Origin of the sequence: Polyangium sp. y55x31 (assembly GCF_029946505.1) — a bacterium.
GTDB lineage: Bacteria > Myxococcota_A > Polyangia > Polyangiales > Polyangiaceae > Polyangium.
This window is the reverse complement of sequence record NZ_JARZHG010000006.1, coordinates 1-115,343: the sequence shown is the minus strand read 5'-3', so window position 1 is coordinate 115,343 and position 115,343 is coordinate 1. Positions and strand designations below refer to the sequence as shown.

Genomic DNA, 115,343 nt, shown 5'->3' with positions numbered 1-115,343 from the left:
CGCCCGTCGTAGCCGTGCCGACGGCGGTGGGGTACGGGACGGCGCTCGGGGGATTCACGGCGCTGTTCGCGATGCTGACGTCGTGCGCCTCGGGGGTCTCGGTCGTGAACATCGGCAACGGGTTCGGCGCGGCGATGGCCGTGCACCGCATGATGCCGAGGGCCTCGCAACCGACCGAGCAGCCGACGACCGCAGGCTGAGCAAGGAGCACGGCACGTGCACGGACACGGACACGATCACGGGCATGGGCATGGGCACGACCATGACCACGGGCACGATCACCACCATCACCACGATCACGCGCACGGCCACGTGCATCACGCGCATGCGCATGGGCACGGGCACGGGCATACGCACGATCGCCCGCATACGCATGCGCACGCGCCGGGGCCTTCGCACGAGCATGGGCACGAGCATGGGCACGAGCAGGGCCGCGGGCACGAGCATCCGGTGAGGACGCCGCTCCTGGAGCAGGGATCGGGGGTCGGGAAGATCCTGTTCTTCGACGCGTTCAGCGGCGTCGCGGGGGACATGACGATCGCGGCGCTGCTCGACCTCGGCGTCCCGCTGCTCGTGATCGAGCACGCGGTGGCGGCGCTGCCGCTCGAAGGCGTGTTCCTGGAGCGCGGGCACGTGCATCGGAGCGGCATCGTGGCGACCTCGTTCGAGGTGCACGTGGAGACGCCGCAGCCGGAGCGGACGTACGCGTCGATCGACGCGATGCTCACGTCGTGTCCGCTGGAGCCCGAGGTGCGAACGCTCGCGCGCCGGATCTTCCGGCGGCTCGGCGAGGCGGAGAGCGCGGTGCATCGGATGCCGCTCGACGAGGTGCATTTTCACGAGGTCGGGGCCGTCGACGCGATCGTGGACATCGTGGGCGCGGCCGCGGCGCTCGTGTACCTCGGGGCCGAGGTGCGAGGCGCGCCGCTGCCCATGGGGCGCGGGTTCGTCAAGGCACGTCACGGGATCCTGCCGCTGCCGCCGCCCGCGACGGTGGAGTGTCTGCGCGGGGTGCCGACGTACGGCGTGGATCTCGACGCGGAGCTCGTGACGCCGACGGGCGCGGCGATCGTCGCGACGGCGGCGGGTCGCTTCGAGCGGTGGCCATCGTTCGCGCCGGAGCGCGTGGGCTGGGGCGCGGGCTCGCGCGAGCTGCCGGATCGGCCGAACCTCCTCCGGGTCGTGCTCGGGACGCGCGGCGGCGCCTCGGACGAGCCGCAGGTGGGCGCGTCGCACGTGGTGCTCGAAGCGAACGTGGACGACATGACGGGCGAGATGGCGGCGCACGCGATCGAGGCGCTCTTCACGGCGGGCGCGCTCGACGCGTGGGCCGTGCCGATCACGATGAAGAAGGGGCGGCCGGCGCTGACGATCGCGGCGCTCGCGCCTGCGCCGCAAGCGGACGCGGTGGGCGCGACGCTCCTGCGCGAGACGACGTCGATCGGGCTCCGGAAGATCCCGGTGACGCGGACCGAGCGGCCGCGTCGTACGGTGGCGGTGGAGACGGCCTACGGGCGGGTGCGCGTGAAGATCAGCGAGGGGCCGTTCGGGCCGCCGCAGATCAAGCCGGAGTTCGAGGATTGCGCCGCCGCGGCGAAGACGCACGGCGTGGCGCTGCGCGAGGTGATCCAGGCGGCGCTCGCCGCGCTGGAGAACGTTCCCGGAAAAACCTGATCAGTCGGGGCGCTCGATGGGGAGCCCCTCGGCTTCCCATCCGAGGAAGCCGTTCTCGAGGAACGCGATCGGCACGTCGCTCTTCGCGAGCGTCTCGGCGAGGCCCTTCGTCTTGTCGCCGGCGCGGCAGTAGAGGACGGGCTCACCCGGCAGCATGTGGAGCTCCGCGAGGCGCGTCTCGATCTCTTCGAGCGGGATGTGCACCGCGCCCGGGATGTGCGCGCGATTGAAGGCCTGCGCCTCGCGCGTGTCGACGGCGACGACCTGGCCTTGCTTGAGGAGCTGCGCGAGCTCCACCGCGCGGATCGCGCCTTCGGCCCGCGGGAGGAAGGGATCGAGCAGCTCGCGCAGGCGCGCCTTGCGCACGGCGCCTTGCTCTCCGGCGACGGGGCGGCCGCGGAAGAAGACCATGAACGTCGGCACCGCCTGCACGCGCATCGCCGCCGCGAGGCGCTTGCTCTGGTCGATGTTCACCTTGACGAACTTGGCCTTGCCTTCGAGCTCGCGTGAGAGCGCCTCGACCTCGGGGGCCACCGTTTTGCAGGGGCCGCACCAGTCGGCGTAGAAGTCGATCAGGACGGGGAGCTCGCTGCGCAGGACCTCGCGTTCGAAATCTTGCTCGGAGATGACGGGGACCGGCATGGGAGGAAGTCCATAGCGAGAGTCCAGGCCGATGGCGAGGGGTCTCGCCGATCCGCGCAAGCGAGCGGCGAATCGAGGCTGGGCCTTCGGTAGGATGTCCTCCGTGCAGGACACCCAAGACGCCCCGCCGCCGCCTTCCTCGAAGAACCTGGCCTCGGGTCGAAAGCGGCCCCGGCCGAGCTTGATCCTCTCGAACGAGCCCGCGCCCGGCGCGCCGCCCGGCACGCTGCTCGTCGAGGATCCCAACAAGCCGAAGATCTACCTCATCGACTACTGTCTCGAGCACATCGTCGAGAAGTGGATCGACTCGGTCGACGAGGCCCTGCCTTACCTGACCGACGATCGCCCGAGCGTCACGTGGATCGACGTGCAGGGGATCGGGCACAAGCCGACGTTCGAGCGGCTCGGGGAGATCTTCGACATCCACCCGCTCGCGCTCGAGGACGTGGTGAACGTCCCGCAGCGGCCGAAGAGCGACGTGTACCCGGGGCAGCAGGTGATCATCTGCCGGATGGCGCAGCTCGGCGTGACGAACGCGCTCGTCACCGAGCAGATCGCGATCGTGTTCGGCAAGGGCTTCGTGCTGACGGTGCAGGAAGAGCCGAGCGCGGACGTGCTCGAACCTGTGCGCGAACGCATCCGCAAAGGCAGGCAGCTCATGCGGACGGGAGGCGCCGACTACCTCGCGTACGCGCTCTTCGACGCGATCATCGACGGCTTTTACCCCGTGCTCGAGAAGATCAGCGACCGGCTCGACGAGATCGAGCTCGACGCGCTCGCCGGCAAGGACGGGACGGCGCACCTGATCCACGACGTGAAGCGCGATCTGCTCGCGCTCAGGCGGACGATCTGGCCGCAACGCGAGGTCGCGAACTCGCTCCTCCGGGACGGATCGCCGCACATCCAGGAGCACACGCGGGTCTACCTGCGCGACACGTACGACCACGCGGTGCAGGTGATGGATATGGTCGAGACGTTCCGCGAGATCGCCTCGGGCCTCATGGATCTGCACCTCTCCGGCGTGTCGAACCGGATGAACGAGATCATGAAGGTGCTCACGATCATCTCGACGATCTTCCTGCCGCTCACGTTCATCGCGGGCGTCTACGGCATGAACTTCGACACGGACGCGTCGCCCTACAACATGCCCGAGCTCAAGTGGCGGTACGGCTATCCGGCCTCGATCGGGTTCATGCTGTTCAGCGTGGCGGGTCTCTTCGTCTTTTATTGGCGAAAGGGTTGGATCGGGAACCGCCGCCGCGATCCTTGAACCCGCGCCTCGAAAGGCGACGGATTGTTGCTCCCCTCCGGCCCCGGCGAAACGCGTCCGCGCGCGTGGGCATCTTCGGTTCGAGAGAGGGAAGAAACATGCATTCGTGGATGTCCTGCACGTCCGAGATTGGATGGAGACGCGCCGCGAGATGGGCTCCGATCCTCCTGGTGATGCTGTTCGGCCCGGGTTGCACCGAAGTCGCCGGCGAGCCCGAGGAAGAGGAGGGTGACGTCATCGCGTCGGTCCAGGCGCTGAGCACGACGAACGGTTTGGCGCTGAACGGTCTCGCGCTGAACGGTCTCGCGCTGAACGGGATCTCGCTGAACGGAATCTCTTTGAATGGCCTCGCGCTGAACGGGGTGACGCTCGACGGGACGTCGTTCGTCGGGAAGAAGGCGTCGGGCAAGCCGATGAAGCCGGAGGAGTTCGTCGGCGCGACCTTCACGGGCACGCTCAGCAATGGGCAAACGATCACGTTGCGCATCGAAGATCGCGTGCCGTCGACCCACCCCGATGTCTTCTTGTACGAGATCTCGTACCTGTCGAGCCCGAGCCAGGGCGCGTGGAAGAGCCTCTGCGGCGCGACGTCGAGCGGCACGCCGCGCCGCGCGATCCCGCTCGCGGGCACCTGGGACTACTCGCAGCAGAAGCCGACGAGCGGCATACACGTTTCGTCCGAGACGAGCTTCACCTTCGCGTGCAGGCCGTACGCGATCGCGAAGTGCGTGGAGCTCGGATACAAGCCGTGGGAGAACGTGAAGGAGTGCGTCGCGCCGGGCACGTGCAAGGAGATCCCGGGCGTGCTCTTGCACCAGACCTGCACGCGCATGCTGCGCGCCGATTATTGCGGCGACGGCGTGCCGCACACGCAGGACGGTACGCTCGTCGACGTGTGGGACGATTTCGGCATCCAGGAGTCCTCCGTGACGGAGTTCCAGTTCGAAGCCGAGTGGACGCCGATGGGCGCGCGCTGCATCGAGCACACGCGGTGGCACGGCGATACGAGCGGCGCGACCGCTTCATATGTGAACAAACATTGTTCGTCGCGATGGGCGAGCGCGCAGCCGACCTACGACTGCGGAGGGTCGAGCTCGACGCTGCACACAGCGAAGGGGTTCGCCATCCCGCCGCTCGTCCGTTCGCTCATCGGCAACGAGTCGGCGCTGCCCAACGATTGACGTGTCAGCCCTTCCGACGGAGACGTTCGAGCACGGCGCGCGGCGACATCGTGGCGCGGTAGACGTAGATCTCGCCGGCCTCGTCCTCGCCGAGGACCTCCTCGCTCACGCGGAGCTGTTTGCCCACGGCGAGGAGGAACCGCGCGGGAAAACCCTTGCGTACGAGTTCGACGCGTTGCCACACGGCCTGACGACTCCAGAAGCCGAAGGCTTCGAGGAACACCTCTTCGCCGGTCGTCTCGCTGCGGAAGACGAGGTCGGGGACGCAGGCGATCTCGCCGGGGAGGGCGAAGATGTGATCGTTCTCGGCGACCGACCACTCGGAGCCGAGGCGCTCGAAGGCTTGCTTGAACGCGTCGAGATCGGGGCCCGTGGAGGGGGCCTCGGCGACGTGCGAGACGAGGCCGTCTTCGGGCGTGATCTCGAGGACGGCGCGTGTCCTTGTTTTGCCCCACGCGAGCTCGGCGCGGACGTGAAAGGAGCGGAACGCGAGGACCTGCGGGAGGAACATGGCGAGGCGCAGGCCGTACTTCTGGACCGCGTCGAAGAGGCTCCACGGGCCGTCGAGCGTGATCGTGTAGCCCTCCGCGGCAGAACCCTCGACGACGTGGATGAGGCCGTGGAAACGCGCGGCGCGGAAGAGCCTTCGGTAACGATCGGGGCTCTCGCCGGCGACGCGGACCGTGACACGCGTGGCCTTGAGCAAGACGGCCTGGGCGAGGCCGAGGTCGTAACGTTCGAGCAGGGCCTCGGGGCCGATCGGGCGGAAGGCTTCGAGCCGCTCGTTCTCGCGCAGATCGGCGTAGAGCGCGGCGTCGATCTCAGCGGGGGTTTTTCCGAGGCGCGGGGCGAGCTCGGCGAGGACGCCGTCGCGATCGAACTCGCTGCGGACGTCGAGCGCGCGATGGGCACGGGCCGCGGCGAGGAAGACCTCGCGGCGGATCTCTTCGGGATCGACGCCGGTCGGCACGGTCCACGTGCACTGGCCGTCGAGGACCTTGCGTAGGCCGTCGCCGACGAGGCGCGCATCGGCAGGGACGGGGACCGCGTCGAGCGCGGCCTCGATCTCGTCGCGGCTTCGTCCGATGGAGCTCTGGAGGATGCGGACGAAGTCTTTCGCGATCGTCTTGGCGAGCTCGGCGTCGTCGCCGCGGAGGTAACGCGGCAGGACGCGGCCACCTTTGCGGCGCACGCGGAGGAGATCACTTGTAAGCAACGTGCTCCCTCCGCTTGTCGCTCGTGTACTGCTCGGCCGTGTTCTCGGCGACGAGCTCGTAGAGCAGCGCGCGTTTGTCCTGTCCCTTGCGCAGGATGCGGCCGAGGCGCTGGACGTGCTCGCGGACCGAACCGTTGCCGCTCAAAACGATGGCGACGTTCGCCTCGGGGACGTTGACGCCCTCGTTCAGGACCTTCGAGGTGACGACGGCCGTGAGGTCGCCGGCGTTGAAGGCGGCGAGGATCGCGCTGCGCTCTTTCACGCGGGTCTGGTGGGTGATCGCGGGCAGGAGGAAGCGGCGCGAGATCTGGTGGACGGTCGCGTTGTCCTCGGTGAAGACGATCGTGCGGTCGTGCCGGTGGTTGTGGAGCAAGCGGGCGAGGACGTTGATCTTGCCCGGCGCGGCGAGCGCGAGCGCGCGTTGCCTGCGGTAAGCGAGGAAGGCGCGGCGGCCCGCGTCGCTGCGCGAGGAGAGGTAGAGGAAGCGGCTCCAGCCGTCGGGGGCCGACATGCGGATGCCCTCTTCGCGGAGGAAGGTGACGTACTCGCCGCGGGCGGCGTCGTAGGCCTCGCGCTCCTCGGCCGAGAGCGGGACGCTGATTCGTTCGGTCTCGTAGGAAGCGAGGTACTCGCCGGAGAGCTCGGTGATGTCCTTGCGATAGACGATCGGGCCGATGAGCTCGTCGTAGGCGCGGCCGTCGGTGCGCTCGGGCGTGGCCGTGAGGCCGAGGCGGAAGGGCGCGATGCTCATGCGCGCGGCGAGCTGATACGAGGGGCTCGGGAGGTGATGGCACTCGTCGAAGACGACGAGGCCGAAGCGTCCGCCGAGCCGATCCATGTGCAGGTGCGCGGAGTCGTAGGTGGTGACGGTGATCGGCTCGACCTCGTGGTAGCCGCCGCCGATGACGCCGATGGCGCGGCCGAACGCGGCGGCGAGGATGTCGTACCACTGGTTCAAGAGGTCGAGCGTGGGCACGACGACGAGCGTCGAGCGCTTACGACCGGCGATGGCCATGGTCGCGACGTAGGTTTTTCCCGCGCCCGTCGGCAGGACGACGACGCCGCGGAAGCGATGCGCGGCCCACGCGTCGAGCGCCTCGCGCTGATACGGGAAGGGCTCGTGGCGCGCGGCGGGCTCGATGTCGAGCGTGTCGTACGCGCGCGCTTCGTCGTTGAACGTGAGCTTTTTCGCGCGGAGCCAGAGGACGATGTCCGCGTACGAGGACGCGGGGAGGCGGAAGGTGTTCTCGCGCGCGTCCCAGGCGCAGGCGGGCGGCAGGCTCGTCGCGTGGTCTTGCGCGAGGCCGTCGAGGCGCACCGTGCCGCCCTGGAACGCGAGGCGGAGGCCGTCGCTCATCATCTCGGGGGCGGAGGTTAGCTCAGGCGCGCGGGCGTGGGGCGATCGCGCGGAGGATCTCTTCGAGGTCGGCGGGCGAGAAGGGTTTTTCCAGGCACCGGTTCGGGGCCTGGGCCAGGAAACTCCGGGCATCCTGGGTGAAGGCGCCGCCCGTCATGTACACGATGCGCTCGCTCGACTCGGGCATCCGCTCGCAGAGCGCGCTGTGGATGTCGAACCCGGAGACCCCGGGCATCATCACGTCGCAGAGCACGGCGTCGTAGGGTTTGTCCGCGAGCGCTTCGAGCGCGCCCTTCCAGCTCGTCCGTCCGTCGACGTCGTGGCTGCGCTCGAGCTGGCGCACGATGGCCGAGAGGAGCGCGGGCTCGTCGTCGACGACGAGGACCGAGAGGCGCGGCGTGGGCGCGCGCTTCGGGATCTCGGAGCGAGGCTCCTGTCCGAGATCGACGCTCTCGGCGGGCAGGAGCGTGACGCGGACGACCGTGCCTTTGCCGACCTCGCTCTCGATCTCGATGCGGCCGCCGTGCGCGCTCACGATGCTGCGGCAGATCGAGAGGCCGAGGCCGCTGCCGACGCCGACGGGCTTGGTCGTGAAGAAGGGCTCGAAGATCCGGTTCATGATCTCGGACGGGATGCCGGGGCCGTTGTCGCGGATCTCGATGAGCGCGCTGCCGGAGACCTTGTGCGTGGCCGTGACGACGCGGATCTCGTTCGTCTGCGCCGAGCCTTGCGGCAGGGCCTGGAGGGCGTTGACGAGCAGGTTCAAGAAGACCTGCCCGAGGCGGGCCTCGTTCGCGTGGACGAGCGGAACGTCGCCGTAGCAGCGGACGAGGTGGGCGCGGTGGCGGATCTCGTTGTCGGCGACCTTGATGGAGGCGTCGAGGACACGGCGCACGTCGACGGGGCGTCGCTCTTCCTGGTTCGCGCTGGAGAAGACGCGGAAGTCGCGCACGATCTGGGCGACGCGGTCGGTGCCGTCGAGGGCCTCGCCGCAGAAGCCGAGCAGCTCCCGCGCGAGCGATTGCGTCTCGGTGTCGCCGCGCGCGCCCGAGGTGCTCGCGAGCTCTTCGAGCTTCTTCGTGACGAGCGCGATGTTGAGCGTGACGTAGGCGAGGGGGTTGTTGATCTCGTGGGCGACACCGGCGGCGAGCGTGCCCATGGAGTTCATGAGGTTCGCCTGGTAGACGCGCGCCTCGGTCTCGATGCGCGTGGTGATGTCGCGGCAGAGGCTGATGACGGCGATGCCGCCCTCGAAGGGCGCGGGCGCGGAGGCGACCTCGACGGTGATCACGCTGCCGTCGCGGCGCATGAGCCGATAGGTGTAGAGCGGCGCGACCTCGTTCGTGGCGAGCATGATGCGCACGCGGCGGTTCTCGCGCGGGACGTCTTCGGCGTGGAGAATCTCGCCGAGGGGGCGGCCGTAGAGCGCCTCGGTGCTCTCGTGGCCGAGGCACGCGACGAGCGTGGGATTCGCGTAGAGGATCTTGCCGCCGCGGTGCACGACGACGAGCTCACTCGTCTTCTCCACGATGAGCCGGAAGAGGCCCCGCACCCCCGCGAGAGCCTCCTCCACGGCGCCTTCGAAGCGCGAGGTCTGTGCGGCGTGATCGTCGTGCATGGCGTGGCCCATCCGAACGAACCCAGGACCATTCTAGAACGGAAGGCGGGCGCGTTTCGGGGATTCGTGTAGGCCGTGAAAACCGTGCGTGGCGCCGGGGAGTCAACGCAGTGTCGGGAATACCGCACGGCAAAAGGCGTCCTGGGTGTCGGCCCACGTGGGCAGCGCGGCCGCGCGGCGGAGGGCGGCGCGCTGCATGGCGTCGAGTTGGTGCTCGTCGTGCACGACGCGGACGAGCGCGTCTTCGAGGGCGCGGGGATCGTCGGGTGGTACGAGGAGGGCCTCTTCGCCGTGGCGGACGACCTCGGGGATGGCGCCGGCGTCACACGAGACGATGGCGAGGCCGTGGGAGGCGGCCTCGGCGAGCGCGATGCCGTAGCCCTCATAGCGGCTCGGCAGGACGAGGACGTCGTGCGCGCCGAGCTCGGCTGCAAGCGCGGCGTCGGTGAGGGTGCCCGTGACGCGCACGCGGGTGCCGTAACGTGAGGCTGCGGCGAGCACACGCGCGGCGTAGAGCGGGTCGCGGTCGGCAGGTCCGGCGAGCGTGAGCACGGCGCGCGTGGCGACGGCGGCGAAGGCTTCGAGCAAGGCGAGCGGATCCTTGCGGGGCGTGAGGGCGCCGAGGAAAAGGAGGCGCACATGGGCGCCCTGCGAGCGTGCGGGCGGCGCGGCGCGAGCGCCGAGTCGATCACGGCCGGGGTGCACCACGCTGATTCGATCACGCGTGATGCCCGCGGCGATGGTCACGCGTGCAGTGGTCTCGCTCGTGACCACGACGTGATCGGAGGCGGTGAGGAGCGCGCGTTCGAGGGCGAGGCGGAGTCTTGACGAGGTGCCCGTTCGTTCGCTTGCGGCGAGGTGATGGAGCAACGTGACGAGGCGGGGGGACGTGGGTGAGCGTGTGCGGAGCGCGGCTGCGAAGGCGGCGCGCGGGTGGCTGAGCTCGTCGACGATGACGACGTCGTGAGTGCTTGAAGAACGAGCGGGCGGAGCGAGCAGGCCGAGGAGGCGCGCGTTCCCGCGCAGCGAGGCGAGGGGGCCACGCACGTCGAGGTTCACGACGTCGACGTCGCAGCCGCGTGTTCTCAGGCCTTCGATGACGAGGCGATCGTAGAGGTAGCCGCCCGTCGGTTGATCGAGCGCGCCATCGATGACGAACGCGACGCGTGCCCCATCAAGCAACCCCGATCTCCGCGCCGGGCATGGTCGACGCATGGCGAATCGGCCCGCGGTACTTGGCCCATGCGTTCGGAGACTCGTCGAGCACGACGGTGAGCATCGTGCCCGCGCGGAGCGGGAGCACGTGCCCGAGCTCGCGGTGGATGTACCGCGCGATGACCTCGGTCGTGGACTTGCCGGGCGTGAAGCCCGGGTGATCGTCGAGGTTCCTGTAGTCGAGATGCTCGAGGATGCCGCGCAGCTTCGCGCGGAGCATGCCGATGTCGCAAACGACGCAATGCTCGTCGAGCTCCTCCTGCTCGACCTCGACGCTGACCACGTAGGTCGCGCCATGCATGCGTTGCGCGGGTCCGAAGAAGTCACCGTCGAGACGGTGAGCCACCATGATGTGATCACGAACGCCGACCGTGTACATGCGCTCCACGATACCGCACGTGATGCCGATCAACGCGAGGGATCGAGCACGCGATGCGGCGGATTCCACGCGTCGCCGGCGGCGAGCGACGCGTACAGGCGGGGCGCATCGGTGAAGGGAACGAGCGGACCAACGAGGCGATCGAGGCATGCGTCGTGGAGCAGTTCGTTCACGACGGAGAAGCGTCGTTCGAAGGTGAAACGAGCGCGGCGCGCGGGCGGGATCGTGCCGACTTGGCTCGAGCGGATGGTGACGCGGTTCGGGTGGAAGCGGCCGCCGAGGGGCAAGGTGACGCCGTGCTCGCCGTACCAGGAGACGACGAGGATGCGCGCCTCGTGCCCGGCAGAAGCGACGAGCGCGGCGAGGGCTTCGGGGGAGCCGGACGCTTCGACGAGGACGTCGGCCTCGGCGACGATCGCGGCGTCGATCGAGGGGAGCGCGGCGGCGCATCCGAGCTCGCGGGCGAGCGCGGCGCGGCGTTCGTCCGGGTCGATGCAGACGACGCGGCCACCCGCGCGTGTGGCGAGGCGCGCGACGAGCTGACCCACGACGCCGAGGCCCACGACGACGACTTGTTCGCCGAGCGCGATTTCCGCGTCCCACACGGCATTCAGTGCGGTTTCGAGGTTTGCCGCGAGGGTCGCGCGAGGCGCGGGGATGCCGTCCGGGAGACGGCGGAGAGCTTGTTCATTTGAGATGAAACGATCGTGGTGCGGGTGGAGCGCGAAGACCGTACGGCCCAGCAGATCGGGCGAGGTGGCAGCGCCGATCGCTTCGACGACGCCGACGGCCGCGTAGCCGTAGCTCGTCGGCAGATCGAAGGAGCCGCGCTGCGTGGGAAGGGCCATGACGGCGCGGATGTCGGGTGGTACGCGGCCCGTGAGCACGAGCCGCTCGGTGCCGGCGCTGACGCCGCACGCGAGCGTGCGGACGAGGGCTTCGTGCGGGCCCGGATCGGGGAGGGGTTCGTCCCGCAGAACGGCGACGCCGGGGCGCTCGAACCAGATCGCGCGTGCCCGGGTCACGAGGCCACCCGAGCGGGATCGGGGAGCGCGAGCGGCAAGGGCGGCGCGCCTTCGCGGGCGAGCTCGAGCAGCACGTCGCCGCCGACGTGGAGGACGCGGCGGAGCGTGAGGCGCAAGGCTTGATCGAGCTTGCGGATGCCGAGATCACCGACGGCCTCGATGCCCGCGCCGATGACGAGAGGAGCGACGGTGACGACGAGCCGATCGACGAGGCCTTCGCGGAGGAAGGAGGTGATCACGCCGCGCCCGCCTTCGACGAGGAGCTCGCGCGTGCCGCGCTCGGCGAGGGCGACGAGCAACGCGTCGAGCTGGACGCCTTCGCCGCTCTTCGAGACGGGCAGCGAGCAACACTCGACGTGGGACGGCAGCGTCCTCTCGGGCGCCAGCCGCGTGACGTGCAGCGTGCGTGTCGTCGCGTCGCGGAAGAGCTGCGCGGCGGCAGGTACGCGGCCTCGGGTGTCGAGCACGACACGCAGGGGCTGTTTTCCCGGCACGTGTCGCACCGTGAGAAGCGGATCGTCGGCGAGCGCCGTGCCGGATCCGACGAGGACCGCGTCCGCCGCGGCGCGCAGGGCGTGGGCGAAGCGCGTGGTCTCCTGGCCGCTGATCCAGCGCGAATCGCCGGTCGCGGTGGCGATGCGGCCGTCGATGGATTGCGCGAAGTGCACGGTGACCCAGGGCCGCATGCAAGGCGGCATTCCTTCCGTGCGGTCGCGCATGGTTCGTCGATCGTAGCGTCGAGGGTCCCTGGGCGCGAGGCGCGCGGAGGAGCAAGGAGCGGGCACGCGCGCGGCGACGAATTCGATTAAGATGGGAACGGATGAAGACGGCCCACCGCTCGCTCGCGCCCGGGTTCTTGATCGCTTCGCCTCCGCTCGGAGATCCGAACTTCGATCGGACGGTCGTGCTGCTCGCGGTGCACAACGAGGACGGCGCGCTCGGGTTCGTGGTGAACCGCGTCGCCCCGATGTCGCTCGGCGAGGTGCTGAAGCTCGCGGGCTACAAAGGTCCCGAGTCGAAGGACGAGGGCCCGGTGTTCCTCGGTGGCCCGGTGGCGCCGACGATGGGCTGGATCCTCTGCGTGGATCCGAGCCTCGACGCAGAGCAGGAGGGCGTGCTCGCGGTGGACGCGCGGATCCGGATCACGTCGCGCCGCGTGGCGTTCGACGAGTTCGTGCAGGAGCGGATTTCGCACGCGGGCGCGCCGGATCCGAAGCGGCGGATGGTGATGCTCGGGTACAGCGGTTGGGGGCCCGGGCAACTCGAACGGGAGATCGGGACGGGCGCGTGGTTGCCGACGCCGCTCGACGAGGGCGTGCTCTTCGACGTGAACGTCGACGATCGGTGGGAGCGCGCCTACGCGCTGCACGGACTCACGCCCGCCGTGATGATGTCGATGCGGAGCGTGGGCGAGGCGTAACGCGCCGCGTGCTCAGGGGTTTGGCACGGACAAACCCCGGAAGCGGCGGTCGTGCCAGCGGAGCATTTCGAGTGTGCCGACCTCGCGAAGCCAGGGTTGATCGTGGGGGCCCGGCAAGACGATCGCGTCGTGCGGGACCTTGCGCTTCGTGAGCTCGGCGGAGAGAGCGACGTTCGCCGCGCGAAACGGATCCGCGGTGCTCGTCTCGACGTGCACGCCGCGCGCGCCGTGGGCGGTGAGGATCGAGGCGAGGCGATCGGCATACCCCGCGGCCCGGTGCTCGCCGATCGCCGTCTGCACGACGCCGATCGCGCCGAAGGTTTCGGGGCGGCGCGAGAAGACTTCGAGCGCGACGTAGCCGCCGAGCGAGCATCCATCGAGCGCGGTGCGAGCGATGTCGGTCGCCACGTGCGCTTCGCGGCGCGCGCGCGGCACGACGACCTCGGCGATCCAGCGCGCGTATCCATCGAGTGAGGCCTTCGGGTTTGGCGCCTTGTTGACGTTCGGCGTGTAGGGACAGGCGATCACGAAGCCGCGGAACGGCGCGCGCGTGAGTTCTTCGTTGACGGCGCGGAGATGTTCGTCGGTGAAGTCCAGCCGTTTCGCCGTGCGCGCGACGGGTGGCCGGCAGAGACGCGCGTACGCCGTCGCGAGTCCGTACCGTTCGAGCCACGCGTAGGCGCCCATGCGCTCGTCGCCGGTCTCGCCGAGGCCGTGCAGGAGGACGAGCAGCGGCGCGGGGTCCTTCGTGGGATCGAGGCCGCGCGGGATCGAGAGCGTCATGCGCCGGCCGAGCGCGCGATCGCCGGGAAGATCGAGGTCGCGCACGTCGAGATCCGGAGCCCCGGGATCGATCGTCCGTTCGGCTTCGGCGCGTCGCGTCGAACCGAGCGTCCACGCCGCCGCGGAGGCGCCGATGAGGAAGCCACGACGTGTCGTCCGCACGGTGACGCAGCGTAACCCACGCCCCATGGCCCGGGCCACCCCCCGAGGCGAGGTGGCCGACCGGTCCCCCGGGTTCCCGCCGCATTTCGTGATTTTGCCCGTGACCGATTCAGATCAATGCGATCCGTCCGAACGATCCTTGATACGTTCTCCGCCGCGCCGATTTTCCCCGGCGGCTCGGGAAGGGACATGCAGGAATCGAAGACCGGTCGCGCCGTACCGCAGCTGGACACCGTTGCCTCGGCCCTGGAACAGACGCTCGAGAACGAGCCCGCGCTCCTGGATTTGCTCGCTCAGGCCCTCGCGAAGGGCGCGAGCCCCGGAGAGCTCTGGGACATGCTCCATCAGGCGGCTCATCGCGACAACCGCATCGCCGAGCTCGCCGCTGCCTACGACGCGATATGCCGCGACCGGAAGATTCGCCTGCTCCAGCCGGCCGCGCAGATCGAGCTCTTGCTGAGCGCCTCGGCGTTCCTCGTCGACTACGCCGGCGACGGAGCGACGGCGCAGCCGCACCTCGAGCGCGTCATGCAGCTCTCGCCGGGCAACGTCGACGCGTTCCAGCGCCTCGAAGCCATCCTGCGCGACCGCGAGGACTGGACGAAGCTCGCCGATCTGTACACGCAGATGGCAGCGCACCGGCAGGACAAACAGGAGCAGCTCGCGTTCCTCCGTGCCGCCGTGCAGATCCTCGCCGCGCTCCCGGGCGAGGAGGACAAGGCGTTCAAGCTCCACCAGCAGATCCTCCGGCTCGATCCGACCGACGCCGACAGCCGCAACGCGATGGCCGAGCGGTTCATCGCCGCGGGCCGCTTCGCCGACGTGGCGAAGCTCTACGAGCAAGCCATCGCCGCGGATCCGCCGCCGGCCGACGAGGACCTCCTCGCGCTGCGTGAACAGGCCATCGAGCTCTACTCGGTCAGCCTGCACGAGATCGAGAAGGCGCTGCCGCACGCAGAGGAGGTGCTGAAGAAGAACCCCGACAGCGAGCTCGCGTGGCGCACGTGCGAGCAGCTCCTCACGCACAAGACGCTCGCCGCGCGCGCCGCCGCGGCCATCGAGAGCGTGTTCATGTCGCGCGAGCAGTACGAAGACGCCGCGCGCATGCTGACGATCCAGATCGACAGCGTGCGCGGCCCGCGCAGGCTCGAAGCGCAGAAGCGGCTCGCGGCCCTGCAGTACCAGCACCTCGGCGATCTCGGCGCCGCGTTCTCGCTCTACGAGGGCATCCTCACGGTCGATCCGAACGACGACGAAGTGCGCGCGCGGTACCGCTCGATCGGCGCGGCGCTCGATCGTCGGCTCGACGTGACGCGCGTGCTCACGCGCGCCTCGGCCGGCGCGAAGGACCCGCTCGTGCGCGCGAAGATCGCCGCCGACCTCGGTGAGCTCTTCCTGGAGACGGGGGATCCGAAGCGCGCGCGTGCGTCGTTCCAGAGCGCCGTGGACGCGGGGCTCGCGGAGGACGCGGGCGTGCGCGCGGCGAGGGCCCTCGCGGATCTGTGCGAGCAGGCCTCCGACTGGAGCGCGCTCGCCGCGGCGCTCGATCGTCTGAGCGACATCGAGCCCGAGCCGGATGCGCGCGCGGGCGCGGCCGAGCGGCTCGCGCGGCTGCGCGAGGAGACGCTCGGGGATGCGGCGGGCGCGATCGCCGCATACCGGAAGCTCATCGGCACGTCGCTCGAGAGCGACGCGCTGCCCGCGCTCGAACGCCTCTACGAGGCCGCGGGTGACGAGGTCTCGCTCGCCGACGTCCTCGAACGTCGCGCGGCGCTCGAGACCGACAGGGAAGCCGCGCGTGACCTCGCGTTCCGCGCGGCCGATCTGCGCGCCGCGCGCTCGAACGATCTCGGCGCGGTGCTCGACGGCTGGCGCAGGTTCCTCCAGACGTACGGACCGACGCGCGAGATTCACGCGCGCATCCTTCCGTTGCTCGAACGCGAGCAGCGCTGGGACGAACTCGCGCAGACGCTCGACGCCGAGGCGGGCCTCGCGCCCTCGGAGGAGCGCATCGCGATCCTCGCGAAGCTTGCGCAGGTTCGTCTCAGCCGCCTCGGCGACGGCGCGGGCGCGCTCGACGCGTACCGCCAGGCGCTCGACCTCGATCGCTCCGACAAGACGTGCCGTCAGGCCGTGGAGCGTATGCTCGGCAGCGGCGAGCACCGGCTCGGCGCGGCCGACGTCCTCGAACCGATCTACCGCGAGGAAGGCGCGACTCCGGGCCTGCTCAAGGTCCTCGAAGTGCGCGGCGACGTCGCGAAGGACGCCTCTGATCGGCTCGCCGCGTTGCGGGAGGCCACGCAGCTCGCGGAAGGGGAGCTCGGGGACACGAAGCGCGCGCTGCAGTTCGCGGGCCTCGGCCTGCGCATCGCGACGAACGACATGGCCGACGACGTGCCGGAGTGGCTGTCGACCGTGGAGCGCCTCGCGGGCGACGACGCCGCGCGTCGCGCGGGCATCCTGATCCAGGCGCTCGGCAACCGGAACGTCGATCACCCTGCGATCGCGGAGCTCGCCAAGGCCACGGGCGAGGCGCTCGCGATTTACGGCGACTTCGTCGGCGCGCTCTCCGTGCTCCGGAACGCGCTCGCCTTCGAGCCGTCGTCGCCCGACCTCATCGCGCGTATCGACGGCCTCTTGGAGAAGCACGGCAACGCGCAGGAGCGGCTCGCGCTCTACAAGGGTGCGCTCGCCGCGACGACGGATCCGGATCGGCGCCGGCAGATCTTCCACTCCATCGGCACGATCGAGCGTCGTGGTCTGCGCGATCTCGCGGCGGCGGCGGCCACGTACCGTCGCGCGTTGGAAGAGGACGCGGGGGATCGGGGCGCGTACGAGGCGCTGCTCGACGTGCTGGAGGAAGGCTCGGATGCAGAGGGCCTCTACGCAGCGCTCGCCTCCGGCGTGGAGCGCGCGGCCGACGCGGAGGAGCGCGCGGCCATCACGCTCCGCATGGCGAACCTGTCCGCCTCGCGCGGGTGGATCGATCGCGCGCGGCAGCACTACCGGAGCCTGCTCGACGAGGGCACCACGCTCTCGGACGAGACGCTCGATCGGATCGCGGACCTCGCTCGGAAAGCGGGCGACAACGATCTCTATCGTGTGCTGCTCGAGCGGCGCATCTCGACCGCGGACGGCCCGCTCGCCGAGGCGCGCTGGCTCGAACACCTCGCCGCGCTGAAGGCCGAGGCGTTCGGGGACACGGCCGCCGCGATCGAGGACTACCGGCGTGCCGGCGACCTCGCCGACGGCGGTGGAGACGGTGCACTCGCCGAGCGCCTCTTCGAGCGTGTGCTCGCGCTCTCGGCCGACGATCGCGAGGCCGCCGAGCGGCTCGTCGAGCTCTATCGCCGCTCCGAGGCGTGGGAGAAGCTGCCCGCGGTCTACGAGGTACTCTTCCGCACCGCAGCCGATGCCGCGGAGCGCGCGGACAAACTGCTCGCGTTCGAGGACGCGGCCATCCACGCGAAGGCGACCTTGCGCTTCGTGGGCGCGGCGGAGGCGCTCCTCGCGGACGAAGGCGCGCTCGACGTAGGCCCGCGCGAGGCGCTCCAGGCGGCGCGTGCGCGTGTGCTCGCGGCCGATCCCGATCGGCAAGAGGACGCGGCGGCTGCGTACCGCAGCATGATCCAGAGCGCGTCGGATCCCTGGACCGCGGTCGAGGCCTTCGAAGCGTTCCTCGATCGGAGCACGCCGTCGCAGGCGCGGCTCGAAGATCGCCGCTGGGTGCTCGGCTTCCGCCTGCAGCGCGCCGAGGGCGATCGTCGCATCGAGGCGCTGCTCGCGTGGGCAGCGGCCGAGGAGAACGTCTTCAAGGACCCGCGCGCGGCCGCGGACCTCTACGCACGCGTGCTGGAGCAGGATCCGCAGAACGACGCGGCGCTCGCGGCGCGTGGCCGTCTCCTTCTGGACGTCGGCGACGTCGAGGGCGCAGCGGCCATGATCGCAGCGCGTCGTGATCTGCGCGAGGGCGCAGAACGGACGGCGCTCGAGCTCGAGCTCGCGACGCTCCTCCTCGATCGTCTCGGCCGCGTGGACGAGGCGCTCGCCGCGGTGGAGCCGGTGCTCGAAGCCGAGCCGGGCAACGAGGGCGCGCTCGTGCTCCTCGAACGTGCGCTCGCGCGGCCCGAGTCCCGCCGGCGTGCAGCCGAGATGCTGGAGCGCGCCTGCGACACGACGGACGACGAGTCGATCGCCGCGCGGATCCTCAAGCTGCTCATCGCGACGCCCGCGGACGCGAGTGACCTCGTGGATCTCCGCGCAGGCTGGTTCACGCGGCTGCTCGACAGGCCGGGCGCCGCGCCGGAGATCGCCCTCGACCTCGCCGTGCGCGCGGTCGAAGAGCTGCCCTACGACGCCGCGCTCTGGGATCGCGCCGAGCAGCTCGGCCGCGACGCCGACAGGCCCGATCTCGTCGCCGAGGCCTACCGCAAGAAGCTCGAATCCGACTCTGTGCGCGAGCTCGATCCCGACACGCTTGACGACCTCGGGCGGCGCTCGGTCGACTACCACGAGGAGTTCTTCTTCGACGACCAGGACGCCGTCATGAAGCTCCTGCGCCGGGTCGTCGACGTCGCTCCCGACGCGCTCTGGGCGTTCGAGCGCTTGAAGCTCGCCTACAACCAGAACGAGCGCTGGGCGGACCTCTTCTCGCTCTACGACCAGGCCATCGAGCGCACGGACGACAAGTTCGCGCGCGTCGAGCTGCTGGAGGACGCGGCTGAGTCGGCGAAGGACCTCGCGGGTGATCCGGATCGCGCCGTGCGGTACCTGGAGCAGCTCCTGCCGCTCAAGCCGCGCGACAAGAAGATCCGCACCTCGCTCGAGCGGCTCTACGAGCGCCTCGGCCGTCACCGCCCGCTCATCGATCTGCTCTCGCACGAGCTCGCCTCGCTCGACGTCGAGGCGGCGCAGAAGCTCCGCGCGCGGATCGCCACGCTCTGGCTCGACGGCGTCGCCGAGCCCGACGCCGCCTTCCGCGTCGTCGAGGAGATGCTCTCCGTCGAGCCGTCGCGCGCCGAGGCGCTCGACCTCCTGGAGCGCGTCCTCGCCGCCACGGGCTCGGACGAGCCGCTCTCGATCCGCCCGAGCGCGGAGGCCGAGAACACGGCCCGCCAGCGCGCGGCCGTCGTCCTCGAACGGCGCTACCGCAGCGAGGAGCGCCACGAGGATCTTGCGCGTGTGCTCTCCGTTCGCCTCGAAGCCGCGGTCGATCCGACCGGGCGCGGCGCGCTCCTGCGCGAGATCGTCTCCTTGCGCGCCGACGTCCTCGACGACCCGGCGAGCGCGCTGGAGAGCCTCGCCGCGCTCGTCGCGCTGGAGCCCGCCGAGCCGAGCCACCGCGCCGAGCTCGAGCGGCTCGCCGCGCGGGTCGATCGCTTCGATCGGCTCGCCGAGGTCCTCGTCACGGTCTCCGAGGGCGCAGCCGGCGCGCTCAAGATCGAGCTCCTCTCGCGGGCATCGGCGATCTACGTCGAGAAGCTCGGCGACCGCAGCCGCGCGATCGATCTCGGCCGCACGATCCTCTCACTCGAACCCGAGCACCCCGAGCTCGTGGTCGGGCCCGCGCGTGACCTCGAGCGCCTCCTCGCGGAGGAGGGCCGCTCGGCGGAGCGCTGCGAGGTCCTCGAGCGGCTCGCGCGCCTCGAAAAGGATCCCGACGCGCGTCGCGCCACGCTGCTCGAAGTCGCGCGCATCGCGTCGAGCGAGCTCGGCGACAAACCGCGCGCCATCGAGGCGTATCGCGCTCGCCTCACGGACGAGCCGCGCGACCTCGACGCGCTCGGAGGCCTGGCCCTCGACCTCGAATCCGAGAGCCGCTTCGGCGAGCTCGCGGAGGTCCTCGAGCGCCGCGCCGCGCTCACCGAAGGTGACGCCGCGCGGCAGGATCTCGTGCGCGTCGCGGCGATTTGCGACCAGGATCTCCGCGACGTGGCCCGCGCGATCACCGTGTGGGAAGGCGTGCGCGCTCGCTTCGGCGCCGACGACGAGAGCTGCGACGCGCTCGCCCGGCTCCTCGAAAAGGCGGCGCGCTGGCCCGACCTCGTGGAGCTGCTCCGCGCGAGCGCCGCGCAAGCCGACGAGGCCGGGACGAACGTCGCCCGCGCGGCGGAGCTCTACCGCCGCCTCGGCGACGTGCAGCGCGATCGCACCGCGCAGTGGGCCGAGGCCGTCGCGAGCTACGAGGCCGCGATTCGTTGCGCCGATCCGGGGGGCCTCGCGCTCTCCGGCCTCGAATCGTTGCTCTCGCTGATCGACCTCGACGACGAGGCGCGCAGGCCCATCCTCGCGTCCGCCGTCCGCGTGCTCACGGCGGCTTATGCGGCCTCAGGCGACTGGCAGCGCACCATCGATCTGCTCGAACCGCGCCTCGCCGCCGCGACGTCCGCCGCGGAGCGTACGGCGATCCTCACGGAGACCGCGTCGCTGCACGAGCACCGTCGCAATGACCCGTCCGCCGCGTTCGACGCGGTGTGGCGCGCGTTTGCCGCGGCGAAGACGCCCGAGCTCTCGGCGGAGGTCCTGCGCCTCGCCGCGACCGCGGATCGCTGGGCCGACGTCGCCGACGCGTTCCCGGCGATCGAGGCGCAAGGCGACGTCCCGCCCGACGTCGCGCGGGCCCTCTGGTGGAGCGTCGCGCTCTGGCACCGCGATCGCCGCGGGGACGCGCGCTCCGCCGAGATCGCCATCGAGCGCGCGCTCACGTACGACCCGGCGAACGCCGAGATGCTCGCGGCGCTCGTCGAGCTTCGCCGCCACACGCCGGGCAAGCCGCTCGTCGACGCGCTGCTGCGCCTGAGCGAGGTCTCCGCGGACGCGCTCCCGCTCCACCGCGAGGCCGTCAGCGTCGCGAGCGACCACGTGGGCGACCCGAGCCTCGCGAAGAGCATCGCCGAGGCCATGCTCCAGAAGGCCGAGGCGCGCTGGATCGGCGAGGGATCGGACCCGCTCAGCGAGGCTGCGACCTTCGCCGCGTGGGCGCTCGACGTCCTCGTGCGCATCTGCCGCGAAGAGGGCGACCTCGCGCGTGTCGTCGCGCTTTGCCTCGACGGAGCGAAGCTGCCCTTCGAGCCCTCGCGTCGCCGCGCGCTTCGCCTCGCGGCCGCCGAGATCTCCGACGCGCAGCCGGCGATCGCGATCTACGAGGAGCTCTTCGCCGAGGATCCGACCGACGAGCTCGTCGGCTCGCGCCTCGAAGAACTCTATCGCAAGGAGGGGCGCCGCGCCGATCTGCTCACCCTGCGCGAGCGCCAGATCTCCGTGGCCGAGGACGTCCTCGCGCGCGTCGATCTGCGCGTCGACCTCGCGTTCCTGCTCGTCGAGTCCGGCGAGGCGGATCGCGCGATCGGATCGCTCCGCAAGAACCTCGAAGAGAGCCCCTCGCACGCGCCCTCCGTCGACAAACTCGCCGAGCTCTTCGGCGAGCGTGGCGACCACGGCGCGCTCGCGTCGCTCTGGGAGGACCAGGCGGCGCGGCGCGAGGCCGATCGCGACACGGCGACGGCCGCCGAGCTGTGGCGACGGGCCGCGATCATCGCCGAGACGCGCGTCGGGGATCTGCCGCGCGCGATCAGCGACTACCGCCGCGCCGCGCGGTACCGCGACATGGCCTCGCTCGACGCGCTCGCGCGCCTCTTCACGGCGCGCGGCGATCACGCGGCCGCCGCCGAGGTCCTCGAGACCATCTGCGCGGACGCGCCGGCCGACGCCTCGCCGCACCCGGTCCTGCGCCTCGCCGAGGCCTACATCGCCTCGGGCGAGCCCGCGCTCGCGCAGCAGCGCCTCGAAGAGGCCCAGGGCCGCGTGGCCGACCCGGCGCCGCTCCGCGCTCGCCTCTCGGTCCTCTACCGCGAGGCGGAGGCGTGGGGCCCGCTCGCCGAGCTCATCGCCATCGAGGCCGCGCACACCGAGAACGCCGCGAAGCGCACGGCCCTGCTCCGCGAGGCCGCCGACCTGCACTTCTCGAAGCGGAACAAGCCGGAGGCGGCCGTCCCGCTGCTCGAGCAGGCGGCGCAGCTCACGCCCGACGACCGCGCGATCAAGCTCTCGCTCTGCGACGCGCTCAGCGCCGCGGGTCGCTCGGACGAGGCGTCGAACATCCTTCGCCAGATCATCGACGCCTACGGCAGCCGGCGCCCGAAGGACCGCGCGATCGTGCATTACTACCTGGCGCGGGTCTTCCTGTCGTCGGGCGATCGCAAGGCCGCTCTCGCCGAGCTCGACGTCGCGCTCAAGATCGACCCGACGCACCCGGAGATCCTGCTCGCGCTCGCGCGCCTGTCCTTCGACGAGGGCCAGTACGATCGGGCGCAGCGCACGTACCGCTCGCTGCTCATGATGGTGCGGCGCCTGCGCGACGAGCAGGGCACGCCCGCCGTCACGCGCACCGAGGTGCTCATCGCGCTCGCGGAGATCGCCGATCGCCAGGGCGATCCCGATCGCTCCGCCGAGCACGTGGAGTCCGCGTTCGAGGCCTCGCGCGAGAGCCCGGACGAGGCCGATCGCCTCGTGCGCGCCCTCCGCGGCCGCCAGAACCACGCGCTCCTCGCGCGCGCGCTCGAGCTCCGGCTCGAAGGCGCGGGCGGCGACGCGGCGGCCACGGCGCCCGTGCTCGCCGAGCTCGCCTCGCTCTACGAGCAGCACCTCGGCCGCGCCGAGGACGCGCTCTCACTCTGGCTGCGCGCGCTCTCCGTGCGGCCGACCTCCGCGGACGCGCATCGCGCGGCGCTCGGGCTCGCTCGCCGCCTCGGCGCGGTCGAGAAGTACCTCGACGCTCTGCGTAAACTCGTCGCCGCGACGACGGTCGATCCTCCGCTCGTCGATCTCCTCCTCCACCTCGGTCGTGCGCTCTCCGGCGAGGGCGGCGACGCGGCCCAGGCGGACGAGGCGTTCCGACGCGCCGAGGCGCTCTTGCTGGAGCGTCCGGGCGATCGGCGGATCCACGAGGTCTGGCGCGCGCTCGAAGCCTCCTGCGAGCAGCGCGGCGACCGCGAGGGGCAGATCGCTCTGCTCGAAAAGCGGATCGCCGCCGCGAGCGAGAGCGCGCCGCCGGCCGAGCTGGCCGATGGCCTCTACCGCCTTGCGGAGCTCGCGCTGCGCGAGCCCGGCGGTGCGACGCGCGGCGTGCCCGCGCTCGAGCGTGCTCTCTCGCTCGACGCCTCGCCCGATCGCGCCGAGGCGATCTTCCGCCTCGGCCTCCAGCGTGAGGAGAACGCGGCCCTGATCGCCCCGCTCTTCGAGCGCTTCGCGCGAAAGCACGAGCGCTCCCGTGCGCTCGTCGACGCCCTCGTCCTGCTCGCGCCCGAGCGCGGGGCCGACCTCTACCGCGAGGCCGTCTCCGTCGCAGAGGGCCTCGGGGACGCGGCGCTCGTCGAGTCCGTCCTGCGGCGCGCGCTCACCCGCGAGGAGGGCGTAGCCGATACCTCGGACGACCTCTGGGCCCTCGTCGCGCTCGCCAAGGTGCGCGCCGCGGCCGAGGACTGGGCCGAGGCGCATGCCCTCGAAGAGCGCGCCGCGCGCGTGGCCGCCCCCGGCGACGAGCGCGGCCATTTGCTCTCGGCCGCGTCGATCGCGCGCGACAAACTCGGCGACCTCGCCGGAGCGGCGCGGCTTTATGCCGAGCTCTTCGAGCGTGAGCCTGCCGATCGCGACCTCTGGGGCCCGCTCGCCGATCTCTACCGGAGCCTCGGCGAGGACGAGGCCCTCGGCCGCGTCATCGAGCAGGTCGTCCCGCTGCTCGAGACGGTCGAGGATCGCTCGCGCATGCGCCTCGAACGCGCGCGCCTCGCGCAGAAGCGTGAGGGCGGCGCCGACGAGGCGATCACGACCCTCACGGAGCTGCTCGACGACGATCCGGCGAACGAGGAGGCGGCCACGCTGCTCTCCGGCTTGCTCGAAGCCGCGGGCCGCTTCGACGATCTCGCCTCGCTCCTCGAGCGTCGCATCGACCTCGCCAAGGATCGCGAGGACACGGCGGCCGTCGCGTCGCTCTCCATGCGGCTCGGCGCGCTGCTCGAACAGCAAGGCGAATCGGCCCGTGCCCGTGACGCCTACCACGGCATCCTCGACTGGGACGCGACGAACCTCGACGCGCTGCGCTCGATCGTGCGGCTCTGCGAGAAGGCCGAGGATCCCTCGGAGCTCGCGGACGCCCTCGAAAAGCTCCTCGGCGCCGAGAAGGGCGAGGCCGCGGAGGCGACGGCGCAAAGGCTCGCCGCGATCCGCGCCGAGCAGGGCGACGAGGACGGCGTGGATCGCGCTCTCGAAGCGGGTTACCGCGCGTTCCCGACGAGCACCGTCCTCGGCGTCAAGCTGAAGGAGCGCTTCGAGTCGCGGGAGGACTTCCGCAAGGTCGCGGACGTCTACCAGATCGAGGCCGAAGGCCGGACCTCGAAGGAAGATCGCGTCGGTTGCCTCCGCAAGGCCGCCGCGATCCTCCGCGACAAGGAGCAGGATCTCCCGGGCGCCATCGAGATCCTGAAACGCGCGCTCGACATCGACCCGCTCGATCGCGCCCTGGTCGCCGAGCTCGTTGGGGCTCAAAGCGAGATGGGTGATCACCAGCTCGCCGCGGCCTCGATCGCCTCGGCGGCGGCGAACGTCGAGGGCGCGGCTGCGGGCGAGCTTTTGCTCCACGCCGCGCGCCTGCTCCTCGCCACGCCCGAGGGCGCGGGCGCTGCGGTCGAGCTCGTCGAGGATGCGCGTCGCCGACAGCCGGACGCTTGGGAGCCCGTCATCGTGCTTGCCGAGGCGTACGTCGCGACCGGTCGCGTCGAGGAGGCGCGCCCGCTCGCCACGAGCGCCGTTGGTGCGTACGAGGGCCGTCGGTCGAGGACGCTCGCGGCTGCGCACCGCGCGCTCGCGCACGTCGAGCGCGCGTCGGGCAATGACGACGCTGCGTTCGAGCAGCTCTCGAAGGCGTTCGACAACGACGCGGGCAGCGCCGAGATCGCGCTCGAGCTCGGTCAACTCGCGATCGATCGGGGCGATCACGACGTCGCTTCGCGCGCGCTTCGTGCGGTCACGATGATGAAGATCACGGCGCCGGGCTCGGTCGAGGGCACGACGTCGCGAGGCCGCGCGCTCGCGTATTTCCACCTCGGAAGGCTCGCGGTTCTGCAAGGGGATCGCGGCAAGGCGCGCCTCCTCGTCGAGAAGGCGCTCGCCGAGGACGCGAACCTCGACGTCGCGCGTGAACTCGCGGACGAGCTCGCGAACGGCTGATCCGGCTCGTTTTCCGCCCTTCTGGAACAGCGCGCCGCGCTCTCTCGCGGCGCGCGCCCTCCTCCTCCTTCATCTCCGCCGCCGCGCCGAACCCCCGCCGAGGCCTGTTTTCAGGCTGTTTTCGCGGCTTTTTGTGGTCCTTCTCCTCGGCTGCTCGCCCCTCTTCCAGCCCGTTCACCGCCTGGTAGAGCGACTCTCCGCAGCGAAATCGCTATTTCCCCCCGAAGATTTCGCTTTTTTCGCGACGCACGCCGTGTATGGTTCACCCGAGCCGAGCGCGCGGCGAGGGGTCGCGCGCGACGCGGAGCTCGGAGGAATTTGCAATGGCGACCAAGAAGAGTGCTGGGGGCGGGGCGAAGAAGTCGTTGAGCAAGAGCGCTCTGATCCAGGCGATCACGGAAGCTGCTGGGGACGAGATCTCCCGCAAGCAGGTCAAGAGTGTGCTCGAGTCTCTGGTCACGGTCGGGCACCGTGAGCTGAAGAAGTCGGGCGTCTTCACGCTGCCGGGCTTCGCGAAGTTCCGGGTGGTGAAGCGGCCGGCGACGAAGGCGCGCCAGGGCATCAACCCCTTCACCAAGCAGCCGATGACCTTCCCGGCCAAGCCCGCCAGCAAGTCGGTGCGTGCGCGTCCGATCAAGGCGATCAAAGACGCTCTCGCCTGATAAACCGCTGCTCCCCGTCGCGGCAGCAGCGCGCGACGAACGGCCCTCGCGATTCGCGTGGGCCGTTCGTTTTTTGTACGCATGAAGAGCGAGCCCAGGAACTTTGGGGCTCCAACGATTCGTCGACGCGCGCGGCGCAGCCCTCCTGCGGAGAGCCGCGCCGCCGCGAAATCCTTCACTTCTTCTTCTTGTAGACCTGGATGGCCACGGGGCCCGAGCCCGTCTTCGCCGTCGCGTTGACCTTCACCATCGCCGGCACCGGCCACGGCCACGCGTAGCAGCTCGTCTTCTGGCCGATCGACGCCGACGAACCCGCCTCCTGATCCACCGCGAGCGTCGGGTTCGCCGCGAGCGCGCCGAGCTGCGGCGGCAGCGCCGTCGCCATGTCGAGCGTCAGCGCCAGGTTGAGCTCCGTCACGCCGCCCGCGCCCTGGCCGATCACCGTGTAGCAGAAGCCCGGCTCGAGCATCATCGTCGGCGTCGACGCCGTCTGCCCCTCGGGCACCACCATGCAGAGCTGCCCGCCTTCGGCCTTCATGCCGGGCGCCTCCACCTTCTCGCGGCCCTGCACCATCGTCGTCAGCGCCAGCGACTGCACCGAGTCACACGCCGCGACCGTCGGCGGGGGCGGCGGCGGGGGCGGGGGCGGAGGCGGGGGCGGCGGCATCATGCCGGCATCCGGACCCGGCTGCGGCGGCGTCTCGGGCTCGCTGCCGCAGCCCGCCGACATCACCACGACCATCATCGACACGGCCGCCGCAGCGGCCCCCATGCACACCATCGAACGCGTCATCGGACCCTCCTCGAGGCTCGAGGGCGCGCATGCGCGCCGCGCGAGACAGAGTCGCGCTCATACACCCGAACCCTACGCGGGGCCACATGGCGATGATGCTGTGCGAAGCACGGCGGCCGCTTCGGTCATCGTACGGGCGTGCCGAGCTCCTCCATCTCGCGCTGGATGCAGATGCGGGCCACGATGAGCGCCCGGGCTCGGAGCGATTCGTCGAGGTGCGCGGCCGTGTTCGCGTCGTCGAGCGCCTCGCGCAACATGCCGCGCTCGAGGTTCGCGATGGCCCGGCACAGGTGGTACTCGGCGCGCTCCGCCGCGATCCCCATCCCCGCGCTTGGCTTGAGCTCTTCGTCCAGGAACCAGCGCGCGAACGTCCCGGGCGGAATGTCCGCCCCCTTCGGCCCCCCGCTCCTCTGTCCCATGACGTAGTTTACCTCACCAATTGGAGGCATGCAGGGCGCGGCGCGTGGCGGATACGGGGAGCGTGGGGACGAAAAACGGCTCGGATCGATCCGCTGTTCCTTGACGCCCGTCCAAACCGTCGGGAAGGCAGACGTAAGTTTCACGGGTTCCCCACGTTGATTGATAGGGTAGGACCCAGCATTCGCCCGACTCCCGAGGAGGTCGCCTTGAATCGAACGATCATCATCTCGTCCGCGCTGCTCGTCGCGCTCGCGCTTGCGACCGGCTGCGAGAAGTCCGACGACTCTCAGCCGGCCCAGACGGCCGCCAATCAGCAGAACCCCTACCAGCAGTACCCGCAGGGGCAGTACCCGCAGGGGCAATACCCGCAGGGGCAGTACCCGCAGGGGCAGTACCCGCAGGGTCAGTACCCGCAGCAGCAGTACCCGCAGGGCCAGTACCCGCAGCAGCAGCCGTACCCGCAGCAGCAGCCGTACCCGCAGCAGCAGCCGTACCCGCAGCAGCAGCCGGCGCCTCAGCAGCAGCCGGCCCCGCAGGGCACGACGCAGCAGCCGGGCGGCTTCCAGTTCCCGTCGATCCCCGGCTTCCCCGCCCCGGGCGGCACCACGACGACGGGCGGTACGACCCAGACGAGCAGCGGAGCGCAGGCGCAGCGCATCGACCCGAACCTCGCCGGCGCCGCCACCTTGCCGCTCACGGCGTTCGCCCAGCAGTCGGCCCCGGGCATGCAGCGCGACGGCAACGTCGCCGCGGGCAACTTCTCCGAGGGCAGCATCCTCGAGGAGCCCGTCAACCTCCAGCCGGGCAAGTGCTACACGGTGCTCGCCGTCGGCGCGGGGCCGAGCGAGGTCGACATCCAGCTCGTCGCCACCACGCCCGTGCCCGGCATGAGCCCGGTCCTCGCGCAGGACAGCGGCAGCGGCCAGCAGGCCTCGCTCGGCGGCGGCGGCAATTGCTACAAGTGGCCGTGGCCGATGGCGGGCCAGGCCAAGTACGTCATCAAGGCGACGCGTGGAGCGGGCGTCATCGCGGCGCAGCTTTACTCGAAGTGAAGTGACGTGCGCCTCGGAGGAGGCGCGACGAAAGACGACGGGGGCGCGGCTCGGCGAATCGAGCGGCGCCCCCGCGGCTTTTTGTGCGGCTCTGCTTCAGGAGAGAATGCCGGGCGCGGGGAAGCTCTGGCAGAGCTCCTTCACCTCGCCGGCGATACGCGTGATGCGCGCCTCGTCTTGCGGATGGTCGGCGACCTCGGCCATCCAGCCCGCGATGCGCTCCATCTCCTTCGGGCCCATGCCGCGCGACGAGATCGACGGCGTGCCGATGCGCAGGCCCGACGGATCCATGGGCTTGCGCGGATCGTTCGGGATCGCGTTGTAGTTGCCGACGAGCCCCGCGCGATCGAGCGCCTTCGCGTAGGGCTTTCCGCCGATGTTCTTCGGCGTCATGTCGACGAGCAGGAGGTGGTTGTCCGTGCCGCCCGTGATGAGCCGGAAGCCCTTCGCCACGAGCGCTTCGCCGAGGACGCGCGCGTTCTCCACCACGCGCGCCGCGTACTGCTTGAACGACGGCTCCATCGCCTCGCGCGCGGCGACCGCGATCGCGGCCGTCGTGTGGTTGTGCGGGCCGCCCTGCAGGCCGGGGAACACCGCGCGATCGATCGCCGCGGCGTGCTCGGCCTTGCACAGGATCGCCGCGCCACGCGGGCCACGGAACGTCTTGTGCGTCGTCATCGTCACGACGTCCGCGATCCCGATCGGCGACGGATGCATCCCGCCCGCGACGAGGCCCGCGATGTGCGCGATGTCGGCCGCGAGGATCGCGCCCACCTCGTCCGCGATGGCGCGGAACGCGGGGAAGTCGAGCGTACGCGGGTAGGCCGTCGTGCCGCACCAGATGAGCTTGGGCCGGTGCTGCCTCGCGAGCTCGCGCACCTGGTCCATATCGATGCGGTGATCGTCCGCGCGCACGCCGTAGGGCACGCTCGTGAAGAACTTGCCCGTGATGCTGACGTTCCAGCCGTGCGTCAGGTGCCCGCCCGCGGGCAGGCCGAGGCCCATGATCGTCTCGCCGGGCTTCACGAACGCGAGGTAGACGGCGAGGTTCGCGGGGCTGCCCGAGTAGGGCTGCACGTTGACGTGTTCGGCCCCGAAGACCTGCTTCATGCGGTTCTTGGCCAGCTCCTCGACCTCGTCGATCTGCTGCTGGCCTTCGTAGTACCGCTTGTGCGGGTAGCCCTCCGAGTACTTGTTCGTCAGGACCGACCCCGTCGCCTCGAGCACCGCGCGCGAGACGTAGTTCTCGCTCGCGATGAGCCGGATCGTATCGGCCTCCGCGCGCTCCTCGCGGCGGATGAGCTCGGCGATCTCGGGATCGACCTCGGACAGCGGGCGATGGCCCTCGGGTTTGCTCGTGACGGTCATCCGACTTCGAACTCCCCGCGGCTCAGCAGATCCGCGATGCGCCAGAGGAACGAGTTCGCCAGCACGCCGTCGACGATCCGGTGATCGTACGAGAGCGCCATGTACATCACGGGGTGGATGGCGATCACGTCTTCGCCGTCGCGCGTCACGACGACGGGCCGCTTCTTGATCTCGCCCATGCGCAGAATGCCCACGTTCGGCTGCGAGATGATCGCGCCGCCGAAGAGGTTGCCCTTGAGGCCGGGGTTCGACACCGTGAACGTCGTGCCGGCGAGGTCGTCCGCGGTGGTCTTGCCCGCCCGCGCGCGCGTCGCGAGCTCGTCAATCTGCGCCGCGACGCCGCGCAGCGAGAGCTGATCGGCGTGCTTGATGCTCGGCACGAGGAGACCGCCTGGCGTCTCGACCGCCACGCCCAGGTTGATCTCCTTGAGCACGACGAAGGAGTTGTCGAGCACGCGCGCGTTGAGATGCGGGTGCTCGCGCAGCGCCCGGACCGTCGCGGCGCAGATGAAGGCGAGGAACGTGAGGGGCACGCCCTCCTTCTTGAAGCGATCCTTGTGCTGATCGCGCAGCTTCGTGGTCGCCTGCAGATCGACCTCGGCCACCGTGACCACGTGCGGCGACGTGATCTTCGAGTACGCCATGTGATCGGCCGTGATGCGGCGGCGGCGCGAGAACGGGATCACCTCGTCGCCGGGGCGCGGCGTGTACGGCGGCACCTTGTACGCGCCGTAGCCGACGCCCGGGATCGGCGGGACGAACCCGCCGCCCGCCTGCACGAGCTGCGCGAGCTCCGGCGCGGCCGTGATGGGCTGAACGGGCACGGCCGCGGGGGCCGGCGGAGGCGCGGCAGGCGCAGCCGGCGCGGGCGGGGGAGTGGCATGCGCCACGCGGCGCACGTCGTCGTGCGTGATGCGCCCGCGCTCGCCCGTGCCTTGCACCTGGTTCAGGTCGACGCCCTCTTCACGCGCGAGCTTGCGCGTCGAGGGCGAGCCGAGCGGCTGCGCCGTGGGCTCGGGCTTCGTCTCTTTCGGCGCCTGCGGCTCGGCCGGCGCGGGGGGGCGTGCCACGTCGGCGCCGGCCTTCGCCGTCTCATCGAGGCGGCAGAGCAGCCCGCCCTTCGGGATCACCGCTCCCACGGGCGCAGAAATCTCGGTGACCAGCCCCGCAGCAGGCGCGGGGACCTCGGTGTCGGCCTTGTCCGTCGCGACCTCGAGGAGCGGCTGCTCCCGGGCCACGAAGTCGCCTACACGCACGAGCCACTTGGTCACCGTCCCCTCGGCCACGCTCTCACCGAGCTGGGGCATGAGCACGTCGATCATGGAGTTTGCTCCTGGAAATCCCCGCGCTTTCGGGTCCGGCTTGCGGGGGGGCCGCTCGTATACGCCTTGCGCCTGGCGAGAGCAACGTGGGCGCACGCGCAGAGCGACGATCTTGGGCTTCCGCCGCTGTCAGAGCGCCGTGCCCGCGGACGCCTTCGCGAGCGCGCGGTCCACGGCGTGGGTGCTGAAGCCCACGAGGATCTGCCCGCGGATGTCGATCACCGGGATGCTGCCGCCGCGCTGGCCCGACTTGTCGAGCTTGTCGCGCATCTCCAAGGCCGCCTCGGGGCTCGCCTCGATGTCCTTCTTCACGACGCGCACTCCCTTGGAGCGCAAATAATCTTCCGCCTGGTGACAGGGTTTGCACCAGTCCGCGCCGTAAACGATCACGGTCAGATCCGAGGTCACGACGGGCGGCTCGTCTGCTTTTTTCGGCCCCTGCGTCGCGCTGGGTGCGCTGCTCGGCGAGGGCTGCGGCGGAGGCGGGGCGATCTTCGCGAGGTATGCGCCGCGTCGCTTCTCCACCTCGGACTCCCACGCGCGCCGCGTCATCGTCCGCGCCGCGTACGTCCCGTCCTCGCGCTTCTTCGTCAGATCGACGACGTAAAACAGGTTCTTCGTCCCCTCCTCGCGATCACTCACGACGACCCGCACGAGCGCTCGACCCTCCGCCGGCACGTCCGCGGGCTTGAGCTCGACGTGCATGTCGCCCTTGTCGTCGATCCAGGTGAGCAGGAGGTTCGGCGTGTCCTCGCCGATCGCGAGCGCCGGCAGCTCCTCCGTCGCCGCGAGCGGCGTCGTGCCGTCGTCTTCCTTCTTCGTCGAGCACGCGGCCGCGCTCGCCAGCGTGACGAGCGCGATCATCGCCACGACGCCGAGGCGCCTCACGCCGTCCTCCCGACGTCTTCCGCCGCGAGCTCCTCGCCGAGCGTCATCCACTCCGTCATCGCCGTGTCCACGCGTTTCGCGAGCGCTTGCTCCTCGGACACCATCTTCGCGAGTTTTTCCCAGTCCCCGCCCGGGTCCTGCTTCAAGACCTCGCGCATGCGCCCGAGCTCGGCCTCGCCCTTCGCGATCTCCTCTTCGAGCTCCTTCACGCGCTTGCGCTTGCGCTCGAGCGCCCGCGACGCGGCCTTCTCCGCCTCGAATGCGCGCTTCTTGTCGAGCGGCGATTCCGGCCCCTTCACCTGCGCCACGACCGTCGACGCGCTGCGCTTCACCGCGCGCTTCGATCGCCCGTCGTCCTGCACGCGTTCGTCCTCACGCGCGTCGTCCTCTCCCTCGTCGGGCGGGGTGTTTGGCCGGGACAAACTCGCCTGGAAGTCGCGGTATCCGCCGGGGAAGAGCTCGATCTTGCCGCCGTTGAACGCGCAGATCCGCGTGGTCACGGCGTCGAGGAAGCGGCGATCGTGCGACACGAGCAGCACCGAGCCCTCGAAGCTCGCGAGCGCCTCTTCGAGGATCTCGGCCGCCGGGATGTCGAGGTGGTTCGTCGGCTCGTCGAGGAAGAGCAGATTGCGCGGCTCGAGCAGGAGTTTGGCCAGCGCGAGCCGGCTCCGCTCGCCGCCGGAGAAACCTTCCACCTTGCGCAGCGTGTCGTCGCCATAGAACCGGAACCGCGCGAGGTACTGCCGCGCGGCGTCCACGTTCATGTCGCCGCGCACGCTGCGGATCTCCTCGACCGCGGTCTTGTTCGGATCGAGCGAGCCGAGGTGCTGATCGAAGTACCCCTCGCATAGGTTCGTCCCGCGCTTGACCTCGCCCAGATCCTCCTCCGCGCCGCGACCCGCGAGGATCTTCAGGAGCGTCGACTTGCCACACCCATTCGGCCCGAGGATCCCGATCCGCTCCCCGCGACGCACCAGCAAATCGAAACCCGAAAAGAGCTGCCGCCCGCCTCGCTCCGCCGAAAGCCCGCGCGCGTCGAGCACGATGTCCCCGCTCCGCGGCGCCTGCACGAAGCGGAATGCGACCTTCTCCGCCCGCGCCCACACGTCCTCGGGCCGGTCGAGGGTCTCCATCTTGTCGAGCATCTTCCGCCGGCTCTGCGCCTGCTTCGTCTTCTGCCCCGCGATGTTCCGCCGGATGAACTCCTCGGTCTTCGCGACGAACGCTTCCTGCCGCTCCGCGAGCTCGCGCTCCCGCTCGAGATCCTCCTCCCGCGCCTCCGCGTACCGCGAGTACGCGAGCGGATAGACCCGAAAACTCCGGCGCCCGAGCTCCATCGTGATCGGGCAGAGCGCGTCGAGGAACGCGCGATCGTGCGAGACCACGAGCATCGCGCTCGGCAGCGTCGTCAGGTGCCGCTCGAGCCACGCGATCGTCTCGATGTCGAGGTGGTTCGTCGGCTCGTCGAGCAGGATCAGATCCGGCGTGTTCGCGAGCGCCACGCCGAGGTGCAGCCGCCCTCGCTCCCCGCCGGAGAGGCTCCCGAGCGCGCGGCCCATGTCCTCGTGCGAAAAGCCGAGGTGCGCCGCGAGCATTTCCACCCGCCGCTCGAGCGCGTCGCCGCCGGCCAGGTGGTACTTGTCCGTCGCGTTCGCCAGCCGATCGAGCGCTTGTTTCGTCCCGCTCGCGGCCGCGTGGGACGCCTCGTCGAGCTCTTTTCGCAAGGAGAGCAGCTCGTCGAACCCCGACAGGAACGCTTCGAGCACCGTCCCGACCTTCGGCAGCTCGTGCGACTGCCGGACGTACGCGACCCGCGTCCCCCGCTTGATCACCACCGAGCCAGCGTCCGGGACGAGCTCCCGCGCGATCAGGCGCAAAAGCGTGGACTTGCCCGCGCCGTTCGGCGCCACGAGCGCGGCCCGCTCCCCCGGGGCGAGCGAAAACGTCACCCCCTGAAAGAGCTGATTTGCGCCGTACCCGAAGCCGAGTCCGGAGACCTGAAGGACGGTCATGGCCGGCAGTCTTAGCATGTAAGGCGGGAGGCACCCGACATCCGGCCCCGGGGGACGCCGGAACCTCGCGCCATCCGCCCCGAACCTGGATAGGATGTGCCCTGATGACGAACGCCACGGACCTCGAACCCACCGCCCTCGCCTGGACCGAGGAGCTCGCGCGCGCGCTTCAAACGCGCACGGCGTGGAGCCAGCTCGGCACCGTGGAGATCGTCGAGCACTCGGGCGCGGCCACGCTCGGTGGCGTCATCGATCGTCGCCTCATCCGCCTCGAACCCGGCAAGCCCGTCGAGGAGACGCTCGAAAAGTGGCGCGGCTCGGCCGACGGTCGCATCGTCGACAGGCTCGTCGTGCAGGCGAACACGATGCTCCTGCGCCGCTTGCCGCCGGCGCGCGTGGTCGAGCCCTTCGGTCCTGGATGGCTCGCCGAGTTCGAGCCCAAGGGCCCGATCGTCGTGCTCGGCACGGCCGCCGATCTGGTGCACGTCGTGCGCACGTTCCGTGACACGCCGCTCGGCAGCCGCATCCGCCCTTCGGCGGCGGATTGCAGGCCCGGATCGCTCGTCGCCGTGGCGGGGGAGGGGCTCACGGCGACGATGGTGTGCATGGTGTCCTTGTCGATGACGCCGCAGGGCATTCACGTCGTCAGCGTCGTCGACAACAAATCGCGAACGAACGCGAAGCTCTCACGCGCCGACGCCACGCTCGCCGCGCAGCGCCCCGTCTGAATGCCAGAATCGTGCTCCGACCCGCGCGGGCACGAATCTCACGTTCCACGCACACCACACCGGTTTTTCTCGCCAGGTCGCTGGCGAATACGTGGAGTTGTGCGTTGTCAGTGAAAAGAATGGGATCCCATGCATTCGATGGTATTCCTGCGCGCAGCGTGAGCGTCCATTTCCTGTGGGAGGGCGTGAAACGCCTCGCTCCGCGACCTGAAACGGTATAGATTCGACCTTATCCATTCGTCCCAGCCGATCACGGTTTCGGTGGGCGAGTCGCCTGACGCATCGCAGCGCGCGAGGGTATCGACGCTGCGGCGCCAAACCCTGGCCGATCGAGGAGAAGTGTATGTCCGGAGAGGCGAAGCATGATAGCAATAATGTGGGCTGGGATGCCATGCCGCCCTCGTCGCGCGCGCCGGCCTTCGTGATGACGCCAGAGGGGTCGAACAACCCCGACCGGAAAGGCGCCGAGGCGGCGCTGCACAACCTCAAGCAGGCCCAGGCCGAGCACCCGTTCTGGCGGAACCGCTTCTTCAAGGCCTGCACCGCCGGCCACCTGACGAAGGCCGATTTTCAGTTCTTTTTCGGTCAGTACTACCTCTACAACCGGAACTTCACGCGATATCTCGCCGCGCTGATGGCGAACGCGGACAACGATTACCATCGCGCCCGGCTGTCGGAGAACCTCTGGGAGGAGGGCGGCGGTCAGGAGACGGACAAACGCCACGCCGAGATCTTCCGCAAGTTCCTCCGCGATGGACTCGAAATCGACATCGATAAGACCGACTACCTCGACGCCACGCGCTTCTTCGTTCGTGAATTCCTCGATTTTTGCCTGCGTTCCCACCCCGCCGCGGGCTCCTCGTTCCTGTCGCTCGGCACCGAGGGCATCGTCTCGCGGATGTATACGATCATGGTCGAGGGCATGCTCAAGGCCGGGATCCCCGAGGAGTTCCTGACCTTCTTCCGCATTCACATCGGCTGCGACGACGAGCACGCGGCGACGCTCGAGGACATGATGCTGTCCTACATGCACACGCCCGACTGGTACAACACGTGCCTGTCGTCGATGAATTACGCGCTGAGCCTGCGCCACCGCTTCTTCGAGAGCCTCTACGACGCCATCCAGGGTCGGAAGCTCCAGGGCGTCCTGAGCCGCATCCAGGCGCGCCGCTCCCTCGCCCCGCAGTACCCCGATCCCAGCCTGATCCGCTTCTCCTCCGGCCAGCAGGGCGCCCCGCTCTACGAAAACGAGACCGAGCGCCAGAACGTGAAGGTCGCCGTCGAGCGAATCCCCTTCAAGTCGGAGATCATCGACACCCGGATCGTCCGCATCCCGCCCGGCAAGCTCAACGAGCGGCACAAGCACGCCCACGAGATGATCCTCCACATCGCCGCGGGCACCGGCCGCGTGCAGGTGAACGAGTCGACCGTCGACGTGAAGGCCGGCGATACGGTCTTCGTGCCCCGCTGGTCGCTCCACCAGACGCAGAACACGGGCGACGGCGAGCTCGTGATGCTGGCCTTCACGGATTACGGCCTCACGCGCCGCGCCTACCAGAATGAGCCGTCCCCGGCGCGCCCCGCCCCGCGCAAGGAAGAGGGCGTGGTCGCGCAGGCCGTCGCCGACGCCGAGGAGTAAACACGAGAGCGCGCGCCCCGGTCCCCTCCCGGGGCGCAAAAAACGAGAATGGCCCGGCTGGAGCAGCCGGGCCATTCTTCATTTGAGGCCCAATGGTTGGACCCCGAAGCGATCCGTCAGAATCGCTTGTTGGGATCCTGGTCGAGCTTCTTCAGGTTGAGCTCGATGCGGCGGTTGCCCGGGTCGAGCTCGAGGGCCTGCTGCCAGAACTTGCGCGCGTCCTCGCGCTGGCCGTTGCGCAGCGCCGTGAAGCCCTGATCCATGAGCGACGCGACCTCGCGCTCCTTGAGGCGCGCAGCGATCTCCTCCGGCGTCTCCTCGGGCGGCGGGGGAGGCGGCGGCGGAGGCGGGGGAGGCGGCGGCGGAGGCGGCGGCGGCGCGAACGCATGCGACGAGAGGTCTTTCGGCACCGGCGGCGCGTTCAGCGCGTCGAGGCGCATGCGCGCGTTCGTCGGGATCTGCGCCTTCTGCTGGAAGACGGGCTCCGCGCCGAGGTCCCAGTCGTCCTTGCTGCCCTGCTGCTGCGTGATGCGGCCAGGACGCACCGACGGGCGCGGCGCGTCGTCGTCGGACGGGCCGAAGCGCGCCTTCTCGTCGAGCTTGCGCACGCCCTCCATCAGGATGTGCTGGTAGTCGCCGGTGATCGTGCGCTCGAAGTCCGGCGGGAACGGCGCCATGTTGAAGACGCCGTCCTCGACCGCGATCATCTCGTGCACCGCCTCCTCGCCGACGACGTTGTTCCAGACCGCGTGCACGATGTCGCCGTTCTGGATGAGGATGATGCCCGAGACCGGCCCGCGCGCGATACGCAGCGCCGTCGTCTTCCGGCCGAGGCAAAGCATCTGGATGACGTCGACCGCCGAGAGCTCCGAGAGGCTGCCGAGCAAGCTGTCGTGCGTCTCCATGGCCTGCAGGAGCGCCGCGCGGAGCTCGTGCAGATCGAAGGGCTTGCGCATCAGCTTGAGGCAGCCGACGGCGTGCGCCTTGTCGCGGATCGTCGCGACGTCGAACGCGGTCATCACGATCGCCCGCGTATCGGGCGTCTCCACCGCGGCCCAGCAGACGAGGTCCATGCCGCTCATGCCCGGCAGGTGGACGTCGGTCACCAGGACGTCGATCGGCGTCTCGCGCAGGATCTGCCGCCCGATCTCGGCGTTCTTGGCCAGGAGGACGTCGTAACGATGGTTGTCCTGGTAAAGGAACCGATGGAGAGCGAGGACGATCCCGTCCTCGTCGTCGACGATCAGCACTCTGTGGCGTCGCTGAGCCATGGCTGTTCTACCTGCCGGTCATGATGGGCAACGTGATCGTGACGCACGTTCCCGAGACGTTTCCGCTCCGTCCGCCAATCGTGATCGATCCACCGTGGTCGGTCACGATGCGATAACATATCGAGAGCCCGAGCCCCGTTCCCGTGGGCTTGGTCGTGAAGAACGAGTCGAAGACCTTGTCGACGATCTCCTCGGGGATCCCGCTGCCCGTGTCCTCGACACGCAGGACCATCCGATCGTCCTCGATGCCCGCGTAGACCTTCAGCTCCCCGCCCTCCGGCATCGCGTCGGCCGCGTTGATGAAGAGGTTCAGGAGGACCTGCTGGAGCTGGTCCTGATCGATCCAGAGCGGGCGCAAGAGGCCGTAGCGCGTGCTGAAATGGATGTTGTTGAGCCGCCCCTCGGCCGCGCCGCGCGCGCGGTTCACGATGGTCGGCAGATCGGCCTTGCTGCGCCGGGGCGGCCTGTGACGCACGAAGCCGAGGAGCTGGCCGAGCATGTTGTTCAGCCGGTCGATCTCGCGGTTCACCGCGTGCAGTGAATCGCCGAGCCCGGCCTCGGCCGCCTCGTGCTCGATCGACTGGATCGTCGCCTTGATCGCGGCGAGGGGGTTTCCGATCTCGTGCGCGACCATCGCGCATGCTTTGCCGACTTCGGAGAGCCGCTCGAGCTGCCTGCGTTCGGCCTGGAAGCGCTCGGTCTCCGTGACGTCGTGCATCGAGATGATCGTGCCGAGTCGAGCCGATCGGATGACGCGGAAGCCGACGATGGTCTTGGTGCCCGATTCGTCGAAGGCCTCGACCGTGAGCTCCTTCGTGCGCTGCGGGCCGTCGCGCCCGAGCTCGCTTTCCACGTGCTCGAAGATCTTGTTGATCAGCGGGGCGCCGCCCGCGCGTCGCGTGATCAGGTCGTCGGCGACGCGGTTCGTCACGACGACCTCGCCTCCCTCGTCCACGATCACGACACCCACCCCGATCTCGTCGAGCAGGGTGGTCCCCGATGAAAACGGCACGTTGGGGCGGTTCTTCCTCATGGTTTGGAGAGGGGAGGCGCAGCGTAGGCGCAGAGATCGTCCATTCTACGCCGCTCGCGCCACCCCCGCGGTCTCAACGTCAACCGTAGCCAAAGAGCTTGGTGACCGTCTTCACGACCTTCTCTTCGGCCGGATCCGGCGTCTCGTCGCGGAAGCCGAGGACGCTGAGCGCCAGCGTCTCGTCGGACCACCTGAGCCATCGCGTCCGCATGACCACGTTGTTCACGTCGAGGATGTGGATCACGTGAGGCTCGGCGATCGGCAGGAGGTTCCTCACCCGATCGCTCACCTCGGACACGACCGAAGCCGCGGCCGCGAGCTCGTTCTGATACCGCACCTCGCCGGCCGCCGCGATCACGAGACCACGCGTATCCGCCAGCACGACCGCGCGCCCGCCCGTGTCCTCGCGGAGCAGCGAGCTCATGCCCTCTTCGAGCAGCGTCTCCAGGCGCTTGTCCGTGTTGCGGAAGCTGATGGGAGCCGTGCTGATCGGCGCCTGGCTCGGCGGAGCCTTCTCCATCGAGCGCGCCGCCGTCATGGCGAAGGTCTGCGCCTCGAGGTCGATGATGCGCCGCCGCATGTTCTTCGCCTCGATGGCGATCGCCTCGAGCTCCTCGACACGCCTTCGGAGATCGCTGTTCTCGTTGGCGTAGTAGTCGAGCTCTGCGGACTTCTGCTCGAGCGTGCGAACGCGGAGCGAGAGCTCGTTGTTCTTCTTGTTGAGCCCCTCGGCTTCCTTGCGCAGCTTGTCGGCCTCGGCCGCGCTCGCGCCGCCGCCCGCCGCCGCTGCGGGCGCGTTGGCGGAGGCTGCCTTGAGCTTCGCCTCGAGGTCCTGCACCTTCGCGCGCGCGGTGCCGAGCTCCATGCCGAGCTTCGCCGCCTCGTTCGCGGCTTGCTGCAGCGTGGCGATCTGCGCCTGGAGCTGCTGCACCTTGGTCTTCTCGGCCGCGAGCTCCTGACCGACCTTGCCGGCGTCGCCCGTCGACTTCTGCGCCGCCGCGAGCTTCTGCTCGAGGTCGCGCACCTTGGTCTTCTCGGCCTGGATGTCCTGCGCGAGCTTGCTCGTGCCCTCGGCCGTCTTCTGCAGCGCCGCGACCTGCGTCTGGAGCTGCTGCACCTTGGCCTTCTCGGTCGCGAGCTCCGCTGAGAGCTTGTCCGAGCCGCCCTGGCGCGTCTTGAGCTGCGCGTTCTCCGCCGCGAGCTGCTCGGCCCGCTGCGCCGACGCGCGGAGCTGATTCGCTTGCGCCTGCGCCTCGCGGAGCTGCGCCTGCGCGGCCTGCACCTGCGCGTTCGATTCAGCGAGGCGGCGCTCGAGATCCTGCCGCGCTCCGTCGTCGCCGCGACCCGCTTGCGCCTGGGCCATCGCGGCTTGCAGGCGTTGCTCGAGGTCGTGGGCGCGGGCGCGCTCGGCTTGCAAGGCCTGCGCGGCTTGATCGGCCGCGGCCACGCGTTGCCGGAGCTCGGCGTTCTCCTGCCGGAGCTGCGCTTCCGCAGGCGACGGGCCGCTCGCGGCGGATCGCGCGCGGTTCACCTCCGCCTGGAGCTGGTTCACCTGCTCGCGGAGCTTCTGCGCTTCACCCTGGGCCTTTTGCGCGGCCTCGGTGCGCGCGCGCTCCGCGGCTTCGGAGGCCGAGCGCGAGAGCTCGGCGTTCTGCTGCTGCAGGGTCGCGAGCTGGGCCTCGGCTTGCTGGCGTGCCTCTTTTTCGGCCTGGACGAGGCTCGTATCCGCGGCGGCGCCGTTCTTCGAAGGGAACGCCCTGCTCACGAGCAGGCCGGCCCCGAAAAACAGCCCGGCTCCAGCCGCGGAAGAAAGCCATATCGATTGGATCAGGTCCATTCCTTCCTCAAGTCCTCGGCTACCGCCACTCGATCTCGACGCGCCGGTTTCGGCTCCAGGCCGTCGGGGTGTTCGAGGCATCTGCGGGCTTCATTCCGCCTACGGCCTCGGTCGTAATCCTGGAGTGCGGAATGCCGTTCGCGTGGAAGAAGTTCTCCACCGCCGCGGCGCGCTTGCGACTGAGCTCCAGGTTGTGCTCGCGCGATCCGAGTTGATCCGAATGCCCCCGGAGGTGGATGCGCAGGCTCGGGTTCGCCTTCAGTTGCTTGAGGGCCTCGTCGAGCGTGCTCTTGGCCGACAACGTCAAGAGATTCGAATCGATCTCGAAGAGGATGTCGGGAACCGCCGCGGGTTTGTCGCCGGAGGCCACCGCCGGGGGCGAATGCTTCGGCGGAGGCTCGGGCTCGGGCTCCGCCGTGGGGGCCGGCGGAGTCGCCGTGGCCACCGAGACCACCGGCTGCGCGGAGGTCGTCGCCGTGGGCTCGGGCGCCGTGTTCTGCGGCTCGGGCGTGGGGGCCGGTTGTGGAGGCGGCGCGACGGCGACGCTCGGGCCAGGCGTGGCCGGAGGCTTGGGCGCCGAGGTCGCCGAGGTGGTCGCCCCCGGCTTGGCCCCGGTCACCTGGGCCTGCTTCGCCTGCTCCTCGGCGTACTCGGGCGCGAGCTTGAGGTTGATCAGCCCGACGTCCGCGAGACCGAGGAGCAAAAGCCCACCAAAGGCCAGCCGAGCGTTTCCTGTCGAGTTCGCCATAACAATCAGGCCGCCGTCATACGATCTTGGACAGCTCGGTCACGCGCCGGCGGATATCGAGGAACACGAGGCCGAGCTTCGCGTCCGGCGTCGTGAGCACGATGAGCAGCGATTCCGCGCCGACCGCGTTCAGGATGACGTAGCCCTGACGGCCACGCACGTACGTCTGCTCCATGGCGCCACCCATGAGCTCGTGGGCGATACGCTCACCGACACCGAGGAGCGCGGCGGCCATACCGGACACCAACTCTTCGTCGATCTCGTTCGGGAGCAGCGAGGCGATGATGAAGCCGTCGGTGCTCACCATGGCCGACCCGATGATGTCGGGCGATACCGAACGAAGATTGCGAAGAATTTCCTGGATTTTTTCGACTCGACTTCCAGCTGCCACGTCTCCTCCTGTGCGGGCAAGCCGAGCCCGAGTTCGTGCTCGAGCTCATCATTCAACCCGGGCGCCGCGTCCGGGACATGTTCTGCCCTCTCGCACTGCTCTCCGGAGTCCCTCGGTCCACCGTCCACATGGACGGCTCTTCGGAAGACCGGCGAGTGGGCGAGGCCGCCACCTCCACGTGGCGGCGTCGTCTAGCCCAATTCGACCGTCACCTGGCACGTGCCTTCGCCATTGGCGCCGCACTTCGTCTCGTACGCCTTCGGCTTCTTCTTGATGAGGACCTCGGTGATCCCGGCGACGAACCCGACCTCGAAGTGGCAAATGCGCTTCGAGATGCTCGCCATGCCCGCGCACGTGATGCACTCGTCCAGATCCACCACGAGAAGCTTGTCATCAAGCTGGCGGGGGATGAGAATGCCGATACGCGAATCGCGCACGAACTGGACGACCTCCTTGAGGTATTCGTCCGTGCTCGGCTTGTACAGCATCTGGCCCGCTTCCTTGCCGAGCTCCCTACCACCGTTCTGGAAGACGACCGCCGCCCCGCGCCCCAGCACCTCCTCGACGTACCCGGCCGAGAAGTGACGGAACACGCGAAAGACCAACAACGGAATGTCGTTTCCCAGAATCGGCCTGTGGGTCTGAGCGACTTCTTGGATGAGACCCATTAGAGCACCTCATTGTCCTTGGATTGACCTGGACTCACACCGACCTCCCGTGATGCAACCCGACCCGTGCGCGGCCGGCGCGGGGACACCCGCCACCCGCCGCCTGCACACGCCCTCGCTCAGGCAGGGCGGCGGGCGGACCCGCGTGCCAGCTCGGCGGGGTAGAGGCAGAGTGTACCGTCGGTTCGACCATCGCGTGAAAAATCGGCGGGAAGTCCAAGCGTTGACGTTGCACCCCGGGGCGTGTGCCTACGAGGTCGCGGAGGCCGGGTGCGGTCCATGGACCCGCCCCGGGTTCCGCAGAAACCTTGAACCAAGGCAGGATAGACTGAAACGGACCCCGATGCTAGCCAAGAAATCCCCGCCAAGGGGCTCCGGGCACCGCGAGGATACGCGGCATCGCACGCGATCACAAGAAACCATCCAGCACGTCGATCACGTACGACAGACCCGTTCGGAAAACCGGACGAACCGTGCGTCAGATCGCTCCAGATGAGTGTTGTGATTTAATTGTGTGAATTGGAATGCTGATTTGGATCGCCGGCACATGCGCGACCATGTGCCGGAATGTGTGAGGCTGGGCCTCCGAAGGCGAGGCCCGGGCGGGTGGGCAGGAAAAATCGTCAGGCTGCGACCGATGGTACGGACTGGAACGTCGCAGCAAGGACGTCGGGCGCCGGTAGGGCGACCGACGAAAGTCCGCGCCGCGCCGCCGGGAGCCACGATGCCGGATCGCCCACGATGCCCCGCGCCATCGACTCGAGCAGCCGTCGCCGCAGGAGATCCTTGCGCCGGTAAAAACTCGCTCCGTGCTCGGCGTTCGCGTGCGGGACGTAACTCGCGAGCGAGACGTGTGTCTTCTCGTGCAGCATCAGATCCACGAGCGCCCCGAACGCCGCCGGATCGTCCTGCTGCAGCACGGACACGAGCAGCGCGCGCACACGCGCCGACGCGAGGTTCACGCTGATGCCACTGCCGTCCGTGTGCGCCATCTCGTCCGGGCCGTAGAGATCCTGATGCACGGAGATCGGCGAGGGCGTGAGCTCCGCCGCGATCGAGATCGCCGCGTCGATCCCCTCGAGCACCGTCATCGCCGCCGCGAGCGCGTCGACGCCCGGCACCGCCTTCGCCGTCGCGAGCAAGGTCTCCCGATCGATGCGTTGCATCGCAAGCGCGCCGATGCGCCGGCCCCTTCGATCCTGCGAGCTCGCCGCCGCCGCCGCCGCGGAGGTCGCGACGAGCCGCCGCCAGAGCGCATCCGCGAGCGGATCGTCGAGCGAGACGTACGTGCGACCCGGCAGCATCGGTTCGCCCATCGGTCGAAGCGTGCCCGCGCGGTAAGCGCCAAGGAGATGGCGCAAGGTGACGATGCGCGGGTGCTGCTCGTGCTCGTCGTCGATGGCGATCACGCGGATGGCCGGCGTGTCGAGCAGCGCATCCGCGAACCGCACGACCTCCTCGGGCGCGGCCACGGTGGGGCGACGCTGCGGCCTTCGTTCGGACTCCGGCGGCGGGGAGCTCGGCGGCGTGATGAGCGACCAGGGCTTCGAGGATCGGGCCGCCTCCGTGAGCTCTTCAGGCGCGCTCGCCGTCGCAGGCTGCGTGGGCTGGCCCGCGAGCGCGGCGCAGAGCAGGCGATCGAGGACCGACGAGAGGCGATGATCCACGGCGCGGAGCAGCTCGCGATCGTAGAGCGCATCATGGAGCACGAAGCGCTCGAACGCCGCGATGAGCGCCGACTCGACGGCCGCCGATGCGTGCGCCGCCGCCGCCGATCGACCCTTGTTGAGCGGCACCTCGGGCGGCAGCTCGACGACGATGCCGAAGCCCGCCGAGACGATCGCCCGCGCGAGGTCGCGATGGAGCGAGAGCTCGGGCGCGGTGAAGAGATCCTGACGGACCGCGACGAGCAAGCCGCCTTGCGTGATCGTGACGTGCGGCAAGGCGCCGTCGCCGCGACCGACCCAGATCGAGAGCTCGCCGAGCGGGCCGGTGAGCGAGCCCCCGATGTGCGCGCGCGCGACGCGGCGCATGCGCGTGCGCGCGACGTTGATGAGCACACCGTCGACGTAGATCCGAGCGATGGAGGGATCGACGAACGACGCAGCCGCGGCGACCTCGGAGGCGAGGACCGAGCGGCTGATCGGCTCGTCGAGCAGGAGGCGCACCGACGTGCCCGTCCAGCCCTCGACGTGCGGCAGCGGCCGGAGCGACCAGGCGAAATCGGTGTAGGGCGGTCCTTTCCCGAGCGGCTCGACGCGCAGGAGGTGGCCCTCGGTACGCGTGCGTGTCTTCACCTCGAGGCGCGGCGCGATCTCGAGTGCGCTGAAGAAGCCGATGCCGTGCTCGCCGATCGCGAGCTCCTCGCCCTCCTTGCCGCTGCGGAACGGGACGAGCAGATCGCCGAGGACCTCGTCGGCCGTCATGCCACGCCCGCGATCGGTCACGATGATCTCGGTGCCGCCGAGCCCCGACTGCACGTCGATCGCAGCGCCGCGCGGCGAGGCGTCGAGCGCGTTCTGCACGAGCTCACGGAGCGGCGCGATGCGCGAGGCGCTCTGCGCGTAGATGGTGCGGGAGAGGATCCGCTCGGCGAGATCGGGGACCGTCGCCTCTCTGCGGCAGGCCTCCACGATGCTAGGGCGCGCCGCGCGGCTCGCCGCGAGGTAGGCCGCGGAGCGACCATGCACGCGCACGAGGAGCAGGTCCGAGAGACGGCCAGCGTAGACTTCGGTCATCGGTTCCCCCCTGATGTTCCCACCGCCCGAGGCGCGCTCGGTTACGCCGATCCCGTGACCCCGATCGGCTCGCTGACGATGAGCTCGCGCTCGAGATCCGGTTCACGCATGCCCGTCGCGCGATCGAACGCGACGCGTAGCGCGTACTGCTCTGCCCAGCCCACGCGCCGCGCGACCGCGGGTGCGTCCTCGCGCACGAGCAGCGCATGACGTGTCCCGAGGCAAGGCAGCGGACCCGGCGCGCTCTTGCGGCCACGCGCGAGCGCCACGGGGACGGCCTCGGGGCGCTCGGCTCGGTGCGCGAGCTCCACGATTCCGGGCAGATCCGGACGGCGACGCGCGAGGCTCGACAGGCTCTCGGCGTGATCGATCTCGAGCTCGCGCGCGAGCAGCTCCCGCTCGCCGGGGATGAACCCTTGCCACTCGCGCTCGGCCCAGAAGCTCTCGGGGACGAAGAGCCGGCTCTCCACGTTGCTGCCGAGGAAGCCGATCAGAGGCTCGCGCCGCTCCGGCCCGACGAGGTAACGATCGGGACCGAGCAAGGCCCGCGAAAGCTCGGGCGCGACCTCGTTCCACGCCGCGGATTGCAGCATCAGCGCGCTGATCTGCGCGGCGACCTCCGCGAGGCGATCGGCCGTCTTGCGGGTCGTCCCTGGGACGCGGGAGAGATCGACCAGCCTGCGGTAGAACGCCGCCGCGGTCGCGCGGAAGTTGCGGCACGGCTTGAGCGCATCGCGTCCCTCGGTGAGCTCGACGGCGGAGGGAAAGTCGATCAGCGCGAGCTCGGGGATCGCGAGGCAGCCTTCGACCTTCACGCCGGCGTGGTATGTCGCAGCGCAGATCCCCGTCACGAGCGAGCGGCCGCCCACGTAGAAGCGCGCCACGCGGCTCGGATCCTCGGGCGAGAGCGCGTCGGTGAAGTGCGAGCCTCCGGCGAGGTAACGGCCGTCGTTCAGCGGCACGCCGTCGAGGTTCACGATCGCGCGTTCCTTCGGAAAGAAGTGCAGCGCGTCGCGCAGGTACGCGCGGAGCGGCTCGGCCTCGACGAGCAACGAGCGCACCTGCACGCGCGTCCCGGCGCGCGGCGTGAGCCTGCGGATCGCGCAGATGAGCGACGACGGCTCCGGCCCGTCGGCGAGCACGGACAAGGACCAGCCCGAGGCCCCGTCGCCCGTCTCCACCTCGATCGAAAGCGTGGCCGGATCGGGCAGCCCCAGGCCGATGACCGAGAAAAAGCCCACGCCGAAGCGCCCGAGGTCCACGCCGGGCCGCTTGTCGGTGGCGAACGGCACGAGCAGCCGTGACAGGATCGTCCTGAGATCCATGCCGATCCCATCGTCGGTCACGGTCACCACGCCCTCGCGTACGCGTACGTCCACGCGCGCTGGGTGCTCGGGTGTCGCGTCGATCGCGTTGAGCACGAGCTCGACGACGGGCCGCAGCGGGTGGCCGAACTGCCGGCCCACCTCCTCATCGAGGATCTTGAGCAGGTAGGCCCGATCCATCGGCGGGCGGGCCGGCGTCCCGGTGCCCGAGACGAGCGCCGACAGCGCCGGCCGGTAGAGCCCGATGGCGACGAGCTCGTGCAGCGAACCCAGGAAGCAGAGCTCGCCCTCGCGCACCCCGCCGCGGGCGATTCCGCCGGCGCGAGCTGCCGCGAGGTCGATGTGCGTCCTCGTGAACGGCCCTGCGTGCGCCGATTGCTCGGCCGGAGGCGTCCCGAGGGGCGAGGAATCCGGAGCGCTGCGTGCCGTCGCCATCGAGCTAGCAATGGTGGGCCAAGTTACCTCCCGCGCAAGGGGGGGTTCCGCTGCCGAGCGTTCTCTTTGGCTTGTGTTCTGGGCGTCTCGACGCGGGTCCGCCCATTTCGGTCCGTGCGCGCTCGTCGTGGTCGATTTCGAGGTCTGTCTTCTGATACGCTCGGGTCGTTTTCCTTACGACTGAGGAGGAAACGATGGCGGGGTTTCGGCGGTGGCTCGGCGTGAGCCTGGGGCTTGGACTTTCGATAGGAATCGGGCTCGGGGGAGGCTGCGGGGCGGGGGGAAATAGCCGGCCTGGCAGCGGGGGCGAAGGCGGCGAGGGCGGATCGGGAGGATCGGGCAATGGTCCCGTCGGGCCTGGAGGCGGCGGCGTCGGTGGATTCGGCGGCGGCGTGGGCGGCGGCGGCCCGGCTTGCGCGAAGTTCACGGCGGAGGCCACGCAAGCGCCCGCGGCCATGCTCACGGTGCTCGACGCGAGCGCCAGCATGAACAAAGCGTCGAAATGGGGGACGGCGCAGCTCGCGATCAAATCGGCCATCGACAAGGACGTATTCGACACGATGTCCCTCGGCCTCACGGTTTTCCCGTCGAGCTTCGTCAACCCGCCGCCTTGCGTTTGCGCCTATGTCGGGCTCGATCAGGCGACGTGCAATGCCCTGCTCGCCCCGGGCGTCTCGTGCGGCGTCTCCGTCCTGCCGCAAGTGCCCGTCGCGCCGGCCGGGAAAGATAAGACGAACGCCCCGACCGGCGTGCGCCGTCAAATGTACGATTGGCTCGTCGCCCATCCGCCGCTCAGCAACGGCGACGACGGATCTCCGATTTACGACGCTCTCCGGGCCGGCTACGAATCGCTGAAATCCGAGAACATCGCCCGGCGCATGCTCGTGTTGATCACGGACGGCGGCTTCTCGTGCACCTCCGTCGCGAGCCCGGCCCGTCCCGGGTACGCCGACGATTACAGTTGCCCCGACTGGGAATATCCGGACAGCGTGAATTCACTCATCACGTCCGCCCGCACCGACCCGAACAAGCCCATTTTCACGTTCATCGTGGGCGTGCCCGGCTCGAACAGCACGGGCGTCGCCGTCGACGGGTTCGCCACGCCGCCCTACAACATGCTCCTCGCGCTGTCGACCTACGCCGTGAGCGGATCGCCGGACACCGTGGATCCAGACTGCTCGAAGGACGCCACCTTCACGCAAGGAGGGGCTGCCCCTGCCAAACCTTGCCACATCGATCTCTCGAACGGCGCGCAGTTCAACGCCGACACGCTGGCCAAGGCGATCGCCGACGTCCGCGGCAAGGCGCTCGGCTGCGTCTACGATCTGCCGCCCCCGCCGCCCGGCGAGCAGATCGACAAGAACCAGGTCAACGTGAACCTAACGCTCGACGGGATGCTACAAAGCCTGAAAAAGCGCTCGAACCCGCTGGATTTCTGCCCGCAGGACGGCTGCTGGGACTACACGCAGGACGGCAAGGTCCAGCTCCTGGGCAAGGCCTGCGAGGCCCTCGGCGCCGCCACCGATGCGAAGGTCGACATCCAGGTCGGCTGCGAGACGATCCTCAAATAGAAAAACGTTTTCCGCGCCAATCGGTTTTCGCGCTGTCTACTCTCCGAAGCCGCTGCGCGGGGGCGTCGCCCCGGCGCGGCGGCCGTCACTCGCTCGACACCGTCCTCTTCGGCCGCAAGACCGACGCCGGCGGCGGAGGCGGCTGAATCGAGCGCGGCCCCTCGGCCTTCGGCGAGAGCCAGCGCTCCGGCGCGTCGTCGTGTGGATCGCGCACGCCTTCGAGCTGCGCATTCACCTCACCGCCGACGAGCAGCGATATCGAGATGAGCCAGAGCCAGAACAGGAGCACCGCGACGTTCGCGAGCGTGCCGTAAAGCGTCGCGTACCGCGCCAAACTCCGCACGTAGACCGAGAACAACGTCGAGACGATCGCCCAGAGCGACACGGTCACGATCGCGCCCGGCCAGACGCGCCTCCGCACCGTGGGCGGTCGCGTGATCGTGAGGCGGAAGAACGCCGCGACCAGCGCGATCAGGATCACCGCAGGCCCGAGCGCGGCCACGAGGGCGCCGCCGAGCGTGCCGGTCAGATGCGTGAACACGATGCCCATGAAGGTGGCGATCCCGACCGCCGGGATCGCGCCGAGCACGAGCCCGAGACCGACGAGGCGACGCTTCCACCAGGGACGGGGCGTGCACACGAACATCGTCTCGAACACGCCGATCGCCGTCGCTGCGCCGGCTGACGAGACCCACAAGAAGGCGAGGAGACCGAGCGGCGCGAGCACGAGCGCCTTCGCGTCGGAGATGCGGAAGAAGTCCTCGCCGAGCGCGGCCGAGACGGACGGCGGGGCCGCGCTGAGCAGCGAGCCGAGCAGCTCCGCGGCCGCGTCGCGCAGCCGATGCAGCGCCCAGCCGGCCACGGCGAGCAGCGGGATGATGCTGAGGAACGCGTCGAACGCCATCGCGCTCGCTGCCCGCGGCGCCTCGTGCAGGTCGAGGTAGTGGACCAGCCGGCCGAGCGCCCGGAAGGCGGAGCTCGCCAACCCGGAGAGGTGCCGCCGATCCCACATGCCTCCACTGTAGCAAGGCTCCGGCCTCGATGGCGCGTTGTGTCGTCGCGTTTGTGCGCCATGGAAAGCAAAAGGCCGACGCCTCAGGGCGCCGGCCTTCGCTGTTCTTTCACGATTGCGTCGTGGGTGTCACGACGCGCTTCGGATCAGAAGTCGTGGTTGTGGCCCGCGTGCGCGCCACCAGCCGCCGCCTTCTCCTCCTTCGGACGCTCCGCGATGAGCGCCTCGGTGGTGAGCATGAGGCTCGCCACGCTCGCGGCGTTCTGGAGCGCCGAGCGCACGACCTTCACCGGGTCGATGACGCCCATCGCGAGGAGGTCGCCGTACTCGCCCGTCGCGGCGTTGTAGCCGAACGAGCCCTGACCGTCGCGCACCTTCTGGACCACGATCGAGCCCTCTTCGCCGGCGTTCGCCGAGATCTGGCGGAGGGGCTCCTCGATCGAGCGGCGGATGATGTTCACGCCGAACCGCTGCTCGTCGTTCACCTCGAGCGAGGCGAGCGAGGCCTGCGCGCGGATGAGCGCGACGCCGCCGCCGGGGACGATGCCCTCTTCCACGGCCGCGCGGGTCGCGTGGAGCGCGTCCTCGACGCGGGCCTTCTTCTCCTTCATCTCGGTCTCGGTCGCGGCGCCGACCTTGATCACGGCCACGCCGCCGACGAGCTTCGCGAGGCGCTCCTGGAGCTTCTCGCGATCGTAGTCGCTCGTCGTGTGCTCGATCTGGGCGCGGATCTCCTGCTGACGCGCCTTGATCTTGTCCTTCTTGCCCTGGCCGCCGACGATCGTCGTGTTGTCCTTGTCGATGATCACGGTCTTGGCGCGGCCGAGATCCGAGATCGTGACGTTCTCGAGCTTGAGGCCGAGCTCCTCCGCGATCACCTGACCGTCGGTCAGGACCGCGATGTCCTTCAGCATCTCCTTGCGGCGATCACCGAAGCCGGGCGCCTTCACGGCCGCGCAGTGCAGCGTGCCGCGGAGCTTGTTCACGACGAGCGTCGCGAGCGCCTCGCCCTCGACGTCCTCGGCGATGATGAGCAGGTTCTTCTGCTGCTTCGCGATCGCCTCGAGGACCGGGAGGAGGTCCTTCATGTTGGAGATCTTCTTCTCCGAGATGAGGAGGTAGGCGTCCTCCATGACGCACTTCATCGCCTCGGCGTCCGTCACGAAGTACGGGCTGAGGTAGCCGCGGTCGAACTGCATGCCCTCGACCACGTCGAGCGTCGTGTCGGCGCTCTTCGCCTCCTCGACCGTGATGACGCCTTCCTTGCCGACCTTCTCCATCGCGTCCGCGAGGAGCTTGCCGATCGTCTGGTCGCCGTTCGCGCTGATCGTGCCGACCTGCGCGATTTCCTTCGCGTCCTGCGTGAGCTTCGCCGAGCCCTTGAGGTTCGCGACGATGGACTCGACCGCCTTGTCGATGCCGCGCTTGATCTCCATCGGGTTGTGGCCCGCCGCGACGAGCTTGGAGCCCTCGCGGTAGATCGCCTGGGCGAGCACCGTCGCCGTCGTGGTGCCGTCGCCGGCGATGTCGCTCGTCTTCGAGGCCACCTCGCGCACCATCTGCGCGCCCATGTTCTCGAAGCGGTTCTCGAGCTCGATCTCCTTCGCGACCGTGACGCCGTCCTTGGTCACGGTGGGCGAGCCGAAGCTCTTCTCGATGACGACGTTGCGACCCTTCGGGCCGAGCGTGACCTTCACGGCGTCGGCGAGGGCGTTGACGCCCGCGAGGATCATGCTGCGGGCCGACTCGTTGTAGATGATCTCTTTGGCAGCCATCTCGATATCTCCAAAAATTCAGGGGGCCACGGCCCGCTTCACGCCTCGATCACGCCCAGGATGTCGTCCTCGCGCAGGATGAGGTGCTCCTCCCCGTCGAGCTTCACCTCGGTCCCCGAGTACTTCCCGAAGAGGACGCGGTCGCCTTCCTTCACGTCGAGCTTGCGCACGGTGCCGTCCTCGAGGACCTTGCCGTTGCCCACGGCGAGGACGGTGCCCTCCACGGGCTTCTCCTTGGCGGAGTCCGGGATGTAGAGCCCGCCCTTGGTCCTCTCCTCTTCCTTGAGTCGCTTGACGATCACGCGGTCCTGCAGCGGCCTGATCTTCGTCGCCATCGTGAAACCCTCCGGGGGTGGCCGAGAGCCACCAGATCCCATTCGCAATGGGCAGGCGCGGGGCGCGCGCATTCATCTGTGGGCGCCCCCGCCACATGCCCGATGAGCTTGCGGTTTTTCGATTGTTAGCACTCACGGGGGGTGAGTGCTAACGAGCGGCGCGGAAGATAGTCATGGTCGTTCGGCTGTCAAGCGGCGGAAAATCGCGGCCTTCGCGATCGCTGGCAGCCGCCCCAGGGGGTGGCCACAAATCCTCGGAATCCCTCGTAAAACCGTCTGCCGCACGCTGGGCGTCGTGCGCCCGCCGCGGTAGATTCCGTTCATGAGGCCCGTGTCCGGCCCCGAGCCGGCCGCGAGCCCTCTGTTCCCGGTCTTTCGAGGACGAGCTGTTCAACCGGGCGCGTGGCGCCTGCTGGATTTCGGTCCCGAGGCGCCCCGTCCAGGACGAGGTGCCCCGTGAGCCGTACCACCAGCATTGCGATCTCTCCCAGTATCTCCGACTACTTCATGAGCGCCGTTGGCGATGCGCTGCGCTCGCGGAAGATCGAGGCCTCCGCGGCGGCGTCTCATTATCTCGTCGGCGTACTCTGCGATTACGCCCACCCCAGCGAGGAAAACGAGTCGGCCTTTTCCCGACCCCTCGCGTTCCAGCTCCGCGACGCGCTCGAAGCCTCGGGAGCGGCGCGCTTCCGACGCCTGCGCGCGCTCGGCGACGGCGTGCTCTACGGGGTCGGCTTCTTCGGCGGCCACGTCGAGCTCAGGGGGATCGATCGCGGCTACGTGATCCGCGTCGGCGCGACCGCCTACGACAACGCCTCGGCCATGCTGCGCACGCCGGGCCAGCGCGCGACCCACGACGTCCTGTCCGAGCTCGCCGATCGATTCGAGCAATTCGTGGAGGTCTTGAACGAGGTCGCCGACGGCGCGATCGCGAAGGGCGCGCAGGGCCAGCGCGGCCTGCTCAAGCTCTACGAGCGCTGGCTACGCACGGGATCGTCGCGGATCGCGGAAGAGCTCGGCGCGCGTGGGCTCGTGCCCGTGCGAGGAAAGGAGGGCGTCCACTGATGGCGCCCTCGCTGCCCGCGCGCATCCAGGCAGCGCTCCGCGACACGTACGGCATCCCCGAGGCGCCCTCGGTGGAGGACTTCATCCGGCCGATCGACGCGTCGGACGACGAAGGGCGCGAGGTCCTTTTCGTGCGCGAGGACGAGGACGGCATCTCGCTTTTGTTGCACCTGCCGCGCGCGGCGCTCGAAGCGAAGAACCTGCCGTTCGACCTGCTTTGCCAGGTCGTCGAGGGCGTGAGCCATTTCCTCTACCTGGCCGAGCGCGCGCGGCGTGAGCTGCCGGCCACGCAGCTCGAGCTCGAGCTCCAGGCCGAGGTCGACAAGTACGTGCTCTTCGTGCACGGCCCGCTCGCCACGCGCCGCTTCGATCCCGGCCGCGCGGCGCGCATCCGCGCGCGGCTCTTCGAGGCCGTCGCGTACCTCCACCCGCCGGGCACCGAGCGTGGTGATCGCTACCGCCTCGCGAACGATCTCGCCGCCCGCTTCGCCGGCCGGCTCGAAGAGACCTTCGCGCGGCGCGGCCACTTCGATCGGATGCGCCGCGCGCTCCGCTCTTTCTACGCGGCCGGACAATCCGACAAGATCACCCTCGCCCGCGCCGCCTAGACCATCCCGTTCGTCCGGAAATACTCGACCGCTTGCTCTACCGAGGTCCGGAGCGGCGTGCAGGGCATGCCGAGCTCGCGCCGGGCCTTCTCTCCGCTGAAGTAGGCGTACTCCTGCATGTAGCGGACGCTCTTGTACGTGGCGATCGGCGGCGCGTGGCTCACGTGGTCGGACCAGAATTCGAGGCCGGCGGCCATGGTCCGCGCGAGGCCCGAGGGGATCGGCAGCCGCGGCGCCTTCTTCCCTGCGACCTCGGCGACGAGCTCCAGGAACGCGCGGAACGTGACGTTGTGGTTTCCCAGGATGTACCGCTCGCCGATGCGCCCACGCGTCTCGGCCGCGACGTGCGCCACGGCGACATCGTCCACGTCGACCGCGCAGAACCCGCCTTTCCCGACGCCGGGCATCTTTCCTCGGAGGAACGAGAGGATGATCCCGCCGGTCGGCGTGGGCCCGATGTCGCGAGGCCCGAAGGGGAACGCGGGGTTCACGATCACCACGGGAAAACCCGCCTCGGCGAGGCGCATGACGACCCGTTCGGCGTGGTACTTCGAGGAGATGTAGTCGTTCGCGATGTTCCAGAGGTTCCACGGCGTCGACTCGTCCGCGGGCGTCCCGTCCTCCTTCAAGCCGACGGCCGCGATCGAGGAGGTGTAGATCACGCGGCGTACACCGACGTCGCGGGCCGCGAGGAGCGAGGTCAACGTGCCCTCGATGTTGACGCGGTGGATCGGCGTGGGATCGGGCATCCACACCTTGTAGATCGCGGCGAGGTGGTAAAACGCGCCCGCGCCTTCGAGCGCCTTGCGCATGCCCTTCGCGTCGCAGACGTCGACCTCGACACGTTCGAGTCGATCCGCGGGCAAACCTTCGAGGTTTTTCGGATTCGCCCCGGGCTCGACGAGCGCGCGTACCTTGCGGCCAGCTTCGAGCAGCTTGCGGACGACGGCCGAGCCGATGAATCCCGTGGCGCCGCTCACGGCGGCGAGGTCCTGGGTGGTCATGGTGCGCCTCCATGCTCGCCCGAGTTTGCGTCCGAGGGAACGAGGTACGTCACGGCGAAGTTCGTCCGGCGCTCCCTGATGCGCGTCTCCCGCGTGTAGGGGCAGGACTCTACGACGGCATCGGGAATGTCCAGGCGTCCTCGTTGCTTCCGGGCCCGGACGCCTGCGCCGAGCCTCCGAAGCGCTGTGGTGAAAGTGCCCGGCGCATGTAGGCCTTGACCTTCTCCCCTTCGACGTACTCTCATCCCGAAACGATGTCGTCCGCCAGCACCAGCACGAAGCCTCTTACCGTCGTCGTCGCCGAGGACGAGCCCGCCATGCTGAGCTTGGTGGCGCGGCATTTGAAGACCCTCGGCTTCCAGGTCCACGATGCAGCCGACGGCGAGACCGCTTGGCGCCTGACGCAGCAGCATCGTCCGGACCTGGTGATGCTCGACGTGATGATGCCGCAGATGAGCGGCTGGGAAGTCGCGAAGCTCGTCAAGGCTCCGGGCGCCGCGGGCGGAACGCTCGCGAACACGCCGGTCCTCATGCTCACGGGCATCGGCGAGAGCATGAACGCGATGACCTCGCCGCTCTTCGCCGACGGCTGGCTCGACAAGCCGTTCGAGTTCGCGAAGCTCGACGAGAAGATCGGCGAGCTGCTCGCGAAGTATGGCAAGGAGATGCCGCCGCGCCGCGCGCTCGACGACGCCGACCTCGACGAGGAGCCGGCCGAAGAAGCCGCGCCCGCGCCGAAGCCCGCGCGCGCCGCGAAGAAGGCCGCGAAGAAGCCGGCGAAGAAGGCCGCTGCGAAGAAGGCCGCGAAGGCCCCGACGAAGGCCGCCAAGACCACGAAGAAGGCGGCCGCGAAGGCCGCGGCACCGGCGAAGAAGACGGCCGCGAAGAAGGCCACGAAGAAGGCTTCGGGCGGCAAGGCGGCTGCGACGAAGAAGGCGGCGCCCACGAAGGCGAAGTCGACGGCGGGCCGGAAGTCGACGGCGAAGAAGCCCCGCGCGGCGGCGCGTCGATCGAGCTGACGGCGCGAGAGCCAGCACGAGGAGGGCGCGGCGGACGGTCTTCGTCCGAAGCGCCCTTCGTCGTTTGTGGCTGCCTATGGGCTGCGAGGTTCCTGGAGGCGGGTAGGGGGGAGCCCCGAACGCGCTTGCTCCCTGGGGGAATCATCCAGGCACATGGCGCGTAAGATCGCGATGCGCGGCGCGTTCCCAAGGTTAGGAACTTACGGGCGCTCGAAACGTCAACAGCTACAATGACGCCCCTCACCACCCGGCGATCGGTCCTCCCGGGGCGATCGGAGCGACTTCTACCGTGAGCGATCACCGTACCCAAGGGCTCTCTCGCATCCGCCGCGCCGCCGCGATCGTCTCGCTCCGGCTGCGCATCGCGCGGGCGGTACGTTACCTGCCGAACGCGCTCACGCTGGCGTTCGCCGTCGTCGCCGGCACCCTCGCGTGCCGCAAGTTGTTCCCCGACCACCTCTCCGAACAGCGCGCGCGCCACATCTTGATCGGCGCCGCCGCGGCCGTCGTCGCCGTCGCGCTCGTGGGGCTCCTCCGCAAGCTCCCGCCGCGGGCCGGCACCATCGCGCTCGATCGTCACCACAAACTCCACGACCGGCTCACGAACGCGCTCGCCTTCGACGCCATCAAGGCCTCCGACCGCACGCCGCTCATGGAGGTCGCCATCGACGACGCGTGCGAGAACGTGCGGGATCTGAAGCCGAGCAAGGCCGCGCCGATCCGTTTGCCCTCCGACTATTTCGCGGCGCTCGTCGTGGGCATCGGCGCCGTCGCGCTCGCGCTCTTCGAGATCCGCACGCCGATCAAAGAGGCGCCGCCGCAGCTCCGCACGATCGACGCGGTCGCGCTCACGGACGACGATCTGGAGCTCTTCCGCGAGGCTGCGAAGGAGCTCGCGAAGAAGGATCAGACGCCCGAGGTGCAGGCCGCGATCGAGCGGTTCAACCAGCTCGTCGAGGACATCGCGAACAAGCGGCTCGATCGCACCGAGGCCTTCCGCAAGATGGAGGCCATCGAGCGTGATCTTCTGAAGGGCGCCGAGGCCGATCGAAAGGCGCTCGAAGAGGCGCTCGAGCAGATGGGCAAGGACCTCGAATCGAGTGAGCTGTCGAAGCCCGTCGGCGAGTCCCTGAAGAAGAAGGACCTCGAGAAGGCGAAGAAGGACCTGAAGGAGCTCGCCGAGCGGCTGCGCGACGGGAAGAAGAAGCCGGACAAGGCCTCGCTGGAGCGGCTCAAGGACGCGCTGAAGAAGGCCTCCGATCGGCAGAAGGAGGCGCTCGCCGCGATCAACGAGAAGCGCGCCGAGGCCCGCGAGGAGCTGCTCAAGAAGAAGCAGAAGAAGAACGAGCAGGACGGCGGCCCGCAGGACGAGCAAGAGGAGCGCCTGCTCAAGAAGAAGGAGCGCGAGCTCGAGCGGCTCGATCGCGAGGCGGAGAAGCAGGAGCGCCTCGGGCGACAGCTCGACAAACTCGATCGCGCGCTCGCGAAGGCGGCCGAGGATCTGATGCGCGAGCTCGGCGCTTCCGCCGAGGATCTCGAACAGGCCGCCGAGGACATCAACCGCATGCAGCAGGAGGAGATGTCCGAGAAGGAGAAGGAAGAGCTCCGGCAGCGGCTCGAAGAGCTGCGCGAGATGCTCCGGCAGCAGGGGCAATCGGGCAAGCAGCGCATGGCCCGCATGCTCCGCTTCGGCAAACGCGCGCGCGGCGGGCAGGGGCAAGGTCAGCCGCAGCAGGGTCAGGGCCAGCAAGGCCAGGGCCAAGAGGGCCAGGACGGCCAAGAGGGCCAGGACGGCGAGGGCCAGGACGGCCAGAACGGCCAGAACGGCGGCCAGCAGAGCGGTGGTCAGGGCAAACAGTGGGTGATCGGCCCCGGCGGCAAGAAGATGCTCGTGCTTTCGCAAGGAAGCGGGCAGGGGCAGGGGCAAGGCCAGGGTGAGGGCCAGGGGCAAGGCCAGGGCGATCAGCAGGGGCAGGGCGGTCAGGGCACGGAGCCGGGCGGCAAGGGCGTCGGCTCGGGGCACGACGGCGACATCGCCGGCAAGCGCACCGATCCCAAGATGGGCACGCAGGACGTGCAGGCCCAGGGGCTCGACAGCGGCGGCGGTCCTTCGAACAGCGAGGTGATCCTCGCGGCGGCAGAGAAGGGCTTCCGGGGCGGCGGCTACAAGAAGGTCTTCACGCAGTACAGGACCGTCGCCGAGGAGCAAATCAACAAAGAAAAGGTGCCCGACGGGTACCGATTCTACGTGCACCGCTATTTCCAGCTCATTCGACCGAGGGAGTGAGCTGCCGCGCGCGGGCACGATTGGTTTTTCCAAGTAGAACGATAGGGGAAGAGATGGCCGAGAAAAACAAGGATCTCGCGCGCGCCGAGGTCGCCGATTTTCAGAAGAGCATCGGCGGGCTGCGCGAGGAGGTGGGGAAGGTCATCGTCGGCAACCGCGAGGTCGTCGACGGCGTGCTCACCTGCATGCTGGCCGGCTCCCACGCGCTGCTCGAAGGCGTGCCGGGCCTCGGCAAGACGATGCTCGTCCGGACGATGGCGCAGGCGCTGGAGCTGCAGTTCTCGCGCATCCAGTTCACGCCCGACATGATGCCGGCCGACATCCTCGGCACGACGATGATCGACGAGGGCGCGGGCGGGCAGCGCTCGCTCTCGTTCCGCAAGGGCCCGATCTTCGCGAACATCGTGCTCGCCGACGAGATCAACCGCGCCACGCCGAAGACGCAGAGCGCGCTGCTCGAAGCGATGCAGGAGCACCGCGTCACGGTCTCGAAGCAGAGCTACACGCTCGAAGAGCCGTTCTTCGTCCTCGCCACGCAAAACCCGCTGGAGAGCGAAGGCACGTACCCGCTCCCCGAAGCGCAGCTCGATCGTTTCTTCTTCAAGCTCCACGTGCCGTTCCCCGGCCGCGAGGAGCTACACGGGATCCTCGATCGCACGACGGGCATCGACGCGCCCGAGGCGAAGCCGGTGGTCGACAAGAAGCGGCTGCTCGCGATGCAGAAGCTCGTGCGTGAGGTGCCGGTCGCGCGGCACGTGCAGGACTATGCGGTGCGGCTGCTCCAGGCGACGCACCCGGAGGGCAAGTCGCTCGACCTCGTGAAGCGCTTCGTCAAGTTCGGTTCGTCGCCGCGCGGCGCGCAGGCGCTCCTGCTCGCGGCGAAGATCCGCGCGCTCTTCGAGGGTCGGTTCGCGGCGTCGGTCGACGACGTGAAGGCCGTGTGCTTGCCGGCGCTTCGGCACCGCGTGCTCCTCAACTTCGAGGGCGAGGCCGAGGGCGTGAAGACCGACGACGTCCTCCTCGCGATCATGAAGCAGCTCCCCGACACCGAGTAGGGACCTTCCTCGCCATGGGTGTGCTCGAGTTTTTGGGGCTCCGGCCCGACAAGCCGTCCTTGCGCCGCGGCGGCGCGGCCGGCGAAGACGACCTCTTCGACGACGAGTTCCAGCGCAAGCTCGAGTACCTCGCGATGGTGAGCCGCCGCGTCTTCTCGGGCGCGATGCGCGCCGAGCGGCGGACGAAGAAGACGGGCTCGGGCATCGAGTTCGCCGATCACCGCGACTACGCGCCCGGCGACGACATCCGTTACCTCGACTGGAACGCCTACCAGAAGTTCGATCGCCTGCTGATCCGGCTCTACGAGGAGGAAGAGGATCTCGCGATCTACTTCATCCTCGACACGTCCTCGTCGATGGGGTTCGGCGACGGCGAGAAGCTCCGGCAGGCGAAGCGCCTCTGCGCGGCGCTCGCGTACGTGGGGCTCGCGAACCTCGATCGGATCGCGATCGTCGCGGCCACGGACGAGATCAGCGGTCGGATGCCGACGACGCGCGGCAAGGCGCGCATCTTCCGCATCTTCCGCTTCCTCAACGGCGTGAAGGCCGAGGGCGCGACGGATCTCGGCGCGGCGATGAAGACGTTCGTCGCGCAGCACAAGCGCCGCGGCCTCGCCGTGCTGCTCACCGATCTCTACGATCCGGAGGGCTTCGAGCGCGGGATCAACGTGCTGCGATTCAACCGCTTCGAGCCCTACGTGATCCACCTCGTCGATCGGCACGACGCGCGGCCCGACATCAAGGGCGACGTGCGCGTCTACGACTGCGAGACGGGCACGGAGCGCGAGGTCACGGTCACGGCCAAGGTGCTCGAAAAATACCAGCAGGCGTACGAGGGGTACCTGGACGAGGTGCAGCGGTTCTGCACGTCGCGCCAGGTGAGTTACTTCCGCGCCGACACCGACGTGTCCTTCGACGAGCTCATCCTCCGCGTCTTCCGTCGCGGCGGCTTCCTCCGGTAGGCCATGCATTTCGTCGGCGTCCCGCTCGCGACCTTGCTCCAGATCGGCGCCCTCGCCGGCAGCGTGGTCGTCGTTTTCTACATCCTGAAGCTGCGTCGGCGCCCCGTCGCCGTGCCCTTCGAGAAGCTCTGGGAGCGCATCCTGCGCGACAAGGAGGCGACGAGCCTCTTCTCGCAGTTGAAGCGTTTCCTCTCGCTCCTCCTGCAGCTCGCGCTCCTCGCGTTGCTCCTCCTCGCGCTCGGCGATCCGCGTCCCGCGGCGAACATCCTCGAGGGCCGGAACATCATCGTGCTCGTCGACGCGAGCGCGAGCATGAAGGCCACGGACGCCGCGCCGTCGCGCATCGAGGCCGCGAAGGACGAGGTCAAGCGCATGGTCCGCGGCCTCTCGGGCAGCGATCGCATGCTCATCGCGCAGATGGATGCGGCCGTGACGCCGCTCTCCACGATGACGAGCGAGATCCCCGACCTCGAAGCGGCCGTCGCGTCGATCAAGGCGACCGACGCGAGCGCCGATTTCGCGCGGGGTCTGCGTTTCGGGGTCGACACGTTGCGTGGCCTCTCCTCGCCGGAGATCATCGTCGTGTCGGACGGCGCGCTCGGCCCCGCGGTCGACGCGGCCGGGCCCGTGGAGCTCGGCGACGTGCGGCTCTCGTACCTGCCCATCGGATCACGCGCGACGAACGTGGCGATCACGGGCTTTTCGGTGCGGCGCTACCCGCTCGACAAGAGCCGCTACGAGGTGATGCTCGAGGTTACGAACACGAACGAAGAGCCGGTCGACGTCGAGCTCTCGCTCTTCGGCGACGGGCAGCTCACGGACCTCTCGCAGATCCGGCTCGGGCCGAAGGAGCGGCTGCCGCGCTTTTATCCGAACCTCTCGGGCGCGTCGAAGACGCTCGAAGCGAAGATCGCCTACGCGAACGGCAGCCGCGACGATCTGCCCGCCGACGATCACGCCTTTGCGCTCCTGCCCGAGCGCAGGCGCGCCCGCGTGCAGGTCGTCACGACGGGCAACATGTTCCTCGAAGCTGCGCTCCTACTCGACGAGTACCTCGAGGTCACGACGATCGATCCGTCGAGGTATCCGGGCAAGGGCAACTTCGACGTGACCATCTTCGACGGCGTGACGCCGAACGTCGCGCCGGGCAGCGGCAGCCTGCTCTACCTGAACCCCTCGGGCGAGAACGTCCCGTTCGAGGTGGGCAAGCCCGTCGAAGATACGGATCCGAACTATCGGCTCGGCTTCGACGAGCTCGACGAGAAGCACCCGATCCTCCGCTACACGGTCCTCTCGGACGTCAACATCGGGCGCGCGCGTCCGCTGAAGGGCGAGAAGGAGGACAAGGTGATCGGCAAGAGCTACAAGGGGCCGATCCTGATCGCCGGCAGCCGCGCGGGCGTGAAGTTCGTCGCGCTCGGCTTCGACATCCGCGAGAGCGATTTTCCGCTGCGGATCTCCTGGCCGCTCTTCCTGCTCAACACGATCAACGAGTTCGTCGAGGAGGACGTCCAGTACATCTCCTCCTTCCGCACGGGCACGGTCTGGCAGATCCCCGCCTCGTCCGCGGCGGCGACCGCGACGCTCGAATTGCCCGATGGAACGAAGCGCGACGTGCCCGTGAAGGACGGCCGCGCGGTCTTCCTCGGCCAGCAAGCGGGCTTCTACAAGCTGTCCACGAGCCCTGACGAGATCACGACCTTCGCGGCGAACCTCGTCGATCCGGCCGAGAGCGTGATCAAACCGCAGACCGAGCTCGTCGTCGGCGGGCGCGCGGCGGGCCCGGTCGGTGAGTTCAAGGTCGGCGTGCGTCGCGAGATCTGGATCTACTTGCTCGCCGCGGTGCTCCTCGTCACCGCGATCGAGTGGCTCACGTACCATCGGAGGGTGACGGTGTGAACAAGCGCCTCCGAATCATCGCTTGGGTCTCGACCTGCATCGCGCTCGCAGGGCTGCTCTTCTGGGCCTATCGGCGCTTCGTCCTCTTGCACCCCGATCCCACGCTGACGTGGGTGCGCGGCGGGATCACCTACGAGCTGCTCAACCCGAAGATGCTCGGGGCGATCCTGCTCGCGCCGTGGTTCGTCGCCGTCCTCTCGCAGTCGCTCGCCGATCTGCCGTGGCCGCAGCGTGTGCTGTCGGTGCTGCTGCGCATCTCGTTCGTCGCGCTCCTCGCGCTCGGCCTCTCACGCCTCGCGCGTACGGCCACGACCGAGAAGGTATGCACGGTCTACCTCGTCGACGTCTCGGACTCCGTCACGGACGAGGCGCTCGACGACGCGCGCGCGGCCGTGCAGCGGGCCTGGGCCGAGAAGCCTAAGGACGCGATCGTCAAGCTCGTCACGTTCGCGAAGCGGCCACGCGTCGTCGAGGCGCCCGAGGCCGAGGGCGAAAACCAGAAGCCTCCGTCGATCACGCGGCACGAGAGTGTCGACAAGGCGCAGGCGGAGTCGCTCGGCGCGGGCTCGAACCTTCAGGCGGCGCTGCAGCTCGCGTACGGCCTCTATCCGCAGGGTTACCTCAAGCGCGCCGTGCTCCTCACGGACGGCGTGCAGACCGAGGGCGACATCCTCGCCGAGTCGAACCGCGCCAAGGAGTTCGGGATCAAGCTCTTTACGATCCCGTACCGCAGGCCCGCGCCGCCCGAGGTGGCCGTGCGCGAGCTCAAGATGCCGGAGCGCGTGAAGGTCGGCGAGACGTTCGCGATCCACGCCGACATCTACGCGACGCGGGCGACGAAGGCGCGCGCGCGGCTCTACCAGGGCGAGGCGCTGAACGGGCTCGAAGGCGTCAAGGAGCTCGATCTCAAGGCCGGCCCGAACGACGTGATCTTCAAGAGCGTCGTGCGCTTGCCGGGCCAGGTGACGTACGCGTTCGAGGTCGACGAGATCCCGGCCGACAAGTTCAAGGAGAACAACAAGTACGCGACGACGATCGACGTCCCCGGTCGCCCGGCGGTGCTCTACATCGAGGGCACGCCGCAGCACGCGGGGCCGCTTTCGAGCGCGCTCACGGCGCAGCAGCTCGACGTCGACGTGCGTCCGCCCGCGGGTTTTCCGGCCTCGGTCAAGGAGATCGAGCGCTTCGACTTCGTGATCCTGAGCGATACGCCGAAGGACGCCGTGTCGCTGCAGGCGCAGGAGCTCATCGAGACGTACGTCCGTGATCTCGGCGGCGGCTTCCTCTTCGCAGGCGGCGAGGCGGGCTACGGGCTCGGCGGCTGGTACCACTCGACGATCGAGCGGATCTTGCCGGTTCGCATGGACAACGAGCGCAAGAAGGAGATGCCGAGCGTCGCGCTGGCGCTCGTCATCGATCGCTCGGGCTCGATGACTGGCCTGCCGCTGGAGATGGCGAAGGCCGCGGCGAAGGCGACGGCAGGTGTCCTCTCGTCCGATGATCTGATCGAGGTGATCGCCTTCGACTCGGCGCCGACGCGTTACGTGAAGTTCCAGCCGGCGCGAAACCGCTCGCGTATCGCGGGAGACATCGCGCGCATCCAGCCGGGCGGCGGCACCGAGATCTTCCCGGCGCTCGACGCGGCCTACCAGGACCTCACGGTCACGCAGGCCCGCAAGAAGCACGTCGTGCTGCTCACCGACGGCAAGGCGTCGAGCTCGGGCATCCGCGATCTCGTCTCGGCCATGATCGCCGAGTCGATCACGGTGACGACCGTCGGCCTCGGCGGCGACGTGGACGAGCAGCTCCTCAAGATGATCGCCGACGTCGGCGGCGGCCGTTATCACGCCGTCGCGGACGCGAACAACCTGCCGCGCATCTTCACGAAAGAGACGGAGATGATCGCGCGCGCCGCCGCGGTCGAGGAGTGGTTCCCCGTCACGCAGGTCGGCGACGCGGCCTTCTTGCGCGGCGTCGACGTGCGCACCGCGCCGAACCTGCACGGCTACGTCTCGACGAAGATGAAGCCGCCGCCCGCGGTGGAGCTGCTCCAGAGCGACACGCAGGAGCCCATCCTCGCGCGCTGGCGCGTGGGCCTCGGCTGGACGCTCGCGTGGACGAGCGACGTGAAGTCGCGCTGGGCCGTCGAGTGGTTGAGGTGGCCGGGCTTCGAGCGCTTCTGGGGCCAGCTCGTGCACGAGCACATGCGACAGAAGCACCGGCGCGAGCTCGACATGAAGGCCGATGTCGTCGGCGGGCGCCTGCGCGCCTCGGTCGACGCCTTCGGGGCCGACGAGCGCTTCGAGAACAACCTGACCTCGAAGCTCTCGATCATCGTGCCGGGCGGCGAGACGAAGGTCGTCGACTTCCGGCAAACGGCGCCCGGTCGTTACGAGGTCGACGAGCCGCTCGACAAGTACGGCTCGTTCCTGCTCCGCGCCGAGCACATGCGCGAGGCCGAAGGCGGCGCGATGAAGCAGGTCGCCGTGAGCTTCGGCCACGTGTCGAACCCGTACCCGAAGGAGTACGCGAGCTTCGAGGCCGATCTGCCGACGCTCGAGAAGGCGGCCCTCGCCACGGGCGCGGCCGTCGATCCTGCGTCCGTGCAGGCGATCTTCGATCCCGCCGGCGAGAAGGTGACGTACCACGAGGAGCTCTGGACGCGCTTCGTGTATGCGGCCATCGTGGTCTTCCTCCTCGACCTCTTCGTCCGTCGCGTTCGCCTGTTCGATCGGAAGTTCCTCCCGAAGCGCGGGGCCAGGCCGTCCGGGCAAGCGGCCTCTGCGCGGGGCGCGTGATACGCGGCCATACAGGGCGTTGTGACGACCACGTGATGGCCCGCTCGCCGACCCGGACGGGAAATGCACGTGGCAGCCGCGTCTCGGGTTCCGTGTTTCCAGGTGAAGTGGTAGAAGGGGACGAAGGTTCGTCCTGTTGTCGACGGCCTTCGGCCGATCCTGGACATTCCCGGGGCGGCCCTCGAACCCCTGCGTGATGACGTGAGCTCTCTCGATGCCCTCCTGACCCGCCTCGAAGCGGGGCGCCCGCTCGTCCTGGGTGGCGATCCGGTCTCGTCCTTCGCGGCGAGGGGCGTGGAGACATCCGGCGCGGCGCCCCTCGGGCGCGCCGTGCGCGAGAACCCCGGCGCCGTCTCCGAGCACTACCGGCAGGAGATCGCCGCAGGATCGGACGTGATCGTCGCGGTCACGGACGAGACGATGCCGCGAGCGCTCGCGCAGATCGGCATGGCCTTCCGTTCCGCCGCGCTCACGGGCGCGGCGGTCGATCTCGCGATCGAAGCGGCCGGCACGGCGCATCGTCCGGTCGTCGTGGCGGGCCTGCTCGGCGCGCGCTGGATCGCACCGGCGCTTCCCGAGCGGATCACCGAAGAGTACGCGATGCACGCGACGCGCCTGTCCACGTCGGGTTGCGAGCTCATCATCGCGCGTGGTTTTTCGCCGGAGGCCTTCCGGCATGGCACACAGCTCGCGCGCATGGCGAGGCTCTCGGCCATCGTGAGCGCGTGCGCGACGCAGCTCCCGACGTGGGCGCTGCTCGAGACGCCGGACGGCGAGCGTGTCGTCGATGGAGACTCGCTGGAAGAAGGGACACGTACCGCGGTCGAAGCGGGCGTGCATGCCGTGCTCGTCGACGTGCCCAGCGAGAGTGCGGCCAAGGCTGCGCTGGAGATCGTGACGCGCGCGGGGGCTCCTCGCGTCGGGGTTCTGCTCGCGGCGAGCCCCGAGTGTCAACATGGCGTACCAGACACCACGACATCGGTGGATGCGTGGGCCGCGGCGTGCAAACGTCTGGTGGACGCAGGGGCGAGGTTCGTCGGCGGTGGTGCTGGGACCACGGCAAAACACGTCGCTGTCCTCGCGCGTGTGCTTGGTCCGAAGGGATCCGGCTCGGAGCGCTCCCCGATGTGGCCGCAGGCCGTTTAGGCCTGATCCGCGCCCCAACTCCCCGAACAGCGTGAGAACCACGAACGATGGCCGAAGCGAGCCTTTCGAATCAGGCGGAGATCATCCGCGGCATCGATGACCTCCTGATCCCCTTCCACGCGGCGATGAAGCCGCGGGATCGTTACCGCATCGGTGCGGAAGCCGAGAAGTTCGGCGTCGACACGACGACCGGAGCGCCCCTGCCTTACGAGGGCCCGCGCAGCGTCCTCACGGTGCTCGAAGCGCTGGTCGAGCGGCACGGCTGGAAGATCGATCGCGAGTCGCCCACGGGCCCGATCATCGCCCTCGAACGCGCGGGCGCCTCCGTGACCCTCGAGCCGGGTGGCCAGCTCGAGCTCTCGGGCGCCGCGTTCGACAACGTCCACCAGATCTGCCTGGAGATGAGCGGTCATCTCGCGGAGCTGCGCGACATCTCGGGCGAGCTCAACCTGAGCTGGCTCGGCGTCGGCTTTCATCCGCTCGCGCGCCAGGACGAGCTGCCGTGGGTGCCGAAGTCCCGGTACGGCATCATGCGCCGTTACCTGCCGACGCGCGGCACGGGCGGCCTCGACATGATGCGCCGCACGGCCACGGTGCAGGCGAACTTCGACTATTCGAGCGAAGAGGGCGCGATGCGCGCGCTCCGCGTCTCGCTTCGGCTCTCGCCCGTCACCACGGCGATGTTCGCGAACTCCCCGTTCGTCGAGGGCGCGCTCTGGGGCGGCAAGAGCCGGCGCGCGCTCACGTGGCTCAGCGTGGATCCCGCGCGGCAGGGCCTGCTCGAGAACGTGCTCGAGCGTGGCAAGCGCTTCGTCGACTACGTCGAGTGGGCGCTCGACGCGCCGATGTTCCTCATCAAGCGCGGCGATGCGGTCCTCGAGAACACGGGCCAGTCGTTCCGCAGCTTCTTGAAGCACGGCTTCCGCGACCACCGCGCGACCTCGACGGACTGGCAGACGCACCTGAACACGCTTTTCCCCGAGGTGCGGCTCAAGCGCACGATCGAGGTGCGCGGCGCGGACTCGCAGTCGGCCGCGCTCACGTGTGCGCTTCCTGCGCTCTGGACGGGCATCCTCTACGACGATCGTGCCCTCGACGAGGCCGAGGCGCTCACCGAGAGTTTCACCTATGCCGAGCTCGAAGCGCTCCGCCCGGCGATCGCCGAGAAGGGGCTCGGGGCCACGTTCCGCGGCGAGAAGCTCGCGGCGCTCGCGGAGCGCGTGCTCGTGATCGCCGAGGGCGGTCTCGCGCGGCGAGCGCGGATGCGCAATGGCAAGGACGAGCGCGTGCACCTCGCGCGCCTCGGCAGCCTCGTCGAGAAGGGCCAGTGTCCCGCCGACGCGCTCGTCGAGGGGCTCGAAGCCGGCGCGGATCTGCGCCGCGAGATCCTCGTGCGGGCTCGCATCTAGGGCCACCATCGCAGGGAGAACGAGCCCTCGTTCGGCGCGCTCTCCAGCTTCTGGGGGACGGGGTTCGGACGATGTCGACGATTCTCTATCTGCTCGCGACGGCGCTTCTCATCCTGCTGAACGCGTTCTTCGTCGCCTCCGAGTTCGCCATCGTCAAGATGCGCCCGTCGCGCCTCGAACAGCTCGTGCGCAGCGGCGATGCGCGGGCCAAGCGGGCGCTCGCGATGTCGCAGCGCCTCGACGCTTACCTCTCGGCGAATCAGCTCGGCATCACGCTCGCGAGCCTCGGCCTCGGCTGGATCGGCGAGCCTGCGGTCGCGCACCTCCTCGAACCGGCGCTCCTTCGGTTCGGCGTCGGCCCCGAGGCCACGCGCGCGATCGCCCTCGGCGTCGCGTTCACGCTGATCATGTCGCTGCACACGATCATCGGTGAGCTCGCGCCGAAGACGCTCGCCATCCAGCGCACCGAGAGGGTCACGCTCTTCGCCGCGCAGCCGCTCCACGTCTTCTTCCTCCTGATGTGGCCCATCATCTGGGTCTTGAACTCCGCCGCGAACGGCTTCGTTCGGCTCTTCGGCCTCCAGCCCGCGCACGAGGAGGAGATCGCGCACACCTCCGAGGAGCTCCGCATCCTGCTCACGCGGAGCCCCGCCGGCCTCGATCCAGCGCTGCGCAGCATGCTCGTGCGCATCTTCGATCTGCGTCGTCGCACCGCGCGCCACGTCATGTCGCTGCGCAGCGAGGCCGCGACGCTCCGGGCCGCGATGAGCATCGACGAGGCCGTGAAGATCGTCGCGGAGGCCGGCTACTCGCGATATCCCGTCCTCGACGCGCAAGGCCACACCGTGCTCGGGTACCTGCACCTGCGTGACCTCTTCGACGTCCTCTCGGGTCGTCGCAAGGCCGCGCGTGTCGCCGAGCTGCTCCGCAAGCCGATCTTCGCCCGCGAGAACACCTCCGTCGAGCGCCTCCGCCTGGAGATGCAGGCCAAGCAGATCCCCGTGGCGATCGTCACGAGCCCGACCGGCGAGTTCGTCGGACTCGTCACGATCGAGGACGTGCTCGAAGAGATCGTCGGCGAGATCCGGGACGAGAACGACGAAGAGGTTCCGCCGATCCATCGCCGTGGTCCGGGCATCGTGGAGGTCGACGGCCGCGTCTTGCTCGCGGACCTCGAACGCGACGCGGGGATCGTCCTCCTGCCCGAGGCGAAGACCGTCGAGACCGTGGGCGGCTACATCCTCGAACGGCTCGAACATCCGGCCGAGCCGGGAGATCGCGTCGAGTGCGAGGGCTACACGCTCGTCGTGACGGACGTCGTCGGCCGTCGCGTGCGTCGCGTCCGCATCGTCACGACCGACAAGTCGGTGCCGCCGCCGCCGCCGTCGGCGGCCGAGGCGGAGGGCGACACGCTCGAGTGATGGGCGGGGTGGACTCGCGCTCGGTCTCGGTTTAACCGGGAGCATGCACAAGGCACAGGGTTTGGCGGGCGTGCTCGCGCTCGCGGGGGTGCTCTCCGGTTGTGGCGGGGCCGGGGAGCCTTGGCCGAAGCGGCCGCTCTTGGGCGAGATGACGAAGGATCGCGCCGCGGAAGGCGCGTCCAAGGCGGCGCCGGAGGCGGATTCGACGCGCGGCGCGATCCTCGGGCCCGAGAAGAGCGCCATCACGTACGAGCGCCTGGTGAAGATGCCCGAGCCCGGGTGGAACATCCCGCGCGCGGCCCAGCCTTCGCCCGACGGCAAGCTCGTCACGTACCTCGCGAGTGAGTCGGGGGACATGACGATGTCGCTCTTCGCGTTCGACCTTTCGACGCGCACGTCGAAGGTCTTGCTTCGCGCCTCGGATCTTCCGGGCAGCTCGAAGCCGCTCTCGCGCGAGGAGGAGCTCCGGCGCGAGCGCCAGCGGCAAAAGGCGACGGGGATCGTCGCGTATCAGTGGGCCGAGAAGGCGCCCGTGATGATCGTGCCTTCCTCCGGAGACGTGTTCGTGCGGCAAGCGGCGGGCACGATCACGCGGCTCACGGAGACGAAGGAGCCCGAGCTCGATCCGCAGATCTGCGCGTCGGGCGAGCGTGTCGCGTTCGTCCGGTCGGATGACCTCTGGGTCGTGGACGTCGCGACGCGCAAGGAGACGCGGCTCACGACGGGCGGACCTTCCGGGACCACGCGCGGCCAGAGTGATTTCCTCGGCCAGGAGGAGCTCGACGAGCCGCACGGGTTTTTCTGGTCGCCCGGCTGCGACAAGATTGCGTATCTCGAGGTCGACGAGCGCGAGGTCCCCGAGCACCCGGTGCTCGGGTATCGCGGCGACAAGCCCGACCTCATGATGCAGAAGTATCCCGCGGTGGGTGACAAGAACCCCAAGGTCCGCGCGGGGATCGTCGATCTCAAGACGAAGAAGACGACCTGGTTGAAATGGCCCGCCGAGGCGGAGCGGTACATGGTCCGCTTCAACTGGGCGCCCGACGGCAATGCCCTTTATTTGCAGACGCTCGACCGCCTCCAGAAGCGCCGCGCGCTCGTGCGCGTGGATGCGAAGAGCGGCGAGGCGAAGGAGCTCTTCGCGGAGACCTCGCCGACGTGGCTCGAGCCAGCCACGTTCAAGCCGCTCGACGATTCCAAGCGGTTCTTGTGGACGCGCGACATCGGCGGCCACATCCACCTCGAGGTCCGGGACGCCGCCACGGGCGCGCCGATCAAGCAACTCACCTCGGGCGACTGGGACGTGCACCTCGTGAGCCGCGTCGACGAGACGAGCGGCCGCGTCTTTTACATCGCGGATAGCAAGGAAGCGCCGCTCGACCGGCAGCTTTATTCGGTGAAGCTCGACGGCGGCGAGACGAAGCGCTGGACCGAGGAGCCGGGCGTGCATTTCGCGGCCGTCGATCGGACCGGGAAGATCCTCACGGAGATCCATTCGGCGAAGGATCGAGCGCCGAAGGTCCTCATTCGCGAGCTCGGGGGCGCCGTGATCGGCGACCTCACGCTCCCGATGGATGCCGATTTCGCCTCGCTCGGCGTGCGCACACCGGAGATCGTCACGGTCGACGGCCCCGGCGGCGTGAAGCTTTATGGTTCGCTGCTCCCGCCGCGCGTGATCGAGCCCGGGAAGAAGTATCCGGTCATCGTCATGGTGTACGGCGGCCCGGGCGTGCAGACGGTGATGAACATGTGGTCGCCGTCCCTCTTGTGGCAGCACCTCGCGGATCGGGGCTTCGTCGTGTTCCAGCTCGACAACCGCGGCACCTCGGGGCGGGGCCCGGCGTTCGAGGCGCCGCTCTACAAGAACATGGGCCAGGTCGAGCTCGAGGATCAGATCGCCGGCCTCGACGCCATCGCCAAGCGCCCGTACGTCGACACGAGCCGCGTCGGCATCATCGGCCACAGCTATGGCGGGTACATGGCGGCGCTCGCGCTCCTCAAGGCGCCCGATCGGTTCCACGTGGGCGTCGCCGGTTCGCTCGTGACGGACATGCGGCTCTACGACAGCGCATACACCGAGCGATACCTCGGCAGCCCCACCGAGGACGTGAAGGCCTACGAGGCGGCGGACCTGACGAAGCTCGCGGGGAACCTCCGCGGCAAGCTCTTCCTCCTGCACGCGCTCATGGATGAAAACGTGCATTTCCAGAACACCGCGAAGCTCATCGACGCGCTCATCGCGGCGAACAAGCGCTTCGATCTGCTGGTGTTCCCCGGGGAACGGCACGGCTACCGGGCGCCGTCGGCGAAGCTCTACGCGACCCAGCGCTCGATCGAATACTTCGTGGACAACCTGCGGTAGAGCGCCGAACAGTTTGACTGTTCGACGCTCTGCGAGATTGCGTAGCGATCTCGCCTCGGGGGGTGAATCGGCCGAGCTTCGCTTGGCCGAGAGGGGGACGCGAGGCGTCCCCCTCGGGACAAAAGAGCTAGAACATCGAGCAGTTCCACGAACTGCTCGATGTTCTAGAGCGCCGAAGCCTGCGGGGGAGGGGGCTCGGCTCGGCGGCGCTCGGCCGAGCCCCTTCGAGACCCTTGCTCTAGGTCCTGACGTCGTCTAGAGTGCCGCCGCGCGGTGCCCGACAGCGGGCGGCGTCCGGGGAGTCGCACAGTCCGGTAGTGCACGAGCTTTGGGTGCTCGTTGTCGTGGGTTCAAATCCCACCTCCCCGACCAGCTTGCCTCAATACGACTGCATCTTGTCGCAATAAAGATTCGGACCGGGATCCACGCCGAGGAGCTGCGTGTATCGCTGGTAAAACCCGACGCGGTCCTCGACCTTGGCGTTCGTCGGCTGGTTGCACTCGAGCCCGCCGTTGATGATGTTGATCGTCATCCCGAACCCGGGGACGCGGCCGAGCATTTGATCCTGCGACGACGGCGTCCACTTCCCCGTCATCACGTCGTGACAGGACGGCTTCGGCGATTGCGGCGTCATCCAGAACCAACCGCCCGTCCGGAAGGCCACCGTGCCATTCGACGTCACCTGATCCGGATCGGTGAGCAGCGGCAGCCCCAGCGCGTCGCCGGCTTGCCCGTAGTTGTAGTTCCACGAGAGCTGGATGGGCCCGCGCCCGTGATACGTCTTTCCCGGCGCGCACGGCCATTGCTGGTTGCTCGCGTTGCAATACCCCGTGCAGCCCCCGTTTTCGCAGCCGACCTCCTGCGTGAAATAGAGGCCCCATGCATGGGGCCCGTCCGGGGCCGCGGGCCAGCCGCCCGTGGTCTCGTGCGAGATGTTCGCGAGGAACGCGGCCGCCTCGCGCTTCCGGTCGTCGAGGCTGCCCTCGTTGCAGAATGCCGGGAACGTCTGCGCCGCGGCGACGAGCGATTCGTACGAGTACAGGACGTTCCGATGCAGGAACATCGCGTCGTAGAGCTCTATCGAGACGATCGCCGCGAATCCGTTGCCACCGGCGCCGCCGCTTCCGCCCATTCCACCGGCGCCGCCCATTCCACCGGCGCCGCCCATTCCACCCGAGCCACCACTTCCGCCGGCGCCGCCGCTTCCGCCGGCGCCGCCGCTGCCACCGCTGCCCCCACTGCCGCCGCTGCCGCCGGCGGCGCCGCTGCCACCGCTACCGCCGCTGCCGCCAGCGCCTCCGTCACCGTCACCGCACGCCACGCCGACGAGGGCCATGGCCACGATCAAGCTCATCCACCGGGTCTTCATGGGCCGCCATGGTCTCCTGGGCTGCCCTCGAAATCCATCCCGGCGTGGGCGCGCCGGCGAGCGCCTCAATGCGCGCGGCGCTGCTCCACGAGCCACGCCCGCGCCGTCCGTTCGTCCTTCACGCACACGGGCATCGGCTTGCCGAGCGCTCGCCCCCGCAGAAACCAGCCCGCCAGCGTCGCGAGCTTCGCCACGAGCTGCTGCTGGAACGTCCCCCCGAAAACGACGAGCCCCGCATACGCGGGCGGCAATTGCCGCATCGCCGCGACGCGCCTCGCCTCGGGGGTCACGTGCCCCACGTCCGCCACGTCGATCAGCAGGTACGCGCGCCCCGAGGCCGTCGCGAACTCCGTGAACGCGTCCAGAATGCGCTCCACGTCCGCGTTGGTCACGTCCCCCGTGAATCGCACGAACACGACGTCGGGCGGCTCGAAGGCGAGCAGATGCGTTCCGACCTTCACGGTCTCGCGATCCGCGCTCACCGGCGCCTGGAGAGCCATCGCCGCCCCCACGTCGATTCTCGCGCCTGTACGTCGACCCTCGCCGAGGGTCAAGCTCGTCTAGGACGAATATGTCGGACCATCGCGTGCGGGACCTGCCCGCACGTCCCGGTCACAATGGGCCCCGGCCTTCCGGGGCCCGCCCCCGCCTCTGCTTCAGCCTTGACCGTCCTGGGACGTGATTTCCACGCCCGGGCCAAGGAAAACCACGGCCAGGGCCAGTCCCACGAACTTCAGAACTTGGTGAACGCGCTCGCGCATCATGGCCGCCTCCATGTCAAGTCGAAGGACACATTGTTACAGGACGGTGACACGCGTGCAAGTTTCTTTTAGCGCGCCTTGACTTTTTCTTCTTTCGGGATACGCGCCGCGTTACCGGGTCAGGGGCATCTTCCGAGGAGCGGGCGGGGGCTCGTCTTTGTCATCGGGCGCGCTTCACGCGAGCCGTGATGCCGTCGAGGACGCAGTCGAGGCCTTGCTCGAACACGGCGTCCGCCGGCGGATGTTTCGCATCGCGGACGACACGCGCGAGGGTGGGGAAGCGGCCCGTCGCGATCACTCGCTCGATGTACGGAGCCGTCGCCTCCTGCCACTCTTTCTCCGTCATGCCCGTCGCGAGCTGGGCGCGGAGCTCGCTCGCCTCGCTGCGGATCGCGCCGACGACGTACGCGTTCACGGTGCCGAGCATCGTGACCACGCGGTCGATGTCATCGAAGCCATGCGCCCCGCTCAGCGCGGCGAGACCGGCTTCGAGATGCGCGAGCGCGTTCGGGCCGAGCTGCGGGCGACCGCCGAGCAGCTCGACGAACCACGGATGCTTCTTGCTCGCGTCGCGCGTGCGATGCGCGAGCGCGCGCAGCGCCGCCTTCCAGTCGCCCTTCGGCGCGCCTTTCGCGTTCATCTCCCCGTAGACCGCGTCGACCATGAGCTCGAGCAGCTCGTCCTTCGACTCCATGTAGCCGTAAAGACGCATCGGTCCCGCGCCGAGCGCCGCCGCGACGTTGCGCAAGGACACCGCCTCGAGGCCGTCGCGATCGGCGAGCGTGATCGCCGCCGTCACGATCCGTTCGCGGCTCAGCGGCTCGGGCGCCGGTCGCTTCGGCGGCTCGGGGCGTTCCCAGACAAGCCCGGCTCCTTCTGCCTTCGTGCGTGCAGCCATCACGCTCGTCATGCCCGTCTTGCGCGCGGTTGACAATGTCTCCTGGCGATACACTGTATCGATCGGATACGGTGTATCCTCAGGAGGAGCAACGATGAACCTAGAGAAGACCGACGTGCTCGTCGTCGGCGGGAGCCTGGTCGGGCTCTCTGCCGCCTTGTTTCTGGCCGCGCGCGGCGTGCGCCCGATCGTCGTGGAGCGGCATGCCGGAAGCTCGCCGCACCCGCGAGCGATCGGCTACACGCGGCGAACGATCGAGCTGTTCCGGGGCGTCGGCCTCGGCGACGCGATCCCGCAAGCGCCTCGGGATCACCGCGTGCGTCGCGTGCGCGTGCGGAGCCTCGCGGGCGAGTGGTTCGAGGAGTCGTCGTGGTCGTCGGCGGCTCGCGCGCCCTTCGAAGAGCGCCCGCCGTGCTCACCGGTGAACGCGGCAGGCATCGCGCAGGATCGCCTCGAGCCGATGCTCCGCGCGCGTGCCGTCGAGCTCGGGGCCGACGTGCGGACGCGGACCGAGCTCGTGTCTTTCGCGCAGGACGCCGAGGGCGTCACCGCGGTCCTCCGCGGGCACGACGGCGCGGAGACGACCGTGCGCGCGGCCTATCTCGTGGCCGCCGACGGCGCGCGCAGCACGATCCGCGACACGCTTGGAATCGGCCGAACCGGCCGCGGATGGCTACGCACGGCGCGGAGCGTGCTCTTCCGTGCTCCGCTCGACGAGCACCTCCGCAAGGGCATCGTGCAGTTCTCGATCGATCAGCCGGACTTCCAGGCCTTCCTGGCGAGTTACGGCGACGGGCGCTGGGTGCTCATCTTCTCGGACGACGTCGAGCGCGACGAGCCCGCCCTCCGCGCGATGATCACGCGGGCGATCGGCCACGACGATGTGCCCGTCGAGATCGTCGCCACCGGGCGCTGGGAGATCTGCGCGCTCATCGCCGACCGCTTCTCCGCCGGCCGCGTCTTCCTCGCGGGCGACGCGGCGCATGCGCTGCCGCCGAACCGCGGAGGCTTCGGCGCCAACACCGGCATCGAGGACGCGCACAACCTCGCGTGGAAGCTCGCGTCCGTGCTCGACGGCGTCTCTTCACCCGCGCTGCTCGACACGTACGACGCCGAGCGCCGGCCCATCGCGTGGCTCCGCCATCAGCAGATCTTCGCGCGCGACGACTTCAAGGCGTTCGCCGACGAGGCCGCCCGCACGGCGCCCATCTACGACGACGATGCGATGGAGCTCGGCCAGCTTTATCGCTCCGCGGCCGTCCTCGGCGCGGGTCCCGATCTCCCGCCGGCGCGCCATCCCGACGAATGGCGTGGCCAGCCCGGCACGCGCGCGCCGCATGCGTGGCTCGAGCGAGACGGCGCGCGCCTCTCGACGCTCGACCTCTTCGGGCGAGGCTGGGTGCTCGCCACGGGCGAAAGCGAACAGGAGCGCTGGTCCGCCGCTGCGGCGGCCGCTCGGGACATCCTCGGCATCGACGTCGCCGTCGAGGTCCTCCCGCCCGACGTGCGCGCGTCGTTTGGCCTCGAAGAAGGAGGCGCGTCACTCGTGCGCCCGGACGGCTACGTCGCATGGCGCGCGCCGACGCCGCCGAGCGATGCCCCGACGGCGCTGCGTGAAGCGCTCGCGCAGGTGGCGTTCGTGATGCGCGGGTAACGACAGGGAGCGATCGATTGTCACGCGGCCGTGACAGGTGATATGGCCACGTGACAGTCGACCGACATTGCCGCGTGACACCGCCGGGCCGCGGCACCGCGCCTGCAGGCTGCTCACGATTGGCAAGCATGTTGCTTTGCGACCCGGCGGAGGCAACATGCACTGGCATTTCTTTCATTCTTTGCGTGGGCGATCCCGGTCGAATCCGACGTTCTGCAGCGTCCTGGCGCTCGGCGTCCTGACGCTCGGCGCCGCCGCATGCGAGCAGGGCGACCCGGAAGAGGCGCGGCTCGAGTCCGCCGCGGCGGAGGCGCAGGCGCCGATGATCGCGAAGGTTGCGGCTTCGGCGCCGCAAGAGAAAATGGAGCTCGTCTTCCAGTCGCGCGTCGAGGAGACGGCCGAAAAGAAGGTCGTGAGGACCGACGTGGCCGGCGAGCTCGACGAGGACCAGCGGGATCGCGTCGCGCGGCCCTATCGGTTCGTCGACGAGCCCTACCTGTATGCCGAGGAGGCGTGGTCCAAGGGCGGCAAGGACGGCGTGACCGAGCGCGGCTACCGGGTTTGGCGGCACGAAAACACGACGCCCTTGAAAGCCGAGCGAAAATCCAGCCCGCCGAAGATCAACGACAACGTGGCGCAGTTCGTCGAAAGCCCGCAGGCGAAGGCCGAGGGGACGCTCCGGCTCGATCTCAAGCTCCAAAACTTTCCGGAATGGAACGTCCCCTTGGCGCCGCGCGCTTCGGACCTGGCCCCTGCCGACGTCGAGGCGCAGACGAACCGGCGCTCCCGCGCGATTGCGGAGCGCGAGGCGCTGTTCGACAGGATGGCCGCGGGCATCGTCGCGGAGGTGGCGGAGCGCGGCGGGCGCGTCGTCGCGCGTCACAAAAAATCCGGGTGGTTGAGCGTCGAGGTGCCCTTCGCGATGTTCGAGTCCCTGGCGAGGAACACCGACCTCGCGCGCATCGACGGGCCGTACGGAAAGACCGGCGGGCCGACGTGGAGCCTCGGCGGGAGCCGGGACGCGCAGTATCTGGACGTCGACAGGTTCCATGCGGCCGGATATGACGGCGACGAACCGAACGCGGCGAGGCACTCGTACGGGAACATCGTCATCGGAATGAACGAGCCCGGGGGCTACGAGAGCGGCGCGTGCGCCTTCAAGGAGGGCGCAGGCTGCACGGGCGCGAGCCGGATCGCCGCGACCTACCAGTGCGACGACGCGGACGCGGACGGGAACGTCTGCGAGCCGGGGACGGTGTCGACGGACTACTGCGATCCCGATCCCGATATCGGCTGCATCGACGGCCACGGCACCGCGACGACGTCGATCGCCATCGCCGATTACATGGACGGACAGGGCAATGGAAAGGCCCTCGGCGACTCCTGGTCATCGAATACCTGCACGTCCAGCGCACAATGTGGCGGCCAGCCCTGCGAGTCCGGCCTCTGCGCCCACAGCGCTGCCTGGGAGACTGCGCGCACGGGTATGGCTCCCGAGGCCAAGGCGGTGCTGTTCGGCATCACCCAGGCCGGGTCGGCGAAAGCAGACAGCTTCACCGACATGTTCGACGACTCCATCGACCTCAACCTCGACATCTCGAGCAACTCGTGGAGCTGGGGCACCGCGAACTGCGACATCGAGTCGAGCTCGTCCACGGAGGACGAGATCGAGAACGCCTACGACGACGGGATCCTGGTCGTATTCTCGGCGGGCAACCAGAACGGCGACGACGCGACCTCCTGCACGATGAGCGACCCCGGGGACACCCCGAAGGCGCTCGCCGTCAATGCATTCGATGGAAACACCACCGATTGCCTGAATACGCCGTCCACGCGTTGCCTCCTCGACAGGGACCACTGCAAGGACTCCATGGGCAACCCCATTGGCTGCTCCGCGCGCGGCGGCGGGGACGTCGTCGTGGCGGGGCGCGGCCTGCAAACCGACGCCGTGTCCATCGTGGACCTCGTTGCGCCCAACAATGTAACAAATCATACGATACAGGTCGTCGGTAACAGCGATGGGACCGCGACGAACACCGCACGGTTCGTCGGCACGAGCGCCGCGGCGCCGCACGTGTCGGGTATGGCGGCGGTCGTGAAGGACTGGTATCTGCACAATGGCCAGAGCTGGGTGAACTCGCCGGGCCGCCTGCACACGATCATGCTCGCCAGGGGCGATCGGCATTTCAGCGCCGACCCCTCGAGCGGCACGACGTGGACGGACCAGCTCGCGGCCACGCCCGACAAGTGGTACGGGGTCGGCCGCGCGCGCATGCGCCTGCTCGAAGGCACGGACCTCGGCCCGTGGGCGAACCATTTCGCCGTGTACACGTTCACGTCGGCGCAGACCGTGACGTATTATCCCTTCGGCACGTCCCCGATGCCGGACGGAATCGAGCTCGTGAAGTGCGTCGCCATGCAGGCGGAGGACATGTCGAGCAAGAGCGACATCAGCGAGATCAAGCTGTCCGTGCGCGTCCGGCCGACCGCGGGGTCGACCTGCACGGGCACCGCGACGGCGACGAGGATCAGCGACAATTTCGACACGAAGAAGGTCGCCGCGCTCGAGGGCTTCACCTTCACCAATCGCTGCGTCGAGGTGCAGATCGAGGCCGAAAACGTGACCACCCAGGGCGTGACCGTGCAGGCGATGTGTTACTACGCGGGGGTGAACGACGATGCGTCGCCGTGATTCGACGTGGGTCTCCGGGGCGCGGGTGGTCTTCGCAGGGCTCCTCGCGCTCGCCGCCGGGTGCGCAGAGGCGCGCAGCACGCCGCATGACGAGCCGGACTGCACGGTCGCCCGCGTGGGCGACGATGTGGTGACCGTCCGGGATGCCGACGTCCTCCGCGCCGTCATGCAGCCGCCTCCGACGCGCGGCGAGGCCAAGCGCCTGGCGGTCTCCGCGACGGCCGCATATCGTCAGACGCACCCGTCGGGAGCCCTGGCGGCGATGGACGAGCGATTGGTCGCGTATCGGCAGGCCATCCGCCAGAAGACGGACCTCGGCGCGCTGTCCGTAGAGCCCGGCGCGTGCTGGGACGTCCACTCCGCCCGCTAGAGCGAGCGCCGAGCGCAGGGGACAGATTCAGGCGCCCCTGCGCTTGCCGCGCCTACTTCGGCAACAAGGCGACCATTTGCTTGTAGATGAACCGCGCCGCGCGCTGGGGATCCAGCCGGTAGATGGCATCCATGAACATGGCATCGGATCCCACGAGGACGCGGTAGCGGTCCTGCTCGATTGCCTCGAGGATGATCCGCGCGGCCTTGTCGGCCGAGAGCATCTTCGGCGTCGGCTGCCCGCTCTTCATTTGCAGGCTGTCCATCACGCCCGAGTTCTGCGCGATGTTCGTCTGAATCGCGCCCGGGAAGACCACCGTGACCTTCACGCTCGTCCCCTGGAGCTCCGAGTTCAAGCCCTCCGTCAGGAGCTTCACGGCCGCCTTGGCGGCCCCGTAAATGGTTTGTCCCGGCACGGGCAAAAATCCTCCCATGCTGGAGATGTTCGTGATGTGCGCCTCCGGCCGCGCGAGCAGGTGCGGCAGGAAGGCTTTGACCATGTAGAGCGTCCCGAACAGGTTGACGTTCATCACCCGGTCGATCGCCCCATAGTCGAGGTCCTTCAACCGGACGAACGGCTGAATGACGCCCGCGTTGTTGATGATGCCGTCGACCACGCCGAAGCGCTCGATGACCTGGGCCGGGAGCGCATCCACCGCAGCCCGCTCCGTGATGTTCACGATGTGGGTGGAAAGCCGGTCCCGGTTCCTCCCCGCGAGCGCGAGCGTCCCTTCGAGGCCCGCCGCGTCGATGTCGATGGCGGCGACGCTCGCGCCCCTCGAAAGGAGGGCCAAGACCAGCGCCCTGCCGATGCCATTTCCGCCGCCGGTCACGACGAACACCTTGTTCTGGATCTTCATGGCCTTCACCCTCCTCGAGGTCCGCACACCTGCGCCTTGCGCTCCGCCGTCGAGCGGACGTTCATTGCGCCGGCACGAACCGATAGATCGCGCTCTCGATATCGGACGACAGGTAAATGGTGCCCGAGCGGCCCACGGCGACCCCCGTGGGAATGTAGCCCGGCGGCAATCCCTCGCTCTCGGGCAAACCGATGGGCAGGCCGCTCGCGATCACGGACCCGCGCCCCGTGGCCGGATCGATGCGCACGAGCTGCTTGCGGCCCACCTCGGCGACGATCAATCCACCGTCGGGGTGCCGCGCAATGCCCTCGGGCGCTTGAAGGTCGCTCGCCACCGTGCTCTTGGATCCATCCGACAAACGCACCCGGATCACCCGCCCCGCGCGCACCTCGGTGACGTACACCCCGGGCTCCTTTGCCTCCGTGTCCGCGGCGAGCCCCACCGGCCCCGCGAGGCCCTCGGCCAGCACCGTGGTCTTTGCGGGCTCGGCGTTATCGATACGCACGAGTTTGCCCGTGGCCGCCTCTGCGACGATCAGCGTGCCATCGGCGAGCTCGAGCACGCCCTGGGCGCCATTCGGACTGGGAATCGTCCGCAGGAGCTCGCCCGAGGCCCGATCCAGCACCTGCACGCTGCTGTGGCCGCCGAGGTAGGCCGTGCTCAGCACCACGTGCTTCGCGCTCAGGCTCACGTTCATGGGGAAGTTCAATCGCGTGGAGAGCACGCGGGTCGTCTGGTGGATTTTCCCATCACGCCCTCCCACCCGGCGAAAGGCATACACATCCGCCACGTAAAGCTGCTCGTCCGTGTCCTCCTGTGCGACGGCGAGCCCCGAGGGCACGCTCAATCGAGCCTCGACGAGGAGCTTGACGGAGCCATCGGCCGGATTGACGACACGAATGTCGTTGTCCACCATGTTCGACACGTACACCTGGTCGTCGGGGCCGACCGCGAGGTTATCGAGCCCGGTGGGCAGTTTCGCGACGACCTCCTTGGTTCCCTTGGGCAACCGCACGCGGACGAGCTCGCCGCGCGCCGCGTCGACCACGTAGAGGTGCTCCTTGCGCGCGTCGAAATTGACGGCGGTCGGCATCGCGAAGCCCTCTGCCACGGGCTCCATTTTCCCCGCATCCACGTCCATCCGGACGATCTGCCCTTTGAGCAAGATCGGGCCGTAGAGCCGATCATCCTTGCCAAACTCGAATCCGTTGAGGAATCCGACCGGGGCGAGGACCTTGCGCGGCGCCTTCTTTCCCTCCGGATCCACCTCCCACAGCGCATCACCTCGGCCGAGCTGGGTGACGTAGAACCTGCCGTCGCGGCGGAAGGCCAGCGAGTTGAGGCCCGGCAGATCCTTGGCGATGACGTGCGTCTTGCCATCCGGCGTGCGCCGCATCAATTGACCGGAAAAATAGCCGGTCCAGTAAACGGAGCCATCGGGCCCCAGGGTCACGTCGTCCGCGCCGCCGAAAGGAGGCCCCACCAACGTGGACACCGCGCCGCTCTTCAAGTCGATGGAATGGACCGTCTGGCCGAGCAGATTGCTGGCCAAAAGGTGTCCCTGGCCATCGACGACCATCCCATGGACGCCCTGAAAGGGAGAACCGGCCACGACCACCTCCTTGCGATAGACCGGGGGAGGTGGAGAGGCCTGTGCAGGTGCCTGCGCAGAGGCCTGTGCAGAGGCCTGTGTCGAGGCTTGTGCAGGGCCTTGTGGAGGCGCGGCCGAGGGCTGGCATCCCAAAAGCAAAAAGGCGAGCAGGGACTTGGAGAGGAATCGGTTCACGGGTGGGACCTCCGGGTGGGGCTCAGGCGCTCACGATTGGCCGATCACGATTGCGTCACTTCGAGCCCTGCCAGATCGTCGGCCTTGCGCCAATTGTGCAGGATCTCGAAGAACTCGAGCGGGCCGCCCGCATACGCGGCGAAGCGCACCAGGTTCGGGCTGAGATGCCCCTCGTTGTTGTAATAACCGGGCGTGCATTCGGGACCGCCGAAGTGGATGCTGCTCTTCATGAGGCTGCCGACGATCGTGTCCCACCATTGCTGCTGCGCCGCTTCCGTCGGCTCGATGGTCTCGATGCCCCGCGTGCGGCAACGCTCGATGATGTAGGCGGCGTGCTTCGCCTGCTCATCGATGACGTGGACGAAGTTGATCGCCCAGCCGGCCTGGGTGGGGCTGAACATCAAGAGGTTCGGATAGCCGCGGGTTTGCATCCCGTGGAGCGTCGAAGGCCCATCGGCCCAGCTATCGCGCAGGGACTTGCCGCCGCGCCCGCGAATGTCGAAGCCGAGCCGCCTCGTGTATTCGCTCGAAATCTCGAAGCCCGACGCATAGACCAGGCAATCGACCGGGTATTCCTTGCCCTGCACGACCACGCCCGTGGGCGTGATTCGCTCCACGCCTTTCCCGTCGGTATCGACGAGCGTCACGTTGGGGCGGTTGAACGTCTGCAGGTATTCGTCGTGGAAGCAGGGCCGCTTGCAGAGCTGGTTGTAATACGGCTTGAGCGCCTCGGCCGTCGCCGGATCCTTCACGATCGTGTCCACCCGCGTGCGAATCTCCTCCATCTTGCGGAAATCGGCGAGCTGGCGCATCTCGGCCGCCTCCTCGGGGGTCTTCGCGCTGCGCATCGAGGGATCGTCGAAGATGTAGGTCCAGCCGTCCTGCACGAGGTCGACGTCCTGCGACTGGCCCGAAACGATGGCGCTGAAATTGACGAGGCGCTCCTGCTGCCAGCCCGGCTTGAGCGACTTCGCCCAGGCCTCGTCGGTCGGCTGGTTGTTCCGCGGGCCGACGCCCGAGGGCGTGCGTTGAAAGACGTACAAATGCTTCGCCGAAGCGCCGAGGTGGGGGATCGCCTGCACCGCGGTCGCGCCCGTCCCGATGATGCCCACGCGTTTGTCCGCGAGCCGGGTCATGTTGCCGCTCGGGCTGCCGCCGGTATAGGCGTAATCCCATCGGCTCGTGTGGAAGCTGTGGCCCTTGAACGTTTCGATCCCCGGAATGCCCGGCAACTTCGCCTTGTGGAGGATGCCTCCGGCGATGACCACGAACCGCGCCGCGAGTTTGTCCCCGCGGCTCGTCGTGACGATCCAGCGCCGCGCGCTCTCGTCCCAGTCCATCTGCTCGACCTCGGTCTGGAACAGCGCCGCCTTGTAGAGGTCGAAATGCCGGCCGATTCGCTGGCAATGCGCGAAGATCTCGGTCGCCTTCGCGTACTTCTCCGTCGGGATGTAGCCCGTCTCTTCGAGCAGCGGCATGTAGATGTACGACTCCACGTCGCAGGCTGCGCCCGGATAGCGATTCCAGTACCAGGTGCCGCCGAAATCGCCGCCCTTCTCGACGATGCGGAAGGAATCGACCCCCGCCTGGCGCAGCCGCACCGCCGCCAGCATGCCGCCGAAGCCGCCGCCGACGATCAGCACGTCGATCGTCTCGGTCACGGCCGGACGGGTGAAGCCCGGCTCGACGTAGGGATCCTTGTCGAAATCGGCGTAGACGCGGTCGAGTTCGACGTACTGGGCGCTGCCGTCGGGGCGCAGCCGCTTCTCACGCTCGAGCCGGTACTTCTCCTTCAGCGCTTCCGGGGAAAAGGTGGCCTCACCCTTCGTCGTCGTATCCATCGGCACACATCCTTTCACTTCGCCGCCGTAGTACACGGCTGTGTACATCGCTGGACGTACTCCATCCGCCGTCGTAAGTAAACAGTTGTGTACAAGCCCCCGACCGAGCCTGAGACGTCGGCGCGCCAGCGCGACGCCGACCGCACGCGTACAGCGCTCCTCGTCGCCGCGAGGACCCTCTTCTCCACGCGCGGCTTCGCCAACACCGGCGTGCGCGACGTGGCGGACCTCGCCGGGGTGAACTCCTCGCTCGTCGGCCGCTACTTCGGCTCGAAGCAGGGGCTCTTCCGGGCCGCGCTCGACTCCGTGCTCGACATCACCCCGGTGCTCCAGGGGGATCGACGCCGCTTCTGCACGGACATGGTGTCGGCCCTATGCGACACGCCGGATGCGCGGGGCCCGCTGGCGATGATGATCCTCTCGGCGGCCGATCCCGAGGCCCACGCGACGAGCGTCGAGCTGCTTCAGACGAAGGTGCTCACGCCCTTGGCCGAATGGCTCGGGCCGCCCGAGGGCGAGTGGCGCGCGGCGCGGCTCCACATCCTCTGGTCTGGCTTTCTCACGAGCTGGAGGCTCTTGCCCGTCCAGGCGCTCGACGACGCGCGTATCGAATCGGCCCGCCGATGGTTGGAGGCCGCGAGCCAGGCGATCGTCGATGAAGGAAGGTAACGAACGGCGCAGTTCCGCGCCGTCTTGACGCTCTACGACTCGAGCTTGAAGCCCGGGCCGAGGAAAACGACGGCAAGGGCCAGTCCCACGAACTTCAAAGCTTGGTGAACGCGCTCGCGCATCATGGCCGCCTCCGTGTCGAGTCGAAGGCCAGATTGTTACAGGACAGTGACACACGCGCAAGTTTCTTTGCGCGAGCCTTGACTTTTTTCCCTGCCAGGGCACGCGCCGCGTTAGGAGGGGGGCGACCTCCCGATGCGTATCCTCTTCGTCGCGCCGAACATCACCCTTCCCGGCACCAACGGCGGCTCCACCCACGTCACCGAGGTGGTCCGCGCCTTGCGCCGCCGCCACGAGGTCCAGGTCCTCGCGAAGGTCGGCTCGCACGGCGAGGGCGTCGCCGGCATCGGGCTCGGCCACGGCGGCCCCGCGCGGTACGTGATCCCCTTCCTCCACTTCCCCGCGGCCTACCCCGTCGCCCGTCGCTTCCGGCCGGACGCCATCTACGAGCGGTTCAGCGCTCAGGGGCTCGGCGTCTTCCTCGGCCGCGCCCTCGGCGTCCCGGTGGTCAGCATGATCCTCGACACCAAGGCCACCCTGTTCACCCTCGAGGGCGCCGACCGGCTCATCTCCACCGCGCCGCACCTCGTCTCGCCGCGATACCACCACAAGCTCGTCGAGGTCTCCTGGGGCGCCAACATCGAGACATTCCACCCCGGCGTGTCGGGCGCTCCGATCCGGCGCCGGCTGGGGATCGGCGACGACGAGATCGTCGCGGGATACACGGGCGCGTTTTATCACTGGCACGGCCTCGACGTCCTCGTCGCCGCCGCCGCCGCGCTCGATCGTGATCCCGCGGCGCCGAAGATCCGCTACCTGCTCGTCGGGGACGGCGAGATGCGCCGCGACATCGAGGCGCGTATCCAGGCCGCGGGTTTGTCCCACCGCTTCCTCCTGACGGGCCGCGTCCCCTACGAGGAGGTCCCTGCCCATATCGCCGCCAGCGATTTCTGCGTCGCCGCTTATGACCCCGACCGGCACGAGGAGCTGCGCCAGCACGGGATGTTCATGGATCCCCTCAAGGTCTTCGAATACCTCGCGGTGGGCAAGGCGGCGATCACGTTCGAGAGCCCGAACATGCGTCGCCTCTTCACGGACGGCGAGCATGCCCTGCTCGTCCCGCCGGGGCAGGCGGCGCCGCTCGCTGCGGCGATCCGACGCGTCGCCACCGACGCCGCCTTGCGTGAGCACCTCGGCCGAGCCGGGCGCGCACTCGTGGAGCGCAAACACTCCTGGCAAGCTCACGGCGAGCAGCTCGGCGCGCTCTTCGACGCAGTGGTCGAAGAGCGCCGCCGCCGCCGGGGTTGATTCAGGCGCCGCCCGCGCCTTCGGGCGTTTGCTCGGCGCCCGCTGCCGCCTTGCGCCGGCGATCGAGCCACACGAGGAATGCCGGCAGGATCAGCACCGCGGAGAGCAAGCAGGCGATCTCCCCGACCGCCGCCGCCAGCCCGAAGCTCGCGATCCCTTTGTTGATGGAGAACATCAGCGCGAAGTACCCGATACACGTGGTCATCGAGCAGAGCACGAGCGCGCCGCCCGTCTCCGTGAAGACCCGATCGAGCCGCGCACCGCCCTCCGAGAGATATCGCTGCATCAGGTTGTGCGAATACTCGGCCCCGATTCCGAACGTGATCGGCAGGACGATGAAGTTCAAGAAATTGAGCTTGATGCCCCGCAGATGCAGAAACCCGAGCAGCATCGACACGCCGAAGAGCCACGGCACGAACACCCCGAGCGACTGCGCGCTGCCTCGAAACGCGATCAGGATGATCACCACGACCCCGATCGCCGCGAGCCCCACGGCCTTCGGCGCGTCCTCCACCACGGCCTGGATCATGTCCGCGTAAATCACCGCGCGGCCCGAACCCTTGATCACGTCGCCGTTCGGCAGCGTCGTCGACCGGAAGCTATCGGCCCAGCGGATGAGGTAATGCGCGTCCCACACGCTCTGGCCTTGCTTCGGCACGATGTACACGATCCGCCCGCGCGTCCCGTCCTTCTCCGTGAACGGCCGCGCCACGGTCTCCGGCAGAGCCGCGATCTCGATCGGCTTCAAGTTCTCCGCGGGCATGTACGGCCCGATCTCGGCCCAATCCGCGTCCGAGATCAGGTTCCGCTTCCGCGCCTTCTGCACGATGCGCCGGATGTCCTCGATGAGCGGGATCTTCTCCGCCTGATCCTTCGGGATCAGCGAATGGATCGTCACCACCTTCTCGAACGGTTTTGCGTCGGCGGGCGCCGCGTCGAGCCGCTTTTGCAGCTCCGTTTCGAGCAGCGGGACCTGATCCAGGCGGTCCGTCATGACCGCCATTCCGTCCTGCGACATCCGACCGACGATGTGCCCCACGCGCACCGACAGCGACAGCGCCGCGCTCTTGTCGCGCCGCTCGCTGCGGATGTTGCGCATGTCGTACTCGATCGGATCATTCGTCAAATATCGATACGTGAGCCCCACCGAGATGAGCCCCACCACGACGCCGATCGCCCCGAGCGTGCGCGGCGCCGCCTGCGCCAGCTTCGCGAACAAGACGCCGTAATACCCGCGCGCCTTCGTCTTCTCCTTGCTCGGGAAATACACCGGGCGCACCCGCTCCGTCGCCGCGAGCAGGGCCGGCGTGAAGAGGTACGTCGAAAGCCAGCAGAGCAGCATCCCGTAGCCGCCGATGATCCCGAAGTGCTTGAACCCACGGAAATCCGTCAGCATCAGCGAGCCGTACGCCAGCATCGTCGTCGCCGAGCCCGAGAGCGTCGGCAGCCACGTATCCTTGTGCGCCGCCTCGATCGCCCCCTCGACGTCGGCCCCGTCGTCACGGCGCGCCTCGAGATACCGCGCCATGTACATGATGCCGTAGTTGATGCCATTGCCGGCGATGATCGTGACCAGAAAGCCCGTCGAGCTGTTCAGGTATCCGATCGTGAAATACGTCAGGCCGAACGTCCACACGAGGCCCACGAGCAGGCTGCCCGCCATCACGAGCACCGTCCGCACCCGCAGGAAGAACAGCAGCACCGGCACGAGCACGCCGAGCACGCCGCCCACGCCGACCTCGCCGAGGTCCCGCACGATCGCGTCGTACTCCTCGCCGCTGATGACGAGATCGCCCGTGTATCCGACCTCCATCGTCGCATCGAGCTTCTTCGGATCGATCTCCGCGACGATCTGCTCCACCTTGCGCCGGAGCTCCTCGCGCTCCGCTTTTTTCGACAGGCTCGTCCGCGCGATGACGGCGGCGAACTTGCCGTCGGCGCTCATGTAATACCCGTTCGGGTGCGGGCCTCGATCGATCTCCGCCTGGCTCTTCGGTTTTGCCGGCGCCTCGCCCGCCTTCTTCCCCGTCAGCCGCTCCTTCAGCGACGCCGCGGTGATCGGCGGCGGCGGGTCCGTGTCGTCGAGCAGGACGCCCGTCTCCTTCTGGACCTCGTACTCGTACCTCGAGACGACCTCGTCACGCGCCTTCTGCACGTCCGCGAGATCCGCGAAGAGCAGCTTGTTCTCGTCGAAGAACTTCTTCGTCTCGCGCGCGCTCCAGTCGACCTGCTCGACCCACGGCGGCCCGAGCGCCTGGAGCTTCGGCGCGAGCGCGTCCACGAATGCCCGGAGGGCCGCCTCGTTTTTCCCGTCCGCGATCTCGGCGGTGACCGTCAGCGTCGTGATGCCCGAGAGGCGCGCCGAGACCCGGCGCATCTCGATCACGCTGTCCTTGTTGTCGGGCAATAACTCCGAGAAGTCGGGCCGAAAGCCGATCTTCGTGGCGAAGAAGCCCGTCGGCACGAGCGAAAGCAGGGCGAAGAGAAGGACCAGAAAAGGCCGACGCGCCTGGAGTCGACCGAGGACGCGGAGGGGCCGGGGGGAGGTACGTTCGTGCATTGGAAAAGCGCGTCCCGGCGCGGGATCCACGGCCGCCGGACGCGGCAGGATAGTGCACGCCGGAGAGGCCCTGCAAGCCCGCGAGCCGGAAAGCTCCGGCGGAGAACGTGCTCGCCGCTACCTTTGCTACGCACCGTCTCGCGGGGCGTGAACCACGTTCACACCGTGTGCCGTACGGCGACGGTTTCTTTCTCTCGTCCTTCATGCCAAATGGGGCCTCGCTCGCGCTCCCCGGGGGCGCGGCAGACCTCTCCTTCTTTTGCGTTCCAAGCGATGACCATCCGCCTCAGCGACGTGATCAAATCTCCCGACGTGGAGGACCCCGTGAACCTCCACGTCCACCGGCCGCTCCAGCTCCTGCTCGCGCGGCCGCTCGTGAAGACCTCCATCACCCCGAACCAGGTCACGTTCCTGTCGCTCTGCGCGGGTCTCGGCGCCGCGGCTTGCATCGCTACGGGCAGCCTCTACGTGCGGCTCGCGGGCGCGGCCCTGCTCTTCGCGTCGGCGATCCTCGACGGCGTCGACGGCATGATCGCGCGGCTGAAAAAGACCTCGTCCGAGACGGGCCACGCGATCGACGGCGCCTCGGACTACGCGGTCAACGTCGCCACGACCCTCGCGGCCGTCTACCACCTCGGGCAGACCTCGGGCCGCCCTCTGCTCGCGGCCGCGCTCGGCCTCGGCGCGCATGTTGCGTGGGCGCAGCACCTCATGCTCTACGATTTCCACTGCGCGCTCTATCTGCGCTTCTACTCGGGCGGCAAGCACCAGGGCGGTGACCGCGAGCGGGCGCAGAAGACGCTGGAAAAGGTGCGTCAGGGCGGCTCGCTCTTCCAGCGTGTTCTCATGACGGTCTTCGTCTGGCAGCTCGGCAACCGTCAATCCTTGCTCGCCAAGGTGAGCCCCCTCGGCGTGCGCCTCTCGGAGCGGCCGGCCGACGACGTGTTCGGCAAGACGTACGTCGCGACGCACCGCGCGCCCATGCGGTTATGGGCGCTCTGCGGCAACGCCCCGCACATGGATCTGATGGTCCTCGCCATCGCGCTCGATCGTTTCGAGGTTTATTTCGTGCTTCGTATCGTGGTCTTCACGCTGCTCGCCCTCTTCGCGACCGTATGGGAGCGCCGTGTCCTCGCGCGTCACGCGGAGATCGGCGAGGTCCTTTCGTGACGACGACGCTCACGGGCCCCGAGGACAAACCTTCGCCCGCGGAGGAATCGCTCGCGCGGGCGAAGGTCCGGCGCGCGGTCGCGCTCGTCGCGCTCTTCACGGCGATCTTCTACATCCCCGCGCTCCGCTGCGGCTTCTTCGCGGACGACTGGCTGCACCGGCTCGCGCTCGATCAGTTCCCGGACATCTTCCGCGAGCACCTGAACCTCTTTGGCCTCATCCGTTCGACCGAGGAGGTCGTCGCCTTCAAGAAATTCGGCCTCGCGCCCTGGTGGACCGATCCGGACATGCGGATCAATTTCTGGCGCCCGATCCCGTCGATCACGCACTGGCTCGAGTACCAGCTCTTTGGCCACAGCGCGATCGCCGCGCACCTCATCAACATCGGGTTTTACACGGTCACCGTCTTCCTCGTCCACCGCCTCCTCGCGCGTTACCTCTCGCCGTCCCGCTGGCCGCTCGTCTTTGCGGTCGCGGTCTTCGCGCTCGACGACGCGCACGCCCTCAACATCGTGTGGAGTGCGAACCGCAACGAGACCGTCGGCGCGATCTTCGTCCTCGCCTCGCTGCTCTCGTTCATTCGCTACCGCGAGGGCTCGGGCCGCGTCTTCGCGGGCCTCTCGCTGCTCTCCTACGCCTGCGCCCTGCTCTCCAAGGAGTCGGGCCTCATACTCCCGCTCTTCGTGCTCGCGCACGTCGTGGTCTTCCCGGAGCGACCCGGACAAACATTTTTCGCGCGCATCCGCCCGCACCTCGGCATGCTGGCCGGGTTTTTCCTGGTCAGCGTGGCGTTCCTCTACCTCTATTTCGTGGTCCTCGGGCACGGCGCGAACTCGGTCTATTACATCAACCCGCTCAAGAACCCGGGCCTCTGGGCCGAGCATTTCTTCCGGTCCGGCTTCTACCACGCGGTGATCCTCGCGACGGGCGTGCCCTTGCACGTCCTCTCGAGTACGCCCGTGCGTGATTATCCGCTCGCGGCGCTCGCGCTCGGCGTGGTCACGGTCGGCTTCTGGGCGCTCGCGTGGCGCTGGCTCCGGAATGACCGCCCGCTCCGCTTCTTCGTGCTCACGATGATCGCGGGCCAGGTCATCGTGACGACGAGCTTCCCCGACCCGCGCAACCTCTTCTTGCCGTCGATCGGCTTCGCCTACATGGTCGCGCGTGTCCTCGAAGAGGCCGTCGCCCGTTTCCCGAAGGGCCGCCCGTATCGCGCCGTCGCCGGCGCGCTCGTATTCTTGCACCTCGTGCTCGCGCCCGTGCTCTGCCAGGCGTGCATTTACATCGTCTCCACGTTCGACGGCCGTTTCCGGGTGATCTCGGACTCCCTCGCGAAATCGATCGATTACCAGCATTTGCCCGAGGACAAGCTCGAGGTCTACTTCCTGAACTGGCACCAGCGCGAGATGACCGCGCTCTATGGCCTCTACCTCCGCCGCGTGCTCCCGACGGGCGTGACCGATTACAAGCCGATCACGCACAACCCGAACATCTCCTACATCGACAAGCTCTACCAGGGCCTCGGCGGCGAGCGGATCCATTACTACTCGCTGTCTTACGTGACGGGCGACGTCGACGTGGAGGTCCTCTCGGAGTACGAGATCGCGGTTCGCCCGAAGAAGGGCCATTTCTTCCCGACGCTCTTCGAGCAGCTCTACACGACGGGCAAGCCGTGGCGTGCGGGGCAGGTCTTCGAGCCCGGCACGCACCGCGCGACGATCGAGGAGGTCTCGCCGGCGGGGGAGGTCTTGAAGGTGCGCTTCACCTTCCCGGAGCCGCTGAGCTCGCCGCGTTATCGCTTCATGAAATGGGACGGCGAGCGATTCGTTCCGGTCTCGTTCGTGGCGGTGGCGGGGCGGGGGGAATGAGGCAGCGCCGCCTGCGCTTGTAGACGGCGCCGCCGCTCTTGTTGGGAGGCCCGGAGCCGTACCTCGACGGCCCGGAGCCGTACCTCGACGGCCCGGGGCCGCTTCGAGACGGCGCCTCGCGTTTCCCTCGACGGCCCGAAGCCGTACCTTGACGCCCCGGACCCGCTTCGAGACGGCCTCTCGGGTTTCCCTCGACGGCCCGAAGCCGTACCTTGACGGCCCGGACCCGCTTCGAGACGGCGCCTCGGGTTTCCCTCGACGGCCCGGAGCCACTTCGAGACGGCCCGAAGTCGCTTCGAGATGGCCCCTCGGGTTTACCTCGACGGCCTGAAGCCGCTTCGAGACGGCCCGAAGCCGCTTCGAGACGGCCCGAAGCCGCTCAGGGATCCCGCCAAGCGCCCCGGCGCGGACGCCGCGGCAGGCGCAGGCGGGATCACCCGTGTCGGACGCGTTGCATCGGCCGCAGCGCCCGCCTTCGCACACGTTGGAGGCGTGTTGGTAGGATCTCCCTGGTCTCGTCGTCCCCTCGAGCGTGAGACGAGGTGGCCGAGAGCACAGACGCGGATGAAGTCAAGGGGGAAGCGGGTGGAGAGATGACCCGGCGCGACGTGGGGGGCGTGGTTCGAGGGATGGGGATGGTTGCCGCTCTCGTGGCGGCGGCGCTCGTGCCGGCGGGATGCACGTTCGGGGATGAGCCGGAGGAAGCGCAGCCCGGCGTCGGGAACTGGTGGTTCGATCAGAACTGCGTTCCCGTGGAATGTTTGCGCGAATGTTGCAATGGGTGGCATTGGAGTCCTAGACCGCTCTTCCACGGTGGATCCAGCATTGCCCAGGAATGCGGCAAACACCAGACGAAGCCGGAATACTTGGAGTACGAACATCTGATGGCGGCAGACTGGAACAAGTGCGTCCAGGATTTCGCAGGCTTCGAAGGGGGGTTGTGCACCGTCATTTACCCGCCCGACGTCATAAGAAAGATCAACCCTGATGGGACGCGAGAGTACTCGGGGTTGAGCTTCTCGATCTGCCCGCCGAGGGGGCAGTATGCGGCGCACCCTTTGGAAGATGTGAAGCTCCAGCCGCAGGAGTGACGACTGTCGTGAGCCACCGCGCACGCGTCTTCGCGATCGCCGCCGTCGCCGCCGCCTTCTCCCGCACCTCGGCTGCACTTGCCCAGGAGGACCCCTGCGCGGCTCCCGTGAACCATTTCAACGGGGTCTGGGGCGGGGGACAAATCCAGGTGAGCAGGGTCGTGGCGGGGCTTCCGATCCTCGCCACGACGCGGTTCTCGTACAGGGAGACACGGTATACTCCGTGCAGCGGCGGGAAGGCCGTGCTGCCCCCAGGGGTCGGCGAAGCCAGCGTCACGCTCGGAGTCCCGCTATTCAACAACCGTCGAGGCGGGTGGCTCTTGCAAATGGCCGCGCGAGGACAGGGCTCGCAGAAGCGGGGCGACCCCGTCCGCGGGACCATCACCGGCGCGCCCGCCATGGCGGGCCACCTCAACCTCTGGGAGACGCCGCTGCCGTTGATCCAGCTCACGGGAGCGGCGTCCGCGGCGATCGTTCCCGAGGCCCCGGACATTCCCCTGTCGATCGCGTATCTCGGGGGCGTACGGGTCTACGCTCTCTACGAGAAGCATGTACAAGCGAATCTGGGGGTGACGATCGGCGGGAGCAACGAGGCCGTCAAGCTCGTCCCCTCCCTCGCCTTCCGGGTCAGCGATCTCGAGGTGTGGGGCCACAAAATGGCACTCGGCTTCGAACTCCGCTCTCCGATCGAGCTCATGCCTGGGCCGATACCGCTCCAGTGGCGACTCTGGGGCGCCTTGACCTTCCTCGTGGACGAAATGGACGAGAGGAAGAACGACCGCGCACGTGGAGCGCAACCACTCGCCGCTCGCTTCGATCTGGTCCGCTCGCCTCCGGAAGCCGCCCCGCCTGCTCAGACGGCCTGGGAAATGACATTATGACCACGTGTTCATTTCTCGGGCGGAACGAGGTGTTCGCGGCACTCCTGAAAAATGCTGTCTCCCCAGCCTTTCATTGATTCTCTGCTGCTGAATCGTCGATTGTTCTTGGATTCGTAAATTCTGTTCCGCTCTCCCTTGTCGAGTTCGACCTCATCCAAATGCGCCGGAAAGTCTTCGAACTCGGCGCACTTGTCGAAACTGTTCACCAGGAACTCGTCGACCCCGCCGGTCTCCACGCATCCCGAGTGATTCAGGAAGACGCTCAGCATGGTGATGTGGTCCATCATGGTGCCGCAAACATACGCATTGACCAAAGTCGCGCGGACCCTGCATTCCTGGACCTCCTTTTCCAGCGCCTCGACCTTGGCGGCGCTCTCCGGCCCCGCGTCGTTCGCTTCTCCCGCCGTAGGAACGGCCGTCGGGATCACGCGAGGTCTCGACAGCTCCGCCCATTCGCGCCGACACGCCTTGAGCTCTCTCTTCACCTCCTGCGGATCCGGCGCGGAAGCCGCGCTCGTCTCCGGGGCCTCCGCCTTGCGCTCCCGCGTCGCCCAGCCGAAAAGCACGCCACCCCCGAAGGCGACGGCCAGAACGCTCGCCGCCACGAGGAGAGGCATCAGGAGGCCCGCGCTCTTGGGACGTTCATTCATGCGAACGCCTCACAACGGCCTCGGAGCCTCGGGCTCCGTCGTGCTCTTTGGCGTCTCGGTGCACGTCCAAACGAACTCTTTCAAGCGGCGGAGCACCTCGTCTTCCGGAAGGGTCTTGTGAATCCGGATCGCCTCGGAGACGAGGCTCGACTGCTCCTTCGTGAGGTCATTCGAATGGAAGTCCGCCGGGACGTTCGCGAATACCGCGCACCTCTCGAAGTTCTCCTCGATGAGATCCGCGGCCCGCGACTTGGGCCCACACCACCGGCCATTCTGCGGTAAGGACAGGAGCGCGCGATACTGACGAGCCGCAGCGACGCAGACCTCCGCGCTCACCACGACTTCGCTCTTCCTGCACTGCGCGAGCTCGGCTTCCAGCTCCAAAGCCGTGGCGATTCGCTCGCCCGCGTCCTCTGGCGTATCCCCCGCAGGCGCCGCAGCGTCCGATGAGGCTCCACGCGCCCCCGAACGAGCCGCCACTTTCTCTCGACACGCAGCCAGATCTTGCCGCGCCGCCTCCTCCGCGGCGCGCGTTGCCCCGGTCCTCCGCTTCGTCTCGGTCTTCGTCGTCGGCGCCTTCGGCCCCAGCATCGTACGGCCGACCCAGACGCCGGCCCCAAAAGCAGGAATCAGGAGCACCGCTGCGGCAATGCCCGCACCCCTCCTGATTCTCTGCGCCTCCTCCATCACGCCCCCTCGTCACTCGCCCGGATCCCGAGCCGCGCCGCGAGCCTCTGCAAAAACCGCCGGCTCACGCCCGCCAGCTCCGCCGCCCGCGTCACGTTCCCGCCCGTCTTTTTCAGCATCGCCCGCAGATACACCTCCTCGAACCGCTCGGTCCACGCCTGCCGCGCGTCCTTCAACGGCAAGTGCAGCGGCACGAGGTCGTCGAGCTCGGCGTGCGGCCGCTCCACCGAAGGCGGGGGCGCCGACGGCGGCCCGTGTGGCGAGACGAACCCGAGCGACACGCTCCGCTCAATGAAATTCCGCAGCTCGCGCACGTTGCCCGGGAAGCTGCGCGAGGCGAGCACGCGCAGAAAATCCTGCGGCAAGGGGCCCGCGCCCGGGGAGAGTTTGTCATAAAAATGCTGGGCCAGGATCGGCACGTCCTCCGGCCGCTCGCGCAAGGAGGGCAGGGCGACCTCGACGACGGCCAGCCGATAATAAAGATCCTCGCGGAACGTCCCCTCGTTCACGCGTCGCGCGAGGTCCCGGTTCGTCGCGGCCACGATCCGCACGTCGACACGTTTCGCCGTATTGCCCCCGACGCGCCTCACCGTGCGGGTCTCGAGCGCGCGGAGCAGCTTCGCCTGGAGGGCGAGCGGCATCTCGCCGATCTCGTCGAGGAACAGCGTCCCGCCGTCGGCCTCCTCGAACACGCCGCGCCGATCCGAGGTCGCGCCGCTGAACGCGCCGCGCATGTGCCCGAAGAGCTCGCTCTCGAAGAGCGCCTCCGGAATGGCGCCGCAATCGATCGGCACGTACGGCCCGGCATTTCGTCGCGACATCGCGTGCACCGACCGCGCGACCACGTCCTTGCCCGTCCCGGTCTCGCCCGTCACGAGCAGCGTCGTATCCATCGGCGCGACCCGCTCGAGCACCGCATAAAGCTGCCGCATCGGCAGGCTCGCGCCCACGAGCTCGCCGAACGACGTCCGCGGCGAGACCTCCACGAACGAAGGCGCGTCCCCCACGTCCACGCGGATCGACGTCGCGCCCACGCGCAGCACCGTGCCCGCGGGCACGTCCGCGTCGCGGATCCGCGCGCCGCCCACGTAGGTTCCATTCGTGCTGCCGTGATCCTTGACGGTCATCGTCCCCGCGCGGACGCGGAGCTCGCAATGCATGCGCGACACCGTGGGATCCGTGAGCACGACCTCGCAGTTGCCCGCCGTCCCGATGCGCGAGAGCGAGGCCTGCACGGTGACCCGTTTGCCCCGGTCCTTGCCCTCGACGACGACGAGGTCGACCGACGGAAGTCGCAGGCCCGTCACCGGCGCCGGGACACGCGCCGTGGCGCCTTGCTCGAAATCGTCGAAATCGCTCATGCGAGTCTCATTTGGCGTAGGGGTTCGGAGGCAGGCGGCTCTTCGGTTTGGCGGTGGCGGCCTGGGTGGGTTTTGGGCGCGCGGGGCTCGGCGCGGAGGCAGGAGCGGAAGCGGAGGCGGGAGCGGCAGCGGCAGCGGAAGCGGAGGCGGAAGCGGGAGCGGGAACGGCGGCGGAAGCGGGAGCGGGAACGGTAGCGGCAGCGGTCGCGCCGGCGGCCCCCGTCTCCTCGGTGTTCTCCCTGCCAAACACGAAAACGCCTACACCCACCGCCACCGTCACCACCGCCGCAGCAATCCCCAAAGCCGCCCCGCGCCGCGTCTTTTTCGCAGGCGTCGCCGCTATCTCCTGCGCCGCCAACTGGTGCGTCGTCGCCTCCGCGACGGCCACCTCGTTCCGCGGCGTCGCGACCTCCAACATCGACGCGGACGGCGCGCGTACCGAGGGCAAACCGAGCTCCGAAAGCTTCGCGCGAACCTCCTTTCGCCGCTCGGCCAGCGTGTCGCCCACCGTCTCCCGCACGACCCGCGACACCTCCGCCGCGCTCGCGAAATACCCCGCGCGACGCGCTGCTTCTTCGAGTGCCGCGCCAAACTCGTCCGCGCTTTGAAATCGCGCCGCCGGGTCCTTTTCGAGCGCCCGCTGCACCACCACGTCGAGCGCGTCGCCGAGCTCCGGCAAAACCACGCTGAGGAGCGGCGCCTCCTCCCGGAGCGCACGATCGAGCGCCTGACCCTCGTTTTGCCCCTTGAACAGGCGCCTGCCGACGAGCGCTTCCCAGAGCACCACGCCCATCGCGAACACGTCGACACGCGCGTCCGGACGCTCGCCGCGGATGTACTCGGGCGCCATGTACCCGACCTTTCCCTTGAGCGTGCCCACCGTCGTCGGCGCGCGGGAATCGTCCTCTGCTTTCGCCACGCCGAAATCCGTGATCTTCGAGACCCCGTCGAGCCCGACCAGGATGTTCTGCGGCGACACGTCGCGATGCACGAGCCCGAGCGGCCTGCCCTCGTCGTCGGCGAGCGCGTGCGCCGCCGCGAGCCCCGCGCATGCGTCGAGCGCGATACGCACGACCACGCCCGGCGAAAGCCTCCGCCCGGCGCGCCCCGCGGCCGCCATGAGCTGCCCGAGCGACGCGCCCTCGACGTAGTCCATGACGAGCTGGATCGACGCGCCCGCGAGCTCGACGTCGCGTACGTCGACCACGTTCGCGTGGTGGATCCGCGCGGCGATCTGCGCCTCGCGCACGAGCGCCTCGCGGAAGCCGGGGTCTTCGAGCAGGTGCTCGTGCGGCCGCTTGATCGCCACGATCTGCTGAAAGCCGAGCGGCCCGCGCAGAAGGCCGACGTACACCGTCGCCATGCCGCCGGAGGCGATCTTCACGAGCGGCTCGTAACGAGGGGAGCCGGCGATTGCAGCGGACGGCGCGGCGCTCACGGCAGGGACACGGAGACCTTGGCGACGCCGCCGCCGGGCTGGGTTTCAAAGGACAAACGAGCGGACGCCGGCTCGTCATCGCCGCCGAACGAGAAGAGGCCCAAGGGGATGGTCGCGAGGCCGAAGACGGCCGTCAGGCCCACGAACACGTTCGTCCGGACCTGCGCGCCTTCCCCGTCCCCCGCGATCCCACGGCAATCGCTCGGGGCCGCGGGGCCGGGACACCCGCGCGCCACGAAGTCGTCGTGGAGTCCCTTGGTTTGCAGACCCGACGCCGTGAGCGCCGCGCCGGAAGCCACCGTCGCGCCGAGGCCCACGAAGAACCACACGGGCGAGCGTCGACGCGATCCGTTCGTGATCTTCTGCGTATCGGGCGGGCGTTTCGGCGTGACCGTGAGAGATGCGCCGGCGGAGACCTCCGTCGGGATCTCCTCACGCGCGGCGCCTTGCTCGATCACCACCACATGCACGCCCGCGCGCACGAAGCGTTCCTCGTTCGCCTCGAAAGCCGCGCCGTCGACCGAGACGCGACACGCCCCCGGACAAACCACGCGGAGCTTTCCCACGCGGGCCCCGAAGCGCGCGCGTGCCGTGCGCGCGAGATCGACGAGCGCCGCATCGTCGCCCCGCGCGGACGCGCGCGTCGCGAGCTCCATTCCGAGCACCGGCTCGTCGCCTTCGATCGCGGCCCGCAGCGCCGACGCGAGCGCCACGGGGTTCGGCATGAGCGCATCGGCGCGGGCGAGCTCGCGCGCGGCTGTCGTCATGTCGCCGCGCTCGTAAGCGGTCGCGCCGCGATCGTAGGCCGCCTTCGCCTCGGTTGCCGCGTCCGACGCGGCCGCGTCGCGCGTGGCCACGCAGAGGAGCACGAGCGCGGCTCCGGCGAGGGCAAAAGAAATCCGGCCGTGCGAGCGCTCGCGTCGCATGAGGGCCCGAGCCTACCACAAGAGCCCTCCGCGAAGAGCGTCCCGGATAAACGTTTGCCGTGGCAACGCTTGGCGGCCGCGCGCCTCTCTTGGTAACGTGCCCGTTCGTGTCCCCCGTCCCTGGTATAACGCGCTGCGTGATCATCCTTTGCGCCACGATTTCTGCGTTCGTGACGGGCTGCGTATACGACTGGGAGGTCGGCGCGCCTGCGTCCGCGGACGCGGGCCCGGGCACCGGCGGCGCGGGCGGCGCGGGCGGCAGCGGCGGGCCCGATTGCGCGGATCTGCAGGCGGACGTCGAGGCCGCGCGGATCGCGGCGAAGTCGTGCGTCCTCGGCGCGTCGGGGCAGTGCGCGGAGAAGGTCACGGACGAATGCGGCTGCCATTCGTTCGTGAAGGCCGGCGGCAGCGCCGAGGTGCAGGGCTTCGTCGCGGCGGTCGAGGCGTTCCAGGCGGCCGACTGCAAGCCGTCGTGCGCGGCGAGCTGCTCCGTGGTCGTCACGGGGATGTGCCTGATCGTGGGCGGACAGGGGCCGTACTGCACGCCTTGAGATTGTTCGTCCTGTAAAACGTATCCGTCCCTCGGCCCAAAGAATCTCCTGACTGGCACGGATCTCCGTGCGGCGAGCACATCCTGCGACGATGTGGCAGATGGTGTGTGCGACGGGAGGGGTGTATGCGTGGCATTCGCAAGGGGACGGGTGCGTTCGTCGTGACCATTGGGATGGCCTCGTGCGGATACGAGGATTCGTTCGTCCGGACGGACGGATCCGCCGACGCGCATGCCATCGGCGTCGCCGCGTCCGCAATCGCGACGGCCGAGGTCGGATGCCGCCCGGCCGAGACGCTCCGCGAGCTCGCCGCGTGTATCCGCGATACCATGCCGAAATCGGGGTCCGAGGGGTACGTCGCGCCGTCGGCCACGGCCCTCACCGAGCTCCGCGCGGCCGTGTCGCGCATGCTGAACGGACATTGCGATTTCGCGCTCGGGGCGAACATCGCGCCGGTCATGGATCTCCGGACGTTCAGGGACGTCGAGAACGGCAAGGCGTATTGCGTGCTGATGGAGGTCCGCGACGCGAACGGCGACGGCGTCGTGGATCGAGGCTGGGGCACGTTCATCGTGGACCCCACCGCCTCGCGCGAGCTCTCGCACCAGGCGCCGCACCCGCTCGCGGACGTCGACACCGAGCTCCAGGCCATCGACATCTTCAAGCGAACGGATTCGCGGAGCTTCCTGCTCTGCGGTGCGCATCGCAATGCGAATGCGGCGCAGGCTTGCGATGCCGACTACCGGAAGGCAGATTGCGCGCACGACGCGGGGGGCATGTTCTACGCGGCGTCACGCGAGATCTCCGCGTTTTACGGCTCCCGCCGGCATCACCAGGTGCAATGGCACGGCATGGGGACCGACACGTGCCCGGATGTCACGGTGTACATCTCGCCAGGCCTCGCGAGCGCGCCCGCGGCGGACGCGCTCGTGCGTACGCTCGACGCCGAGGCCGAGGCCACGAACCCGACCTGGAGCGTCAAGATGCCCGGCAGCGGCACATGCGGGCTGAACGCCACCGACAACGTCGAGGGGCGATTCTTGAATGGCGTGACGACCGACATGGTGTGCAACACCGCCGCCACGACCGCCAGCGGCGCCTTCATCCACGTCGAGCAGAAGCGCGAGGCGCGCGACCCGCTCCTTTGGCTCACGCCCGTGACGCGGACCTTTCCCATTCCGGACCCGACGCCGCCGACCTCGCTCGCGGCCGCCGCGAGCCCGGGGCGCATCACGTTGTCCTGGGTCGCCTCGAACGGCGCGAGCCGCTACGAGGTTCGGCGCGGCCTGGCCATCGGTGGCCCGTACAACGTCGTGGCGACCGTCTCCGCCACGAGCTGGGTCGATACGAGCGTGGTCTCACGCACCCGGTATTTTTACGTGGTGGCTGCGGCGAACTCTCGCGGCACGAGCGCGCCTTCGGGCTCGGCCACGGCCCGCGCGTTTTGACCTCGACCTCCCTGCGTCACGCGTGACGCCCCCCGGCGCCGGGATCCGGTGCGACGCGCGTGACGCGCCCCGGGGCCATTTCCCGCGAATTTGCGCGAAAACCAGGGCGCTGCGTCGTGGCATGCCGCCTGCTCATGGGTCCTCTCCGAACACCCCGGACACCCAAGGAGAAGACCCATGTCGCGCACGATGACCCGCTCTGCTTTTGCCCTCGTTGCCCTCGTCGCCCTCGGCGCCGGTTGCCTCGGCACCCCCTCGGATGACGGTGAAATGCTCGCCGACAACCTTGCGACCGACGCCTCGGGCCTCACGACCGTGGCCGGCTTTGGCTCGAACCCGGGCAACCTGAAGATGTACACGTATTCGCCGGCGGGCGTGGGCGCGGACGCGCCGCTCGTCGTCGTGATGCACGGCTGTACACAATCGGCGCTCGATTACGTCAAGGCGGGCTGGAACGGCCTCGCCGATACGTGGAAGTTCCACGTGATCTACCCCGAGCAGCAATCGGCGAACAGCAGCACGCGTTGCTTCAACTGGTACGAGACGGGCGACATCGTGCGTGATCAGGGCGAGGCGCTCTCGATCAAGCAGATGGTCGACTGGATGAAGGGCCAGGTCTCGATCGACGACGAGCGCGTCTTCGTGACGGGCCTGTCGGCGGGCGCGGCGATGACGGCGGTCATGATCGCGACGTACCCCGAGGTCTTCTCGGGCGGCGCGATCATCGGCGGCATTCCGTACCGCTGCGCCGCGGGCTCGGCGGATCTCACGAAATGCATGGGCGGCGTCGATCGCACGGCGACGGTCCTCGGGGATGCCGTGCGGAACGCGGCGCCGGGATACGTCGGTCCGCGGCCGAAGGTCTCGATCTGGCACGGCACGAGCGACATCATCGTGAAGCCGCTCAACGCGACCGAGCTCGTCGAGCAATGGACGAACGTGCACGGCGTCGACGCGACGGCCGACGCGACGTGGACGATCGACGGCGCGACGCGGAAGGAATACCGCGACGCGAACGGGGAGACGGTCGTCGAATACTGGTCGATCCCCAACATGAGCCACGGGACCCCGGTCGACCCCGGATTCGCGGCGGCGGGCGGGTGCGGGACCGCGGGCGCGTACATCCTCGATGTCAATCTTTGCTCGGCGTATCGCATTGGCCAATTCTTCGGCCTCGACCAGGGCGTGCCGGGTGACGGAAGCGGCGGCACGGGCGGCACCGGTGGGACCGGCGGCAGTGGCGGGACCGGCGGCAGTGGCGGCGTGGGTGGCACGGGCGGCACGGGCGGGACCGGCGGCGCAGGCGGAAGCGGCGGCAGCGGCGGAAGCGGCGGAAGCGGCGGAAGCGGCGGAAGCGGCGGTAGCGGCGGCACGGGCGGCGGCCCCGCCCCGGTCTGCGAGGAGTTTTACGAAGGAAACTATTACCACGTGCAGAAGGGGCGCGCGGTCGTTTGCGGCGCATTCAACAGTTATGCGTGCGCCGTCGGCTCGAACCAGAACCTCGGCCTCAACAACGTGCTGCCCACGTGGATCCGCAAGACCGGCCCGAATTATTACGAAGCCGGCCGTTGCCCCTGAGCTTCGCCGCCCTCGTGCTCCTCGGGGTGACGAGCTGCGCTGCAAAGCGTACAATCTCGTCCTCCGAGGAGCGCAGGCATGACCTACCGCGATGAAAGAGACGCCCTTCGCGGGCGAATCGAGGGCCTCGAGCAGGACCTCCAGGACGCCCGCAGGTCCCAGCAGACGGCCGAGGAGAAACGCGCGCGCATCGAGCAGATCGAGGGCCGCATGCGCGAGGCCGAGCAGGATCTGCAAGCCCTTCGGAGCGAGCTCGCCGCGCTCCGGGGCGCGCCGCCGAAGAAAAAGAGCTCCCTCGTGGTGCCCGTCCTCATCGGAAGTACGGCGCTGCTTGCGATGACGGGCTCCGTCGTGCTCTTCGTCGTCGACGCGCCGCCGCGCCCGCACGAGCCCGTCGCCTTGCCCGCGGTCGTCAACGCGCCCGTCCCCCCCGGAGAGCCGCCTCGCACCGACCCGCCTCCCGCGCCGCCGCCCGCGCCCGCGCGTCAGGTCGCGGCGCGCTGGGAGGGCAAGGTCACCCGCGCGAATGGATTGCCGTTCGGCGCCGGCGCCGCCTGCGTCGTGGATTCGACCCTCGAAGGCAATGGCGAGAAGGGCAGCGTCGTGGATCTCTCGGTGACGTGCGGCGGACGCCCCGTGTATCGCTCGACGGACGAGCTCGAAGGAATGAGCATGAACGGATTCGGCCTCGGCGAGCGGCCGGGCAAGGACGCGGGAACGTTCACGTACGCCGTAAAATACAGCGATACCGGCGCGCGCTCCGGGGCCCGCACGCAGGTCTCGCTCGACTCCTCGCAGGGCCAGGGCGCGGTGTGGAGCGACGTCGTCCCGATTTTCCGCGTCGAATTCACGCTCCCGACGTTCAGCGCGCCGGTACGCGGCGAGCGCCTCCTCGCGCCCGCGCCCGCGCAGGAGCCGGCGCAAAAGCCCTGACGTTCAGAACGGGTAGACGACCGAATACAGCCGAAACTCCGCAATCCCGTCCCCGGCGACGGTCGGCTCCGCGGAATCGGCGAGGCTGAAGCGCGCTTCGCCCATGAAGGCGATCCAGTTCTTGGGCCGCCAGGCAAGGCCGAACCCGAGTCCGCCCTGGAAGAGCACGTCCTTTTTGTTGTTCTCCTCGGAGAACGACGCGCCGAGCGAGGCGAGGATCAGGTACGGCTGGAGGCGTTTGTCCTCACGATAGAAGATGAAGGTGTTGAAGAGCAGCGGCATGTCGGTGCGATCGATGCCGAAATAGCTGTTGTAGCCGAACTCCAGCTCGAGCTCGAGATACCCTCCGTACAAGCGGATCCCGCCACCGCCGCCAATCCCGAATTCATTGCGGTTGACCATCCAGAGCGACGAGAACCGCCCGGACATGGCGAATTCCGGCCCGCCCCCGCCGATCGGCGGGGGGCCGCTCTTCGACGGCGTGGTGGGCGTCACCGGCGCCGTATACACCGGCGGCGGTGGCGGAGGCGGAGGCGGAGGCGGAGGCGGCGGAGACCACGTCGGAGGCGGCGGAGGCGGAGGCGGAGGCGGCGGCGGATACCACGTCGGAGGAGGCGGCGGCGGCGGTGGCGGAGGCGGCGGCGGCGGGGGAGGCGGCGGGGGAGGCGGCGGCGGCGGCTTCATCCCCGTGCCCATCGGCCCCGTCGCGTGCACGTCGGGCACCGAGATCATCTGGCTCGTCGCCGCGACCGAGACGACGATCAGCGCCGGCAGCAGGCGAACACAAACGCTTCCAGGGCGGCGCTCAGAAGACATAAACGACCCCCACGAGCTTCGCCTCGACGAACCCTTCGGCCCCGAGGGGGCCGCCCGCTCCCGGGACGACGTACCCGCCGCCTCTCACCTGGGCGCCCAGAGAAACCTTTCTCGTCCGATACGCGACGCCGAATCCACCGCCCATGTGCCACCGCGTGTCGCGCCCCGCGTCCACCTGACCGAGCGACCGGCCCGCCGAGGCGAGGAGGTACGGCTGCCACGCGCCCGACGCGAGGTGAAGGATAAACGATCCGCCATAACTGAGCTCATAATGGTTTTCCCCGAGATAGCGGTCGTAGCCGATGTCGAACTCGAACTCGAGCGGCATGTAGCTCGCCGGCCTCGACGGATACGAGATGGGATGCATGCGGATCACCGCGCCGCCGCCCATCGCGAACTTCCCGCGCGGGATGTTGTACTGCGTCGCGAACCGCGCGCCGAACCCGAGCGAGCCCCAGTAGACCTCCCGCCCGCGATACCGCGTGTACGTGGCCTGCGACGGACCCGTCGGCATGGGCGTGGGCGTGGGCGTGACTTGCTGCGCGAACGCCGCGGCGGGCGATAGCAGTGAGCCCGCCGCGATCGCAAGGAGTCCGATTCTCCGCGAGATTCGCATCATCCCCCCGCGAGCCGCTGCACCACGACCTTCTGGAAGCTCTCTTTGTCGATGGCCTTTTCGAGCGCGACCTCCGGCGAGATCGTCCCTTTTTGCACGAGCCGCTCGAGCGCCATATCCATCGTCTGCATCCCCTGCGCCTGGCCCGCCTGCATGATGTTCGGGATCTGGAACGTCTTGCCCTCGCGCACCATCGACGCGAGCGCCGACGAACCCACGAGGATCTCGTGCGCCGCCACGCGGCCCTTGCCGTCCGCCGTCTTGAGGAGCTGCTGCGCCACGATCGCCACGAGGCTCTCGGCGAGCATGCCCCGCACCTGCGGCTGTTCGTCGGCGGGGAAGGCGTTGATGATGCGGTCGATCGTCGCGGCCGCGCTGTTCGTGTGCACGGTGCCGAAGACGAGGACGCCGAAGCTCGCGAGCTGGAGCGCGAGCTTCATGGTCTCGTTCGTGCGCAGCTCGCCGATGAGGATGACGTCCGCGTTCTCGCGGCCCGCGCTGCGAATCGCGGCCGCGAAGCTCGACGCGTGCGGCCCGACCTCGCGGTGCGTGACCTGCGACATCTTCGGCTGGTGCACGAACTCGACCGGGTCTTCGATCGTCAGGATGTGGCAGGGCCGCGTCGTGTTGATGTGATCGATCATCGCCGCGAGCGTCGTCGACTTGCCGCTGCCCGTCGGGCCCGTGACGAGCAAGAGCCCGCTGCGTTTGTCCGAGAGCTTGCGGACGACCGGCGGGCAGCCGAGATCGTCGAGCGTGAGGATCTTCGTGGGGATGATGCGGAAGACCGCGGCGAGCCCCGTGATCTTGTAGAAATAGTTCGCCCGGAAGCGCGCCTTGTCCTCGTACTGGTAGGCGAAATCGAGGTCGAGCTCGTTCGTGATCTTGGCGCGCTCCTCGGCCGAGGTGATCTCGAAGAGCAGCTCCTCCATCTCGGCGGTGTCGAGGGGCGTATCGCGCAGCGGCACGAGCTCTCCGCGCGCGCGGAGGAGCGGCGGATAACCGACCCCGAGGTGCAGGTCGCTGCCCTTCTTCGCGAGGAGCTCGTCGAAGAGCCGGTCGATGCGGGCCACTACGCGCCTCCCTTCTTGCCGAAGAGCGCGCCGGCGCGCCCGAGCAGTCCCTTGTTCGCCTCGGGCTCCGCGGGTTTGGGTGGTTCGCCGGGCGGTATCGGCGGCGCGGCCGGCGCGCGTTTGCCCGCGAGCACGGCTTCGAGCTCGTCCGGGGCTTCGGCGACGAGCAGCGCGTCTTCGAGCGAGGCCTTGCCGGCGCGGACGAGCTCGGCGAGCGAGTCGTCGAGCCGCACGATGCCGAAGCCCTTGCCGCGCTGCTGGAGGCTCGGGATCTGCCAGGTCTTGCTCTCGCGGATGAGGTTCCAGAGCGGCACGGATCCGGGCAGCATCTCGGCGGCGGCGATCATGCCGGGGCCGTCCTGTCGTGGGAGCAGGCGCTGGCTCACCACGAGCCGGAGGCCGCCGGCGAGCGTCACGCGCACCTGCTGTTGATCGCCGGGCGGGAAGAGGTCGATGAGCCGATCGATGGTCTTCGCCGCGCTCGGCGTGTTCATCGTGCCGAGCACGAGGTGCCCGGTCTCGCTCGCGGAGAGCGCCATGCGCACGGTCTCCGTGTCGCGCAGCTCGCCCACGACGATGACGTCCGGATCCTCGCGGAGAGATGCTTTGAGGGCCGATTGAAATGTACGCGTGTGGGATCCGACCTCGCGCTGGCTCATCATCGCCTTCTTGCGCGGGTGGACGTACTCGATCGGGTCCTCGACCGTGATGATGTGGTGCGAGGTCTCGCTGTTGATGATGTCGACGATGGCCGCGAGCGTCGTGGTTTTACCGTGCCCCGTGGGCCCGGTGATCACGATGAGCCCCTGGTGGTGGCGCGTCGCCAGCGCGATCGCGTCGGGCAGGCCGAGCTCGGCGAGGGTCGGGATCTCCCGCGAAACGAGGCGGAACGAGGCCTTGAGGCCGGTGCGCTGGCGCGTGACGTTGACGCGCGAGCGGCCGAAGCGTGGATCGTCGAGCGCGAAATCGCAGGAGCCGTCGAGCGCGAGCTGCGCGCGCAGGCGCTCGGGGATACGCGACTCCAGCATGCGCTCGAGGGCCTGCGGCTCGACCACGGGGCCCTTCGGCAGGAGCTTGCCGCCGATGCGGAGGAGCGGCGGCCGGCTCGCCACGATGTGCACGTCACTCGCGCCGTCCGCGCGCGCCCGGAGCAGGACGTCGTCGAGCGCGAGCGCGGCGAAATGGGCGACGCTCGCCGCGGCCGCGAGCAGCGTGGGGTCGGCCGGATCGTCCAGCGTGATGGCGAAGTTGTGCGGGCGCGGCGTGTCCTTGCGCGCGGGCGCGAGCGGGCGGCTCTCGTCGAGATCGAGCTCGAACGAGGACGACGCGGTGATCACGGGCGCCGCCGCGGCGATCTTCTCCGCGGTCGGGAGCGTGGCCTGGGGCGGCGGGGCGGGCGCCTGCGGAGCCGCGTCTTCGTTGAGATCACTCCACGAAAGCTCCGACGGGCTGCCCGGCTTCGTCGGGCCTGCGTGCGCCGCGGGGCGCGCGGGGACGGGCTGGATCGGCGTGGGTTTTGGCGCGGGGACGGCGGAGGCGCCGGCCGTGCGTGGATCCTGGGCGAGCCGCGTGAGCCTCGCTTGCACGGCGTTCGGGTTGCGCACGGCGGCGATGGCGATCGGGCCGATGCCGTCCACGCGGCAGCCCCACTGCACGGGCTTTGGGCCGAGGCTCTCGATGTGGCGGCTGCCTCCGGCCGTGGTGAGGATCTGCAGGATGTCGTCGGACGAGAGGATTTTCCGGTCGATGATCTCGTAGACGCCGCCGATCTTGACGCAGGGATTTCGGCCCGTGGCGAGGGCGATCTCGGTGACGTCGGGTCGGAGGAGGTTCTCGAGCAGGGCTTTGAGCTGGGGCATCGCCTTGGCGGAGCGCGGGGGAGGGTCATCGTAACGGACGGCTCGATGTTTCGGCAAGGACGGCGCCGTCCGCGATACAATCGCCGCACGGCCGCCCGGGTTCGCCATGGAACACGCCCCCTTCCTCGCCGCGCTCTTCGGCGCCCTCGCGGGCGCGCTCGAGGGATTCGTGCTCGCCGTGATCGTGGCGCCCTACCAGCAGCGCCGCGGCGTCAAAGCCTCGCCGGCCATCCCGGCGCATCTTTTGTGTGGCTCGTTCTCGGGCGGGATCACGGCGGGGATCGCGGGGATCTGGCTCTCGCTTCGCGCGGCCGCCTACGCGGGCGCGGCGGCGTGGCCGCTCGTGTTCGGGATCATGTGGCTCGTCACGCGGACCGCGGGAGGCAGGCGGGCTTGATCGCGGTCATTCCGGAGAAAATGGCAGGGTTCGTCCGGGCGCACCTGCCCGCGGGCCGCTCCGGCGGCGCGCTTTCGTGGTTCGAGGCGGTTCCACCTGGCCAAACCCGTCGTGATGCCTTACGATGCGCCGTGTCCACGTCATGAAGATCGATTTGCCCCGCTCCTGGCGAAACGTCCTCGCGGACGAGCTCTCGCGCCCCTCGTTCGCCGAGCTCGCCGCGTTCGTCGACGGAGAGCGGAAAAACCACGAGGTTTTTCCGCCCGAAGACGAGGTGTGGAATGCGTTCAAGAAAACCCCGTTCGAGAAGGTCCGTGTGGCCCTGCTCGGCCAGGATCCCTACGTCGGCAAAGGGCAGGCGCACGGGCTCTGCTTTTCGGTTTGTCACTCCCAACGGATCCCGCCCTCGCTCGCCAACATGTTCCGCGAGCTGCGCGAGGACATCCCCGGCTTCGAGATCCCCGACCACGGCTGCCTCGAACCCTGGGCCGAGCAGGGCGTCTTCCTCCTGAACACCATCCTCACGGTGCGCGCCGGCGAGGTGGGATCACACCGCGGCAAGGGCTGGGAGACGTTCACGGACGGCGTGATTTCGGCCCTCTCGGCGCGAAAAGAGCCGGTCGTCTTCGCGCTCTTCGGCGCGCACGCGCAAAAAAAGGCGCGCCTCGTGGACGCCTCGCGGCACCCGATCATCAAGACGGGCCACCCCTCGCCGCTCTCGGTGCGGAGTTTTTCCGGGACGAGGCCGTTCTCCGCCATCAACGCGGCGTTGCGCTCGATTGGAAAACCCGAAATCGATTGGAGATTGCCGCCGCGGCGGGAGATCCCTGCTGCGGCTCAGGTGTCCGGCCTGCCCTGACCCGAGACCATCGTGAGCGAGGGCTTGGAGCGGCGTGTCGAGGCACGCCGGACGATCGTCGAGCCGGGCGGCCCCGCTTCGAGGAAAAACCCGCCCGCGCTGCCGCTCAGGCCCTCGATGGCGGCGTCGGTCGCCGCGAGCCCGTCCACGTGGCCCCGCGGCGCCCACGTCTCCGTGCGCGCGAGGTTGCCCGAGGCGATATCCATCTCCGACGCGAGGCGCACGTTCACCGCGTCCACATGCACGGCCACGTTCGCGTGCACCGCGCTCCCTTCGTCCTGCTGCTGCAGGGCGGCGTGGAGCGTCAGGGCAAACTGCACGGCGGAGCGGCGCTCGGTCTTCGCGTGCACCGGATCGGCCGAGAGAAGCTTGACCCCGAGGAGCTGCGTGCTCGTGACCGTGGCGAGCAAAAAGCCGCCCGAGCGCATGCATTCCTCGGCGCGTTCGAGGGTATGGGCGAGCGCCGTGACGAGGGATTCGTCGGCCTCGTCCGCGCCCTCGGGAAAACGCAGATCCACGTGGATCCCGACCGCGCGCCGCTCGGCCTCGGCGCGGGCCGTCTCCTCGGATCGGCCGGCGCGCACGGCCTCGCGGAGCGCTTCGAGGAACGCGCCCACGGATTCGAATCGCCGGTCGGGCTTCTTTTCGAGGCACCGGAGCACGATGGCGTCGAGCGCGGGGCTCACGGGGGCGCGCTGGCTCGGTCGTGGCGGCGGCGCCGCGAGGTGTTGCTCGACGAGGCCCTCGTGCGCATTCGATTCGAACGGCGGGCGCCCCGTGAGCAAGACGTGCAGGAGCGCGCCGAGCGCATAAATGTCCGTGCGCGCGTCGATAGGACCACAAAGGATCTGCTCGGGCGCCATGATCGAGGGCGTGCCGAGCTGCTGGCCCATCGAGGTGAGCCCGGCCCGGCCCGGCTCGGGCGCGAGCATCTTCGCGATCCCGAAATCGAGCAGTTTGACCACGCGCGGCGGGCCCTCGCAGATCATGATGTTGCTCGCCTTCACGTCCCTGTGCACGATGCCGGCCTCGTGCGCGACGGTGAGGGCGGCGCAGACGGGTTCGAGGGTCGCGAGCGCCTCCTCGGGCGCGAGCCTGCCGCGCGCGCCGAGGTAATTGCGCAGCGTCGTGCCTTCGAGGTACTCCATCACGTAATACGGGGTGCCGTCGGGCAACGTGCCGAGCTCGTGCACCTCGACGATGTTCGGGTGGTGGAGGCGCAGAATGACCTCGACCTCTCGCACGAATCGCTCGGCCATGCGCGGCAGCGCCATGAGCGCCGGGTGCATCACCTTGATCGCGACGCGACCGCCTTTGATGCGGTGGCGCGCGCGATACACCGAACCGTGCCCGCCCGACGAGGCGAGCTCCTCGATCACGTGATCCCCGAGGATCGTCCCCGCCTGAAGCTCACCCGATCGTGCGCTCTCCCTGGCTTTGCCATGAGGCTGCGTGGTCTTATCGTTCCTTCCCGCCATGGCCCATGCCCCCCTGCTCTCCGTCCTCGAACCGTGCGTCGAATTCCGCGGAAATCAGAGAAACCGGAGATTTTTATACGATAGCACGTCCCGCGCGGCTCCGAGCGCAGGCGAGCGGAATTTGAGCGCATCATCAGCGCATCATCTACGAACGAGAACGACGGATTTTCGTGATCGCGTGTCGCGGACGGATGGGCGGGGACGCGCAGGGGCGCTCTTTTTCGACCCACTGCGTTTTCGGTTCGTGTGTTCTTTTCCGGTGCTAGAATAGCGCCGGCTTTCTTCTTGATTTCATATTTTTCGTTTTCGTGGAGGGGTCGGGGGGGAAACATGCGACGCAACACGCTCGCTTTGCTGATGATTTCGTTGGGGACGCTCGTGGGCTGCGGAGACGCGGAGGGCGTATACGAGGAGGAAGGGACCGTCGAGGACGTGGCGGAGATGGCCCTGGTCGAGGGCAATGCAATCCAGCCGAACGCGATCCAGCCGAATGCCATTCAACCGAACGCGATCCAGCCGAACGCGATCCAGCCGAACGCGTTGACGCCGGCGGCGATGAGCCCGAGCTCGCTCGCCGCGCTGCAGGACCCGGGCGAGGCGGGACATATGTCGCGCATGTTCATGCGTTATGCCGTGGGCTGCGCCTTCGATCCGTCCCAGTCGCTCACCGTGACGTGGACGGACGAGCTCGGCATGACGCAGACCGAGACGTACGTCGGCAAGCTCGGGCTCGCGCCGTCCTGGGCGACCGGGCCGCTCGACGAGACGGGGCAACGCTGGGTCTCGGCTTGCCTTGCGGCACGGACGAACTGGTATGGCGTGACGGTCACGCTCTCGATGCGCGCCCCCCACGACGCAATCAAGCACGCGGGGATCGTCGAACGATACAGCTATCCTAAAGAGGAGGGGGCTTTTTGGGGGAATCTGTTTGCGCCCACGCCGTACCTGCAATCCTGCGTGCACGTTCCGAACACGGATTATGTCCGTAGCCTCATGCGGGACTGCGCCGCCGGGCATGTCGGCCCGAACGGAATCGAGAGCTGCGGCCTCATCGCGCGCCGCGGCTCGTGCGACGCCGTTTGTGATTCGCTCGATCCGAACAATGGATTTCGTCCGAAATGCGTTTACGATGGAACGGTGAGCCCTCCTCGTAAGACCACGGAGGTCGTGACGGTGTTCCTGCAATGACGTTCGTCCACGGCGCGCCGCTCGACGAGGGGCCCGTTTCCCTCGGCCCGAGGCGAGGCATCCGGTGCCTCGCATGCGGGCGGCGCGTGCCCGTGGACGGTTGCCCCGAGCATGGAAGAGGCGCGCCGGATGCGAGCGCGCCCGAGCCCCCCGAGCCGGCCGCGCCGGTGTTTCCCGGCTACGAGGTCACGGGCACGCTCGGCCGCGGGGGGTTTGGCGTGGTGTATGCGGCGCGGCGCAAAGGCGACGGCGAGCGCGTCGCCATCAAGCTCGCGCACCCGGACATACCCGAAGCGGCGCCGCGCCTCGTGCGCGAGGCGGAGGTGATGCGCGCGGTCGGCCCGCCCCACGTGCCGGCCTTCTTCGGGCTGGAAGAGCACGCCTCCGCGGGAACGTACGTGGTCATGGAGTTCGTCGCGGAGCGGACGCTCGCCGATCACCTGCTCGCCCGCGCGGGGCCACTTCCGGCGCGCGAGGCGATCGTGCTCGGGCTCGTCGTGCTGCGCGCCCTCGAAGCCATCCACGCGCGGGGCTACGTGCACCGCGATCTCAAGCCGGAGAACATCCTCGTCGACGCCGAGGGCAAACGCGCGGTGCTGCTCGATTTCGGCATCGCGCGTGGCCTGTGGACGGCGGACGCCGCACTCACCGCCGCAGGCGCGATCGTGGGCACGAGCGAGTACATGGCGCCCGAGTCGTGCGAGGGCCGTCGCGGCGAGGACACGCGCGCCGACATCTACGCGATGGGCGTGTTGCTGTATGAGATGCTCACGGGGCGCCCGCCGTTCTTCGGCCCCGCGCCGATCGTGCGCGAAGGCCACGCGAGCCAGAGGCCGCCGCCCCCGTCGGCCGTCGCGCCGCCGCCGTTCGCGCGATCGATCCCTCCCTCGGTCGAGGAGCTCGTGCTCCGTTGCCTCGCCAAGGCTCCCGCCGATCGACCTCCGTCGGCCACGTACCTGCGCGCGAGCCTCGCCGCCGCGCTCGCTTCACCGGGCGAGGAGCAGCTCGTGCTCGCCGTGCCCACGCTCGAGCCGCCGCCCGGCACGAAGGCGCCGAAGACGGCCGAGCGGCGCGTCGTGTGCATCGCCTGCTTCGAGTCGAGCCTCGACGCGATCGCCCTCCGGCGCGCGCTCGAGCCGTTCGGCGCGCAGATCGTCCACGCCTCCGCGGGCAGGTACGTCGCGGCCTTCGGCCACGAGGTCGACGAGAACCCCGCGCGGCGCGCCCTCGAAGCCGCGCGCGCGCTCACGGAGCAGGGCGCGTGCGAGCGCGTGGGGCTCGATCTCGCGGCCGTCGCGGTCCACCTCGGGCCCGATGGATCACGCCGCATCCTGGCGCCGCGGATCGCCCGTGACGACCGGTTCCCGAAGCCCTCGTCGCCGCTCGGCGTCTCGCTCTCGGCGGCTGCCCGCGCCGTGCTCGAAGCCTCCGGCGTCATGCCGGAGCGTCTGCCCACGGACCTCGACGGCGGCCTCGAGGAGACGCCGCCGACGTCGTCGGGCGAGGTCACGGAAGTCACCTCGTCGCGCGGCGCGATCCCGCTCTCCGGGCGCGAGCGCGTGCTCGACGCGCTCACGGAGCTCGGGCGGCAGGCCATCCAGGAGTCGCTGCCCGCGGTCGCCGTCGTGCTCGCGGAAGCGGGCTGCGGAAAGAGTTTCCTCAAGCGCGCCCTTTTGGAGCGGCTCGGGCAGGTTTTACCGGGGACGCGGCTCGTCGTGTTCTCCGCGCACGAGCCGGTGCACGGCGCGGCGGGGAGCGTGCGTGATCTCTTGCGGCGCGCCCTCGGCTTGCCCGACGAGGCGCCCGAAGACGGCGGGCGGGAGCTGCTCGCGGCGAGGCTCGGCCCCGCGCGTCACGCCGAGGCCGGCGCGAGCGTGGCCCTCTCGCTCGGGTGGATCTCGAAGGGCAGCGGCGCGCCGATCACGGGTCCTTCCGCGCTGCACGCGATCGAGGCCGCGCCGGGCGCGCTCCGGACGCTGCTCACGGCGAGCGTGGGCGAGGCGCTCCGGCGCAGGGCGCTCGAAGAGCCGCTCTGCGTGATCCTCGACGACGCGCATTTCGCCGACGACGCGACGCTCGCCATCCTCGATCTCGCCGCGCGTGCCGAGGCGCGCGCGCCGCTCTTCGTGTGCGTGCTCGGCCGGCCCTCGTTCGAGGAGGATCACCCGTCGTGGGGCGCGCGCGCGCATCGCCGCGCCGTGCATCGGCTCGGCCCGCTCGATCCTGCGAGCGCCGCCGCGCTCTGCCGCGAGCTCCTGCGGCCCGCGGAGAACGTGCCCGAGTCGGCGGTCGCGCGGATCGCGGCGCGCGCCGAGGGCGTGCCGCTCCTGCTCGTCGAGCTCGTGCGGGGCCTCAAGGCGCAGGGGATCGTCCGGAAGCACCCCTCGGGCAGCGGGTTTTTCCTCGCCACCGACGAGCTCGACGATCTGCCGGATCTGCCGCTCATCGAGTGGCTCGCGCACCGCGAGCTCGACGCGTTGCCGCCCGGAGCGCGCGCGCATGCGTGCCTCGCGGCCGTCCTCGGCGCGGAGGTGACGGTCGCCGAGATGCAAGGCGTGCTCGGGCGGCTCGATCGGATGAACGCGGGCGGGGATTTTCCGCTCGACGCGCGGGTCGGTTCGGAGAGGCTCATCGCCGCGGGGCTGCTCGCGCGCCACGGATCGGGCCGTTATGCGTTCCGGCACGCGCTCGTGCGCGAGGCGATCGCGCGGTCGGTGCCGGAGGCCCAGCGCGCCCGCATTCACCTCGCGGCCACGGCGTATTTCCAGCAAGCCTCGGGCTGGGACGGCCGCTCGCCGCCGAGCGGCGACGAGCGTCACCTCGCGCAGCTCGCGCACCACGCGACGCACGCGGGCGAGCGCGCCCTCGGCGAACGAGCGTATCTGGCGCTCGCCGACGCGGCGCGGGCGCGGCACGACTGGCTCGACGCGGAGCGCTGCTACACGCGCGCCCTCGAAGCATCGGCTGCGAGCGCGGAAGGCCCGGACAAACCGCTCGATTTGCGGCAGCGCGCGCTCCGGGGACGGGGCCTCATGCGTTATCGGCTCGGCCGGTATCCGGACGCGCTCGACGACCTCGCCCTCGCGTGCGACGCGGCCGCCGGAGATCACCTCACGGAGGCGGAGATCCTGCTCGACCAGGCCACGGTCCTCGACTGGATGGCCGACTACGAGGCGTCGCGCACGCGCGTCGTCTCGGCCCTCGCGATCCTCCCGGAATCGCCTCCGCCCGCGCTCCTCGCCCGCCTCCTGCTCGGCCAGGGTTTGTCGCTCCTCCGCTTCAGCCGCGAGGCCGAGGCCGTCCCGTTCTTCGAGCGCGTGATCGAGGTGGCGGACGCGATCGGGGACGACGCGTACGAGCCGCGGATCGTCGCGCTCTTCATGCTCGGCTTCGTGCTGCCGGCGCTCGGCCGGCTCGCCGAGGCCGAGCGGGCGATCGAACGTGCGATCGAGCTGTGCGAGTCGCACGGCGACGATCTCCATCTCGCGAGCGTGATCAACGCGCGGGCGTTCCTCGCGGCACTCGTCGGGGACAAGGCGCGCATGGTCGCCGACTTCGAGCGGGTCGCCTGGCTCGGCCGCGAGCTCGGCCAGGACTGGCTGGAGATCGCCGCGCACCACAACCTCGGCGAGTACCTGTACCTCTGGGACGATCTCGACGCGGCCGAGCCCCACGCGGCGCGCGCGCTCGCGCTCGAAGTGCGGCACACGGGAGGTGCGCCGCGGCCCGTGATCGCGCTGCTCGACGGGCGCCTGCGGCATTTTCGTGGCGACCTCCAGGGCGCGCGCGAGGCCGCGGCGCGCATCCGGGAGCAGGCGGGCCCGACGCTGCCCGTGCCGGCGGAGGACGTGCTCTGCGTCATGCTGGAGCTCGCCACGAGCGACGCGGACGACGCGGCGTGGGACGCGCTCGAGGCGCGTTCGCGCGAGTTTTCCGTGGGACAGGAGCGACTGGAGGTGGCGGAGGCCCGCGGTTTGTCGGCGCTCCGCCGCGGGCGCACGGCCGAGGCGCGGCGCCATTTCGAGCGCGCGCTCGAAATCGGCAAGACCTTGCCGAACGTCATGGCCCCCCGGATCGAGCGACTCCTCGCGCAGACGCGGGCGGACGAGGCCACGTTGCGGTCGTAATGTCGATACCGCGGCCGCCCCGTACGGCGTATCGTGCGGCATGGATGTCGACCGCAATGGATGGGCGAGCTTGCCGATCGAGCCGCTCCCCGTAGCGAGCGCGTACACGCTGCTCGCGCCCGATCCTTCGGCCCGCGTCGACATCGCGCTCTGGGCGCACAAGGCCCGCACGTTCTTCGGCGTCGGGCTCGAGCTCTTGCAGCCGAAGGCCTATCCGAACGGCGAAGCGCCTCGGGCGGACGCGGCGGTCGTCCTCGTGCAGCGCAAGGGGCTCCGCGCGGCCGCGCGCGTGCTCGTGGTGACCGTGCCCGTCGAGGAAGCGCCCGAGGCGCGCGCCGCGGCGGAGGCGGGCGCGGCGGCGATCGGCGGCGCGGGCATGGATGTGCTCGTGCAGCGCGGCAGGCGTGTGTGGCAGGTGTCGAGCGAGGTCGGGGAGGGAGACGATCCGAACGCGCCGCTCGCGCTCGCCGCGATCCTCGCGTCGATCCTGCTCGCGCCGATCGTCCCGCCGGGTGGGGGCACGATCTTCGGCGTGAAGGGTGCGCGGGAGCGGCTGGGATTGGCATGACGAACTTCGTTCCCGGACGAACCCGGAAGGTCGCACACGATGCCGCCTCCTCCACGTTCGCCTCCGCCCGTGGTTTCCGCGTCTTCTGCGATCTCCGTCCGCACGGGGGCTCCAGCGTCCCCGAGAAAAGGCGGCGACAGGCTTGCGACCTTGAGCGCGTCGGGGTACGGTAGGCGCCTCACGAACGTCACTGGCCCTCGACACGACGCTTTCTTTCCTCCCTCCACTCGGAGGGGGACGTGGCTCGCCTCGAACGACTGGCAGACGCAGCGTGTGCTAGCGCGGACTGACCCGCGCGGCACGTCCCCGTTCGATCGCTACGGCTTCGTCGAATGGTCGGCAGAGATGGCGCGCCCGCGCGCGAAGGAAGCCGTGAAAGCATCATGTCATGGGAAATCGTCTCTACGTAGGCAACCTCTCCTACAGCACCACCCGCGAGACCCTCGAGCAGGCGTTCTCGGCTGCCGGTGAGGTTCGCGAGATTGCGATGCCGACCGACCGTGAGACCGGTCAGCCGCGTGGCTTCGCGTTCGTCACGATGGGCTCGGCGAGCGCGGCGACGAACGCCATCTCGCAGCTCAACGGGGTGATGCTCGACGGCCGCACCCTCAAGGTCAACGAGGCCCAGGAGCGCCCCCCGCGTGAGGGTGGCGGCGGCGGCGGCCGTGGCTTCGGCGGCGGCGGCGGCGGCGGCTTCGGCGGCGGCGGCGGCGGCGGTGGCCGCGGCGGC

87 protein-coding genes and 1 tRNA gene (1 of these 88 running past the window's edge) are annotated in these 115,343 nt (G+C 69.1%); 44 read left to right on the top strand and 44 right to left on the bottom strand.

Annotated features, from left to right (window positions below; genetic code table 11):
- The 3 genes from larB to larC all read left to right on the top strand — a co-directional run.
- Positions 1-200, top strand: partial view of a nickel pincer cofactor biosynthesis protein LarB gene (gene larB / locus QHF84_RS14095; protein ID WP_281313791.1) — the end only. The gene continues 586 nt to the left of window position 1, outside the view; the window shows 200 of its 786 coding nt (coding positions 587-786); its start codon lies beyond the left edge, outside the window; it ends in the stop codon at positions 198-200.
- A 62-nt stretch (positions 201-262) separates the two neighbouring features.
- Positions 263-454, top strand: a complete 192-nt coding sequence (locus tag QHF84_RS14090) for a hypothetical protein (RefSeq protein WP_281313790.1) — start codon at positions 263-265, stop codon at positions 452-454.
- Entirely contained in the window at positions 451-1,674 is a 1,224-nt protein-coding gene (larC, locus tag QHF84_RS14085; protein WP_281313789.1) for a nickel pincer cofactor biosynthesis protein LarC, read from the top strand. The genes QHF84_RS14090 and larC overlap by 4 nt, the downstream gene beginning before the upstream one ends.
- Here larC and trxA read toward each other — a convergent pair whose 3' ends face one another.
- A complete protein-coding gene (gene trxA, locus QHF84_RS14080) occupies positions 1,675-2,316 on the bottom strand; it encodes a thioredoxin (RefSeq protein WP_281313788.1) in 642 nt (213 codons plus the stop codon). It lies immediately after the preceding gene.
- 103 nt (positions 2,317-2,419) lie between these two features.
- On the opposite strand from trxA, the gene corA reads away from it, so the two are divergent.
- Complete coding sequence (corA, locus tag QHF84_RS14075; RefSeq protein WP_281313787.1) at positions 2,420-3,586, top strand: magnesium/cobalt transporter CorA; 1,167 nt, start codon at positions 2,420-2,422, stop codon at positions 3,584-3,586.
- 173 nt (positions 3,587-3,759) lie between these two features.
- Positions 3,760-4,767, top strand: a complete 1,008-nt coding sequence (locus QHF84_RS14070; protein ID WP_281314006.1) for an ADYC domain-containing protein — start codon at positions 3,760-3,762, stop codon at positions 4,765-4,767.
- A gap of 4 nt (positions 4,768-4,771) precedes the next feature.
- Here the strand turns inward: QHF84_RS14070 and QHF84_RS14065 are convergent, their stop codons facing one another.
- The 7 genes from QHF84_RS14065 to QHF84_RS14035 form a co-directional block, all read right to left on the bottom strand.
- Positions 4,772-5,959: a DUF790 family protein gene (locus QHF84_RS14065; protein ID WP_281313786.1), complete on the bottom strand. Its 1,188-nt coding sequence runs from the start codon at positions 5,957-5,959 to the stop codon at positions 4,772-4,774.
- 10 nt (positions 5,960-5,969) lie between these two features.
- Positions 5,970-7,343 carry a DEAD/DEAH box helicase family protein gene (locus tag QHF84_RS14060; protein ID WP_281313785.1) on the bottom strand — a complete coding sequence of 458 codons (1,374 nt, stop codon included), beginning with the start codon at positions 7,341-7,343 and terminating at the stop codon, positions 5,970-5,972.
- 19 nt (positions 7,344-7,362) lie between these two features.
- Complete coding sequence (locus QHF84_RS14055) at positions 7,363-8,958, bottom strand: ATP-binding protein (protein WP_281313784.1); 1,596 nt, start codon at positions 8,956-8,958, stop codon at positions 7,363-7,365.
- A 102-nt stretch (positions 8,959-9,060) separates the two neighbouring features.
- On the bottom strand, positions 9,061-10,140 hold the full coding sequence (locus QHF84_RS14050) for a glycosyltransferase family 4 protein (RefSeq protein WP_281313783.1): 1,080 nt from the start codon (positions 10,138-10,140) through the stop codon (positions 9,061-9,063).
- A complete protein-coding gene (locus QHF84_RS14045) occupies positions 10,133-10,552 on the bottom strand; it encodes a 6-carboxytetrahydropterin synthase (protein ID WP_281313782.1) in 420 nt (139 codons plus the stop codon). The genes QHF84_RS14050 and QHF84_RS14045 overlap by 8 nt, the downstream gene beginning before the upstream one ends.
- 29 nt (positions 10,553-10,581) lie before the next feature.
- Positions 10,582-11,577 (bottom strand): zinc-binding dehydrogenase, encoded by a 996-nt coding sequence (locus QHF84_RS14040; protein WP_281313781.1) that lies wholly within the window; start codon positions 11,575-11,577, stop codon positions 10,582-10,584.
- Entirely contained in the window at positions 11,574-12,296 is a 723-nt protein-coding gene (locus QHF84_RS14035; RefSeq protein ID WP_281313780.1) for a RibD family protein, read from the bottom strand. The genes QHF84_RS14040 and QHF84_RS14035 overlap by 4 nt, the downstream gene beginning before the upstream one ends.
- A 101-nt stretch (positions 12,297-12,397) precedes the next feature.
- Here QHF84_RS14035 and QHF84_RS14030 point away from each other — a divergent pair, with 101 nt between their 5' ends.
- Complete coding sequence (locus QHF84_RS14030; protein WP_281313779.1) at positions 12,398-12,997, top strand: YqgE/AlgH family protein; 600 nt, start codon at positions 12,398-12,400, stop codon at positions 12,995-12,997.
- Between the two features lie 12 nt (positions 12,998-13,009).
- Here the strand turns inward: QHF84_RS14030 and QHF84_RS14025 are convergent, their stop codons facing one another.
- Entirely contained in the window at positions 13,010-13,942 is a 933-nt protein-coding gene (locus tag QHF84_RS14025; RefSeq protein ID WP_281313778.1) for a hypothetical protein, read from the bottom strand.
- A gap of 189 nt (positions 13,943-14,131) precedes the next feature.
- Between QHF84_RS14025 and QHF84_RS14020 the strand changes: the two genes are divergently transcribed.
- Together QHF84_RS14020 and QHF84_RS14015 are read left to right on the top strand one after the other, a co-directional pair.
- Entirely contained in the window at positions 14,132-25,165 is an 11,034-nt protein-coding gene (locus QHF84_RS14020) for a tetratricopeptide repeat protein (RefSeq protein WP_281313777.1), read from the top strand.
- 323 nt (positions 25,166-25,488) lie between these two features.
- Positions 25,489-25,827 (top strand): HU family DNA-binding protein, encoded by a 339-nt coding sequence (locus tag QHF84_RS14015; protein WP_153818780.1) that lies wholly within the window; start codon positions 25,489-25,491, stop codon positions 25,825-25,827.
- A 175-nt stretch (positions 25,828-26,002) separates the two neighbouring features.
- On the opposite strand, the gene QHF84_RS14010 is transcribed toward QHF84_RS14015, so the two are convergent.
- Both QHF84_RS14010 and QHF84_RS14005 read right to left on the bottom strand, forming a co-directional pair.
- Entirely contained in the window at positions 26,003-26,620 is a 618-nt protein-coding gene (locus QHF84_RS14010) for a hypothetical protein (protein WP_281313776.1), read from the bottom strand.
- Between the two features lie 125 nt (positions 26,621-26,745).
- Complete coding sequence (locus QHF84_RS14005; protein ID WP_281313775.1) at positions 26,746-27,039, bottom strand: hypothetical protein; 294 nt, start codon at positions 27,037-27,039, stop codon at positions 26,746-26,748.
- Positions 27,040-27,246: 207 nt separating this feature from the next.
- Between QHF84_RS14005 and QHF84_RS14000 the strand changes: the two genes are divergently transcribed.
- Positions 27,247-28,092, top strand: coding sequence for a hypothetical protein (locus QHF84_RS14000; protein WP_281313774.1), 846 nt, complete (start codon positions 27,247-27,249; stop codon positions 28,090-28,092).
- 96 nt (positions 28,093-28,188) lie between these two features.
- On the opposite strand, the gene glyA is transcribed toward QHF84_RS14000, so the two are convergent.
- The 4 genes from glyA to QHF84_RS13980 all read right to left on the bottom strand — a co-directional run bounded on the left by glyA (position 28,189) and on the right by QHF84_RS13980 (position 33,682).
- Positions 28,189-29,460, bottom strand: a complete 1,272-nt coding sequence (glyA, locus tag QHF84_RS13995) for a serine hydroxymethyltransferase (protein ID WP_281313773.1) — start codon at positions 29,458-29,460, stop codon at positions 28,189-28,191.
- A complete protein-coding gene (locus QHF84_RS13990; RefSeq protein ID WP_281313772.1) occupies positions 29,457-30,782 on the bottom strand; it encodes a dihydrolipoamide acetyltransferase family protein in 1,326 nt (441 codons plus the stop codon). Before QHF84_RS13990 ends, glyA begins: the two co-directional genes overlap by 4 nt.
- Positions 30,783-30,911: 129 nt before the next feature.
- The gene (locus QHF84_RS13985; protein WP_281313771.1) at positions 30,912-31,670 is read right to left on the bottom strand and encodes a glutaredoxin domain-containing protein; all 759 of its coding nucleotides are present in this window, start codon (positions 31,668-31,670) and stop codon (positions 30,912-30,914) included.
- Positions 31,667-33,682: an ABC-F family ATP-binding cassette domain-containing protein gene (locus QHF84_RS13980; RefSeq protein WP_281313770.1), complete on the bottom strand. Its 2,016-nt coding sequence runs from the start codon at positions 33,680-33,682 to the stop codon at positions 31,667-31,669. Before QHF84_RS13980 ends, QHF84_RS13985 begins: the two co-directional genes overlap by 4 nt.
- A 104-nt stretch (positions 33,683-33,786) precedes the next feature.
- Here QHF84_RS13980 and QHF84_RS13975 point away from each other — a divergent pair, with 104 nt between their 5' ends.
- Positions 33,787-34,410: a hypothetical protein gene (locus tag QHF84_RS13975; protein ID WP_281313769.1), complete on the top strand. Its 624-nt coding sequence runs from the start codon at positions 33,787-33,789 to the stop codon at positions 34,408-34,410.
- A gap of 391 nt (positions 34,411-34,801) precedes the next feature.
- On the top strand, positions 34,802-36,049 hold the full coding sequence (locus QHF84_RS13970) for an iron-containing redox enzyme family protein (RefSeq protein ID WP_281313768.1): 1,248 nt from the start codon (positions 34,802-34,804) through the stop codon (positions 36,047-36,049).
- Positions 36,050-36,165: 116 nt separating this feature from the next.
- Here QHF84_RS13970 and QHF84_RS13965 read toward each other — a convergent pair whose 3' ends face one another.
- The 8 genes from QHF84_RS13965 to QHF84_RS13930 form a co-directional block, all read right to left on the bottom strand.
- Positions 36,166-37,320: a DUF4388 domain-containing protein gene (locus QHF84_RS13965; RefSeq protein WP_281313767.1), complete on the bottom strand. Its 1,155-nt coding sequence runs from the start codon at positions 37,318-37,320 to the stop codon at positions 36,166-36,168.
- 7 nt (positions 37,321-37,327) lie between these two features.
- On the bottom strand, positions 37,328-38,353 hold the full coding sequence (locus QHF84_RS13960) for an ATP-binding protein (protein WP_281313766.1): 1,026 nt from the start codon (positions 38,351-38,353) through the stop codon (positions 37,328-37,330).
- Positions 38,354-38,432: 79 nt separating this feature from the next.
- On the bottom strand, positions 38,433-40,190 hold the full coding sequence (locus QHF84_RS13955) for a hypothetical protein (protein ID WP_281313765.1): 1,758 nt from the start codon (positions 40,188-40,190) through the stop codon (positions 38,433-38,435).
- A gap of 19 nt (positions 40,191-40,209) precedes the next feature.
- Positions 40,210-40,938: an OmpA family protein gene (locus QHF84_RS13950; RefSeq protein ID WP_281313764.1), complete on the bottom strand. Its 729-nt coding sequence runs from the start codon at positions 40,936-40,938 to the stop codon at positions 40,210-40,212.
- Between the two features lie 16 nt (positions 40,939-40,954).
- Positions 40,955-41,329, bottom strand: a complete 375-nt coding sequence (locus tag QHF84_RS13945) for a roadblock/LC7 domain-containing protein (RefSeq protein ID WP_272419090.1) — start codon at positions 41,327-41,329, stop codon at positions 40,955-40,957.
- 191 nt (positions 41,330-41,520) lie between these two features.
- Positions 41,521-41,937, bottom strand: coding sequence for a V4R domain-containing protein (locus QHF84_RS13940; RefSeq protein WP_211365370.1), 417 nt, complete (start codon positions 41,935-41,937; stop codon positions 41,521-41,523).
- A 683-nt stretch (positions 41,938-42,620) separates the two neighbouring features.
- Positions 42,621-44,735 (bottom strand): ATP-binding protein, encoded by a 2,115-nt coding sequence (locus tag QHF84_RS13935; RefSeq protein WP_281313763.1) that lies wholly within the window; start codon positions 44,733-44,735, stop codon positions 42,621-42,623.
- A 41-nt stretch (positions 44,736-44,776) separates the two neighbouring features.
- Complete coding sequence (locus QHF84_RS13930) at positions 44,777-46,495, bottom strand: ATP-binding protein (RefSeq protein WP_281313762.1); 1,719 nt, start codon at positions 46,493-46,495, stop codon at positions 44,777-44,779.
- Between the two features lie 194 nt (positions 46,496-46,689).
- Between QHF84_RS13930 and QHF84_RS13925 the strand changes: the two genes are divergently transcribed.
- The gene (locus QHF84_RS13925) at positions 46,690-48,066 is read left to right on the top strand and encodes a hypothetical protein (protein WP_281313761.1); all 1,377 of its coding nucleotides are present in this window, start codon (positions 46,690-46,692) and stop codon (positions 48,064-48,066) included.
- An 85-nt stretch (positions 48,067-48,151) separates the two neighbouring features.
- Here QHF84_RS13925 and QHF84_RS13920 read toward each other — a convergent pair whose 3' ends face one another.
- The 3 genes from QHF84_RS13920 to groES form a co-directional block, all read right to left on the bottom strand.
- Positions 48,152-49,078 carry a YihY/virulence factor BrkB family protein gene (locus QHF84_RS13920; protein WP_281313760.1) on the bottom strand — a complete coding sequence of 309 codons (927 nt, stop codon included), beginning with the start codon at positions 49,076-49,078 and terminating at the stop codon, positions 48,152-48,154.
- A 146-nt stretch (positions 49,079-49,224) separates the two neighbouring features.
- On the bottom strand, positions 49,225-50,853 hold the full coding sequence (groL, locus tag QHF84_RS13915; protein ID WP_281313759.1) for a chaperonin GroEL: 1,629 nt from the start codon (positions 50,851-50,853) through the stop codon (positions 49,225-49,227).
- Between the two features lie 38 nt (positions 50,854-50,891).
- Positions 50,892-51,188: a co-chaperone GroES gene (groES, locus tag QHF84_RS13910; RefSeq protein ID WP_153818762.1), complete on the bottom strand. Its 297-nt coding sequence runs from the start codon at positions 51,186-51,188 to the stop codon at positions 50,892-50,894.
- 507 nt (positions 51,189-51,695) lie between these two features.
- Between groES and QHF84_RS13905 the strand changes: the two genes are divergently transcribed.
- Together QHF84_RS13905 and QHF84_RS13900 are read left to right on the top strand one after the other, a co-directional pair.
- Complete coding sequence (locus tag QHF84_RS13905; RefSeq protein WP_281313758.1) at positions 51,696-52,253, top strand: hypothetical protein; 558 nt, start codon at positions 51,696-51,698, stop codon at positions 52,251-52,253.
- The gene (locus QHF84_RS13900; RefSeq protein ID WP_281313757.1) at positions 52,253-52,861 is read left to right on the top strand and encodes a hypothetical protein; all 609 of its coding nucleotides are present in this window, start codon (positions 52,253-52,255) and stop codon (positions 52,859-52,861) included. The genes QHF84_RS13905 and QHF84_RS13900 overlap by 1 nt, the downstream gene beginning before the upstream one ends.
- Here the strand turns inward: QHF84_RS13900 and QHF84_RS13895 are convergent.
- Positions 52,858-53,865 (bottom strand): NAD-dependent epimerase/dehydratase family protein, encoded by a 1,008-nt coding sequence (locus QHF84_RS13895; protein WP_281313756.1) that lies wholly within the window; start codon positions 53,863-53,865, stop codon positions 52,858-52,860. The two genes, QHF84_RS13900 and QHF84_RS13895, sit on opposite strands and share 4 nt — an antisense overlap.
- A 254-nt stretch (positions 53,866-54,119) precedes the next feature.
- Between QHF84_RS13895 and QHF84_RS13890 the strand changes: the two genes are divergently transcribed.
- The 11 genes from QHF84_RS13890 to QHF84_RS13840 all read left to right on the top strand — a co-directional run bounded on the left by QHF84_RS13890 (position 54,120) and on the right by QHF84_RS13840 (position 70,595).
- Positions 54,120-54,884, top strand: coding sequence for a response regulator (locus QHF84_RS13890; RefSeq protein WP_281313755.1), 765 nt, complete (start codon positions 54,120-54,122; stop codon positions 54,882-54,884).
- Positions 54,885-55,173: 289 nt separating this feature from the next.
- Positions 55,174-57,171, top strand: a complete 1,998-nt coding sequence (locus QHF84_RS13885; RefSeq protein WP_281313754.1) for a hypothetical protein — start codon at positions 55,174-55,176, stop codon at positions 57,169-57,171.
- A 53-nt stretch (positions 57,172-57,224) separates the two neighbouring features.
- Positions 57,225-58,226, top strand: a complete 1,002-nt coding sequence (locus QHF84_RS13880) for a MoxR family ATPase (RefSeq protein WP_281313753.1) — start codon at positions 57,225-57,227, stop codon at positions 58,224-58,226.
- Between the two features lie 14 nt (positions 58,227-58,240).
- Complete coding sequence (locus QHF84_RS13875) at positions 58,241-59,188, top strand: DUF58 domain-containing protein (RefSeq protein WP_281313752.1); 948 nt, start codon at positions 58,241-58,243, stop codon at positions 59,186-59,188.
- A gap of 3 nt (positions 59,189-59,191) precedes the next feature.
- Positions 59,192-61,087, top strand: a complete 1,896-nt coding sequence (locus QHF84_RS13870; RefSeq protein WP_281313751.1) for a VWA domain-containing protein — start codon at positions 59,192-59,194, stop codon at positions 61,085-61,087.
- Positions 61,084-63,885 (top strand): VWA domain-containing protein, encoded by a 2,802-nt coding sequence (locus QHF84_RS13865; protein WP_281313750.1) that lies wholly within the window; start codon positions 61,084-61,086, stop codon positions 63,883-63,885. Before QHF84_RS13870 ends, QHF84_RS13865 begins: the two co-directional genes overlap by 4 nt.
- A 201-nt stretch (positions 63,886-64,086) precedes the next feature.
- Positions 64,087-65,031: a homocysteine S-methyltransferase family protein gene (locus QHF84_RS13860; RefSeq protein WP_281313749.1), complete on the top strand. Its 945-nt coding sequence runs from the start codon at positions 64,087-64,089 to the stop codon at positions 65,029-65,031.
- A 47-nt stretch (positions 65,032-65,078) separates the two neighbouring features.
- Positions 65,079-66,440 (top strand): glutamate-cysteine ligase family protein, encoded by a 1,362-nt coding sequence (locus QHF84_RS13855; protein ID WP_281313748.1) that lies wholly within the window; start codon positions 65,079-65,081, stop codon positions 66,438-66,440.
- 71 nt (positions 66,441-66,511) lie between these two features.
- Positions 66,512-67,861: a hemolysin family protein gene (locus QHF84_RS13850; RefSeq protein ID WP_281313747.1), complete on the top strand. Its 1,350-nt coding sequence runs from the start codon at positions 66,512-66,514 to the stop codon at positions 67,859-67,861.
- A gap of 43 nt (positions 67,862-67,904) precedes the next feature.
- The gene (locus QHF84_RS13845; protein ID WP_281313746.1) at positions 67,905-70,223 is read left to right on the top strand and encodes a S9 family peptidase; all 2,319 of its coding nucleotides are present in this window, start codon (positions 67,905-67,907) and stop codon (positions 70,221-70,223) included.
- Between the two features lie 295 nt (positions 70,224-70,518).
- A tRNA-Pro gene (locus tag QHF84_RS13840) sits at positions 70,519-70,595 on the top strand.
- A gap of 7 nt (positions 70,596-70,602) precedes the next feature.
- Here the strand turns inward: QHF84_RS13840 and QHF84_RS13835 are convergent.
- From QHF84_RS13835 to QHF84_RS13825, 3 genes are all read right to left on the bottom strand, one after another.
- Positions 70,603-71,592 carry a glycoside hydrolase family 19 protein gene (locus QHF84_RS13835; protein ID WP_281313745.1) on the bottom strand — a complete coding sequence of 330 codons (990 nt, stop codon included), beginning with the start codon at positions 71,590-71,592 and terminating at the stop codon, positions 70,603-70,605.
- 65 nt (positions 71,593-71,657) lie between these two features.
- The gene (locus QHF84_RS13830) at positions 71,658-72,092 is read right to left on the bottom strand and encodes an STAS/SEC14 domain-containing protein (protein ID WP_281313744.1); all 435 of its coding nucleotides are present in this window, start codon (positions 72,090-72,092) and stop codon (positions 71,658-71,660) included.
- Positions 72,093-72,513: 421 nt separating this feature from the next.
- On the bottom strand, positions 72,514-73,251 hold the full coding sequence (locus QHF84_RS13825) for a TetR/AcrR family transcriptional regulator (protein WP_281313743.1): 738 nt from the start codon (positions 73,249-73,251) through the stop codon (positions 72,514-72,516).
- 94 nt (positions 73,252-73,345) lie between these two features.
- Here QHF84_RS13825 and QHF84_RS13820 point away from each other — a divergent pair, with 94 nt between their 5' ends.
- From QHF84_RS13820 to QHF84_RS13810, 3 genes are all read left to right on the top strand, one after another.
- A complete protein-coding gene (locus QHF84_RS13820) occupies positions 73,346-74,905 on the top strand; it encodes an FAD-dependent monooxygenase (protein WP_281313742.1) in 1,560 nt (519 codons plus the stop codon).
- Between the two features lie 157 nt (positions 74,906-75,062).
- Positions 75,063-77,597 carry a S8 family serine peptidase gene (locus QHF84_RS13815; protein ID WP_281313741.1) on the top strand — a complete coding sequence of 845 codons (2,535 nt, stop codon included), beginning with the start codon at positions 75,063-75,065 and terminating at the stop codon, positions 77,595-77,597.
- On the top strand, positions 77,584-77,967 hold the full coding sequence (locus QHF84_RS13810; RefSeq protein WP_281313740.1) for a hypothetical protein: 384 nt from the start codon (positions 77,584-77,586) through the stop codon (positions 77,965-77,967). Before QHF84_RS13815 ends, QHF84_RS13810 begins: the two co-directional genes overlap by 14 nt.
- A 52-nt stretch (positions 77,968-78,019) precedes the next feature.
- Here QHF84_RS13810 and QHF84_RS13805 read toward each other — a convergent pair whose 3' ends face one another.
- The 3 genes from QHF84_RS13805 to QHF84_RS13795 form a co-directional block, all read right to left on the bottom strand.
- The gene (locus QHF84_RS13805) at positions 78,020-78,826 is read right to left on the bottom strand and encodes an SDR family oxidoreductase (protein WP_281313739.1); all 807 of its coding nucleotides are present in this window, start codon (positions 78,824-78,826) and stop codon (positions 78,020-78,022) included.
- Between the two features lie 61 nt (positions 78,827-78,887).
- The gene (locus QHF84_RS13800) at positions 78,888-80,438 is read right to left on the bottom strand and encodes an SMP-30/gluconolactonase/LRE family protein (protein WP_281313738.1); all 1,551 of its coding nucleotides are present in this window, start codon (positions 80,436-80,438) and stop codon (positions 78,888-78,890) included.
- Positions 80,439-80,656: 218 nt separating this feature from the next.
- Entirely contained in the window at positions 80,657-82,453 is a 1,797-nt protein-coding gene (locus tag QHF84_RS13795; protein ID WP_281313737.1) for an NAD(P)/FAD-dependent oxidoreductase, read from the bottom strand.
- Between the two features lie 87 nt (positions 82,454-82,540).
- Between QHF84_RS13795 and QHF84_RS13790 the strand changes: the two genes are divergently transcribed.
- Positions 82,541-83,122, top strand: a complete 582-nt coding sequence (locus QHF84_RS13790; RefSeq protein WP_281313736.1) for a TetR/AcrR family transcriptional regulator — start codon at positions 82,541-82,543, stop codon at positions 83,120-83,122.
- A 255-nt stretch (positions 83,123-83,377) separates the two neighbouring features.
- Positions 83,378-84,490, top strand: a complete 1,113-nt coding sequence (locus tag QHF84_RS13785) for a glycosyltransferase (protein WP_281313735.1) — start codon at positions 83,378-83,380, stop codon at positions 84,488-84,490.
- A 1-nt stretch (position 84,491) separates the two neighbouring features.
- Here QHF84_RS13785 and QHF84_RS13780 read toward each other — a convergent pair whose 3' ends face one another.
- Positions 84,492-87,050: an MMPL family transporter gene (locus QHF84_RS13780; protein ID WP_281313734.1), complete on the bottom strand. Its 2,559-nt coding sequence runs from the start codon at positions 87,048-87,050 to the stop codon at positions 84,492-84,494.
- Positions 87,051-87,323: 273 nt separating this feature from the next.
- Here QHF84_RS13780 and QHF84_RS13775 point away from each other — a divergent pair, with 273 nt between their 5' ends.
- The 4 genes from QHF84_RS13775 (at position 87,324) to QHF84_RS13760 (ending at position 92,060) form a co-directional block, all read left to right on the top strand.
- Positions 87,324-88,220 (top strand): CDP-alcohol phosphatidyltransferase family protein, encoded by an 897-nt coding sequence (locus QHF84_RS13775; protein WP_281313733.1) that lies wholly within the window; start codon positions 87,324-87,326, stop codon positions 88,218-88,220.
- Positions 88,217-90,088: a glycosyltransferase family 39 protein gene (locus tag QHF84_RS13770; protein WP_281313732.1), complete on the top strand. Its 1,872-nt coding sequence runs from the start codon at positions 88,217-88,219 to the stop codon at positions 90,086-90,088. Before QHF84_RS13775 ends, QHF84_RS13770 begins: the two co-directional genes overlap by 4 nt.
- A gap of 542 nt (positions 90,089-90,630) precedes the next feature.
- Entirely contained in the window at positions 90,631-91,179 is a 549-nt protein-coding gene (locus QHF84_RS13765; RefSeq protein ID WP_281313731.1) for a hypothetical protein, read from the top strand.
- An 8-nt stretch (positions 91,180-91,187) separates the two neighbouring features.
- On the top strand, positions 91,188-92,060 hold the full coding sequence (locus QHF84_RS13760; protein ID WP_281313730.1) for a hypothetical protein: 873 nt from the start codon (positions 91,188-91,190) through the stop codon (positions 92,058-92,060).
- A gap of 8 nt (positions 92,061-92,068) precedes the next feature.
- On the opposite strand, the gene QHF84_RS13755 is transcribed toward QHF84_RS13760, so the two are convergent.
- The 5 genes from QHF84_RS13755 to QHF84_RS13735 form a co-directional block, all read right to left on the bottom strand.
- Positions 92,069-92,677 (bottom strand): hypothetical protein, encoded by a 609-nt coding sequence (locus QHF84_RS13755; protein ID WP_281313729.1) that lies wholly within the window; start codon positions 92,675-92,677, stop codon positions 92,069-92,071.
- Between the two features lie 42 nt (positions 92,678-92,719).
- Positions 92,720-93,301, bottom strand: coding sequence for a hypothetical protein (locus QHF84_RS13750; protein ID WP_281313728.1), 582 nt, complete (start codon positions 93,299-93,301; stop codon positions 92,720-92,722).
- Positions 93,302-93,396: 95 nt separating this feature from the next.
- Positions 93,397-94,758: a sigma 54-interacting transcriptional regulator gene (locus QHF84_RS13745; protein ID WP_281313727.1), complete on the bottom strand. Its 1,362-nt coding sequence runs from the start codon at positions 94,756-94,758 to the stop codon at positions 93,397-93,399.
- A gap of 7 nt (positions 94,759-94,765) precedes the next feature.
- A complete protein-coding gene (locus QHF84_RS13740) occupies positions 94,766-96,196 on the bottom strand; it encodes a serine/threonine-protein kinase (RefSeq protein ID WP_281313726.1) in 1,431 nt (476 codons plus the stop codon).
- Positions 96,193-97,122, bottom strand: a complete 930-nt coding sequence (locus QHF84_RS13735) for a hypothetical protein (protein ID WP_281313725.1) — start codon at positions 97,120-97,122, stop codon at positions 96,193-96,195. The genes QHF84_RS13740 and QHF84_RS13735 overlap by 4 nt, the downstream gene beginning before the upstream one ends.
- Before the next feature lie 137 nt (positions 97,123-97,259).
- Between QHF84_RS13735 and QHF84_RS13730 the strand changes: the two genes are divergently transcribed.
- The 4 genes from QHF84_RS13730 to QHF84_RS13715 all read left to right on the top strand — a co-directional run bounded on the left by QHF84_RS13730 (position 97,260) and on the right by QHF84_RS13715 (position 101,632).
- Positions 97,260-97,673 (top strand): hypothetical protein, encoded by a 414-nt coding sequence (locus QHF84_RS13730; RefSeq protein ID WP_281313724.1) that lies wholly within the window; start codon positions 97,260-97,262, stop codon positions 97,671-97,673.
- Positions 97,674-97,798: 125 nt separating this feature from the next.
- Positions 97,799-99,121 carry a fibronectin type III domain-containing protein gene (locus tag QHF84_RS13725; RefSeq protein ID WP_281313723.1) on the top strand — a complete coding sequence of 441 codons (1,323 nt, stop codon included), beginning with the start codon at positions 97,799-97,801 and terminating at the stop codon, positions 99,119-99,121.
- 177 nt (positions 99,122-99,298) lie between these two features.
- The gene (locus tag QHF84_RS13720; RefSeq protein ID WP_281313722.1) at positions 99,299-100,699 is read left to right on the top strand and encodes a PHB depolymerase family esterase; all 1,401 of its coding nucleotides are present in this window, start codon (positions 99,299-99,301) and stop codon (positions 100,697-100,699) included.
- Between the two features lie 78 nt (positions 100,700-100,777).
- A complete protein-coding gene (locus QHF84_RS13715; protein WP_281313721.1) occupies positions 100,778-101,632 on the top strand; it encodes a hypothetical protein in 855 nt (284 codons plus the stop codon).
- Between the two features lie 3 nt (positions 101,633-101,635).
- Here the strand turns inward: QHF84_RS13715 and QHF84_RS13710 are convergent, their stop codons facing one another.
- From QHF84_RS13710 to QHF84_RS13695, 4 genes are all read right to left on the bottom strand, one after another.
- A complete protein-coding gene (locus QHF84_RS13710) occupies positions 101,636-102,448 on the bottom strand; it encodes a hypothetical protein (RefSeq protein ID WP_281313720.1) in 813 nt (270 codons plus the stop codon).
- Positions 102,438-102,962, bottom strand: coding sequence for a hypothetical protein (locus tag QHF84_RS13705; RefSeq protein WP_281313719.1), 525 nt, complete (start codon positions 102,960-102,962; stop codon positions 102,438-102,440). Before QHF84_RS13705 ends, QHF84_RS13710 begins: the two co-directional genes overlap by 11 nt.
- Before the next feature lie 101 nt (positions 102,963-103,063).
- On the bottom strand, positions 103,064-104,137 hold the full coding sequence (locus tag QHF84_RS13700; protein WP_281313718.1) for a type IV pilus twitching motility protein PilT: 1,074 nt from the start codon (positions 104,135-104,137) through the stop codon (positions 103,064-103,066).
- The gene (locus QHF84_RS13695; RefSeq protein ID WP_281313717.1) at positions 104,137-105,996 is read right to left on the bottom strand and encodes a PilT/PilU family type 4a pilus ATPase; all 1,860 of its coding nucleotides are present in this window, start codon (positions 105,994-105,996) and stop codon (positions 104,137-104,139) included. Before QHF84_RS13695 ends, QHF84_RS13700 begins: the two co-directional genes overlap by 1 nt.
- 106 nt (positions 105,997-106,102) lie before the next feature.
- Here QHF84_RS13695 and QHF84_RS13690 point away from each other — a divergent pair, with 106 nt between their 5' ends.
- Both QHF84_RS13690 and ung read left to right on the top strand, forming a co-directional pair.
- The gene (locus tag QHF84_RS13690; protein WP_281313716.1) at positions 106,103-106,393 is read left to right on the top strand and encodes a hypothetical protein; all 291 of its coding nucleotides are present in this window, start codon (positions 106,103-106,105) and stop codon (positions 106,391-106,393) included.
- Between the two features lie 142 nt (positions 106,394-106,535).
- Positions 106,536-107,252: a uracil-DNA glycosylase gene (gene ung / locus QHF84_RS13685; RefSeq protein WP_281313715.1), complete on the top strand. Its 717-nt coding sequence runs from the start codon at positions 106,536-106,538 to the stop codon at positions 107,250-107,252.
- On the opposite strand, the gene QHF84_RS13680 is transcribed toward ung, so the two are convergent.
- A complete protein-coding gene (locus QHF84_RS13680) occupies positions 107,231-108,730 on the bottom strand; it encodes a serine/threonine-protein kinase (RefSeq protein ID WP_281313714.1) in 1,500 nt (499 codons plus the stop codon). The two genes, ung and QHF84_RS13680, sit on opposite strands and share 22 nt — an antisense overlap.
- A 330-nt stretch (positions 108,731-109,060) precedes the next feature.
- Here QHF84_RS13680 and QHF84_RS13675 point away from each other — a divergent pair, with 330 nt between their 5' ends.
- The 4 genes from QHF84_RS13675 to QHF84_RS13660 all read left to right on the top strand — a co-directional run.
- Positions 109,061-109,918: a hypothetical protein gene (locus QHF84_RS13675; RefSeq protein ID WP_281313713.1), complete on the top strand. Its 858-nt coding sequence runs from the start codon at positions 109,061-109,063 to the stop codon at positions 109,916-109,918.
- Positions 109,915-114,045 carry a serine/threonine-protein kinase gene (locus QHF84_RS13670; RefSeq protein ID WP_281313712.1) on the top strand — a complete coding sequence of 1,377 codons (4,131 nt, stop codon included), beginning with the start codon at positions 109,915-109,917 and terminating at the stop codon, positions 114,043-114,045. Before QHF84_RS13675 ends, QHF84_RS13670 begins: the two co-directional genes overlap by 4 nt.
- Before the next feature lie 40 nt (positions 114,046-114,085).
- The gene (locus tag QHF84_RS13665; protein WP_281313711.1) at positions 114,086-114,613 is read left to right on the top strand and encodes a hypothetical protein; all 528 of its coding nucleotides are present in this window, start codon (positions 114,086-114,088) and stop codon (positions 114,611-114,613) included.
- A gap of 388 nt (positions 114,614-115,001) precedes the next feature.
- On the top strand, positions 115,002-115,343 hold a 342-nt coding region (locus QHF84_RS13660; RefSeq protein ID WP_281313710.1), incomplete at its 3' end, for an RNA-binding protein.

What these genes read in the sequence shown, in the direction of transcription:
- QHF84_RS14090 (WP_281313790.1), top strand. Translation starts at nt 263, where the DNA reads ATGACCACGGGCACGATCACCACCATCACCACGATCACGCGCACGGCC.
- trxA (WP_281313788.1), bottom strand. Translation starts at nt 2,316, where the DNA reads ATGCCGGTCCCCGTCATCTCCGAGCAAGATTTCGAACGCGAGGTCCTG.
- QHF84_RS14070 (WP_281314006.1), top strand. Translation starts at nt 3,760, where the DNA reads ATGCTGTTCGGCCCGGGTTGCACCGAAGTCGCCGGCGAGCCCGAGGAA.
- QHF84_RS14060 (WP_281313785.1), bottom strand. Translation starts at nt 7,343, where the DNA reads ATGATGAGCGACGGCCTCCGCCTCGCGTTCCAGGGCGGCACGGTGCGC.
- QHF84_RS14055 (WP_281313784.1), bottom strand. Translation starts at nt 8,958, where the DNA reads ATGCACGACGATCACGCCGCACAGACCTCGCGCTTCGAAGGCGCCGTG.
- QHF84_RS14045 (WP_281313782.1), bottom strand. Translation starts at nt 10,552, where the DNA reads ATGTACACGGTCGGCGTTCGTGATCACATCATGGTGGCTCACCGTCTC.
- QHF84_RS14035 (WP_281313780.1), bottom strand. Translation starts at nt 12,296, where the DNA reads ATGCGCGACCGCACGGAAGGAATGCCGCCTTGCATGCGGCCCTGGGTC.
- QHF84_RS14030 (WP_281313779.1), top strand. Translation starts at nt 12,398, where the DNA reads ATGAAGACGGCCCACCGCTCGCTCGCGCCCGGGTTCTTGATCGCTTCG.
- QHF84_RS14020 (WP_281313777.1), top strand. Translation starts at nt 14,132, where the DNA reads ATGCAGGAATCGAAGACCGGTCGCGCCGTACCGCAGCTGGACACCGTT.
- QHF84_RS14015 (WP_153818780.1), top strand. Translation starts at nt 25,489, where the DNA reads ATGGCGACCAAGAAGAGTGCTGGGGGCGGGGCGAAGAAGTCGTTGAGC.
- QHF84_RS14010 (WP_281313776.1), bottom strand. Translation starts at nt 26,620, where the DNA reads ATGACGCGTTCGATGGTGTGCATGGGGGCCGCTGCGGCGGCCGTGTCG.
- QHF84_RS14005 (WP_281313775.1), bottom strand. Translation starts at nt 27,039, where the DNA reads ATGGGACAGAGGAGCGGGGGGCCGAAGGGGGCGGACATTCCGCCCGGG.
- glyA (WP_281313773.1), bottom strand. Translation starts at nt 29,460, where the DNA reads ATGACCGTCACGAGCAAACCCGAGGGCCATCGCCCGCTGTCCGAGGTC.
- QHF84_RS13990 (WP_281313772.1), bottom strand. Translation starts at nt 30,782, where the DNA reads ATGATCGACGTGCTCATGCCCCAGCTCGGTGAGAGCGTGGCCGAGGGG.
- QHF84_RS13980 (WP_281313770.1), bottom strand. Translation starts at nt 33,682, where the DNA reads ATGACCGTCCTTCAGGTCTCCGGACTCGGCTTCGGGTACGGCGCAAAT.
- QHF84_RS13975 (WP_281313769.1), top strand. Translation starts at nt 33,787, where the DNA reads ATGACGAACGCCACGGACCTCGAACCCACCGCCCTCGCCTGGACCGAG.
- QHF84_RS13970 (WP_281313768.1), top strand. Translation starts at nt 34,802, where the DNA reads ATGCCGCCCTCGTCGCGCGCGCCGGCCTTCGTGATGACGCCAGAGGGG.
- QHF84_RS13965 (WP_281313767.1), bottom strand. Translation starts at nt 37,320, where the DNA reads ATGGCTCAGCGACGCCACAGAGTGCTGATCGTCGACGACGAGGACGGG.
- QHF84_RS13960 (WP_281313766.1), bottom strand. Translation starts at nt 38,353, where the DNA reads ATGAGGAAGAACCGCCCCAACGTGCCGTTTTCATCGGGGACCACCCTG.
- QHF84_RS13955 (WP_281313765.1), bottom strand. Translation starts at nt 40,190, where the DNA reads ATGGACCTGATCCAATCGATATGGCTTTCTTCCGCGGCTGGAGCCGGG.
- QHF84_RS13950 (WP_281313764.1), bottom strand. Translation starts at nt 40,938, where the DNA reads ATGGCGAACTCGACAGGAAACGCTCGGCTGGCCTTTGGTGGGCTTTTG.
- QHF84_RS13935 (WP_281313763.1), bottom strand. Translation starts at nt 44,735, where the DNA reads ATGACCGAAGTCTACGCTGGCCGTCTCTCGGACCTGCTCCTCGTGCGC.
- QHF84_RS13930 (WP_281313762.1), bottom strand. Translation starts at nt 46,495, where the DNA reads ATGGCGACGGCACGCAGCGCTCCGGATTCCTCGCCCCTCGGGACGCCT.
- QHF84_RS13925 (WP_281313761.1), top strand. Translation starts at nt 46,690, where the DNA reads ATGGCGGGGTTTCGGCGGTGGCTCGGCGTGAGCCTGGGGCTTGGACTT.
- QHF84_RS13920 (WP_281313760.1), bottom strand. Translation starts at nt 49,078, where the DNA reads ATGTGGGATCGGCGGCACCTCTCCGGGTTGGCGAGCTCCGCCTTCCGG.
- groL (WP_281313759.1), bottom strand. Translation starts at nt 50,853, where the DNA reads ATGGCTGCCAAAGAGATCATCTACAACGAGTCGGCCCGCAGCATGATC.
- groES (WP_153818762.1), bottom strand. Translation starts at nt 51,188, where the DNA reads ATGGCGACGAAGATCAGGCCGCTGCAGGACCGCGTGATCGTCAAGCGA.
- QHF84_RS13905 (WP_281313758.1), top strand. Translation starts at nt 51,696, where the DNA reads ATGAGCGCCGTTGGCGATGCGCTGCGCTCGCGGAAGATCGAGGCCTCC.
- QHF84_RS13900 (WP_281313757.1), top strand. Translation starts at nt 52,253, where the DNA reads ATGGCGCCCTCGCTGCCCGCGCGCATCCAGGCAGCGCTCCGCGACACG.
- QHF84_RS13895 (WP_281313756.1), bottom strand. Translation starts at nt 53,865, where the DNA reads ATGACCACCCAGGACCTCGCCGCCGTGAGCGGCGCCACGGGATTCATC.
- QHF84_RS13890 (WP_281313755.1), top strand. Translation starts at nt 54,120, where the DNA reads ATGTCGTCCGCCAGCACCAGCACGAAGCCTCTTACCGTCGTCGTCGCC.
- QHF84_RS13880 (WP_281313753.1), top strand. Translation starts at nt 57,225, where the DNA reads ATGGCCGAGAAAAACAAGGATCTCGCGCGCGCCGAGGTCGCCGATTTT.
- QHF84_RS13875 (WP_281313752.1), top strand. Translation starts at nt 58,241, where the DNA reads ATGGGTGTGCTCGAGTTTTTGGGGCTCCGGCCCGACAAGCCGTCCTTG.
- QHF84_RS13870 (WP_281313751.1), top strand. Translation starts at nt 59,192, where the DNA reads ATGCATTTCGTCGGCGTCCCGCTCGCGACCTTGCTCCAGATCGGCGCC.
- QHF84_RS13855 (WP_281313748.1), top strand. Translation starts at nt 65,079, where the DNA reads ATGGCCGAAGCGAGCCTTTCGAATCAGGCGGAGATCATCCGCGGCATC.
- QHF84_RS13850 (WP_281313747.1), top strand. Translation starts at nt 66,512, where the DNA reads ATGTCGACGATTCTCTATCTGCTCGCGACGGCGCTTCTCATCCTGCTG.
- QHF84_RS13845 (WP_281313746.1), top strand. Translation starts at nt 67,905, where the DNA reads ATGCACAAGGCACAGGGTTTGGCGGGCGTGCTCGCGCTCGCGGGGGTG.
- QHF84_RS13835 (WP_281313745.1), bottom strand. Translation starts at nt 71,592, where the DNA reads ATGAAGACCCGGTGGATGAGCTTGATCGTGGCCATGGCCCTCGTCGGC.
- QHF84_RS13830 (WP_281313744.1), bottom strand. Translation starts at nt 72,092, where the DNA reads ATGGCTCTCCAGGCGCCGGTGAGCGCGGATCGCGAGACCGTGAAGGTC.
- QHF84_RS13825 (WP_281313743.1), bottom strand. Translation starts at nt 73,251, where the DNA reads ATGGCTGCACGCACGAAGGCAGAAGGAGCCGGGCTTGTCTGGGAACGC.
- QHF84_RS13820 (WP_281313742.1), top strand. Translation starts at nt 73,346, where the DNA reads ATGAACCTAGAGAAGACCGACGTGCTCGTCGTCGGCGGGAGCCTGGTC.
- QHF84_RS13815 (WP_281313741.1), top strand. Translation starts at nt 75,063, where the DNA reads ATGCACTGGCATTTCTTTCATTCTTTGCGTGGGCGATCCCGGTCGAAT.
- QHF84_RS13810 (WP_281313740.1), top strand. Translation starts at nt 77,584, where the DNA reads ATGCGTCGCCGTGATTCGACGTGGGTCTCCGGGGCGCGGGTGGTCTTC.
- QHF84_RS13805 (WP_281313739.1), bottom strand. Translation starts at nt 78,826, where the DNA reads ATGAAGATCCAGAACAAGGTGTTCGTCGTGACCGGCGGCGGAAATGGC.
- QHF84_RS13795 (WP_281313737.1), bottom strand. Translation starts at nt 82,453, where the DNA reads ATGGATACGACGACGAAGGGTGAGGCCACCTTTTCCCCGGAAGCGCTG.
- QHF84_RS13785 (WP_281313735.1), top strand. Translation starts at nt 83,378, where the DNA reads ATGCGTATCCTCTTCGTCGCGCCGAACATCACCCTTCCCGGCACCAAC.
- QHF84_RS13780 (WP_281313734.1), bottom strand. Translation starts at nt 87,050, where the DNA reads ATGCACGAACGTACCTCCCCCCGGCCCCTCCGCGTCCTCGGTCGACTC.
- QHF84_RS13775 (WP_281313733.1), top strand. Translation starts at nt 87,324, where the DNA reads ATGACCATCCGCCTCAGCGACGTGATCAAATCTCCCGACGTGGAGGAC.
- QHF84_RS13755 (WP_281313729.1), bottom strand. Translation starts at nt 92,677, where the DNA reads ATGCCTCTCCTCGTGGCGGCGAGCGTTCTGGCCGTCGCCTTCGGGGGT.
- QHF84_RS13750 (WP_281313728.1), bottom strand. Translation starts at nt 93,301, where the DNA reads ATGCTGGGGCCGAAGGCGCCGACGACGAAGACCGAGACGAAGCGGAGG.
- QHF84_RS13745 (WP_281313727.1), bottom strand. Translation starts at nt 94,758, where the DNA reads ATGAGCGATTTCGACGATTTCGAGCAAGGCGCCACGGCGCGTGTCCCG.
- QHF84_RS13735 (WP_281313725.1), bottom strand. Translation starts at nt 97,122, where the DNA reads ATGCGACGCGAGCGCTCGCACGGCCGGATTTCTTTTGCCCTCGCCGGA.
- QHF84_RS13725 (WP_281313723.1), top strand. Translation starts at nt 97,799, where the DNA reads ATGCGTGGCATTCGCAAGGGGACGGGTGCGTTCGTCGTGACCATTGGG.
- QHF84_RS13720 (WP_281313722.1), top strand. Translation starts at nt 99,299, where the DNA reads ATGTCGCGCACGATGACCCGCTCTGCTTTTGCCCTCGTTGCCCTCGTC.
- QHF84_RS13715 (WP_281313721.1), top strand. Translation starts at nt 100,778, where the DNA reads ATGACCTACCGCGATGAAAGAGACGCCCTTCGCGGGCGAATCGAGGGC.
- QHF84_RS13710 (WP_281313720.1), bottom strand. Translation starts at nt 102,448, where the DNA reads ATGTCTTCTGAGCGCCGCCCTGGAAGCGTTTGTGTTCGCCTGCTGCCG.
- QHF84_RS13705 (WP_281313719.1), bottom strand. Translation starts at nt 102,962, where the DNA reads ATGCCGACGGGTCCGTCGCAGGCCACGTACACGCGGTATCGCGGGCGG.
- QHF84_RS13695 (WP_281313717.1), bottom strand. Translation starts at nt 105,996, where the DNA reads ATGCCCCAGCTCAAAGCCCTGCTCGAGAACCTCCTCCGACCCGACGTC.
- QHF84_RS13690 (WP_281313716.1), top strand. Translation starts at nt 106,103, where the DNA reads ATGGAACACGCCCCCTTCCTCGCCGCGCTCTTCGGCGCCCTCGCGGGC.
- ung (WP_281313715.1), top strand. Translation starts at nt 106,536, where the DNA reads ATGAAGATCGATTTGCCCCGCTCCTGGCGAAACGTCCTCGCGGACGAG.
- QHF84_RS13680 (WP_281313714.1), bottom strand. Translation starts at nt 108,730, where the DNA reads ATGGCGGGAAGGAACGATAAGACCACGCAGCCTCATGGCAAAGCCAGG.
- QHF84_RS13675 (WP_281313713.1), top strand. Translation starts at nt 109,061, where the DNA reads ATGCGACGCAACACGCTCGCTTTGCTGATGATTTCGTTGGGGACGCTC.
- QHF84_RS13670 (WP_281313712.1), top strand. Translation starts at nt 109,915, where the DNA reads ATGACGTTCGTCCACGGCGCGCCGCTCGACGAGGGGCCCGTTTCCCTC.
- QHF84_RS13665 (WP_281313711.1), top strand. Translation starts at nt 114,086, where the DNA reads ATGGATGTCGACCGCAATGGATGGGCGAGCTTGCCGATCGAGCCGCTC.